This window comes from Streptomyces sp. NPDC048436 (assembly GCF_043200355.1).
Taxonomy (GTDB): domain Bacteria; phylum Actinomycetota; class Actinomycetes; order Streptomycetales; family Streptomycetaceae; genus Streptomyces.
The window spans coordinates 113,137-226,743 of sequence record NZ_JBICXP010000012.1 but is presented as its reverse complement, the minus strand read 5'-3'; the positions used below and the strand labels follow the sequence as shown (position 1 = coordinate 226,743).

The window sequence follows — 113,607 nt, the reverse complement described above, 5'->3', positions numbered from 1 at the left end:
CAGGACGGCCAGGCAGTCGGGACCGTGTTCGTGGCCGTGGACGGGCCGTATGGTTCGGGTTTCGGTTCGACTTTCGGTTCGGGCTTCGCCGTCGGTGGGCCGGAATCCGGGATTTCCGGTCCGGGATCCGCGGGCGGCGAGGGGGTTTCCGCTCTTCGCTCTGAGGGGAAAGTGGCCGCGCTGCGGTTGAACGGTGAGCGTTCGGACATCCGTATGGAGAGTGTACGGAGCGTGCTCAAGCTGCTGCTCGAGCGGCTTTCCGGCGAACATGCCGGGAATGGGCGGGCACAGGATACGGAACAGAACGGGGGGTTTTGATGTTTGCAGCCCTGAGTGAACACGACATCGCTCCCCGCACGGCCGCCGCGCGAGGCGGTACGGTGGGGCGTGAAGGATGCGGCTACGCGGTCCGAGGAGGGAGCCACCGATGATTCTGCTCCGTCGCCTGTTGGGTGACGTGCTGCGTCGGCAGCGCCAGCGCCAGGGCCGTACTCTGCGCGAAGTCTCCTCGTCCGCCCGAGTCTCGCTCGGCTATCTTTCCGAGGTGGAGCGGGGGCAGAAGGAGGCATCCTCCGAGCTGCTTTCCGCGATCTGCGACGCGCTTGACGTACGGATGTCCGAGCTCATGCGTGAGGTGAGCGACGAGCTTTCCCTCGCTGAACTGGCTGCGTCGGCAGCGGCTACGGAACCGGTGCGCGCGCCGGTTCGCCCGATGCTCAATTCCGTCTCGGTGAGCGGTGTGCCGCCGGAACGGGTGACGATCAAGGCGCCAGCGGAGGCGGTGGATGTCGTCGCCGCGTGACGCTGTGACGGATACAGGTTTTCTCGAAGCCCCGGCCGGGTTCCACCGGCCGGGGCTTTCGGCTGTCCGGGCAGGTCGGGCTGTTTGATGTGCGGGGTTCCGGGTTGGATTCGCGGGGTTCACGGTGCTTGGCCGGTGTCCCTGGGGGTACTCGGAGTGGCCTGGGTGTCCCCGGAGTGCTTCCGGGGTGGCCGCGCGGCGCTTGCGAGGCGTTCGGTGGGTCCTTGAGCATCCCCGGGATGCCCCGATTGGTGCACTTGTGCCATGGTTGGTGGGGATTTTCGATTACGGGGGTTCGTCAGCTTTGGAGGATGCATGTACGTCGTGAAGAGCCCTCTGTCGGACGCGGATCTGAAGACGGTCTCGGACGCCCTGCAAGGGGCACTCGTGGATCTCGTCGACCTCTCCCTGGTCGCAAAGCAGATTCACTGGAACGTGGTCGGGACGCGCTTCCGCTCGGTTCATCTGCAGCTCGACGAGGTCGTGGACACGGCACGGCTGCACTCCGACACGGTGGCGGAGCGGGCCTCGACGCTCGGTGTCTCGCCCGACGGGCGGGCGGCGACGGTGGCGCGGAGCAGCGGTATCGGCGCGGTCCCCGAGGGCTGGGTCAAGGACGCGGACGCGGTGGGGACGCTCGTGGACGCGCTCGGTGCGGTGATCACGCGGATGCGGGAGCGGGTCGAGGCGACCGGCGAGGCGGATCCGGTGAGCCAGGACATCTTCATCCAGATCACCGCTGATCTGGAGAAGCATCACTGGATGTTCCAGGCGGAGAACGGCTGAGGCTGAGCGGGGCTGCTGGGAGCGGGGCGCTGAGGGCTGGGCGCCGGGAGCTGGGCGCTGGGAGCTGAGCGCTGGGCGCGCGTCGGGCCTCTGTTGATCCGGGGGGCCTCCGTGCCCCGTGTGCGCCGTGGTGCGCCCTCCCGCCGGGTGGCGGAGGGCGTCTAGCGTCGAGCGCGTCGTGAGGCGTCGGGCGCGAGGCGTTCAGGCGCGAGGCGTCAAGGGTGAGGCGTCGGGCGTGAGGCGTAGGGCATCGGACCTCGGGTGGAGGTGGTGGCCGTGGCATGGAGGGTCGTGCGGTGGGCGCCGGCTCTGGCGCTCGGTGTGCTCTGGTGGTGGGGTGTGCTGAGGCTGGCCCTCGCGCCTGACGCGGGGGTCCTGGAGGGCGCCGTCGCTGCCGGGGGGTGGGGACTGAGTCTGCTGCCCGTGCACTGCGTGCCGAAGTCCCGGGCGGCCGGGGCCGCGTTCTGGTCCCGGGAGCGGGCCGCGCGGAGCGGACGGACCGGGGAGACCGGAGGGACTGGGCGGAGCGGCTGGACCGGGCGGCCGGATGGTGCGTCGTGGTGGCGCGGCGAACGTATGGGCGAGAACGCCGTCGGCCCTGTCACCCGCGCCTTTACCAAGGCATGGCGACGCCGCCGTTCGGGCGGAGGATCTGACCCGTCGTGAAGGCGGAGGCGTCGGATGCCAGGTGCAGTACGGCGTGAGCGATGTCCTCCGGTTCGCCGACGCGGCGCAGGGGGGACATGCGGACCATGAGCGCCTCGGTGTGCGCCTGGGCGTCGGTGTCGTGGCGGTCGGTCATGGGGGTGCGGATCCAGCCGGGCGCGACGGCGTTCACGCGGATGCCGTGCGGGCCCACCTCGGTGGCGAGGGTCTTCGTGAGCTGGACGACGGCGGCCTTCGCCGCGCCGTAGCAGAGGAGGCCGGGGCCGCCGGTGTCCACGGCGCCCGAGGCCATGGTGATGATGCTGCCCCGCGGACGTACGTCGCCGGGGCCTTCGGTGTTCGCCGCGATCATGGCGCGGGCCGCGGCCTGGCAGGCGTACAGAACGCCCTTGAAGTTGATGCTCAGGACCCGGTCCAGGTCCTCGTCACGGGTCTCCAGGACCGGGCTGCTGTGCATGATCCCGGCGATGGCGGCCATGACGTCCAGGCGGCCGTTGGGCGAGGACGCGATGGCCGTGGTGACGGCTTGGTCGACCTGGGCCCTGTCGGACACGTCCAGGGGGTGGATGTGCGCGGTGCCGCCCGTGGCCTTGATGAGCGTGGCCGTCTCGTGGAGTCCCTGGGTGTCACGGTCGGCGCAGTGGACGGTGGCGCCCGCTTCCGCGAGGAGTACGGCCGAGGCCCGGCCGATTCCGCTGGCGGCGCCGGTGACGAATGCGGTCCGTCCGGTGAGGTCGTACGCCGTGAGGGGCATGACGGGACGGTACGACTGGATCTGACGGTGCGTCAACTGGCGTGCGCGGCTCGGGCCTTCAGGGGGTAGGGCCCTGCTGGCAGTCGGGGCACCAGTAGGTGGGGCGGCTGCGGGAGCCGTCGCCCTGCTCGGCTGTGCGGATGGGGGTGCCGCAGCGCAGGCAGGGTCGGGGCGCGCGGCCGTAGACGTACAGGCGTTGGCTGGGGCGGGCGCGGGTTGGGTTTGTGCCCGTGGAGAGGGGCCTTGGGGTGAGGCGGCCCGTGGTGGTGCGGTCCGGGCGGTCGCGGTTGGCCTCCAGGAGGCTTTTGGCGAGGGCGGGGAGGCGGGAGGCCGTCTCGGCGGGGAGCTCGCCGACGGGGAGCCAGGGGGTGGCGCCCAGGAGGAAACAGACCTCGCTCTTGTAGATGTTGCCGATGCCCGCGAGATTGCGCTGGTCCAGTAGGGCCTCACCGAGGGGGCGCTCGGGGGTCGCGAGGAGGTTGCGCAGGGCTTGCTCGGGGTCCCAGTCGGGGCCGAGGAGGTCGGGACCGAGGTGGCCCACGGCCTTGTGCTCCTCGGCGGTGCGCAGGAGTTCGAGCACAGGCAGGCGGTACCCCACGGCTGTGCGCTCGGCGGTGCCGAGGATCGCCCTGATCTGGTGCCCGGGGCCGCCTCTCCAGCGCTCACCGGGGGCGTACACCTTCCAGGAGCCGTCCATCCTGAGGTGGGAGTGCAGCGTGAGCCCACCCTCGAAGCGGGTCAGGAGGTGCTTGCCGCGGGCGGTGACGTCCAGGACGGTGCGTCCGGTGAGGTCGACCGTGGCGAGTTTCGGTACGCGGAGGTCGGAGCGCGTGACCGTATGCCCGGCGAGCGCTGCGTGCAGGCGCCGGGCTGCCTGGTGGACTGTGTCACCTTCGGGCATGGATCCAGGGTGGCATGTGTGCGGGGGCGCGGGTTCGGGCTCGGCCTGGTGGCGGGGGCTGGAGTCGTTACGCGCGCAGGCGTAGGCCCCGTGGGGTGGCGTGGAAGCCTGCTCCTTCCAGGAGGGGGGCGAAGGGGGAGGTCAGGGCGGACGCGCCGTTGATGCGTTCGACCGTGACCGTGCCGAGTGAGCCCGCACGGGCCGCGCCGGCCAAAGCCTCGGCAGCCGCGTGCAGACGGGCGTCATCGGTGGCCGGGGTGTCGTCCTGGGACGTGGGCCAGGCCAGCAGGCTCTTGCCGCCGCGCTCCATGTAGAGGGTCAGCTCGCCGTCGACGAGGACGACCAGGGAGCCGGCCTTGCGGCCGGGCTTGTGACCCACGTCGGTGGGCGGATCGGGCCAGGGCAGCGCGGCGCCGTAGGCGTTGGCCGGGTCGGCGGCGGCCAGGACGAGGGCCTGGGTGTCCGAGGTGGGGCGCGTGGAGTAGCTCATGGCGGGCGGTGCGCTGTCCGTGCGGTCACGGGCGTTGGCCGCAGCGCGCAGCCGGTCCACCGCGCCGTCCATCGCGAACTGGGCGGCGCCGAGCCCCTCGACGACGTAGCCGCGCCGCGCCTGGCCGCTGTCCTCGAAGGCCGACAGGACGCGGTACGTCGCCGAGAAGCCGCCTTGGACCCCCTCGGCCGCGACCGCGCCACGGGTCACCACGCCGTGCCGGTCCAGGAGGGTGCGCGCCAGGGCGTGGGCGCGCAGGGTCGGGTCGGGTTCCTGGGCGGGGAGCAGCGACCAGCGGCCCGCGACGGTCGGCGGTCCCGTACGCGACGTGGGGCGGGCGGCGCCGGTCAGCGTGCCGTAGCGTCCGCGCGGGATCGTGCGCTTGGCGCGGTGGGCCGTGGAGCCCGCGGTGCGGCCCGATCCGAGGAGCGAGCGCATCGGGGCGAGCGTGTCGTTCGTGAGCCGCCCGGACCAGGCCAGGTCCCAGATCGTGTCGGCCAGTTGGGGGTCGGCGGCCTCGGGGTGGGTCGTGGCGCGGACCTGGTCCGCGATCTGCCGGAAGAACAGGCCGTACCCCCCGGAGAGGGTGTCCAGGACGGACTGGTGGAGCGCGGTGAGTTCCAGGGGGTGTGGCGGTGGCAGGAGGAGGGGCGCGGCGTCGGCCAGATACAGGGAGACCCAGCCGTCCTTACCCGGCAGGGATCCGGCGCCGGCCCACACCACCTCTCCGGCGGCGGTGAGTTCGTCGAGCATCGCCGGTGCGTAGCCGGAGACGCGGGAGGGCAGGACGAGCTTTTCGAGCGCGGACGCGGGCACCGTCGCCCCCTGCAACTGCTCGATGGCGCGCACCAGTCCGTCCATGCCCCGCAGGCCGTGCCCGCTCAAGTGCTGCCACTGGGGCAGGAACTGGGCGAGCGCGGCGGGCGGCACCGGCTCCAGCTCGTGCCTCAGGGCGGCAAGGGAGCGGCGGCGCAGCCGGCGCAGGACGGCCGCGTCGCACCACTCCTGGCCGATGCCCGCCGGATGGAACTCTCCTTGTACGACACGTCCGTTGGCTGCCAGGCGCTGCAAGGCCCCCTCGGTGACCGCGGCGCCGAGGCCGAAGCGGGCCGCCGCCGTCGCCGAGGTGAACGGGCCGTGCGTGCGCGCATACCGCCCGATGAGGTCACCGAGAGGGTCCTTGACCGGCTCGGTGAATGCCTCGGGGACGCCGACCGGCAGCGCCGTGCCCAGCGCGTCGCGCAGGCGGCCCGCGTCCTCGATCGCCGCCCAGTGGTCGGCTCCGGCGATCCGGACGCTGATCGCGCGGCGTGCGGACGCCAGCTCCCGCGCCCATCCAGGCTCGGCGCCGCGCTCGGCCAGCTCGCCGTCGGTGAGGGGTCCGAGGAGACGCAGCAGGTCGGCGACGCCTTCGGCGTCCTTGACGCGGCGGTCCTCTGTGCGCCACTGGAGTTCCTGCTCCAGTTCCGCGAGGACGTCGGCGTCAAGGAGCTCGCGCAGCTCGGCCTGGCCGAGGAGCTCGGAGAGCAGCCGGGAGTCCAGGGAGAGGGCCGCCGCCCGGCGCTCGGCGAGCGGTGAGTCACCCTCGTACAAGAACTGCGCCACGTATCCGAACAGGAGCGAGCGCGCGAACGGGGACGGCTCCGGTGTGGTGACTTCCACGAGCCGGACCTTGCGGGACTCGATGTCGCCCATCAGTTCCGTGAGACCCGGGACATCGAAGACGTCCTGGAGGCACTCCCTGATCGCTTCCAGGACGATGGGGAACGACCCGAACTCACTGGCCACCTGGAGCAGTTGCGCGGCGCGCTGGCGCTGCTGCCACAGGGGTGTGCGCTTTCCGGGGCTGCGGCGCGGCAGCAGCAACGCGCGGGCGGCGCATTCGCGGAAGCGCGAGGCGAACAGGGCCGAGCCGCCCACCTGGTCGGTGACGATCTGATTGACCTCGCCCTTGTCGAAGACGACGTCCCCGGCCCCTACGGGCGCCTGCTCGGCGTCGTACTCCGCGTGCTGTTGCGCGGGCTCCTGGTCGAACAGGTCGAGGCCCATCACGTCGGCGTCCGGCAGGCGCAGCACGATGCCGTCGTCGGCGTGCATGACCTGGGCGTCCATGCCGTACCGCTCGGTGAGCCGGGAGGCCAGGGCCAGGGCCCAGGGGGCGTGCACCTGCGCGCCGAAGGGGGAGTGCACCACGACCCGCCAGTCCCCCAGCTCGTCGCGGAACCGCTCGACCACGATCGTGCGGTCGTCCGGGATGTGGCCGCAGGCCTCACGCTGCTCGGCGAGATACGTCAGGACGTTGTCGGCCGCCCAGTCGTCGAGGCCCGCGGCGAGCAGACGCACGCGCGCGTCGTCGCGGGACAGCGAACCGACCTCCCGGAGGAACGCGCCCACCGCACGGCCCAGTTCGAGCGGGCGGCCCAGCTGGTCGCCCTTCCAGAAGGGGAGCCTTCCTGGGACGCCGGGGGCGGGGGAGACGAGCACGCGGTCGCGCGTGATGTCCTCGATGCGCCAGGAACTCGTGCCGAGCGTGAAGACGTCACCGATCCGGGATTCGTACACCATCTCCTCGTCGAGTTCTCCGACGCGGCCGCCGCCCTTCTTGGGGTCGGCGCCGGCGAGGAAGACCCCGAAGAGGCCGCGGTCGGGGATCGTGCCCCCGGAGGTGACGGCGAGGCGCTGCGCGCCCGGTCTCCCGGTGACCGTGCCCGCGATGCGGTCCCAGACCACCCGGGGGCGCAGCTCCGCGAAGGCGTCCGACGGATAGCGGCCCGCGAGCATGTCCAGGACGGCCGTGAACGCCGACTCGGGGAGCGAGGCGAAGGAGGCGGCCCTGCGGACCAGCGCCAGCAGGTCATCGGCCTGCCACGTGTCGAGGGAGACCATCGCCACGAGCTGCTGGGCCAGGACGTCCAGCGGGTTGGCCGGGATGCGCAGCGACTCGATGGAACCCGTGCGCATCCGCTCGGTGACCACGGCGGCCTGCACCAGATCCCCGCGGTACTTGGGGAAGACGACGCCGGTGGAGACCGCGCCCACCTGGTGGCCCGCACGCCCGACCCGCTGCAGTCCGGACGCCACGGAGGGCGGTGACTCGACCTGGATCACCAGGTCGACCGCGCCCATGTCGATGCCCAGCTCCAGGCTGGACGTCGCGACGACGGCCGGCAGGCGGCCCGCCTTGAGGTCCTCCTCGACGAGCGCCCGCTGCTCCTTGGACACCGAGCCGTGGTGGGCCCGTGCGAGCACCGGCGGGGCGCCCTTGGCGGCGCCCGACTGGGCCATCATCTCCGCAGGGGAGTGTTCCTCCGGAAGGGGCTCGCCCGTCGCGCGTTCGTACGCGATTTCGTTGAGCCGGTTGCACAGGCGCTCGGCGAGGCGCCGGGAGTTGGCGAACACGATCGTCGAGCGGTGTGCCTGGACGAGGTCGGTGATGCGCTCCTCGACGTGCGGCCAGATCGAGGGACGCTCCGCTGCCTGATCGGAGTCGGCGACCGGGGAACCGCCCAGCTCCCCGAGGTCCTCGACCGGCACGACCACCGACAGGTCGAACTCCTTGCCGGACCGCGGCTGGACGATCTCCACCCTGCGCTGCGGGGACAGATAGCGCGCCACCTCGTCCACCGGACGGACCGTCGCCGAAAGGCCGATACGGCGGGCGGGCCTGGGCAGCAGCTCGTCGAGCCGCTCAAGGGAGAGGGCGAGATGGGCGCCGCGCTTGGTGCTCGCGACCGCGTGCACCTCGTCCAGGATCACCGTCTCGATGCCCGTCAGCGCGTCCCGCGCGGCGGATGTGAGCATCAGGAAGAGCGACTCAGGGGTGGTGATCAGGATGTCCGGCGGGCGCGTGGACAGCGAGCGGCGCTCGGCGGGCGGGGTGTCGCCCGAGCGGATACCGACGCGCACCTCGGGCTCGGGGAGGCCCAGGCGCACGGACTCCTGGCGGATGCCGGTCAGCGGGCTGCGCAGATTGCGCTCGACGTCGACCGCGAGGGCTTTCAGGGGTGACACGTACAGCACCCGGCAGCGCTTCTTGGGATCGGCGGGCGGTGGCGTCGAGGCCAGCTGGTCCAGGGCGGCGAGGAACGCGGCCAGCGTCTTTCCGGAGCCGGTCGGCGCGACGACCAGCACGTCCGAGCCCTCACCGATCGCCTTCCACGCCCCGGCCTGGGCGGAGGTGGGCGCGGAGAAGGCCCCCGTGAACCAGCTGCGGGTGGCGGGGGAGAACCCATCAAGGGCGCTGCGGGCACTGGATGCGGACCTGACCATGACCCCATCGTGCACCCCGCCACTGACAACGGCCCCGACCTGCGGAGAAGGGCTCGCGTGGCTTGCGGAAAACGGCTTGCGCCGCTGCCGCAGAATGGGCGTATGGGAGGTTCGGCCGAACAGGCGAGGCACTGGCGGTACGCGGAGCTGCCCGGGGTCGACCTGCTGCGGGCGCACTACATCAGCAAGACGTTCGTCCGGCACACCCACGAGCACTACGTGATCGCGGCGGTCACCGAGGGCGTCGACGTCTTCCGCCACGGCGGAGCCGACCAGCACGCCGGGCCCGGAACCCTCGCCCTGATCAACCCCGACACCCCGCACACGGGCCGGGCCGGCGCGCCCGAGGGGTGGCGGTACGCGGCGGTCTATCCGTCGCCGGAACTCGTCGCCGACATCGCGGCCGAGACGACAAGCATCCGCGGCACTCCCGGCTTCGTCCGTCCGGTGCTCCACGATCCGTACGCCGTCAACCTCGTCCACCGGGTGCTGTGTGCCGCGGAGGAGGGCAACGCGCTCGCCGCCGATACCTTGTTGCGGGTGGCCGTGACCAGGCTGCTGCGGTTGAACGGCGGGCCCGTTCCGCAGCGCGCGGTGCGCACGGCAGGAGCCAGGGTCGCGGCACGCGCGCGTGCCGTCCTCGAGGAGCGGCTCGCCGACCCGCCGAGCCTGGAGCGGCTCGCCGCCGGTCTCGGAGTCGGCTCCTTCGGCCTGCTGCGGGCCTTCCGTGACGCGTACGGGATGCCTCCGCACGCGTGGCTCACCGACGCGCGTGTGCGCGCCGCACGACGACTCCTGGACGCGGGAACGACGCCCGCCGAAGCGGCCGTCGCCGTGGGCTTCACCGACCAGCCCCACCTGAACCGGCACTTCACGCGAATTGTCGGGGTGCCTCCGGGGGCGTACCAGCGCGAGCGCAAGAACGTACAAGACGGGGCATCGGACCTGCTCCTACCGTCCGGCGTGTGGCAGAACAGACGACCCCCGCAGACATGACCGCCGACGGTCCGGCTCCAGGAGGCTCCGGGTCCGGCGATGACACTCCGAAGAAGCCCGATTCCGCCGTCGTCCGCGACGCCCTCGGAGTGGGCATCGCCGTCGGACTCTCCGGTTTCGCGTTCGGAGTGACCTCGGCGGGCAGCGGCCTCACCGTCCTGCAGACGTGCGCGCTCAGCCTGCTCGTCTTCACCGGTGCCTCGCAGTTCGCGCTGGTCGGCGCGCTCGCGGGCGGCGGCAACCCGTTCACCGCGGCGGCCGGGGCCTTCTTCCTCGGCGTACGCAACGCGTTCTACGGGCTGCGCCTTTCGCAGCTCCTCGCCCTCCCGCGCGCGGTGCGGCCGTTCGCCGCGCACTGGGTCATCGACGAGACCACCGCCGTCTCGCTCGCGCAGCCCACGCGGCGCGCCGCCCGCATCGGGTTCACCGTGACGGGGGTCAGCCTCTACGTGCTGTGGAACCTCACCACGCTCTTGGGGGCGCTCGGCGCAGAGGCGATCGGCGACACCGACGCGTGGGGCCTTGACGCCGCGGGACCCGCCGTCTTCCTCGCCCTGCTCGCGCCGATGCTGCGTACGACTACGGAGCGGGCCGTCGCGGCGATCGCGGTCCTCCTGGGGCTCGGCCTGCTGCCGGTGCTGCCCGCGGGAGTACCGGTCCTGGTGGCCGCGCTCGCCGCGCCGGCCGTGCTCTACGTAGAGGGCCGCAGAGCCGCCACGAAGGACGCCGCACGCTCCGACGCCGCCAGGAAGGAAGACCGTTGAACATCTGGATCGCCATCGGCGTGACCTTCGTCGGCTGCTACCTCGTCAAGCTCGCAGGCCTGCTGGTGCCCGTGGGCGCCCTGGAGCGCCCGCTCGTCAAACGCCTGGCCGCCCTGTTGCCCGTGGCGCTGCTCGCCGCCCTGACGGCCCAGCAGGCCTTCGCCGACGGGCGGGTCCTGGAGCTCGACGCCAAGGCCGTGGGGCTCGCGGCGGCGGCCGTCGCGCTGCTGCTGCGTGCCCCGTTCCTGGTCGTCATCGGAGCGGCCGTGGTCGTCACCGCGGGGATAAGGGCCCTGACAGGCTGACCTCGGGTCACCCGCCGATGGACCGTCCGTACGCCCTCAGCGTGCGCAGCGCCTCGATGGTGACGATCGGGCGCGCTTCGAGGGCGGTGCCCGGCGCCCACTGCCTCCAGCGGACGGGCCAGCCGCCGTCCTCCTGCTGCTCCTGTTCGAGGTGGTCCAAGGAGCGTGCCATCTCCTCATCCGTGAACCACGCGCGCGCGAGCGACTCGGGTGCCTTCGCGTAGTCGTACGCGAAGTGGTGCTCACCCGGTGCGTAGCCGGACGCCACGGGGTACGCGTCGAGCCGCCCGGGGTCGAGCGCCACAAGGCGCTGCTCTCGCGCGAGCCTGCCCAGCCGGTCGGCGGCCGCCTCCGCGCGCGGGCGGTCGGGCGCGCCGTCCAGGAAGGCGACGGCCGCCTGGATCTCGTACGGGTGTGACTTCTCCAAGGACTCCACGGCGGACCAGCAGAAATCCGTGGCCCGGAACAGCCACGCGTGCCAGACCTCATTGCGATGCAGCAGGCCCACCACGGGGCCGGTGGCGAGGAGTTCGCTCGGTGGATCGTCCACGACGGGCACGAACGGCGCCGACGGATAGCCGCGCTGGCTGGGGTGGACGGCCGGAAGGGCGCCGTCGGGCGTGGACACCGAAGTCAGGTAGCGCCCCACGCGCTCCACCCGCCGGCCGCCGCAGCGCCGGATCGAGTCCAGGACGCGCAGCGCGTGCCCGGTGTGCAGGGGCTGGCTGACGGGGCCGCGCAGATCCGGCTCGAGCGCGTGGCCGTACCCGCCGTCCTCGTTGCCGTACGCGGCCAGTGCGGTCTCGACCGCGTCGGCGGCCTCGGTCGCGCCGGCGCCGCCCGCGCCGCTCAGGAAGTGGTACGCGAACCGCCGCTGCTCAAGGACGCGCGCGGTGAGCCAGACGAAGTGCTCGGCGCGCGCGACCGGCGAGAGCGCGGCGTGCGGGGATGCTCCGGTTTCGGCCATGGACAGACGGTAGGCCGGAAAGCGCCTTCGGTAAGCCCCCTGGGGCCGGCTGCACTCTCTAGGGCGCGATACTTGAGGCATGCGGTTGACGGTGTTCTGGGAACGTATGGCGGACCATTTCGGAGCGGGGTACGCCGACTCCTTCGCTCGCGATCATGTGATGGCGGAGCTCGGTGGGCGCACGGTCCATCAGGCGCTGGACGCGGGCTTGGACGCCAAGGACGTCTGGCGCGCGGTGTGCGCGGCGATGGACGTACCGGCCGAAAGGCGCTGACGGCCGACACTTCGTCGCCCATCGAGGTCTGTCCCGCGCGCTGGTGAGCCCGAACATGCGGGGGTGGCGGGCCCGAATGTCGGTGGCGTGGGCGAGACTGACACCGTGGCATCGACAGACGAGACCGCGCAGGTCACTCAGGACGCAGCTCCGCTCGGCACGACGCCGCCCGCACAGCCCCCGGCCGGGGCCGAGGCCGGGCGGGCCGCCAGTATGCCGCGCTGGCTGCCGCGCGCCATGGTGCTGGCCCTCGCGCTCATCGCCTGTTTCCAGCTGGGCAGTTGGGCCTTCCACCAGCTGACCGGGCTGCTGATCAACATCCTGATCGCCTTCTTCCTGGCGCTCGCGGTCGAGCCCGCGGTGAGCTGGATGGCCGCACGAGGGCTGCGCAGGGGCTTCGCCACCTTCCTGGTCTTCCTCGGCGTCCTGATCGTGAGCGCGGGCTTCATCACGCTCATGGGATCGATGCTCGCGGGCCAGATCGTGGACATGGTCGAGGACTTCCCCGACTACCTCGACAAGGTCATCAGCTGGATCAACCAGACGTTCCACACGGAGCTCTCCCGGGTCGAGATCCAGGACAGCCTGGTCCACTCGGACTGGCTGCAGAAGTACGTGCAGAACAGCGCCAGCGGCGTCCTGGACGTGTCGGCGCAGGTCCTAGGGGGCCTCTTCCAGCTCCTGACGGTCCTGTTGTTCTCGTTCTACTTCGCGGCCGACGGACCGCGGCTGCGGCGCGCGCTCTGCTCCGTGCTGCCGCCCGCCCGCCAGGCCGAGGTGCTCCGCGCCTGGGAGATCGCGGTCAACAAGACCGGCGGCTATCTCTACTCGCGCGGTCTGATGGCGCTGATCTCCGGAGTGGCGCACTACATCCTGCTGCAGGTGCTCGGCGTGCCGTACGCGCCCGTGCTCGCGGTGTGGGTGGGCCTGGTCTCCCAGTTCATCCCCACCATCGGCACGTATCTGGCGGGCGCGCTGCCGATGCTGATCGCCTTCACGGTCGATCCCTGGTTCGCGCTGTGGGTACTGATCTTCGTAGTGGTCTACCAGCAGTTCGAGAACTACGTACTGCAGCCCAAACTCACCGCCAAGAGCGTGGACATCCACCCGGCCGTGGCCTTCGGGTCGGTCATCGCGGGTACGGCACTCCTCGGCGCGGTCGGTGCCCTGATCTCCATCCCGGCGGTCGCGACGCTGCAGGCCTTCCTGGGGGCGTACGTGAAGCGGTACGACGTCACGGACGACCCGCGGGTCCACGGGCACCGGCGCAGGGGCGGAGCGTCCCTCCTGGCGCGTGCGCGGCATGCTCTGGGCGGGCCGAACCACCCGGAGGCGGCGTCACAGGTGGAGCGGGAGCGGATGACGGGCTCGGGCGAAGGTCCGGGATCGGGCTCAGCCTCGGGGTCGGATTCGGGGCCGGCTTCTGGCGCCAGTCCTGATTCAGGGTCCGGTTCGGGCCCGGGCGAGCGTCAGTAGGTGACGAGGGCCCAGGCGCCGGCGCCGAGAACGGCCACTACGTAGCAGCCGACCGCCGCCGTCATCACCCGCTCTCTGGTGGGCTCGCTCCAAGAGAGGACGGCGAAGCCGGACCGGAGCGCGAGCGGCATCCCGGTGGGGCCGCCCGGCCGGTGCCGGAAGGAAGCGATCGCGAACGCCGACAGCAGGACGACCAGGATTCCGCCGCCCACCGCGAGGGACATCGACACCGCGGAGTCGAAGCCGGTCTCCATGTTGAGATGCGAGGGCACCCGCCGCCACGCCTGAAGCGTGATCCCGCCGACCTCAAGCACGCAGTCCGCGGCGAAGAGGACGAGGAGCGCGGTCCGGAGGCCGGCCCCCATGCGCAGATACGACGTCACCCACACGACCGCGATCAGCGTCAGACCGAAGGAGAGCCCGAAGGTGACGGGCTTGCGCCAGGAGACAGGCCCTTCCCACGGACCGCCGTCGACAGCGAAGACCAGCAGGTGCGCGAGGCCCGAGAGGATCAGGACGCCGCCGGTCGCGTAGCTGACGCGCTCGGCAGGACGCGCGGAGCGCCACAGGGCGCTGGACGAGCTCATCGGGCGACTTCTCATGAGGGTGAGCCTGGTGGGAAGCCGCCGGTCAGTCGTCGTCCGGCCGGAGGCACCCGGCGTACGCCTGGGGGAGTAGCCACGGGTGCGGGGCGCGGCACGGAGGGCCGGAAGGCCGATGTGTGCTCGGCGGACCGGCCGGTTCCGTACGACGGACCGGTCCGTTCCGTACTCTCGGTGGAGCCGCGTGGTGCGCTTGACACCAAAATCGAACATCCATTCTCATGGGGTGCCTGGCGGCGTTTTCCCGGGGTTTTCGCGGGGGGATTCCTGGGGCTCCGGCGGATTTCGGCGGGGCCGACGCCTCGAGTTATCCACAGGCCGGACGGGCGCCGGGGCGGATTGTCAGTGGCAGGCGCTAGCGTCATTGACGTGAAGCGATCGACACAAGCAAATCGGGTGGAACCCATGGCAGGAACCGACCGCGAGAAGGCGCTCGAAGCCGCGCTCGCACAAATTGAACGGCAATTCGGCAAGGGCGCAGTGATGCGCATGGGCGAGCGGCCGAACGAACCCATCGAGGTCATCCCCACCGGGTCGACCGCGCTCGACGTCGCGCTCGGCGTCGGCGGCATCCCGCGCGGCCGTGTGGTGGAGGTGTACGGACCGGAAGCCTCCGGTAAGACGACGCTGACGCTGCACGCCGTGGCCAACGCGCAGCGAGCGGGCGGCTCGGTGGCCTTCATCGACGCCGAGCACGCACTCGACCCCGAGTACGCGAAGAAGCTGGGCGTCGACATCGACAACCTGATCCTGTCCCAGCCGGACAACGGCGAGCAGGCTCTGGAGATCGTCGACATGCTGGTCCGCTCCGGCGCACTCGACCTGATCGTCATCGACTCCGTCGCGGCCCTGGTGCCGCGCGCGGAAATCGAGGGCGAGATGGGCGACTCGCACGTGGGCCTGCAGGCCCGCCTGATGAGCCAGGCGCTCCGGAAGATCACCAGCGCGCTCAACCAGTCCAAGACCACCGCGATCTTCATCAACCAGCTCCGCGAGAAGATCGGCGTGATGTTCGGCTCCCCGGAGACCACGACCGGTGGCCGCGCGCTGAAGTTCTACGCATCGGTGCGGCTCGACATCCGCCGTATCGAGACCTTGAAGGACGGCACGGACGCGGTCGGCAACCGCACCCGCGTCAAGGTCGTCAAGAACAAGGTCGCGCCGCCCTTCAAGCAGGCCGAGTTCGACATCCTCTACGGCCATGGCATCAGCCGCGAGGGCGGCCTGATCGACATGGGCGTGGACAACGGCTTCGTCCGCAAGGCGGGCGCCTGGTACACGTACGAGGGCGACCAGCTCGGCCAGGGCAAGGAGAACGCCCGTAACTTCCTGAAGGACAACCCTGATCTCGCCGACGAGATCGAGAAGAAGATCAAGGAGAAGCTGGGCGTCGGCGTGAAGCCGAAGCCGGAGGAGCCGGCCGCCGAGCCGGGCAAGGACGCCGCGGGTGCGACGGGCACGGCCGAGGACGCCGCCAAGACGGTGCCCGCACCGGCGGCCAAGGCCACCAAGCCCAAGGCCGCCGCGGCCAAGAGCTGACCCGTGACGCGGCGAACCGACTGGGCGGAACAGATCGCCCCCGAGCACCACACCGCCCACGCGGGCCAGGGCCTCGCGGACGGTGTGGATCAGGGTGGCGCCGACCAGGGTGGTGACGACGCCGGCTACCGCGGGGGCGGTGGCCGGAGCGGTGGTCGTCGCCGACGGCGTGGCGGCTTCGGCGAAGGCCGAGGCGACGGCTCACAGGACAGCGGCCCCCCTTCCTCGTCGAGGGCCGAGAAGGGGGAACCGCCGGCGGGGGATCCGGGTGAGCGGGCGAGGGCGATCTGCCTGCGCCTGCTCACCGGGACCCCGCGCACGCGCAAACAGCTGGCGGACGCGCTGAGCAAGCGGGACATCCCGGAGGATGTGGCGGACGAGGTGCTGACCCGCTTCGAAGAGGTCGGCCTGATCAATGACGGTGCCTTCGCGGGCGCGTGGGTGGAGTCCCGGCACCACGGCCGGGGCCTGGCCCGACGAGCGCTCGCGCAGGAGCTGCGTACGAAGGGCGTGGACGCCACGCTGATCGAGGAGGCCGTCGGCCAGCTCGACTCGGAGCAGGAAGAGGCGACGGCTCGCGAGCTCGTCGCCCGCAAGCTCCGCTCCACGCGCGGGCTCGACCGCGACAAGCGGCTGCGCCGCCTCGCGGGCATGCTCGCCCGCAAGGGCTATTCGCAAGGCCTGGCACTCCAGATCGTCCGGCAGGCGCTCGAAGACGAGGGCGAGGACACGGAGGACCTGGGATACGACGGGGGATGAACTGACCAGGGCCCTCGCGGGGGTGGGGCCCAGGTCAGGGCCGGGCAGCGCGGTGAGAACCGCAAGCCCGGCCCTTTCGCGTCCCGGGACCCTTTCCCGGGCCCACGAGGCCGCTCCCCGTTCCGGGGTCGTGGAGCATTGGTGTACGTCTCCGTGGTGGCCGTCGCGGCACTGCTCGCCCTCACGGCGACCGCGCTCCCGGGCCGCGTCGCGCTGAAGCCGCGCCCCGTCACGGTGGCGATGGCCAAGGAGTGAGCGGCGGCAGCAAGTAAGAGGCGGTACGCAACGGTGGGCGCCCCTTACCGAATCCCGGTAGGGACGCCCACGCACGCCCACGCACGCGTACAAGGAGCGCCCCCGCGCCTGCCTACTCGGCGACCGCCGCGACCCCCGCGACCGGAAGCCCGGCCGCCTTCCACGCCTGGAATCCACCGACGAGATCGGTCGCGTGCCGCAGCCCCAACTGCCGCAAGGAGACCGCCGCGAGGCTCGACGCGTAGCCCTCGTTGCAGACCACCACGACCCGCAGATCGTGGCTGACGGCCTCCGGGGCGCGGTGGCTGCCCTGCGGGTCCAGGCGCCACTCCAGTTCGTTGCGTTCGACGACAAGGGCGCCGGGGATCAGCCCGTCACGCTCGCGCAGGGCCGCGTACCGGATGTCGACGAGGAGTCCCCCCGCGGCTGCAGTCTCCTGCGCCTCCTCCGGAGTGACCCGGTCGAGGCCGAGCCGCACGCGTTCCAGCAACTCGTCGATGCCTACGGGGTGTTCGGTCACTGCCAGTCCTCCGGGCGCTCCACGGACTCCAGGCGCAGAACGGGCCCCGTACGGCTGTAGCGGCGGATGCGCGGCAGCGGCGGGTAGTAGGCGTGTACGGAGATGGCGTGGTCGGCCGTGGACTCGTTCAGGACCTCATGAACGTGGTTCTGGCCGAAGGCCCGGCCCTTGCCGGCCGTCAACTCCCGTTCACGGTCCACCCCTTCGGACAGCTCCAGGGTCTTCCAGCCGTCGGTGGGCAGCCGGGCGGCGAGGGAGTTCTCCTTGAGGGCGCCGGCAGCGGTGAGGAAGGCACCGACCGATTCGGCATGGTCGTGCCAGCCGGTACCGGTGCCCGGCGGCCAGCCGATCAGCCAGGCTTCGCTGCCGCCCGGCCCTTCGAGGCGCACCCAGGTGCGGCCCTCGGGGTCGAGCGGAAGGGAGGCGATGAGCTCGGGGTCGGCGGCGCTGCGACGTACGAAATCGAGGAGCTCGGCGGCGGTGGGCGCGGAGGCCGCAGTGGAGGCATGCGTGGGAGAAACAGAGGGAGCAGAGGATACGGAGGAAGCGGAGTGAGACACGGGTTCCGTCCTGGAAGTTCGCGGAAGGCGCGCCACGGAGAGGGCGCGCGGGAAAGAAGGCGAATTCAGCAGGACGGACGACACACGCAGCCCGCATAGCGGACGAGGTCCATATGGACCCTCCGCCACAGGCGCACGTCGGTGTCAGTCACGTTTCGGAGTAGACCATGACGCTGCGGACCGGTCAACTCATTCTCACTGTGCGGTCGGCCGGCTCCCGGCGGCCGTGCTCTCGGCCTTCTCCGCGGTGTCCGCGCTGCCCGGCCGCTGCTTCGCCGCCGCTCCGCCGAGGGCCGCCTCTGCGGCCGTATACAGCTCGGCGGGGCGCACCCCGCCGAGCGCGGTGACCAGGTGGCCGTCGGGGCGGATGAGCAGCACCGAGTGCGCGGGCGCCCCCGGGTAGCTCTCGGCGACGAGCAGTTCCGCGGGGTGCGGCAGCGCCGTGACGGCGGCGGCGAGCCGGGGCATGACCCCGGCCGTCACCCAGTGCCGCCGCTCCCACACCACCGTGCCGGGCGCGACGAGCACGACGAGCAGCCGTCCCAGGCCGAGCCGGTCCCGCAGCCGCACGAAGGACCCGTCGGGCGCCGTCACCGGCACGTCGGCGACCGGCGCTCCCAGCTCCGTGCCCACCTCCACCTCGGACTCCGAGGGTCCGGGCGCCAGCGGTGACTCCGCGTACGACGCGGGCGCGCCGAGGGGACCGCGCCCCACGTGGCCGTCGGTGAGGAGTGTGTCGTGGCCGCGGGCCGAGCCGGGCACGTACGAGCGCAGTCCACCGCCACCCCGCAGTATCGGCAGCGACTGGTCGGCGGCGCGCAGGCGTGCGGCGACGCTTGCCCGCCGCTCGGCCTGATAGCTGTCGAGCAGGGAGTCACGCGGGCCGTGGTGCCAGGCGATGGCCAGCTTCCAGGCGAGGTTGTCCGCGTCCCGCAGCCCCTCGTCGAGCCCCTGTGTGCCGAGCGCGCCGAGCAGATGTGCGGCGTCCCCCGCGACGAAGCCACGGCCGACGCGCCACCGGCGGGCCAGGCGGTGGTGGACGGTGTGTACGCCCGTGTCGAGCAGTTCGTACGGCGGTGTCGATCCCTCGCACCAGCCCGCGAGGGTCTCCCGGATGCGCAGGACGAGCGCGTCGGGCGTCACGAACTCGCCGCGTGACGGCAGCAGCCAGTCGAGCCGCCACACCCCACCGGCGAGCGGACGGCCCGTCACTTCGGCGCCGCCGCCGCGCCACGGAGGCATCCGATGCAACAACGCCTCGCCGGGCCTCGGAAGTTCGGTGCGCAGCGCGGCCACGGCGTGTCGCTCGACGGCCGTACGTCCGGGGAAGCGGATGTCGAGAAGCTTGCGCACCGTGGACCGCGGCCCGTCGCAGCCCACCAGATAACTGCCGCGCCACCAGGTTTCCTTGGGCCCGCGGGTGTGGGCGGTGACCCCGCCCGCGTCCTGCTCCACGGAGTCGAGCTTGCTCTCCACCGCGATCTTGACGAGCCGCTCCGTGGCGATGGCTGCCCGCAGGGAACCGGTCAGTACATGCTGGGGCACATGCAGCGGGGCGGGCACATCATCACTGAACGTGAACTCGCGCAGCAGCTGCTTGCGCCGCAGGGACCGCCAGCCGACCCACCGGGAGCCGGACTCCTGGTCCCCGAACGAGTGACCGGCTAGCCGCTCCATGAGGGCCGCGGTGTCCTCCCGCAGAACGACGGTCCTGGCGGGCCGTTGCTCGTCCTTGCCGGGCCCTTCGTCGAGCACGACCGTGGGTACGGAGTGCCGCGCGAGAGCCAGGGCGAGCGTGAGCCCCACGGGGCCCGCGCCGACGACGATCACCGGGTCCACGGTGCGTACCCTCCCGCCGCGAGGGCCCGGGAGCGCTGGAGGTACGTACAGGAACTGGCAGTTGGAGCCCGGTGCACGATCACAGAACGTATGCAACCCACCGCGGGTGCCTGCGTCAAGTTGGAACGCGGCTGGGCGGCGCGGCGAACGTTTTCCGTTGGCCGCACCGCCCAGTGGTCGAGGTGCTGACGGGGCGAGCTGTCCCTATGGGGTCAGCTCCCGCCCCCGGTGTTCTCACCGTGATCCATCCGGATCGTCTTGGGGCCGATCGTCTCCAGGTTCTCGAGCGCCTCCGGGCCCACCACGGCCCCGGTGCTCTTCTTGGACCGCCGCATACGACGCTCGAGCCAGGACGCGAGGCTGGTGAGGATCAGGTTCAGCACGATGAAGATCACCGCGACCACGATGAAGCTGGGGATGACGCTCGCGTAGTACGACGCCGCCGTCTTTCGCGCGCTGAGCAGCTCGGCGAAGCTGAGCATCGCGCCGCCGAGTGCGGTGTCCTTGACGATGACGACGAGCTGGCTGACGAGGGCCGGGAGCATCGCGGTCACCGACTGCGGAAGCAGCACGCTCGTCATCGTCTGACCCTTGCGCAGACCGATCGCCTTGGCGGCCTCTGTCTGCCCCTTGGGCAGCGACAGGATGCCCGCCCGCACGATCTCGGCGAGCACCGAGGCGTTGTAGAGCACCAGGCCCGTGACCACGGCGTACATCGGGCGGCTGTCGACGCTGATGTCGGTGGATGCCGAGTAGAACTGGTTGGCGAAGACCATGAGGAGCAGCACCGGGATCGCCCGGAAGAACTCGACGACCACAGCGGCGGGAACCCTGACCCACCGGTGGTCGGAGAGCCGGGCGATACCGAAGAGCGCTCCCAGCGGAAGGGCGATCACCATGGAAAGGCCCGCGGCCTTCAGCGTGTTCGCGAGTCCGGGCAGCAGATACGTCGTCCATGACTCGGAGTCGGCGAGCCAGGGTTCCCACTTGGCCCAGTCCAGCTGCCCCTTGTCGGACATGGCGCCCCAGGTCCACCAGAATCCCAGGAGCAGGAGGGCGAGGAAGAGCAGGGAGAGAAGGACGTTGCGCCGCTTGGCGCGTGGCCCGGGAGCGTCGTAGAGGACGGAGGTCATCGCTTCACCGCCAGGCGCTTGCCGAGCCATCCGAGTATGAGGCCCGTCGGCAGGGTCAGCACCACGAACCCGAAGGCGAATATCGCGGCGATGAGGAACAACTGTGCCTCATTCTCGAGCATTTCCTTCATCAGTAGTGCCGCTTCGGCCACGCCGATGGCCGCTGCGACCGTGGTGTTCTTGGTCAGGGCGATCAGTACGTTGGTGAGCGGCCCGATCACGGAGCGGAACGCCTGCGGCAGCACGATGAGACCGAGTACCTGGCTGAAGCTCAGCCCGAGGGCGCGTGCGGCCTCCGCCTGGCCCACCGGCACGGTGTTGATGCCGGACCGCACCGCCTCGCACACGAACGCCGCCGTGTAGGCCCCGAGGCCGAGCACCGAGAGACGGAAGGTCATGACGTCGACGTCGTCGGCCGCGCCCAGGGTGATGCCGAAGACGTCGGCGAGCCCGAGCGAGCTGAACACGATGATGACCGTCAGCGGGATGTTCCGCACGATGTTGACGTAGGCGGTGCCGAACCAACGCATGACCGGAACCGGGCTGACCCGCATGGCGGCCAGCAGAGTGCCCCAGACCAAGGAGCCGATGCCTGCGAAGACGGTGAGCTTCACCGTCATCCAGAAGGCCTCGAGCAAGTCGTAGTCTTCAAGAAAGTCGAACACGATCTCCCGCGCTCTCGCATGTGGTGATGGCGAGGTACGCCGCCGCGCTCAGGCGGCGGCGTACCGGCGTGTGCCTGTCAGTGGACCGGCTTCAGGAGCCGCTTCCACGAGGTCACTTGACGATGTCGCCGATCTTCGGGGCGGGCTCGTTCTTGTAGCCGGCCGGGCCGAAGTTCTTCTTGACGGCCTTGTCCCAGGACTTGTCCGAGACCATCTTCTCGAGGGCCTTGTTGATCTTGTCCTTGAGCTTGGTGTCGCCCTTCTTGACGCCGATGCCGTAATTCTCGTTGGTCAGCTTCAGGTGGGCGAGCTTGAACTTGCCCTTGTACTGCTCCTGCGCCGCGTAGCCGGCGAGGATCGAGTCGTCGGTGGTCAGCGCGTCGATGGTGCCGCTGCCAAGGCCGTCGATGCACTCGGAGTAGGTGCTGTTCTGACGCAGCTGGGCCTTCGGCGCGATCTCCTTCTTGACGTTCTGCGCCGAGGTGGAGCCGGTCACCGAGCAGAGCTTCTTGCCGTTGAGGTCAGTGCCCTTGTTGATCTTGTCGTCGGCCCGGACAAGCAGGTCCTGGTGGGCAAGGAGGTACGGGCCCGCGAAGTCGACCTTCTTCTCGCGCTCGTCGTTGATGGAGTACGACGCCGCGATGAACTTGACGTCACCGCGCTGCAGGGCCGTCTCACGGTCGGCGCTGGGGGTTTCCTTCCACTCGATGTCACCGGCCTTGTAGCCGAGCTCCTTGGCGACATAGGTCGCGACATCGACGTCAAAACCGGTGTAACCGTCCGGCGTCTTCAGGCCGATACCCGGCTGGTCGAACTTGATGCCGATGGTGATCTTCTTGCCACCACCGGAGCCCTTGTCATCCTTGTCGTCCGAACCACAGGCGGTGGCGGTGACGGAGAGGGCGAGTACGACGGCGGCTGCCGCGGTGACCTTGCGAACCTTCATGGTGAACATCCTTTGAGTGGCGGAAGAGGGGTGAGACGCAGGGGGCGCCACGCGTCAGTGGTGCAGGATCTTCGACAGGAAGTCCTTGGCCCGGTCGCTGCGCGGGTTGCTGAAGAACTGGTCCGGTACGGCCTCTTCGACGATGCGGCCGTCCGCCATGAAGACGACGCGGTTGGCCGCGGACCGGGCGAAGCCCATCTCGTGGGTGACCACGACCATGGTCATGCCGTCACGCGCGAGCTGCTGCATGACCTCCAGGACCTCATTGATCATCTCCGGGTCGAGCGCCGACGTGGGCTCGTCGAAGAGCATGACCTTCGGGTCCATGGCCAACGCGCGGGCGATCGCGACGCGTTGCTGCTGGCCACCGGAGAGCTGCGCGGGGTACTTGTCGGCCTGCGAGGCGACACCCACGCGGTCCAGGAGGCCGCGTGCCTTTGTCTCTGCTTCCGCCTTGGACGTCTTGCGCACCTTGATCTGGCCCAGCATCACGTTCTCGAGCACGGTCTTGTGCGCGAAGAGGTTGAACGACTGGAAGACCATGCCCACGTCCGCACGGAGACGGGCGAGCTCCTTGCCCTCCTGGGGCAGTGGCTTGCCGTCGATCGAGATGTCTCCCGACTCGACCGTCTCCAGACGGTTGATGGCGCGGCACAGCGTCGACTTGCCCGACCCGGAGGGGCCGATCACGACGACGACCTCGCCGCGGGTGATGGTCAGGTCGATGTCCTGGAGGACGTGCAGAGCGCCGAAGTGCTTGTTGACGTTCTTCAGCACGACCAGGTCGTCCGCCCCGGGCGGTATGGCGTCCTTGGTCACCGAAACTTCGGTCACGGGTTGTTGCTCCATCCTCCTCGGTTGGGAGGACAGTAATAACCCGGTGCGACCAGCGTCATTACATCTGAGGGGAAATTGAGCATAACGATCCGGCCGCAACCGGACACTCCATGTGAAGACGGCACCCTGCGCGCGTACCGGCTACATAACGGAACGTGCCCGTAACCCGAACCCTCTTGACGCGGTCCTTATCTATCGGCGTGGATGCCTTGGTGCCTGTGCACGCGCGCATACCGGCCATCGGCGAGCGCGAACGGAACGACCGATGAACCGGAGGGGGCCCGCATGAGACTGCTCCTCGTCGAGGACGACGATCACGTGGCCGCCGCCCTGTCCGCGGTCCTGGCCAGGCACGGCTTCCACGTCGTGCACGCGCGCAGCGGCGAGGAAGCGCTGCAGGCCCTCCTGCCCGGCGAAACGGCACCCTTCGGAGTCGTACTCCTGGATCTGGGGCTGCCCGACCAGGACGGCTACGAAGTGTGCGGAAAGATCCGCAAGCGCGGGTCGATCCCGGTGATCATGGTGACCGCGCGTGCCGACGTACGCTCCCGGATCCACGGTCTGAACCTCGGGGCCGACGACTACGTAGTGAAGCCGTACGACACCGGGGAGCTGATCGCCCGCATCCACGCGGTCATCCGCCGCCCCCCGTCCGGCGCAGCGGCCGGGCCCGCCGACAGCGAACTGCGCCTCGGTTCCGTACGCATCGAACTGCCCACCCGCCAGGTCAGCGTGGAGGGTTCGACAGTCCAACTGACCCGCAAGGAGTTCGACCTGCTCGCTCTCCTCGCGCAGCGGCCCGGCGTGGTGTTCCGCCGGGAGCAGATCATCAGTGAGGTGTGGCGCACCAGCTGGGAGGGGACCGGGCGCACCCTTGAGGTGCATGTCGCGTCCCTGCGCTCCAAGTTGCACATGCCGGCCCTCATCGAGACCGTACGAGGCGTGGGCTACCGGCTCGTCGCCCCGGCCGCGTAGCGAGTAGCGAGGTCAGGTGCGCTCTCGCCTCCTCCCGCTGCTCATCGTCCTCATGGCGGGTGTGCTGCTCGCGCTCGGCTTCCCGCTCGCGGTGAGTGTGGCGGCGGCCCAGCAGCAGAAGGTGGTCGTCGACCGGATCGACGACACGGCGCGCTTCGCGGCGCTCGCGCAGTTCGTCACGAAACGTCCCACGGGGTCGCGTCTGCGGGACAAGGACGAACGGCGCGAAACGCTCCAGACCGAACTCGACTACTACCACGAGGTGTACGGGATCAGGGCGGGCGTCTTCTTCCGGGACCGTGAGCCGATGGCTCACGCCCCCGGGAACTGGTACCTGCCCCATTCGGGCGGAGAGGTGCGCGCGGCTTTCGACGAGGCCCTCAGGTCCCGTGGGAGCCACGATCCGCGCCAGGTGTGGCCCTGGCAGCGCGGCCGGCTCGTCGTCGCCTCTCCGGTGATCAGGGACGGCGACGTCATCGCCGTCGTCGTCACCGACTCACCTACCGGGCGCATGCGTTCGAAGACGCTGCAGGGGTGGCTGCTCATCGGCGCCGGTGAGTCGGCGGCGATGCTCCTCGCCGTCGGCGCCGCGCTGCGGCTCACCGGCTGGGTGCTGCGTCCGGTGCGGGTACTGGACGCGACCACGCACGACATCGCCACCGGGCGCCTGAAGTCACGGGTGGCGGCCGCGGGCGGTCCGCCGGAACTCAGACGCCTGGCCCGGTCGTTCAACGAGATGGCCGACAACGTCGAGGACGTCCTCGAACAGCAGCGCGCCTTCGTCGCCGACGCCTCGCACCAGCTGCGCAACCCGCTCTCCGCCCTGCTGCTCCGCATCGAGCTGCTCGCCCTCGAACTGCCCGAGGGGAACGAGGAGATCGCCTCCGTACGCACCGAGGGCAAACGCCTGGCCCAAGTCCTCGACGACCTCCTCGGCCTCGCGCTCGCCGAGCACGCGGCGGCGGACCTGAGGCTGACCGACATCGGCGACCTCGCGGCCGAACGGGTCGGCGCCTGGCGCCCGTTCGCCGAGGAGCACGGGGTGCGGCTGACGGGCGCCTGCCCGGCGACCACCGGCTGGGCCGATCCGGTCGCGCTCTCCAGCGCCCTGGACGCGGTGATCGACAACGCCCTCAAGTTCACGCCCGAGGGCGAGGAGGTGCGCGTGGAGGTCTCCTGGAGCGGTGAAGTGACGACCGTAGTGATCACGGACGGCGGACCCGGCCTCACGGAGGACGAACTCGCCCGCATCGGGGACCGCTTCTGGCGCAGCAACCGCCATCAGAACGTGAAGGGTTCGGGCCTCGGCCTGTCCATCTCGCGGGCCCTGCTCACGGCGGGCGGCGGCTCCATCGCGTACGCACAGCACGAGCCGCACGGGCTGCGGGTGACGGTCAGCGTCCCGCGCCACGAGCCGGGGCACGCGGTCTGAGGGCTACGGCTTGACCGACTGGTAGTAGCGGCGTGCGCCCTCGTGCAGGGTGAGCGGGTCCGTGTAGAGCGCCGTCCGCAGGTCCACCAGCTGGGCCGCGTGCACCTGGTCACCGATGTGGTCGCGGCTGTCGATCACCGTGCGCGTCAGCCCCTCGGTCAGCTTCGCGTCCGCCCGGTCGGTGGTGACCAGGAGATTCGCCACCGCCAGGGTCGGCACGGAGGAGTTCTGCTGGGCGGCGGGATAGGCGTCGGCGGGCATCACCGCCGCCCGGTAGTAGCGGGAGGCGCCGCCCTGCTCGTGCAGGGCGTTCACGAGGTCGCCGAGCGGGACAAGGTCGATGTCGAGGTCCTTGGAGAGCTCCTGCACGGTGAGGGTCGGCAGGCCGCCCGACCAGAAGAAGGCGTCGATTTCGCCCTTTTTCAGGAGATCGGGCGCCGTGTCGATACCGGCGTCCACCGCCGTCAGGTCCTTGTCCTTGTCCGGATCGAGATCGGCGGCCCGGAGCACACGGTCCGCTATCAGCCGTACGCCCGAGCGCGGCTGCCCCACGGCCACCTTCTTGCCCCGCAGGTCCCGCGCCGTATCGATGTCCGACGAGCGCCGCACGACGAGCTGGACGTAGTCGTCGTACAGCCGTGCGCAGCCCCGCAGGCGGTCCGCGCCGGGGCGGCCCTCCAAGCGGTACTTCTCCACGGCGTCAGCGGCCGCGATGGTGAAATCGGCCTTCCCGGTGGCCACGCGTTCGACGTTCTGCTGCGAGCCCTGGCTGTTGAGCAGCTCCACGTCCACCTTGGGCATGTCATGGGAGACCGCGGTCCGAAGGAGCTTGCCGTACCGCTCGTACACCGCGTTCTTCACGCCCGTACTGAACGTCATCCGGCCCCCCGGAGAGTCGTCGCCCATCGGCACGAGCCACCACATCAGGAGCCCGAACGCCACGAGGGCGGCCGCCGCACCCTGGAGTGCGCGACGCCTGCTGATGGGGGGGAGTGCCTTGAGCATGCGCGCGATCCTGCCAGCCACTCACGGTGATGGCCAGGGCCGAGCTCGCGGCAGGGATACTTCCGCGACCGCCTACCCTTGTCACATGAGCAGCGGAGACCGGGGACAGGCAGTGGGCGTCAAAGGAACGTACGAGGTACGCACTTACGGGTGCCAGATGAACGTCCACGACTCCGAACGGCTCTCAGGGCTTTTGGAGGGCGCCGGCTACGAACGTGCCCCCGAAGGCTCGGACGGCGACGCCGACGTGGTGGTCTTCAACACGTGCGCCGTGCGGGAGAACGCCGACAACCGTCTGTACGGCAACCTCGGCCGCCTGGCGCCGATGAAGACCAAGCGGCCCGGCATGCAGATCGCCGTCGGCGGCTGCCTGGCCCAGAAGGACCGCGACACCATCGTCAAGAAGGCGCCCTGGGTCGACGTCGTCTTCGGTACGCACAACATCGGCAAGCTGCCGGTCCTCCTGGAGCGCGCCCGCGTCCAGGAAGAGGCGCAGGTCGAGATCGCCGAGTCGCTCGAAGCCTTCCCCTCGACGCTGCCCACGCGCCGCGAGAGCGCCTACGCGGCCTGGGTGTCCATCTCCGTGGGCTGCAACAACACCTGCACGTTCTGCATCGTGCCCGCCCTGCGCGGCAAGGAGAAGGACCGCAGGACGGGCGACATCCTCGCCGAGATCGAGACGCTCGTCGGTGAGGGCGTCTCCGAGATCACGCTGCTCGGGCAGAACGTGAACGCGTACGGCTCGGACATCGGCGACCGCGAGGCCTTCAGCAAGCTGCTTCGCGCCTGCGGGAAGATCGAGGGCCTGGAGCGCGTGCGCTTCACCTCCCCGCACCCGCGCGACTTCACGGACGACGTGATCGCCGCCATGGCCGAGACGCCGAACGTGATGCCGCAGCTGCACATGCCGCTCCAGTCCGGCTCCGACACCGTCCTCAAGGCGATGCGTCGCTCGTACCGCCAGGACCGCTTCCTGGGGATCATCGAGAAGGTCCGCGCCGCCATGCCCGAGGCCGCGATCACCACCGACATCATCGTCGGCTTCCCCGGGGAGACCGAGGAGGACTTCGAGCAGACGATGCACGTGGTCCGTGAGGCCCGCTTCGCCAACGCCTTCACCTTCCAGTACTCCAAGCGTCCCGGTACGCCGGCGGCGACCATGGAGGGGCAGATCCCCAAGGAGGTCGTGCAGGCGCGTTACATGCGTCTGTCCGCCCTCCAGGAGGAGATCGCCTGGGACGAGAACAAGAAGCAGATCGGCAGGACCCTGGACCTGATGGTGGCCGAGGGCGAGGGCCGCAAGGACGGTGCCACCCACCGGCTCTCCGGCCGCGCCCCCGACAACCGCCTGGTCCACTTCACCAAGCCGGACACCGAGGTCCGGCCCGGTGACGTCGTGACGGTCGAGATCACGTACGCGGCGCCGCACCACCTGCTCGCCGAGGGCGCCGTCCTCAACGTGCGCCCCACGCGCGCGGGCGACGCCTGGGAGAAGCGCAACACCGAAGAGGCGGCCAAGCCCGCCGGCGTGATGCTGGGGCTGCCGAGGGTGGGCGCTCCGGAGCCGCTGCCGGTGGCCGCGGGCAGCGGCTGCGGCTGCGACTGACCGGGATGGCTCGCTGGGCTCTGATGATGGAGAACCCGCCCGGCCCGGGAGCGTGGCATCTGTTCGAGCAGATGGCCACGGTCGACGGCACGCGCGAGGAGGCGGTGGAGCGGTTCGGGGAGTTCGTGCGCCTGTACCGCCCCAAGCACCCCAGGTATCCGGTACGGGTGCGGCGCTACCGCACGGGCGACGGCTGGATGGTGATCGGCGACGGCTCCTCCGGGGGCTCCTTCCCGTACCGCTTCTCGATCGTCGAGCTGGAGTGGGACTCGGGCCCGATCGCCTACTAGCCCGCGTTACGCTGCGGATCATGCTTGTCGCCGCAGCCGTCTGCCCCTGCCCGCCCCTGCTCGTGCCCGAGGTCGCCGCGGGCGCCGCCCCTGAGCTGGACGCCGCGCGCGCCGCGTGCACGGACGCTGTGGGGGTGCTCGCCGCCGCCCGGCCGGACCGGCTCGTCGTGGTCGGCCCGGCCGACCGGAGCGGGCGTGGCCGGCATCCGCAGGGCGCCAGGGGGTCCTTCCGCGGCTTCGGCGTGGATCTCGACGTGCGGCTGGGACGATCCCCGGGTGACGCAGCGGAGGACGGGCTTCCGCCGTCGCTCGCTGTCGCCGCCTGGCTGCTCGACCGTACGGAGTGGTCGGCCTCCCCGCTGGAAGGGCTCGGCGTGGGTGAACCTCTGGCCGCCGAGCGGTGTATCGAGGTCGGAGGGGAGATCGCGGGGGCTGCCGACCGGGTGGCCCTGCTGGTGATGGGCGACGCCAGCGCGTGCCGCACGCTGAAGGCGCCGGGGTATTTCGACGAGCGGGCGGCGGCGTTCGACGCGGAGGCCGCCCGGGCGCTGGGCGCGGCGGACGTCGGGGCGCTCATGGCGCTGGACGAGGATCTGGCGTACGAACTGAAGGCGGCGGGCCGGGCGCCCTGGCAGGTGCTCGCGGGCGCGGCCGAGGGTGCGGGCCTGAGCGGCGAACTGCTCTACGAGGACGCGCCGTACGGCGTCGGGTACCTGGTGGCTGCCTGGTCGTAGGCCCCATCCGGGCCCCATCCGGGCCTCGCCCGGTCCTGGCGACCGCGACCCCCGCCGATCCCCGCCGGCGCACGGCGACGGCCGTGGAGCTGGTGGCGCTCCACGGCCGTTCGCCGGTGTCGTTCAGCGGTGGCGTGGCCGACTCAGCCGGTGGCCCCCGGCTCTGTCAGGCAGCCGGGTGGTTCAGGGAGCCGGAGGGGGCGTCGGAGGGGTGCTCGTGCCGCCCGTGTCCTTGCCCGCGTCGGAAGTCCCGGCGAGGCGGTCCATGGCGTCCTTCGCCTTGCCCGTGCCCGTCTGGATCTTGTCGCTGTACTTGCCCTTGGTCTTCTCGTCGACCACCTTCGCGGCCTTGTCGAGACCCTGGTCGATCTTGTCCCCGTGCTGCTGAGCGAGGTCCGAGACCTTGCTCTTGGCCGGGGCGAGCTTGGATTTCAAATTGTCCAGGAAGCCCATTGATTCACCTTCCCTCACTGGGAGAGTTACTTGCGGGCGCCTTCGTCGGCTTCGTTGTCGGCCGCCTTCTCCGCGGACTGCTGCTTGGGGATGTCCACGTTCTCCCCGTCGGCCGCCTCGGCGTCCGCCTGCTTGTCCTCGGCCTTGGCAGCGGCCTCGTCGTCGGACTTCGCGTCAGCGGAGGCCTCCGGCTCGGTCTTGGCGCCATCCTCGACGGAGGCTTCGGCGACGGCTTCGGTGGCGGATTCGGTCTTGGCCTCCGCCTTGTCGGCCCCGGCCTCGGGGGTCTCCTCGGCCGCTTCCGCCTCAACCGTCAGGGTGTCGCCCGCCGCCTCGGTTGTTGACGCCTCTTCCGCATCCTTCGACTTCCTGCGAAACCGTGCAAAAACGCCCATATCTACTCCATACGTTACTCGTGTGGGCGAAATCCCGCGCTGCCCGGTGCGCCCTGTTGCGCCTCCCGGGTCACCGGTCCGTGAAACCGGCGGCCGGAACCTCGCAACAGGCAACGACCCCGGACCTGTGGCGTCACGTAGCTCGTTCGGGGAGCGGGCCCGATGTTTGCGAGACTGGGGCGGTGAGTAGAGCAGCTCCCGCCCCGCGGGTCATCGCCGTCGTCGGTCCAACCGCGGCGGGAAAGTCCGATCTGGGTGTTTTCCTCGCCCAGCGCCTCGGCGGCGAGGTCGTCAACGCCGACTCCATGCAGCTCTACAGAGGGATGGACATCGGGACCGCCAAGCTGACGCTCGAAGAGCGCGACGGAGTACCGCACCACCTCCTCGACATCTGGGACGTCACGGAGGCGGCGAGCGTCGCGGAGTACCAGAAGCTGGCGCGTGCGGAGATCGACCGCCTCCTCGCCGAGGGGCGCTGGCCGATCCTGGTCGGCGGCTCCGGGCTCTACGTCAGGGGCGCCGTCGACCAGCTGGAGTTCCCCGGCACCGACCCCGCCGTACGGGCCCGCCTGGAGGGCGAGCTCGAAGCGCAGGGCCCCGGCGCGCTGCACGCCCGCCTCGCCGCCGCCGACCCTGACGCCGCGCGGGCCATCCTGCCCAGCAACGGCCGCCGCATCGTCCGGGCCCTTGAGGTCATCGAGATCACCGGCAAGCCCTTCACCGCCAACCTCCCCGGTCACGACTCCGTCTACGACACCGTCCAGATCGGCGTCGACGTCGCCCGCCCCGAGCTCGACGAACGCATCGCCATGCGCGTGGACCGCATGTGGGACGCGGGCCTCGTCGACGAGGTGCGCGCCTTGGAGGCCGAAGGGCTGCGCGAGGGGCGTACGGCGTCGCGCGCGCTCGGGTACCAGCAGGTGCTCGCGGCGCTCGCGGGGGAGTGCACCGACGCCGAGGCGCGTGCCGAGACCGTGCGCGCGACCAAGCGTTTCGCGCGCCGCCAGGACTCTTGGTTCCGGCGCGATCCCCGGGTGCACTGGCTCAGCGGCGCGACGGCCGATCGAGGGGAACTTCCTGGCCGGGCCCTGGCGTTGATCGAACGACCGGTCACAGCCTGATCACGTGATGGCATCGGGACGCTCAGGCGGTCATCCCGGCCCCTGACGCCGTGCCATCATCGACCATCGATCGACCAGTGGAGTCCGAAGCGGGAGGGCGGATGGCGATGGAGGCCGGCCCTCGTGACACCGCGCATGACGGCGGCGAGCTGACCCCGGACGGCCCTGACGGGGCGCCGGACGGCATGGCCGACGACGGTCCCGGCGTGGACGGCATGGCCGCCGCCGAGGTCGAGGTCGAACTGCGCCCGCAGCGCCGTCTGCGCATCTGGCAGCTCGCACCGATCGTCATCCTCGCCGCCGCTGGATCGCTGATGTTCGCCTTCCCGCTGGCCTTCGAGTTCGGTGACGGCGGCGCCGTCGTCGCCATGCTCGGACTCCTGATCAGCTGCTGCGCCGCGGGCTGGGGCATGATGGCCGCGCGCCGCGTGGGGCACACCTGGCCGGGGCTGCCGGAGCGCGGTTCCGGACGCCGCCCGGACTGGCGGATCGTCTTGGCGTACGCCGTCGTGTTCCTGGCCGTCGCGGTCCTCGCGGTGTGGCGCGTAGCCCGACTTCGCTGACCACGTCGTACGAGGTCAGAGCCCCGGCGGGCACCGTCGCGACGGACTGTCGTAGCTACCCCGTACGATCGAGGAATGAGCACGCGGATCGCCTTCCTCAAGGGGCACGGGACCGAGAACGACTTCGTGATCGTTCCCGACCCCGACAACGCCATCGAGCTGCCCGCGGCCGCCGTCGCCGCGCTGTGCGACCGCCGTGCGGGCATCGGGGGCGACGGTCTGCTGCATGTCGTACGGTCCGCGGCGCACCCCGAGGCGCGCCATCTGGCCGACGAGGCCGAGTGGTTCATGGACTACCGCAACGGCGACGGTTCGATCGCCGAGATGTGCGGCAATGGAGTGCGCGTCTTCGCCCGCTATCTGCAGCGTGCAGGCCTGGCCGGCGAGGGTGATCTGGCCGTCGCGACCCGCGGTGGCGTGAAGACCGTGCACATCGCCAAGGCCGCCGCCGGCGGGGACATCACCGTCGGCATGGGCAAGGCGCTCCTCCCCGAAGGGGACGTCACCGTCTCCGTGGCCGACCGCCACTGGCCCGCGCGCAACGTGAACGTGGGCAATCCGCACGCGGTCGCCTTCGTCGACGACCTGGCCGACGCGGGCACTCTCTACGACCCGCCGCCGTTCAGCCCCGCTTCGGCCTACCCGGACGGCGTGAACGTCGAGTTCGTCGTCGACCGTGGCCCGCGTCACGTCGCCATGCGCGTGCACGAGCGCGGCTCGGGCGAGACCCGCTCGTGCGGCACGGGGGCGTGCGCCGTGGCCGTGGCGGCGGCGCGCAGGGACGGGGCGGACCCCGCGGCGACCGGTTCGCCGGTCGCGTACACCGTCGATCTGCCTGGTGGGCGCCTGGTCATCACCGAGCGGCCCGACGGCGAGATCGAGATGACGGGTCCCGCGGTGATCGTCGCCGAAGGCGAGATCGACGCGGAATGGCTCGAAACTGTAAACCCGTGAACTGTCGCTCGAATGGGTGATCCGTTTCACGCTCGGCGAGAGGCGGTCAGCGGCGCGTGATGGGCTCGGTAGCATCAAGCACCGGCCCGGACGGAGCACGCCGCCGTCCGCTCACCGCCGGTTTGAGCAGCCGGAGGTGCCCATGAGTGCGGAGGCCACAAACCCCGCGATGCCTGGTCCCGTGACGCCCGCGGTGCAGCGCAGGCGCGGCCTTCCACGGCTTGACCTGCGCAGGCTCGGCCGGGCGGCCCTCCTTGGCCCCGCCACCCGGGACCGCCTGCCGGACGCGATCGGCCATGTGGCGGAAGCCCATCGGGCCCACTATCCGGACGCGGACCTGGAGCCGCTGCGCCGCGCCTGGGTGCTCGCGGAGTCCTCCCACCGCGGCCAGATGCGCAAAAGCGGTGAGCCGTACATCACACATCCGCTCGCCGTCACCCTGATCCTCGCCCAACTGGGCGCCGAGACCACGACCTTGACCGCGTCCCTGCTCCACGACACCGTCGAGGACACGGACGTGACGCTCGATCAGGTGCGTACGGAGTTCGGCGACGACGTCTGCTATCTCGTCGACGGCGTCACAAAACTGGAAAAGGTCGATTACGGAGCGGCCGCGGAGCCGGAGACCTTCCGCAAGATGCTGGTGGCCACGGGCAACGACGTACGCGTCATGTCGATCAAGCTGGCCGACCGCCTGCACAACATGCGCACTCTCGGTGTCATGCGCCCCGAGAAACAGGCGCGGATCGCCAAGGTCACCCGGGACGTACTGATCCCGCTCGCCGAACGCCTCGGAGTGCAGGCACTCAAGACCGAGCTGGAGGACCTCGTCTTCGCGATCCTCCACCCGGAGGAGTACTCCCAGGTCCAGGAGCTGATCGCGGCCAACGCCGTCAACGGCGGCGACCCCCTGGAGCACACCGCCGACGACGTCCGCGCGGTGCTCCGTGACGCGGGCATCGCGGCGGAAGTCCTCATCAGGCCGCGGCACTTCGTATCGGTCCACCGGGTGCACCGCAAACGCGGCGAGATGCGCGCGGCGGACTTCGGACGGCTGCTGGTCCTCGTGAACGAGGACGCGGACTGTTACGGCGTACTCGGCGAACTGCACACGTGTTTCACGCCGGTGGTCTCGGAGTTCAAGGACTTCATCGCCGTTCCGAAGTTCAACCTCTACCAGTCGCTGCACACGGCCGTGGCCCGTCCGGACGGAGAGGTCGCCGAAGTCCTCATCCGTACGCACCAGATGCACAAGGTGGCCGAGGCCGGCGTCGTCGCCCTGCCCAATCCGTACGCTCCTCCTTCGGAGGAGCAGTCCGACACTGCCGACGAGGGTGAGCGCGCCGACCCGACCCGGCCCGGCTGGCTCTCCCGCCTGCTCGACTGGCAGGAAGCGGCCCCCGACCCGGACACGTTCTGGTCCACGCTCCGCGAAGACCTCGCCCAGGACCGGGAGATCGCCGTCTTCCGCCCCGACGGCGGCACGCTCGGACTGCCCGCGGGCGCCAGCTGCGTGGACGCCGCGTACGCGCAGTACGGCGAGGACGCCCACGCCTGTATCGGCGCACGCGTCAACGGACGCCTCGCGACGCTGAGCACGGTGCTGCGGGACGGCGACACGGTCCAGCTGCTCATGGGCCAGGACGCGGCGGCAGGGCCCTCCCGCGAGTGGCTCGACCACGCGCGGACGCCCGGCGCGCGGATCGCCATCCGGCGCTGGCTCACGACGCACCCCGCGCCCGCCCCTGCCCCTGCCGTCTCGACCCCCCAGAAGCCGGAGAAGACCGTCCAGGCCTCGGACTTCCCGCGCCCCGCCGCGGCGAACGCCGTCGTGGACAGGGAAGGCGCGAGCGTCCGGCTGGCGGGCTGCTGTACGCCCGTGCCGCCGGACGAGGTGACCGCCTTCGCGGTGCGCGGCGGCGTCGTCACCGTCCACCGCGTCGAGTGCCCCGCGGTCGAACGCATGAAGGAAGTGGGGCGCGCGGAGGTCGGAGTGCGCTGGGGGGACAGCGCGGAGTGCCGCGTCACGCTGATCGCCGAGTCGTTCGGGCGGGCGCATCTGCTGGCCGACCTCACCGAAGCCATCGCCCTGGAAGGGGTCGAGGTCATGTCGGCGACCGTCGAGCCGCCGAGCCAGCAGCGCGTGCGTCACACGTACACCCTGCAACTCCCGGACGCGGCGCGCCTGCCGGGGCTGATGCGCGCGATGCGTGCGGTGCCCGGCGTGTACGACGTCAGCCGCGCCCAGCACCCGGCGGCGGCGACTTCGTAGTGGCCTGTCCGGGGTTGTCGACTTCTCCGTAGTGGCCCACCCGGAGCCGTCGACGGCGTGTCGACCGCCCCCGCCGGCGACTCGTTCGAGTGGTGTGACGCGCGCCGACACCGGCGTGGAAGGCCCGCGCTGATAGCGGTAGTTCATGCTGCTCACCCCTCGGGTCAAGGCCTCGCGGCCGAAGACTCAGACTCTCCGCATCGCGACCGCGCTCCTGGCCGCGGCCACCTCCGCCACTCTCCTCGCCGCGAGCGCGCCCTCACCGGCCAAGCCGCTCGGCATCGGCGACCGGCTCTTCCCGCACCTGGGCAACCCGGGCTACGACGTCAACTCGTACGACATCGACTTGACCTATCGCGGCGACAACAAGAAGCCGCTCGACGCCGTGACGGAGATCGACGCCCGCACGACGTCCGCGCTGGAGCGGATCAACCTCGACTTCGCCCACGGCAAGGTCCGCTCCGTCGACGTCAACGGCGAGTCCGCCCGCTTCGAATCCACCGGTGAGGACCTGGTCGTCACGCCCCCACGGCCGCTGAACCAGGGCGAACCGATGCGGATCACGGTCCGGCACACCAGCGATCCCGCGCCCGCGAAGGACCAGGAGGGCGGCTGGCTGCCCACCGGCGACGGGCTCGCCATGGCCAACCAGGCCGATGCCGGGCACCGCGTGTTCCCGTGCAACGACCACCCCGCCGACAAGGCGATGTTCACGTTCCACGTCACCGCGCCCAACGGCCTCACCGCCGTCGCCAACGGCGTTCGCGTCGCCACCGCGCGGACCGGCTCCACCACCACCTGGTCCTATCAGACCCTTCACCCCATGGCGACGGAACTGGCGCAGGTGTCCATCGGCCGCTCCTCCGTGGTGCGCCGCTCCGGGCCGAACGGGCTTCCCGTACGCGATGTGGTGCCCACCAAGGACCGCAAGAAGCTGGAGCGATGGCTGAAGAGGACGCCCGGCCAGATCGGCTGGATGGAGGGGAAGGTCGGCCGCTACCCGTTCGAGACGTACGGCGTGCTGATCGCGCAGGCGCGGACCGGGTTCGAACTCGAGACGCAGACCCTCTCGCTCTTCGAGAGGGAACTGTTCACGCGGCCCGAGTTCCCCGAGTGGTACGTGGACTCGATCATGGTGCACGAGCTGGCGCACCAGTGGTTCGGCGACAGCGTGAGCCCGAACTCCTGGTCCGACGTCTGGCTCAACGAAGGACACGCCACCTGGTACGAGGCACTCTTCGCGGAGGAGAAGGCGAAGAAGCCCCTCAAGAAGCGGATGCGTGAGGCCTACCGGCAGTCGGACGGCTGGCGCGCCGCGGGCGGGCCGCCCGCCGCACCGAAGGAGCCCGCGCCGGGACAGAAGATCAGCCTCTTCCGACCGGTGGTGTACGACGGCAGCGCACTGGTCCTCTACGCGCTGCGCCAGGAGATCGGGCAGCGGAACTTCGAACGCCTGGAGCGGGACTGGGTGCGCACCTACCGTGACGGGAACGCCACGACCGCGGACTTCGTGCGCCTCGCCTCGTCGACCGCGGGCCGTGACCTGGGCGGATTCTTCGAAGACTGGCTGTACGCCAAGAAGACGCCGCCGATGCCCGGGCATCCGGACTGGCGTAAGGCCCCACCCGCCGGGAAATAACCTACGTGACGAGACGGGCCGTTCCGTGCAACCATCTTCAGGTCGGCGCAACCGCCGGTCCGGGGAATCTCGGGGCGGCCCCGTGCGTTGAGCACTATGACGAATCCCATCGACGTTAAGGATCCAATGACCTCCTCTTCTTCCTCTTCCCAGGACGCGCAGAGCCTCGCGCAGAACTACCCCGAAGGTCTTCGGGCCGATGCCCTGATGGAAGAGGACGTCGCCTGGAGCCACGGACACGACGGAGAGCGGGACGGCGACCAGTTCGACCGCTCCGAGCGCGCGGCCCTGCGCCGCGTCGCGGGCCTCTCCACCGAGCTCGAGGACGTCACCGAAGTCGAGTACCGCCAGCTCCGTCTGGAGCGCGTGGTGCTCGTCGGCGTGTGGACCTCGGGCACCGTGCAGGACGCGGAGAACTCGGTCGCCGAGCTGGCCGCACTCGCCGAGACGGCGGGCGCGCTGGTGCTCGACGGCGTCATCCAGCGCCGTGACAAGCCCGACCCGGCCACGTACATCGGATCCGGCAAGGCCCAGGAGCTGCGCGACATCGTCCTGGAGACCGGGGCCGACACCGTCGTCTGTGACGGTGAGCTCAGCCCCGGCCAGCTGATCCACCTCGAAGACGTCGTCAAGGTCAAGGTGGTCGACCGGACCGCCCTGATCCTCGACATCTTCGCCCAGCACGCCAAGTCCCGAGAGGGCAAGGCGCAGGTCGCCCTTGCCCAGATGCAGTACATGCTCCCGCGCCTTCGCGGCTGGGGTCAGTCGCTCTCCCGTCAGATGGGCGGCGGCGGATCCAGCGGTGGCGGCGGCATGGCGACCCGTGGTCCCGGTGAGACCAAGATCGAGACGGACCGCCGTCGGATCCGCGAGAAGATGGCGAAGATGCGCCGGGAGATCGCGGACATGAAGACGGGCCGCGAGATCAAGCGCCAGGAGCGCAAGCGCAACAAGGTGCCTTCGGTCGCGATCGCCGGTTACACGAACGCGGGCAAGTCCTCCCTGCTCAACCGCCTCACGGGCGCGGGCGTCCTGGTGGAGAACTCGCTGTTCGCCACCCTCGACCCGACCGTGCGCCGGGCCGAGACGCCGAGCGGCCGGATCTACACCCTGGCCGACACCGTCGGGTTCGTACGGCATCTGCCGCACCACCTCGTCGAGGCGTTCCGCTCCACGATGGAGGAGGTCGGCGAGTCCGACCTGATCCTGCACGTGGTGGACGGTGCGCACCCGGTGCCGGAGGAGCAGCTGGCCGCCGTGCGTGAGGTGATCCGCGATGTGGGCGCGACCGACGTGCCCGAGATCGTGATCGTCAACAAGGCGGACGCGGCCGACCCGCTGGTCCTCCAGCGGCTGCTGCGCAACGAGAAGCACGCGATCGCTGTCTCCGCGCGCACGGGCGCCGGCATCGAAGAGCTGCTCGCGCTCATCGACGCCGAACTGCCGCGGCCCGAGGTCGAGATCGAGGCCCTCGTGCCGTACACGCAGGGCCAGCTCATCTCGCGCGCACATGCCGAGGGCGAGGTGCTCTCCGAGGAGCACACCGGCGAAGGCACGTTGCTCAAGGCGAAGGTGCACCCGGAACTGGCGGCGGATCTCGCGCCGTACGTCCCGGTCGCGGGCTGAGGAAAGCCCGGGGCTCGCGTAGCGCGAGCGCACAGAGCGAGCGCACAGAGCGAAGCGAAGGCCCGCCCCCTCTCGTAGGGGGGCGGGCCTTCGCCGTGTCACGCTCAGAAGCTCCTGGCTCAGGGGAGCGGTTACTGCGAGCCGTACTTCTTGCTCATCATGTCGTAGACCTGCTCGGCACCCTTGCCCAGCTGCGGGCCTGCCAGCCAGGTGTTTTCGGCCGGGCCGATCGAGGTGTTCGAGACCAGCCGGGTCTTGTCACCCACCATCCGGAACCAGCCGCCGCCGGACGAACCGCCGGTCATGGTGCAGCCGATGCGGTACATCGTCGGCTGGGCGGAGGTCAGCGAGAGACGGCCCGGCTTGTCGATGCACTTGTGCATGATCTGGCCGTCGTACGGCGGGGCGGCGGGGTAGCCCCAGGCGCCCATCGAGCTGACGCTCTGCGTCGACGGAGTCGAGAAGTCGACGTCCAGCGCGTTGCCCACCGTCTCCTCGAGCGACTTGGCGCCCTGCTTCGGCTTCACGTGCATCACGGCGTAGTCGTACGGGGCACCGGCACCGCCCGACGCGGCGCCCTGGTCGATCCACTCGGCGGAGGTCGAGACCCAGTCGGCCCAGTACTGGCCGTAGGGGGCGACTTCCTGCGGGGCGGCGTTGCTCAGCTCGGCCTCGGACTTGCCGAGGTCGTTGTACGCCGGCACGAAGGTGATGTTGCGGTACCAGCCACCGGCGGAACCGGCGTGCACGCAGTGGCCCGCGGTCCACACGAGGTTGGACTTGCCCGGGTTGCGCGGGTCCGTGACGACCGTGCCGGAGCAGACCATCGAGCCCTCGGGGGAGTCGAAGAAGATCTTCCCGACCGGGGCGGCGTTCTCGTGGTACGGCGTCTTCTCGCGCTTGGCCTGGACCGGCGAAGGCTCGGGGTCGGTCGCGCCCTGGTCGGAGGGTGCGTCCTTCGCGGCGATCGTCTTGTTCGGGTCCTTGGCCTTCTTCATCCGCTCGGGCTTCCACAGCCCGTCGATGACCGGGTTGACGAAGTCCTTGGACTCGCGCAGCCAGTCGTCCTTGTCCCAGTTCTTCCAGGCACCGTCCTTCCACTTGTCCGGGTCGATGCCGTGCTTCTTGAGCTTGTCGGCGATGTCGCCGGGCAGCTTGGCGTCGGATCCGGTGTCGGTGTCGGAACCCTTGTCCGTGCCCTGGGAAGTGCCGGAGTCCGGCTTGTCACTGGCCTTGTCGTCGCTGGGGCCGCAGGCCGTGGCGGTGAGTGCCAGAGTCGCGGCGAGTCCGGTGGCGGCGAGTGCGATACGCCGTCCGCGACTGCGCGCGAAAGGCGCACGAGTGGAACGCATGGTGCTGTAAACCCCCGTGTAGAACGTGTAGTTGCTGTACTGGCCAAGCAATTGCCATGTACGTGTCATGTGCGGGCGTGGGAACTCCGAAAGCTCCCCGCCGAGGCAACACCCCACTATGCCTGTGTGTTTGGGGACGAATGACGGCGGGGTCGTGAAGATTTCCGGCGCCCCCGCCGTCGTACGCAACGTGCTTACTGGCCCGCGAAGTTACTGGCCTGCGAAGTTACTGGCCTGCGAACTTCTTGCTGACCGAGCCGTAGACGCCCTTGGCTTCCTTGCCCAGACGCGGGCCGGCCAGCCAGCCGGCGGTCACCGGGCCGATGGAGGTGTTGGACACCAGGGCGGGCTTGCCGTCCGCGCCCTCGGCGACCCAGCCGCCGCCGGACGAACCACCGGTCATCGTGCAGCCGACGCGGTACATCGTCGGGTCGGGCTTGCTGATCGAGAGGCGGCCCGGCTTGTCGGCGCACTGGAACGCCTTCTGGCCGTCGAACGGGGGAGCGGCCGGGTAGCCGGTCGCCGTCATGTCGGCGATCTGCGGCACGGCCGGGGCGTTGAAGTCCACCGGAAGCGCCGAGCCGACCTGCTCCTCGAGGGACTGGCCCTCGCTGCCCTTCTCGGGCGTCACGTGGATGACCGCGAAGTCGTACGGCGCGCCCTTGCCGCCCGTCGGGCCGCCCTGCTCGATCCACTGGTCGGAGGTCTGCGCCCAGTCGCCCCACCAGACGCCGTGCGGAGCCACTTCCTCCTTGGGGGCGTTCTTCAGCTCGGCGGCCGACTTGCCGCTGTTGTTGTACGAGGGCACGAAGGCGATGTTGCGGTACCAGCCGCCATCGGCGCCCGCGTGCACGCAGTGGCCCGCCGTCCACACCATGTTGGACTTGCCAGGGTGGGCCGGGTCCTTGACAACCGTGGCGGAGCAGACCATCGAGCCTTCGGGGCCGTCGAAGAACAGCTTGCCCGACTCGGGAACGCTGGCGTCGTACGGCGTCTTCACGGCCGCCGCTTCCACCGGCGCGGGAGTCGGGTCCGTCACGCCCTGGTCCCCGGAGATGTCGTTGTCGTCGACGCCGCGGTCGGGGTTCTTGTCCGCGTCCCGCATGCGGTCCGAGTCCCACAGACCGTCGATGATCGGGTTGACGTAGTCGCCGGCCTCGCGCAGCCAGTCGTCCTTGTCCCAGTTCTTCCAGGCCCCGTCCCGCCACTTGTCCAGGTCGATGCCGTGCTCCTTGAGCCGGTCCTGGATGTCGTCGGGGATCTTGACGTCGTCGTTGCCGCCGTCGCCGTCATTGCCGTCGTCGGCGGGCTGGGACGCGGACGGCTCATCGCCCGCGTTGTCCTCGCTGGGTCCGCAGGCCGTCGCGGTCAGAACGAGCGCCGCGCCGATGGCGACGGCGGCCGCCACGGGGGAGGTCCTGCCGCGCACGCTCCTCCCACGACGGGCGGTGTTGAGCGGGCGTATGGGTCGCATAGAGAGATTCCCCCTGGGCTTCGAGATCGTTCCACGTGCCGGACATCGCGCGGCGCGGGGCGTGTCGCGCGCCCCGTACTGCTGCGGCGCTGCACACCACGGTCGGATGAACGGCACCTCACACTATGCCGGTGCCGTAGGGGACTGCCGACGGAACGGCAACGGTTCCGTCACGGCAAGGATCTTCTGGTTACCCGTGATCCCCCGCAGCCCCCGTCGTTGGTACGTACGGGGGACTGGCGGTCTGTGTTCATCTCCCCTGCCAACTCGTCGGCGCGCTCGCCCAGATCGAGTGGGAAGCGCCCATTCCCAGCGGGAGGACCAACAGTCGTGGCCGTGACCGAGCCGGCGCCCGCGGCGCTTTCCACGGAACCCTCCGCAGCACACGAGGGGATCCTGCGACGCCAGTCGGCGCGCGAGTCGGCGGCGCGCACCTATGCGCGCGCCCTGCCGATCGTGCCGGTGCGGGCGCGCGGACTGACGATCGAGGGCGCCGACGGGCGGCGCTACCTCGACTGCCTCTCGGGCGCGGGGACCCTCGCTCTGGGGCACAACCACCCCGTGGTGCTGGAGGCCATCAGAAAGGTCCTCGACTCGGGGGCGCCCCTGCACGTCCTCGACCTGGCCACGCCGGTCAAGGACGCCTTCACCACGGAGCTGTTCCGCACGCTGCCCCGCGGGCTCGCGGACCGCGGGCGGATCCAGTTCTGCGGTCCGGCAGGCACGGACGCGGTGGAGGCCGCGCTCAAACTCGTCCGTACGGCGACCGGGCGCGACGGCATGTTGGCCTTCACCGGCGCCTACCACGGGATGACGTCGGGGGCGCTCGAAGCATCCGGCGGCGCGACCGACGTACGCGTCGCGCGGCTGCCCTACCCGCAGGACTACCGCTGCCCCTTCGGGATCGGCGGCGCGGACGGCGCCGAACTCGCGGCCCGCTGGACCGAAAGCCTCCTGGACGACACGAAGTCGGGCGTACCGCATCCGGCCGGGATGATCCTCGAACCGGTGCAGGGCGAAGGCGGCGTGATCCCCGCCCCCGACGACTGGCTGCGCCGGATGCGCGAGATCACCGAGGCCCGCGCCATCCCGCTCATCGCGGACGAGGTCCAGACCGGCGTCGGACGCACCGGTGCCTTCTGGGCCGTCGAGCACAGCGGCGTGGTGCCCGATGTGATGGTGCTCTCCAAGGCCATCGGCGGCAGCCTGCCGCTGGCCGTGGTGGTCTACCGCGACGACCTCGACGTCTGGCAGCCCGGCGCCCACGCGGGCACCTTCCGCGGCAACCAACTCGCCATGGCGGCGGGCGCGGCCACCCTCGCGTACGTCCGTGAGAACGGCCTCGCGGAACGCGCGCGAGTCCTGGGCGACCACATGCTCAGCCGACTGCGGGACCTGGCCGCCGGGCATCCCTGCATCGGTGATGTCCGGGGGAGGGGCTTGATGATCGGCGTCGAACTCGTGGACCCGGCTGCGGAGCTGCCTGTGTCCGCAGTGCCCGTCGAGCCCGTGGGACTTCTTGGCCGCCGGGTCCGGCCGCTTCCCCCGGCGCCCGAACTTGCCGCCGCGGTGCAGCGGGAGTGCCTGCGCCGCGGACTCATCGTCGAACTCGGCGGACGCCACTCCAGCGTCGTACGCCTCCTTCCTCCTCTCACCATCACGGACGAGCAGGCGGCCGCGATCCTCGACCGTCTCGCCGACGCGCTCTCGGCGGCGGCGAGCCCGCGTCACGTATAGCCACGCAGGACTCAAGAGACACCGCACAACTCAAGAGACATCAGCGCAGCTCCAGCCCGTCGCCCCGGAGCCCGAACGACCCCACAAGGAAGCCTCTTGAACGCCACCCCCGCATCCGACGGCCCACCCCACCCGCACGCCCCAGGCGCGTGCGGCACGCAATCCTCGCTGGTGGTGGAGCCCGGTACGGTCCCCCGGCAGAAGGGAGGCCGGCAGGCCGAGCACCTGCGAGGCGCGACCTCCGACCTCCTCGAGCACCCGGATCCGCACACCGCCGCGCAGGTCGCCGCCATCGAGAACCTCCTGCGCTGCTGGGTACGCGAGAACGACTTCCCCGCCCCGGAGCACGGCGCCCTGCGTATTCCGCTCCCCGCCAGCGGCACCGCCCTCCTCGTGCCCGTGCACTACTGGTCGGCCACCGGCTGGCACCGTTTCGGCCTTCCGTACCTGGAAGACGGCCCCCAGAGCGCGCCACCGGCCGACGCCGTCACCGTCGCCGCCCTCCTGGGCCGCGAGACGGGCCGACAGAGCGGAACCGCCGCTTCAGATGGGCGCGTGGAGGGCGGGCACGTGGAGAGCCGGGAAGTGGAGGGCGGAGACCTCGTCGGCCGCGTCGCCGACTCCGTGCGGCGCACCGCCACCTTCATCGCCGACCGCCGGAACAACCCCGGCGACGAGCCGGACCTCTTCCTCGCCGCCGAGCAGTCCCTGCTCCTCGGCCACCCCCTGCACCCCACCCCGAAGAGCCGCGAGGGACTCTCCGACACCGAATCCCGGCTCTACTCACCGGAGTTGCGCGGCGCCTTCGCTCTGCACTGGCTCGCCGTGGACCCCTCCGTGCTCGCCGCGGACTCGGCCTGGACCGAACGTGGCCGCACCCTCCCGGCCGAACAGCTCATCGCCCGGCTCGCAGGCCCTGACCTGCCGCTGCCGGAAGGCCGAGCCGCCCTGCCCCTGCACCCGTGGCAGATCCGCGAGCTCAGGCACCGCCCCGCCACCGCCGCGCTCCTGGAAGCCGGACTTCTCCAGGACCTGGGCCCGCACGGAGCACCGTGGTACCCCACCTCCTCCGTACGCACCCTCTACCGATCCGGCGCCCCCGCCATGCTCAAGCTCTCGCTCGGCCTGCGCATCACCAACTCGCGGCGGGAGAACCTCCGTAAGGAACTCCACCGCGGCGTCGAGGTCCACCGGCTGCTCCGCAGCGGTCTCGCCAAGCAGTGGCAGGCGGCCCACCCCGGCTTCGACGTGATCCGCGACCCGGCCTGGCTCGCCGTGACCGGCCTCGACGGCGAGCCCGTGGCCGGCCTTGACGTCATGATCCGGCACAACCCCTTCGGCCCCGGCGACGACGCCACCTGCATCGCGGGACTCGTCTCACCCAGGCCGTCACCGCACTGCACGGGGCACGACCGCCCCCCGATGCGGTCCCGGCTCGGCGAGATCGTCACCCGCCTCGCCGGATGGACGGGCCGCCCACGGGGAGCGGTCGCCACGGAGTGGTTCCTGCGCTACCTGCAGAAAGTCGTACGCCCCGTGCTCTGGCTGGACAGTGCGGCAGGCGTCGCCCTGGAGGCCCACCAGCAGAACACGCTCCTGCTGCTGGACGCGGATGGGTGGCCCGTGGGCGGCCGGTACCGCGACAACCAGGGCTACTACTTCCGCGAGTCCCGCCGTGTCGAACTGGAGCAGCGGCTGCCGGGCATCGGTGAGCACAGCGACACGTTCGTCTCCGACGACGTGGCCGACGAGCGCTTCGCCTACTACCTCGGCATCAACAACGTCCTCGGCCTCATCGGTGCCCTCGGCGCCCAACACCTGGCCGACGAGAAGCTGTTGCTCGCCGCGTTCCGCCGCTTCCTCGGCGACACCGTCACCGGCCCGGGTGCCCTGCGCTCACCGCTGCCCCGACTGCTTCTGGACTCACCCGTGCTGCGATGCAAGGCCAACCTGCTGACCCGGCTGCGCGGGCTCGACGAGCTCGTGGGCCCGGTCGACACCCAGTCCGTCTACGTCACCATCGCCAACCCCCTGCATTCCTGAGGAACATGCCCCACCCTTTGTGAGAGGAGCGAGGCCGTGCCTCCCCCCGATGCGAGCACCGACGCGGGAACCGGGTCCGCCACCGAATCCGCCACCGACTCCGCCGGCGCCGACAGGACTGACGCCCAGGACACACTGGACCTGCGCCTTCCGGACGAACTCATCGCCCTGTTCGGCACGAGTGGTGGGCGCACGGCAGACCGCGTCGCGGCCTCATCGGCGGTCTCGTCGGCCGCCTCGTCGGCCGTTTCGTCAGCCGACGACCTCCTCGACAATGTCGCCGACTGGGGCCCCGCGACCACCTCTGCCGGTGTGTTCCAACTCGTCCCCGTGCGCGTGGAACGCGATCTCGCCCTCATCAGCCGGTGGATGAACGACCCCGCCGTGGCGGCCTTCTGGGAGCTGGCCGGCTCGGACGCCGTCACGGAGGCACATCTACGGGCCCAGATCGACGGCGACGGCCGCAGCGTGCCCTGCCTCGGCGTCCTGGAAGGCACGCCGATGAGTTACTGGGAGATCTACCGCGCGGACCTCGACACCTTGGCCCGCCACTACCCGGCCCGCCCGCACGACACCGGCCTTCACCTCCTCATCGGCGGTGTCGCCGACCGCGGCCGGGGGCTCGGCACCTCCTTGCTGAGAGCCGTCGCCGACCTTGTGCTCGACCACCGCGCGGCATGCGCACGCGTCATCGCAGAACCCGACTTGCGCAACACCCCCTCCGTCTCCGCGTTCCTGAGCGGTGGATTCCGCTTCGCCGCCGAGGTGGACCTGCCCGACAAGCGCGCGGCGCTCATGGTCCGTGACCGCGCCCTGCGCGCACTGCTCTGACCTGCTTACTCCCCATTTCCCCATGCACCGCTCGACCTGATCCGGTTCCCTCCCTCAGGAGTCCCCGTGCCGAATCCCTCCGTACCCCCGACATCCCGTGAACCGTCGCCCGCTCTCTACGACCCGCCCGAGCTGACCCCGGACAGGTGGGCGAGGAGCGGCCGTCGCCTGCTCGCCAAAATGGTCGGTGAGTTCGCCTACGAGGAGATCATCAAGCCCGTTGCCGCTGGGTCTGGCGACACGGAGAGCTACAGCTTCAGCCTCGACGCGGCAAGCGGGCCGCAGGAAGAATCCGTATCCCTACCCGCATTAGAGAGCAAAGGCAGCCAGGCCCACCGCCCAGCGGCCCGCCGCCTCATCTTCCGCGCCCGCCGCGGCTCGTACGGCAGTTGGCACGTCGACCCCGCCAGCCTGGCCCTGGCCGAAGGCGTAGGACCGCCCACCCCCTTCGGTGACCCCCTGCGCTTCCTCACCGAGGCCCGCAGGACCCTGGGAATCGACGGCGCCACCCTGGGCCACCTCATCCGCGAGCTGACCGTCACGCTCGCCGCCGACGCCCGGCTCGACCGCACCGCGCTCACCGCGGCGGAGCTCGCCGACCTCGGATACGCGGAACTCGAAGGCCACCAGACCGGCCACCCCTGGATCGTCCTCAACAAGGGCCGCATCGGCTTCTCCGCGAGCGACGCCGCCCGCTGGGCCCCCGAGGGCCGCACCTCCGGGCCGCTTCCCTGGATCGCGGTCCACACCGACCTCGCCGCCTACCGAGGCGTCACCGGCCTGGAGACAGCGGACAGGCTCTACACCCGTGAACTCGCTCCCGCCACACGGGAGTCCTTCAGGGACATACTCGTGGCACGCGGCCTCAACCCGCACGCCTATCTCTATCTGCCGGTCCACCCGTGGCAGTGGGACGACATCATCCTGCCCCTCTTCGCCCCTTCCGTGGCCGCGGGCGCGATCGTCCCCCTCCCCACCGACGGCGACGTACGACTGCCCCAGCAGTCCATTCGTACGTTCCTCAACACGTCCCGCCCCGACCGCCACACCGTCAAGCTGCCCCTGTCGGTCCTCAACACCCTGGTGTGGCGCGGCCTCCCGACCGACCGCACCCTGGCCGCACCCGCCGTCACCGCCTGGATGCACGCCCTGCGGGACGCGGACCCCTTCCTGCGTGACGAATGCCGGGTGATCCTGCTCGGCGAGGTCGCCTCGGTGACCGTCGAGCACCCGCTGTACGACGGCCTCGCCGAGGTCCCGTACCAGTACAAGGAACTGCTCGGTGCGATCTGGCGTGAGCCGATCACCCGGTATCTCGCGCCCGATGAGCGCGCCCGCACGCTTGCCTCCTTGCTGCACACCGACCCGCACGGCAGAGCCTTCGTCGCCGAGCTTGTCCACCGCTCGGGCCTGGCCCCAGAAGTCTGGCTGCGGCGTCTCTTCGCCGCCCTGCTGCCACCGCTCCTGCAGTTCCTGTACCGGTACGGAACCGTGTTCTCCCCCCACGGGGAGAACGCCATCGTCGTCTTCGACGACAAGGACGTACCCGTAAGACTCGCGGTGAAGGACTTCGTGGACGACATCAACGTCAGCGCCGAGGCCCTACCGGAGCACGCTTCGATGCCGGACGACGTCCGTGACGTCCTGCTCACCGAACGCGCCGACTTCCTCACCCAGTTCATCCACTCGGGGCTCTTCGTGGGTGTCTTCCGCTATCTCGCCCCTCTCTGCCAAGAACAGCTGGGCATCCCGGAATCCCGCTTCTGGTCCCTCGTCCGGGCCGAGATCCTCCGCCACCAGGCGCGCGCCCCCCACCTCAAGGAGCGGTACGAGATGTTCGACCTGCTCACCCCACGAATCGAGCGGCTGTGCCTCAACCGGAACCGGCTTCACCTCGACGGGTACCGGGACCGCCCCGAGCGCCCGCACGCCGCCGTGCACGGGAGCGTGCCGAACCCCCTCCATCAGCCTTGATCGCGGGATTGTCAGTGGGGCCCCGTAGGGTGGTCGCGCTATGACAAAGCCCTCCCTTCCCGAGCTCCTGCACGCCGCCGTCACCGCCGTCGGCGGCACAGAGCGCCCTGGCCAGGTGACGATGGCCGAGACCGTCGCCGAGGCGATCGACGACGGCTCCCACCTCCTGATCCAGGCCGGTACCGGCACGGGCAAGTCCCTCGGCTATCTGGTGCCGGCCCTCGCACACGGCGAACGCGTGGTGGTCGCGACGGCCACGCTCGCGCTGCAGCGTCAGCTCGTGGAGCGCGACCTGCCGCGGACGGTGGACGCCCTGCACCCGCTGCTGCGCCGCCGCCCCCAGTTCGCCATGCTGAAGGGCCGCTCGAACTACCTGTGCCTGCACCGCCTCCACGAAGGAGTGCCGCAGGAAGAGGAGGAGGGCCCGGGCCTCTTCGACCAGTTCGAGGCCGCCGCCCCCACCAGCAAGCTCGGCCAGGACCTGCTGCGGATGCGCGACTGGGCCGACGAGACCGAGACCGGTGACCGTGACGACCTCACTCCCGGGGTCTCCGACCGCGCCTGGTCCCAGGTGTCCGTCTCCTCCAGGGAGTGCCTGGGCGCGTCGAAGTGCGCCTATGGAGCGGAGTGCTTCGCCGAGGCGGCACGTGAGCGGGCCAAGCTGTCCGAGGTCATCGTCACGAACCACGCGCTCCTCGCGATCGACGCCATCGAGGGCGCTCCCGTGCTGCCCCAGCACGAAGTGCTGATCGTGGACGAGGCCCACGAACTGGTCTCCCGGGTCACCGGCGTCGCCACCGGCGAGCTCACTCCGGGCCAGGTCAACCGCGCCGTGCGCCGCGCCGCCAAGCTGGTCAACGAAAAGGCGGCCGACCAGCTCCAGACGGCCTCCGAGGGCTTCGAGCGGGTGATGGAGCTTGCCCTGCCCGGTCGCCTCGAAGAGGTCCCGGAGGACCTCGGGTACGCGCTCATGGCCCTGCGTGACGCCGCCCGCCAGGTCATCTCCGCGCTCGGCTCCACCCGCGACAAGTCGGTCCAGGACGAGGACGCCGTGCGCAAGCAGGCCCTCGCCTCCGTCGAGTCGATCCACGACGTGGCGGAGCGCATCTCGAACGGCTCCGAGTGGGACGTCGTCTGGTACGAGCGCCATGACCGCTTCGGAGCCTCCCTGCGGGTGGCACCCATGTCCGTATCGGGCCTGCTCCGCGAGAAGCTCTTCAGCGACCGCTCCGTGGTCCTCACCTCCGCCACCCTCAAGCTCGGCGGCGACTTCAACGGAGTGGGGGCGTCCCTGGGGCTCGCCCCCGAGGGCACCCACTCCGATGAGGCCCCGGCCTGGAAGGGCCTCGACGTCGGTTCGCCCTTCGACTACCGCAAGCAGGGGATCTTGTACGTCGCCCAGCACCTGGCCCGTCCGGGCCGTGAGGGCACGCGCAGCGACATGATCGACGAGCTGGCCGAGCTGATAGAGGCGGCGGGCGGCCGCACGCTCGGCCTGTTCTCGTCCATGCGCGCTGCTCAGAACGCGGCCGAGGAGCTCCGGGGCCGCCTCGACGTGCCCATCCTGCTGCAGGGTGAGGAGACGCTGGGCGAGCTGATCAAGAACTTCGCGGCGGACTCGCAGACCTGCCTGTTCGGGACGCTCTCGCTGTGGCAGGGCGTCGATGTGCCGGGCGCCAGCTGCCAGCTGGTGGTCATGGACAAGATCCCGTTCCCGCGTCCCGACGACCCGCTGATGAGCGCCCGCCAGAAGGCGGTGGACGACGGCGGCGGCAATGGCTTCATGGCCATCGCCGCGACGCATGCGGCGCTCCTGATGGCGCAGGGCGCGGGGCGTCTCGTGCGGGCCTCCGCGGACCGCGGAGTGGTCGCCGTCCTGGACCCCCGGCTGGCCACCGCGCGCTACGGCAGGTACCTGCGGGCTTCACTGCCCGACTTCTGGTACACGACGGACCGTAATCAGGCGCGCCGCTCCCTGGCCGCGATCGACGCGTCGGCGAAGGCCACAGCCGAGGCTGCCGACGGGGCTGGGGCCGACGAGGAATAGTTCGCGTCGCGTACTGCCTCAAGACGCAGCAGGGCCCCGGAACCGGCGCAGTTGGTTCCGGGGCCCGGTCAGGGGCGGAGGCTCACACCCGCCGCAGCACCGCCACGACCTTGCCGAGGATCGTCGCCTCGTCACCGGGAATGGGCTGGTACGCGGAGTTGTGAGGCAGGAGCCACACGTGCCCGTCCTCGCGCTTGAACCGCTTGACGGTCGCCTCGCCGTCGAGCATGGCGGCCACGATGTCGCCGTTCTCCGCGACCGGCTGGCGCCGCACCGTCACCCAGTCGCCGTCGCAAATCGCGGCCTCGATCATCGAGTCACCGACGACCTTGAGCACGAACAGCTCACCGTCGCCGACGAGCTGCCGGGGGAGCGGGAATACGTCCTCCACCGACTCCTCGGCGAGGATCGGGCCGCCTGCCGCGATGCGGCCGACGAGCGGGACGTACGAAGCGGCCGGCTTGCCCGCCGTGTCGGTGGGCTGGCTGCTCGGCTGGTCCGAGCCACGGACCTCGTACGCCCGCGGGCGGTGCGGGTCGCGGCGCAGGAAGCCCTTGCGCTCCAGGGCCATCAGCTGGTGGGCCACCGATGACGTGCTGGAGAGGCCCACCGCCTGCCCGATCTCCCGCATCGACGGCGGGTACCCCCGGCGCTGCACCGAGTCCCTGATGACCTCGATGACCCGGCGCTGCCGGTCCGTGAGCCCCGAGCTGTCGGCGCGGATGCCGGGAGGTCGTCCCGGTAGGGAGCGGGTGGGCTTGGGGCCCTCCGGGTTCGTGGCTGCGTCATTCATGGCATGCACCGGCTCGAGTCGGCTCTGGCGGTCCTGAGCAGTGATGGTGGCACTGTCTGCGGTGGTGGTCACGTCGGTCGGCCCCTCTCGAGATGTTCTCTCCCTAGTTAGCCAACGGTAGTTGCTTTCGAAAGGTTGCGCCAAACACACGTTCGAGTGAAAAATCGCAGATTGCCTGCCGCGATCATGTGTCTGGGTGTATGGCTAACGTTCGGGCCGAACGGCATTTCGGTTCATTACGGTACGCTTCACCGCCGGGGTCGAGGCCCCCTCAGTGGGGCTCCCATACTGCCATCCGGCGCTCCGTCAACCCGGCACCGACCCCCTTCTCGTGCGCCGCGCGCGGCCCGCCCAGGCGTTCACGGCGAGCCGCGGGTGCGCGACACGCGATGGCGCCGGATTTACGGTCAAACCCCAGATCTAGTGGTTGGATTGCAACCACGGCCCAGAAGTTGTGGTCCCCGGTCTTTCCAGGCCTCGGGCATCACCTATGCTTGGGGCTGCTTCGAGGGCCTCATGGGCCTGTTGAGGCCTATGAGTCGTGTCATGAAGGAGGGTTGGGAGTTCCATGCACTGCCCCTTCTGCAGGCACCCCGACAGTCGCGTGGTCGACAGCCGCACCACCGACGACGGCACGTCGATCCGCAGGCGCCGTCAGTGTCCCGACTGCTCCCGTCGTTTCACGACCGTGGAGACGTGTTCGCTGATGGTGGTCAAGCGCAGCGGCGTCACCGAACCCTTCAGCCGTACGAAGGTGATCAACGGCGTACGCAAGGCGTGCCAGGGGCGGCCGGTCACCGAGGACGCCCTCGCCCAGCTCGGCCAGCGGGTCGAAGAGGCGGTGCGCGCCACCGGGAGCGCCGAACTGACGACGCACGACGTGGGTCTGGCCATACTCGGTCCGTTGCAGGAGCTGGACCTCGTGGCCTACCTGCGCTTCGCGTCCGTCTACCGGGCGTTCGACTCACTTGAGGACTTCGAGGCTGCCATCGGGGAGCTGAGGGACAAGCGGGAAAAGCGGCTCGACGTGGAGCCGCGGGACGCCGGCGGGGAGCGCGGCGGAGCAGACCGCGGGCCCGGAGGGACTGTCGAAGTCCCGGTGCCCGCCACTGCCGCCGACTGACCGGCTGAACGGCCGACGGCGGCACACCAGACCTGTTGCGGATGACCTTCGTGGGATTCCGCGGCACCAGACACATATGTGCCACGGGAAGAACGTGGTACTTCAGGGCGTTTCAGCCTGATACAGGGAGGCGGCATGACCGAGACGACGAGCGGCCCGGCACGAGGTTCCCGAGCCAAGGGATCCAAGGCCAGCAAGGGTCTGCGTATCGAGCGCATCCATACGACGCCCGGCGTGCATCCGTACGACGAGGTGGTCTGGGAGCGCCGAGACGTCGTCATGACCAACTGGCGCGACGGCTCGGTGAACTTCGAGCAGCGTGGCGTCGAGTTCCCCGACTTCTGGTCGGTGAACGCGGTCAACATCGTCACCAGTAAGTACTTCCGCGGGGCCGTTGGCACCCCGCAGCGCGAGACCGGCCTCAAGCAGCTGATCGACCGCATCGTGAAGACGTACCGGAAGGCCGGCGAGGACTACAGCTACTTCGCTTCGCCCGCCGACGCCGAGATCTTCGAGCACGAGCTGGCGTACGCCCTCCTGCACCAGATCTTCAGCTTCAACTCGCCGGTCTGGTTCAACGTCGGTACGCCCCAGCCGCAGCAGGTCTCCGCCTGCTTCATCCTGGCCGTCGACGACTCCATGGACTCGATCCTCGACTGGTACAAGGAAGAGGGGATGATCTTCAAGGGCGGCTCCGGAGCCGGCCTGAACCTCTCCCGCATCCGTTCCTCGAAGGAACTGCTGTCCTCCGGCGGCAACGCCTCGGGGCCGGTCTCCTTCATGCGAGGTGCCGACGCGTCCGCAGGAACGATCAAGTCGGGTGGCGCCACGCGCCGCGCGGCCAAGATGGTCATCCTCGACGTCGACCACCCCGACATCGAGGGCTTCATCGAGACCAAGGTGAAGGAAGAGGAGAAGATCCGCGCCCTGCGTGACGCGGGCTTCGACATGGACCTGGGCGGCGACGACATCACGTCCGTCCAGTACCAGAACGCCAACAACTCGGTCCGCGTGAACGACACGTTCATGAAGGCGGTCGAGGAGGGCGGCAAGTTCGGTCTGACGTCCCGCATGACGGGCGACGTCATCGAGGAGGTCGACGCCAAGTCGCTCTTCCGCAAGATGGCCGAGGCCGCGTGGGCCTGTGCCGACCCCGGCATCCAGTACGACGACACCATCAACGCCTGGCACACCTGCCCGGAGTCCGGCCGGATCAACGGCTCGAACCCGTGCAGCGAGTACATGCACCTGGACAACACGTCCTGCAACCTCGCCTCGCTGAACCTGATGAAGTTCCTCAAGGACGACGGCCTGGGCACGCAGTCCTTCGACGCCGAGCGCTTCTCGAAGGTCGTCGAGCTGGTCATCACCGCGATGGACATCTCGATCTGCTTCGCGGACTTCCCGACGCAGAAGATCGGCGAGAACACCCGCGCCTTCCGCCAGCTGGGCATCGGCTACGCCAACCTCGGCGCCCTGCTGATGGCCACCGGTCACGCGTACGACTCCGACGGCGGCCGCTCCCTGGCCGGCGCCATCACCTCCCTGATGACGGGCACGTCGTACAAGCGTTCCGCCGAGCTCGCCGCGGTCGTCGGTCCCTACGACGGCTACGCCAAGAACGCCACGCCGCACAAGCGCGTCATGAAGCAGCACTCCGACGCCAACGCCACGGCCCCCCGCGTGGACGACCTGGACTCGCCGATCTGGGCCGCCGCCACGGAGGCCTGGCAGGACGTACTCCGCCTCGGCGAGAAGAACGGGTTCCGTAACTCCCAGGCGTCGGTCATCGCCCCGACCGGCACCATCGGTCTCGCGATGTCCTGCGACACCACCGGCCTTGAGCCCGACCTCGCCCTGGTCAAGTTCAAGAAGCTCGTCGGCGGCGGCTCGATGCAGATCGTCAACGGCACCGTGCCGCAGGCCCTGCGTCGCCTGGGTTACCAGGAGGAGCAGATCGAGGCGATCGTCGCCCACATCGCCGACCACGGCAATGTGATCGACGCCCCGGGTCTGAAGCCCGAGCACTACGAGGTCTTCGACTGCGCGATGGGCGAGCGTTCCATCTCCGCGATGGGCCACGTCCGGATGATGGCGGCCATCCAGCCGTGGATCTCCGGCGCGCTCTCCAAGACGGTCAACCTCCCGGAGACGGCCACCGTCGAGGACGTCGAAGAGGTCTACTACGAGGCCTGGAAGATGGGCGTCAAGGCGCTCGCCATCTACCGCGACAACTGCAAGGTCGGCCAGCCCCTCTCCGCCAAGAAGAAGGAGAAGGAGAAGGCCGAGGTCACCGAGAAGACCGAGGACACGATCCGTGCCGCGGTCGAGAAGGTGGTCGAGTACCGCCCCGTCCGCAAGCGCCTTCCCAAGGGCCGTCCGGGGATCACCACCTCCTTCACCGTGGGTGGCGCCGAGGGCTACATGACCGCCAACTCCTACCCGGACGACGGTCTCGGCGAGGTCTTCCTGAAGATGTCCAAGCAGGGTTCGACCCTCGCGGGCATGATGGACGCCTTCTCGATCGCCGTCTCCGTGGGCCTGCAGTACGGCGTCCCGCTGGAGACGTACGTCTCGAAGTTCACGAACATGCGCTTCGAGCCGGCCGGCATGACGGACGACCCGGACGTGCGGATGGCGCAGTCGATCGTCGACTACATCTTCCGTCGCCTGGCGCTGGACTTCCTGCCCTTCGAGACGCGCTCCGCGCTCGGCATCCACTCCGCCGAGGAGCGTCAGCGTCACCTGGACACCGGTTCGTACGAGCCGTCCATGGACGAGTCCGACCTCGACGTCGAGGGTCTGGCCCAGTCCGCGCCGCGGCAGCCCGAAGCCCTGAAGGCCGTCGCCGAGCCGAAGGCCGAGGCCGAGAAGCCCGCTCCGCAGCAGGCGCACACCAGCGCCGAGCTCGTCGAGATGCAGCTCGGCATCCAGGCCGACGCACCGCTGTGCTTCTCCTGCGGGACGAAGATGCAGCGCGCCGGCTCCTGCTACATCTGCGAGGGCTGCGGCTCGACCAGTGGCTGCAGCTGATCGGCTGATCGGCTGATCCAGCCGAGTGAGGGGTTGGTGGAGCCGGTCGGCTCCGCCGGCCCCTCATCGCGTTCTCAGAGCTCACCGCCCATCAGCGCGGCGAAGGACGTCGGGTCGGCGTCGAATCCGCGGATGATCTCGCGGAAGGTCCAGGCGCCCGACTCGTCCCTTGCGAACTCGGCGACGGTCGCCGCCGTGAACCGGGAGACACCGGAGAGGTCGCTCAGGGCGAGGTCCGTGTATCCCTGGCGGATGCGTACGGAGGTGTTGGCGATGTCGCCGAAGACCTTCTGTCCCTCATGAGGCTGTATGGCCACACCGACCACCACGCGCGCGTACGTGGTCGAGAGGCGGCCGAGCTCCAGGGTCATGACCTCGTCGAAACCGAAGCCCTGTCCCGTCTGGCTGTCCCTGTTGAGGGTGATCGTCCCGTCGGGGGCACGGCTGTCGAAGTGCACGAGATACACGGGGCTGCCGTACGGAGCGTCCGTGGAGTAGGTCGCGGCGATGATGTCGAGATCGTGCGACGGCGATCCGACGGGGCTCGGATCCCACTTGAGCCCTACCTCGACCTTCTCAATTCCCTTGCTGACACTGCTCATCAGAGATCCCCCTCCGTAGTCCCCGCTGACGCCGATGCACTAGGCATGTCCAACAGACACGCTACGACGCATGACTGACATCGTTGGCCCATGACGTGGAACGGCGAAGAACTGGATATCGAGGCCTATTTGGCGAGGATCGGCCACGACGGGGAGACGAAGCCCGGCTTCGACACCCTCCGTGCGCTCCACAGAGCGCACGTGGCGGCCATCCCCTTCGAGAACCTGGAGATGATGGTCGGCCGGCCCGTGCCGCTGGATCTGGCGGCGCTGCAGGACAAGCTGGTGCGTCGGCGCAGGGGCGGTTACTGCTATGAGCAGAACCTGCTGTTCGCGGCGGCTCTGGAACGTATCGGCTTCGCCGTCACGGGACTTGGCGCCCGGGTGCGCGTTGGCGCCTCGTCGCGTCGCGCCGTGACACACATGCTCCTGAAGGTCGAGGCGGACGGGCGGCAGTGGCACTGCGACGTCGGTTTCGGTGCCGAAGGACTGCTCGAACCGATCGCCATGGGGGATGAGACCGACGTACGACAGGACGTACGACAAGGAGAGTGGCGGTTCGGGATCGTCCAAGAGGCAAACGGTGCCCGGGTGTTGCGTACCGAGCACGCGGACGGCTGGTTCGATCTCTATGAGTACACGCTGGAAGAGCGCTTTCCCGTCGACTACGTAGTCATGAACCACTACACATCGACCCACCCCATGTCGTCGTTCATCCGCCGACCGGTGATCCAGAGGGCCGCTCCGGAGGCCCGCCGCATCTTGGTCGGCGAGCACCTGGCGGTGACGCGTCCGGACGGCACATCGGACGAACGCGACGTATCCGCCGAGGAGTTGAGGGACGTACTCGCCCTGGAGTTCGGTATTGAACTGAACGCCGACGACCACGCCGAGCTGATCCGGGCGCACTACGCCGGAGCGTGACCCGCGCCACGCTCAGCGCCGTACGATGGCGCGGTGCTGGTCAAGTGGATTCGCTGCACCGTGGTGGACCGACGGGGGTTCGAACGGGGACAGCGGAAGTGGGCGGGGCTTCTGGGGGAGCCGGGGTTCCGGGGACAGGGCGGGGGGTGGAGCCGGGAGCGGCCGGGTGTGGCCCACGTCTTCGCCTTCTGGGAGAGCCGGGCCTTCTACGACTCCTTCATGGCACGCTCCCATGACCGGCTCGCCGCCACCCAGGCGGGCACCTTCAAGGACATCCAGGTCAAGCTCTTCGACCACCGTTTCGACGTGAAGACGGGCTTCGAGCCCCGCTTCGCGGACGCTGATGTGGTGCGGGTCGCGCACTGCCGGGTGCGCGAGGCGCGGGTGGAGCATTTCGCCCTGATGCAGGAGAAGGTCTGGAATCCGGCGATGGCCGGCTCCCCGGGGATGGTGCGCGGGCTCTTCGGTGAGGCGCCCGGGCATGAGTTCCTCATCCTCTCGATGTGGCAGGCGGCCGCCGAGCACGGCAAGTACCGCAGGGAACGGGTGGAACGCCTGTTGCTGCGTGCCCGGACGGAGGCCGATGTCGCGGCCCTCGCCGGCGACATCGTGGAGCTGGAGCCGTCCTGGACGGTGTGACGCCAGGCGCGGCCGGCCCCGGTGACCTGCCGCGATATCGCTGTGAACGGCGCTGCGAGCGGCGTCCGCATAGGCCGGATGGAGCCAGGACCGCCGACCGGTTGGGCCGTCCGAGGTGGGCCGATCTAGGGTTTCCCTATGGCACGCCCGCGGCGCATCTTCCTTGTCCGGCACGGCGAGTCGGCCGGAAACGCCGACGACACCGTGTACGAGCGCGAGCCCGATCACGCCTTGGCGCTCACCGAGAAGGGGTGGCGGCAGGCGGAGGAGACGGGCGAGCAAGTGCGCGAAGCGGTCGGAAACGAACGGGTGAGCGTGTACGTCTCGCCGTACCGCCGCACCCATGAGACCTTCCGGGCGCTGCGCCTGGACCCCGAGCTGGTGCGGGTGCGCGAGGAGCCGCGACTGCGGGAGCAGGACTGGGGGAACTGGCAGGACAGGGACGACGTCAGGCTGCAGAAGGCCTACCGCGACGCGTACGGACACTTCTTCTACCGTTTCGCGCAGGGCGAGTCGGGAGCCGATGTCTACGACAGGGTGGGCGCGTTCCTGGAGAGCCTGTACCGGAGTTTCGAGGCCCCGGACCACCCGCCGAACGTCCTCCTCGTCACCCACGGCCTGACCATGCGCCTGTTCTGCATGCGGTGGTTCCACTGGTCGGTGGCGGAGTTCGAGTCGCTGTCCAACCCCGGGAACGGCGAGATGCGGACGCTGGTGCTCGGCGATGACGGCAAGTACACACTGGACCGGCCGTTCGAACGCTGGCGCGAACCTGAGCCGTACGGCGTCACCGGATAGAGTGGCAGAGCGATGACCGCTGACTCCTCTCCCGACCGGCGCCTGGCCCGCGCTCTGGCCAGCCTGCGTGGACTGGCGGTGGGGGACGCGCTGGGCTCACAGTTCTTCGTGCCCGCGAACTACCCCCTGCTGCGCCGCCGCGAAGCGCCTCCAGGCCCCTGGCAATGGACCGACGACACCGAGATGGCCTGCTCCGTGCTGGCGATCCTGGTCCGCCACCACCGCATCGACCAGGACGCCCTCGCGCTGTCCTTCGCCGAGCACCACGACTTCGACCGTGGCTACGGCCCTGCCGTCAACAGGCTGCTCCGGCAGGTCAGAGAGGGCGGGGACTGGCGGGAGCTGGCTTCCGCGCTGTTCAAGGGCCAGGGCTCCTGGGGGAACGGCGCGGCCATGCGCATCGCGCCGCTCGGTGCCTGGTACGCGGATGACCCCGAGCAGGCCACGCACCAGGCGGAGATCTCGGCGTACCCCACGCATCAGCACCGCGAGGCCGTCGTGGGCGCCATGGCGGTGGCTGCGGCGGCGGCGCTGACAGCCGATCCCGCGGGGCCGCCCGCTCCGAAGGCGCTGCTCGACGGTGTCATCGACCTCGTGCCGCGCAGTGCGGTGGGGGCGGGGCTGCGCAGGGCGCGGGACATGCTCGACTACGGAGACGCGGCCACGGTCGCCGCTGTCCTCGGCTGCGGCCGTCGTACGACCGCTCACGACACGGTTCCGTTCGCCCTGTGGTCGGCCGCCCGTGGCCTCGGTGCCTACGAGAAGGCCATCTGGGACACCGCCCAGGTGGGCGGCGACATGGACACGACCTGCGCGATCGTCGGAGGAGTCGTCGCCGGCGGGGCGGGCGGATCGCCCGGCGACGAGTGGCTGGAGCGGACCGAGCCGCTGCCCGGCTGGATGCCGGTCGAGGCGGGCTGACACCGGGTTCTCGGCGTCTCACTGTCAGGTCAGGCCACAGCGCGTCTCACTGTCACGGTCATGCCACAGGATGGAGGGCTCGTCGGCGGTCTTCGGTTACGCGGCTACCCTTTTCCGCAGGCCGTGAGTTGATCATGACTTGCGTGTCCTCAACGAGATGCCGGTCGCCCGGCGGCCCGGCCACGCGCGCGTGCCGTCTGCTGCGCGTGCGGACCGGCCGGGAGGGGGTCCCGTGTCCGATACACCGTCCACACCGTCCAACCCCGAGCCGGCAGATGCCGTCGGCGTACCTGAACAACCCGAGGACGCCGTCCCCGTGCCGCGAAGGGCGGAGGAGGGCCCGCGGCCTCATCCCGACTGGGCGTACCCGGCGGGCGCGAGCAAACCTGAGCCGCTGCTCGCCGATCTGCGGGCCGAGCCGCCCGCCGCGATCCGCACGGGCACGCTCGGCGCCGCGCTCGCGACCGGGCTCCTGAGCATGATGCTGCTCGGCGACGGGCTGGCGATCAATCTGCTGATCGTCGCCGTGCCGGCCGCCCTTGCCGCGTACTTCGCCGCCGAGCAGGCCGGTCGCAGGCCGCGCCCATGGACGCTGGCCTGGGCGATCGGCGGCCTCGCGCTGCTTGTCGTGCCCGCGCTGCGGGACGCGGGCTGGCCCTCGTTCCTCGCCATCGTCTCCGCCGTCGCACTCGGCTCCCTCGCCCTGCACGGCTGCCGCACCTGGCTCGGCGTACTGCTCGGCCCGCTCGGTCTCCTCGACGGCGTGCTCTCCGGCATCCGGTGGGGCTGGCGCGGGGTGCGGGGGCGCGCGAGCGGGACCCGGAGCGGGCCCGTGCTGCGGGCCGCCGCGGTGACCGCCGTGCTGCTGCTCGTCTTCGGGGCGCTGTTCGCCGGGGCCGACGCCGCCTTCGCGGGGCTGCTGGGCGATCTGATGCCCGACGCGTCCGTAGCCGATGGTCCGTGGCGCGTGCTGCTCTTCGTGGTCGGTGTCATCGGGGCGCTCGCCGCGGCGCACACCGCCGCCTCGCCGGTGCGCTGGGACCGCCTCACCGTGGGCCCCGGCCGGGCGCGAGGCCGCGTCGAGTGGGCGCTGCCGCTGATCGTGCTCAACGTGCTCTTCGCGGTGTTCAACGTGGTGCAGCTCGCCGTGCTCTTCGGCGGCTACGACGCCGTCCTCGACACGACCGACCTGTCGTACTCCGAGTACGCGCGTCAGGGCTTCTGGCAGCTGCTCCTGGCCACGCTGCTCACCCTGGCCGTCATCGTCCTCGCGCTGCGCTGGGCGCCGCGCGGCGGGCCCGGTGACCGCACTCTCGTGCGAGCCGTGCTCGGCACGCTCTGTGCCCTCACGTTGGTCGTGGTGGCGTCGGCGGTGCGGCGCATGGACATGTACGTCGACGCGTACGGCCTGACCAGGCTGCGGGTGTCGGTCGTCGCCGTCGAGCTCTGGCTCGGCGTGATCATCGTGTTGATCATTGCGGCCGGGGTGTGGGGCGCCCGCTGGCTGCCGCGCGCCGTCGCCGCCAGTGCCGCGGTCGGTGTGCTTGCCTTCGGACTGCTCTCGCCCGACGCGCTCATCGCCGAGCGCAATGTCCAGCGCTACCAGGACACCGGGAAGTTCGACCTGGACTACGCACGTGGGCTGTCCGCCGATGCCGCCCCGGCCGCCGACGGGCTGCCGGAGCCGCTCCGTTCCTGCGCTCTGGAGGGCATCGCGGATGGCCTCGGGGCCGAGCGTGGCCCCTGGTACGCCACAAGCCTGGGGGAGTCGCGGGCCCGGGACATCATCGCCGAACGGCCTCCTACGGCGGCGAATCCGATGAGCTGCGGGCAAACCCGCCAGGAGGTTGCGTACCGCTGAGAGGGGGGCGGGGCGGCCCCCGCGTGCCGCCCGCCCACGCCCACCCCTTGGGGCCCCTGCACGCCCCTCAGCCCCCGGCGGGTCCCGCCGCGCTCGCCGTCCCGGACAGCGCGTCCAGGTCGCTCTTGCGCACCCTGACCAGCACCAGGGCGGTGATCAGAGCGAGTACGGCCATGGCCGCGGCCGGAATGAAGGCCGTCGAGATGCCGTGCGCCAGCACCTCATGCCCCCAGGGCGCCGGCAGTTCACCGGACTTGGCGAAGGTGGCCTTCTGCTGCGGCGACGCGTTCGCCATGAAGTCGGCCATCTGTTCCTTGCCCTCGTCCCGGCTAGCCGAGCCGAACACCGTGGTGAGGATGGAGAGGCCGAGCGAGCCGCCGACCTGTTGCGTCGCGTTGAGCAGCCCTGATGCGGCGCCCGCCTCGTGCGGGGCCACTCCGGAGACGGCCGTCAATGTAAGGGTCACGAAGTTCAGGCCCATGCCGAAGCCGAACAGCAGCATCGGGCCGAGCACCCCGCCCAGATACGAACTGTCCGGGCTGATGAGGGCCTGCCAGCCGAGCCCGAGGGCCACGATGGACGAGCCGGTCACCATGAACGGCTTCGGTCCGAGGACCGGCAGCAGCCGCTGGGAGATGCCCGCTCCCACCACGATCGCGACCGTCACGGGCAGGAAGGCGAGACCTGCCTCGATCGGTGTGTAGTCCAGGACGTTCTGGACGAAGAGCACGATGAAGAAGAACATGCCGAACATCGCCGCGGCCAGGCTCAGCATGATCACGTACGTGCCCGAGCGGTTCCGGTCGGCGAACATCTTCAGCGGAGTGATCGGTTCCTTGGCCCGGCTCTCGACCAGGGCGAAGGCCAGGAGCAGCACGATCGCGGCGCCGAAGGACCCCAGGGTGAGGCTGTCGCGCCAGCCCTCCGCGGCAGCCCGGATGAAGCCGTAGACCAAGGAGGCCATGCCGAGGGTCGACGTGAGCGCGCCCGCGATGTCGAAGCGGCCCGGATGGCGCTCGGACTCGTTGATGTAGAGCGGGGCGAGGAAGGCGATCAGCAGACCGATGGGTACGTTCACGAACAGCACCCAGCGCCAGTCGAGCCACTCCGTGAGCATGCCGCCGGCGAGCAGTCCGATGGCGCCGCCCCCCGCGGAGACCGCGGCGAAGACACCGAACGCGCGGTTGCGCTCGGGGCCTTCGGGGAAGGTCGTGGTGATGAGCGCCAGGGAGGTGGGTGATGCTATCGCGCCACCTACGCCCTGGAGGGCGCGCGCGGCCAGCAACTGCCATGGTTCCTGGGCGAATCCACCCAGGAGCGAGGCGAGAGTGAAGAGCAGGATGCCGGTCATGAAGACCCGGCGGCGGCCGAGGATGTCACCGGCGCGGCCACCGAGAAGTAGCAGGCCACCGAAGGTGAGCGTGTACGCGCTGACGACCCAAGTGAGGTCAGTTGTCGAGAATGTGAGCGCGTCCTGAATGTGCGGGAGCGCGATGTTCACAATCGTCGCGTCGAGGACCACCATGAGTTGGCAGGCCGCGATGACGGCCAGGGCGATACCGGGTCGGCCTTCTCGGCGGGCGGCCCCCGGTTTCTGATCTTTAGTTAACTGAGAGGTTGTCACTATGGGTCCCCCATAAGTGCCTTAGTGAACGCAACCGTTCACTGTGTCGACCACGGTAGTGATCCCCATCAGTGAACGCAACCGTTCACTGACACTGCCTCGAACGTTCAACGGAGAGATATCGATGGCTACTTCGCGCTGGAGCGCCGCTACCGCTCAAACGGCCTCCCTGCGGCGCCGGGGCCCCGTACTGGAGCGGGCGATCCTGGAGGCCGCGCTCGAGCAGCTCAGTACCGTCGGCTGGAACGGCCTGACGATGGAAGGTGTGGCCGCGAGCGCGCAGACCGGCAAGGCCGCGGTCTACCGCCGCTGGCCCTCCAAGGAGGACCTCGTCGTGGAAGCGCTGCGGGCCGGCCTTCCGAAGCTCGACTCCGCACCGGACTGCGGCGGGGTCAGGGAGGATCTCCTCCAGCTGTGCCGCCAGATGCGCGAGGCGATGTTCTCGCGTCCCGGATTCGCTCTCCGTGCTGTGCTTCACGAGTGCGACACGGTGTCGGCCGAACGTTTCCACGGAGTGATCTTCAACGGGGTCATCGAGCCGAGCGTGGAGCTGATCAAGGAGGTCGTACGCCGTGGAGTGGAGCGTGGAGAAGTACGTGCCGAGGCCATGGATCCCTACGTCTGCGACGTCATTCCGGCGATGATGATGTATCGCTCCAAGGTGTGCGGGAGCGAATGGGGGGACGAGGAATTCACCGCGCTGATCGACCAGGTGATGGTTCCGCTGCTCCGCCGGTAGACCTGGGTGTCGCAGGTGGCGTCGGGCGGCGTACGCTGTCTGGCGCCATGCCGTACGAACCACCCACCCACACCGTCGAGCGCTCCCTTCGCGCTACCACCGGAGCGAAGATCGTTGCCGGGGTCGACGAGGTCGGGCGCGGAGCGTGGGCGGGCCCGGTCACTGTCTGTGCGGCGATCACGGGTCTGCGCAGACCGCCCGAAGGACTCACCGATTCCAAGCTGATCACCCCCAAGCGGCGCACCACGCTCGCCGGGGAGCTGGAAAGTTGGGTCACGTCGTATGCCCTCGGGCACTCCTCGCCCGAGGAGATCGACGAAATGGGGATGACTGCCGCGCTGCGGCTTGCCGCGGGGCGTGCCCTCGAGGCGCTGCCGGTGCGTCCGGAAGCGATCATTCTCGACGGCAAGCACAACTATCTCGGGTCTCCTTGGCAGGTTCGTACGGTGATCAAGGGCGACCAGTCCTGTGTGGCCGTCGCCGCCGCGTCGGTGATCGCCAAGGTTCGGCGCGACAAAATGATGGCCGAACTGGGCATCGAACATGCAGACTTCGGTTTTGCGGCCAACGCCGGCTATCCGTCGCCGGTGCACAAGGCCGCACTGGAGGAGCGGGGGCCCACCCCGTACCACCGGATGACATGGGCGTATCTTGATGCGTTGCCCCAGTGGCGGCACCTCAAGAAGGCCCGCAGCTGGGCGGATGGAAGCGTTCCGGAAATCGAGGGCCAGCTCGGCTTTGAGTTCTGACGTTTTCGGCAGTTCCACTCGCACTCACGTGCCACCCGCCGATGCCACGCGCACCGGCGTTTGATAAATAACAACGCATGCCTCTCAGTCCCCAGGAGCCTCAGATTCCCGAGAGTGCCCAGGGTCCCCGCGTGACCCCGGCCAGTGGCCGCACCACGCCGACCCCCCGCCCCGTACCCGGCCCGCGTCCCGCGACTGCCCCGCGTCCTGGCCGACCGGGCCCTGCCCGGCCGACGCCTCCGGCGCAGCGCACGCCGCGTGAGCCGGCCGCCAAGCCCGGACAGCCCGCCCCGGCTGCTCCTTCCGCCACTCCCGTTGGTTCCCCTGCGGGCACCGCCACGGATGCCGGTGCTTTGATTGCCGGTGCTTCGGATGCTGCTGCTCCGGTAGCCGGCGCTCCGGCAGCCGGTGCTTCGGTCCCGCAGATCCAGCTGATCCCGGCTTCGGTCGAGGGGGCGCTCGACGCCGCCGAGGAAGCCGTCGACCTGCTGCTCGACTCGGGTCGCGCCCCGGGCGAGGTCCTGGTGATCACCACCGGCGACCCGCACCCGTGGGCCACGCACGAGCTGTCGTTCGGCGAAGCCTCCTACTGGGCGCAGCACGACGCGGGCGACGACGTCTTCTACGCGGACGCCGCCGCCCTCGACCGTGCCGTGTCCCGCCCCGTGGTCGTCGTCGCCATCAACGGCGGCAGCGAGGAGACCGCGGTCGGCGCGCTGCCGACGGCGCTCACCCGGGCCGGAGCCCTGCTGATCGTGTGCGGCGACCCGCAGCGGATCAACGCGATGCTGGGCGCGGGCGTCTGACGTTCGCTTTCCGTCCGACGCCCGCGGTCCGTCCGGCATCTGTGGTCTGGCATCTGTGCCCTGACTTCGGCTGTCGGACCTCTGCGTTCGGGTGCTGGTGACCAGTGTTGCCGGGTGACCGGTGCCGTGGGCTAGGGGCGGTCGCTGACGGTTCAGCTGCTCGGCTCCGCCGTCGTGTGGCCGGTGTACGTGGCCTGCCGGATGAGTTGGACGCTGTGCTGGGTGCCGGGTGCGTTGCGTACCGCGCGGCGCCGGCGGCGACGCTCCCCCCGCCGGTCCATGCCTGTGGCCCGCCTCGTCGAGGCGGTGCGGCGGAGACCTCAGCGTGCCGCCGCTCGGCGCAGTACATCGGACGCGGCGCCGCCGGTACGCGGTGGAACCAGGCCGGTTTCGGCGAAGTCCTCGGGGCGTGAGCCGGTACTGGGCCTGCGTCCGCCGCGCCCCTCGCCCAGCACCTGCCAGCCGTCACGGGTCAGCGTGATGTACGCGCCGCACCGCAGCCCGTGCAGCGTGCAGGCGTCCCGCAGCCCCCACATCCACGCTCCATCCTCCGGCGTCCAACGCGCGTCACCGTCACGGCAGTAGAGCAGGACGGCGGTGCGCACCGGGGTGCGGCGCCGCAGGTCGTGCGGGATGACCCTGCGCAACTGTGCGAGCAGCGCGTTACGGAACACCCAGCCGTCCGCCGCGCTCGGCCGCCGGGTGAACGAAGCGCTTGCCCGGAGCCTCTCCTCCGGATCGAGGACCGCTACGACGGCTGTCGCCGGCATCGGAAGATGGCGGGCATGCAGGCCGCTGACGACCTCACGCGGATTGCGCAGCAGGGGAATTCCCGCGGCTGACCACTCCGCGGGCTCGAGCATCCGGACCAGGCGGTTGGCGGAATCGGTGGGCATCTCAGCCGACGTCGAAGTCTCCGGCGTCGATGCCGCAGTGGACGGAGTGAATCCGAAGGTCACGGTCCTCCCTTCGGCTACGCGCCCAGAGGGCGGGGTCGGATTGGGGGAGCGCGCCGCGGCACAGCCCTACCGGGCCACGGTGAGCCACGCGGGAGCGGTTCCAATTCTTCCCGTCGTACTGGCTTGCGGCAACGAACAATTGGGACCGGCGACCGGAATCTGGCTATGCGTCTTATATATCCTTGCCCAGGGTGCCCGGCTTCGACGCGTGCGTCAGCCCTGTACGGCCAGGACCAGCGGCAACACCCCCTTGGCTCCTGCTCGGCGGAGCATGCGCGCGGCCACGGCCAGGGTCCAGCCGCTGTCCGTCAGGTCGTCGACGAGCAGAACGGGGCCATCTGCTTCCTGGAGCGCGGCCGCGAGGGCGGGAGGCACGGTCAGCGTTCCTTCGAGAGCGCGCAGCCGCTGCGCGCTGTTGCTCCTCAGCGCGTGCGCCGTATCGGCTCCTTCGGCGTACTCGATGGAGCCGAGAAGCGGAAGCCGGCCGATCTCGGCGATCCGCGCACCCAGCGACTGGATCAGCTGGGGCCTGGTGTGCGAGCTCATGGTCACGACGCCCGCAGGCCGTGGCTGGGCGTCGGCGCCGCCCGATGCCCAGCCACCGGGGCCCTTCGCCCAGTCGGCCAGAACGCCGACCACGGCCTTCGCCACATCGTCGGGCACGGGCCCGTCGGGAGCCTGCGGTGCGAGCATCGGCCGGAGCCGGTTGCCCCATCCGATGTCCGAGAGGCGCCCCAAAGCCCGGCCCTGGGCCGCCTGTTCCCCTGCGGGGATACGTCCCTTGAGCTCGATGCCGACCGCGGCAAGGCCGGTCGGCCACATCCTGCGGGGCTCCACGTCGACACCCGCGCGGACCAGCTCCCCCTTCGCCGTGTCCAGCGCCCCGGAGGACACGGCCTCGGTGAAGCGCGCGCCGGCGCAGTTGTCGCAGCGCCCGCAGGGTGCGGCCGCCTCGTCGTCGAGCTGGAGCCGCAGAAACTCCATCCGGCAGCCCGTGGTGGTGGCGTAGTCACGCATGGCCTGCTGTTCCGTCTGCCGCTGCTTGGCGACCCAGGCGTAACGCTCGGCGTCGTACGCCCAGGGCATTCCGGTGGAGATCCAGCCGCCCTTGACCCGTCGGACCGCTCCGTCCACGTCGAGAACCTTGAGCATCGTCTCGAGCCGTGACCGGCGCAGCTCGACCAGCGGCTCCAACGCGGGCAGCGAAAGCGGCCTGCCCGCCTGGGCCAGCACGTCCAGGGTGCGCCGGACCTGTTCCTCAGGCGGGAAGGCGAGGGAGGCGAAGTAGGTCCAGATCGCTTCGTCCTCCTTGCCCGGCAGCAGGAGCACCTCCGCGTGATCGACACCGCGGCCCGCGCGACCCACTTGCTGGTAGTAGGCGATCGGGGATGAAGGGGAGCCAAGATGGACCACGAAGCCGAGATCGGGTTTGTCGAAGCCCATCCCGAGTGCCGAAGTGGCGACCAAGGCCTTCACGCGGTTGGCGAGCAGGTCGTCCTCGGCCTGCTGGCGGTCGGAGTTCTCCGTCTTTCCCGTGTACGAGGTGACGGTGTGCCCGCACTGTCGCAAGAAGGCGGTGATCTCCTCGGCGGCGGCGACGGTGAGTGTGTAGATGATCCCGGAACCCGGAAGATCGTTGAGGTGGTCGGCGAGCCAGGCCAACCGGTGCGCGGCGTTGGGAAGTTGGAGCACGCCCAGACTCAGGCTCTCCCGGTCCAGGGGTCCCCGCAGTACGAGCGCGTCCGAGGTGCCGCCGGTGCCCAGCTGCTCGGCCACATCGGCCGTCACGCGCGCGTTGGCCGTAGCGGTGGTGGCGAGGACGGGGACGCCCGGCGGCAGGTCGGCCAGCATCGTGCGCAATCGCCGGTAGTCGGGCCGGAAGTCGTGACCCCAGTCGGAGATGCAGTGCGCTTCGTCGACCACGAGCAGGCCCGTCGCCGCGGCGAGCTTGGGCAGGACCTGGTCGCGGAAGTCCGGGTTGTTCAGCCGCTCGGGGCTGACGAGGAGGACGTCCACGTCGCCCGAGGCCACCTCGGCCTGGATGGTCTCCCACTCCTCCGTGTTGGAGGAGTTGATCGTGCGGGCGCGGATTCCGGCTCGCGCCGCGGACTCCACCTGGTTGCGCATGAGAGCGAGCAGCGGCGAGACGATCACGGTGGGGCCGCTGCCCCGCTCCCGAAGCAGCGCGGTCGCGACGAAGTACACGGCGGACTTGCCCCAGCCCGTGCGCTGCACGACCAGTGCCCGGCGCTTGTCGGCGACCAGAGCTTCGATCGCACGCCACTGGTCCTCGCGCAGTCGTGGACCGTCCGACGGGCGCGCCCCGCCGGACTCGGGCGCGGGGCCGCCGACAAGGCGGGCGAGTACGGCATCGGCCGCCGTGCGCAGATCTTCGTTGCTCATGCCCCCATGCAACCCGATGGGTCTGACATTAGGCGAACGAGACCGCCGAGCTGTGGATAACTCTTGGCGTGTCCCTGACCGCAGTTATCCACAGGGAAAACCGGAACCTTGTGATCCGCGGGAGAGTCGGCCCATGACGAACCACAGCGAACACAACGCCCCGCTCGACTCACTCGACGAGACCCTGGTTACCCTGCGCACCCCGGCCGAACTCGCGGACGCCTTGCCGTACTTGCTCGGGTTCCGGCCCGAGGAGAGCGTCGTCCTCATCGCCCTGCACGGCGAGCGGGGGCGGTTCGGCGGGCGAGTGCGCCTCGGTATCCCGGGACGCGCCGAGGACTGGCCGCCCATCGCGGAGCAACTCGCCCAGTGTCTGGTGAGCGGCTGCGAGCGGCGCGGCGCCCGGCCTGACGGCATCGTCGCCTTCCTCTGCGCGGAGCCCGTCGGCGCCGAATCCGGTCGGCAGGTCATGGAGCGCCTGCGTCCCCTGGCACAAGTGCTGCGCACCGCCTGCGGCACCCTCGACGTCCCCGTATTCGAAGTCGTGTGCATCTCGGCCGGCCATTTCTGGACTTACTGCTGCCCGAACACGCAGTGCTGCCCGCCGGAGGGCGTCCCGCTGCTCCGGCCCGGCACGTCGGTCCTGGCCGCGGCCACGGCCTACTCGGGTGTCCAGATGGGCCCCACTCCACGGGAGATGCGGGCACGGCTGACCCCGTGGGAATCCGCCGCCGCGACGGACCAGGAGGCCGCGCTCGATGCGGCGGGCATGGCGATCGTGCGTCGCATCCTGGAGGAGGACGGGCATGCCGAGGTCGCCGCTGACACACTCGACCTGGCCCGCCGGATCATGGGGCGGATGGCGTCCGCGCCCCTGGTCACCGGCAGGCTGGAGGCGGACCTCCAGGACGACGAACTCCTCGCGCACGACGAAGCCGCGGCCCTGATCCTCGGCCTCCAGGACCGCACGACCCGCGATCAGGCGGCGGAATGGATGGAAGGCGACGCCGCGGCGCCGGCGCTCCGGCTCTGGAGGGCTCTGTCCCGCCGCTGCGTCGGAGCCTATGGAGAGCACGCCGCGGCACCGCTGTCCCTCGCGGGCTGGGTCGCGTGGTCCCTCGGTGACGCCACCGAGGGCCAAGAAGCCCTGGACATGGCCTTGTGCGCCGACCCTCGCTACACCTTCGCCCAGCTCCTGCAGCAGGCCTGCAGCGGAGATCTGGACCCCGAGCCGATCCGGCGCTGCCTGCGCAAGGGGCGAACTGGCCGCGACACGAACGAGGTCCAGGCGGAACTGCCCCTGCCCGCGAAGCCCATGGACTCCGCAGGCGAGGCAGTGGGGGCCGCTCCGCGACGCCGCCGCCCCGCACGCCCGAAGGGCGGCACTGGGCCACGGGCCACCGACAGGCCGAGCACGGGACCGCAGAACCACCGCCGCACCACCCGGCGAGGAACGAGGAACGACACGTGAGCGCGGAGGGCTCGGCAACGGGGAGCATGGTGAGACGGGTGCCCCGCGGGACGTCGTACGAGAGAGACAGGGGCCGGCCGGGTGGCTTCCCACCCCGCGGGCGTGACTTGGCGCGGGGCGGGTCCGTTCACCTGAGTGGCGGTACCCGTGCCTGGGCCGCGCCGCCGTACGACCTCCGAATCCCCGTAGCGCGGACAGCGCAGAAGAGGCCGCCCCATGCGCCTGCCCGCCCCGCCCCCTGCCTCCGGCAGAGAGGGTCCCCAGCGGCCCGCGCCGGTTCCCGCCCGTCTGCCCGGCGGACAGGGCCCGGTTCCGGCGCCGCGTCGCGCCGCGCAGCTGCCGCCCGCACACACCGCGCTGATCTGCGTGGCCATGCCCGCCCTCGCCATTTCCACGGACCAGGGGCAGTTGACCGGCCACGGACTCGAAGGGTTCTACCGATCGGGGCGAAGGCTGCTGTCCCGCTGCCAGCTGCGGGTGGCGGGACGGGAACCAGTCGCCGTCCAGGCCCGGATGCTCTCGGCGGACAGCGCCCGCTTCGTCGCGACACTGCGTCCGTCGGCGGACGGCGGCCCGGACCCGGACGTCGTCGTCGAGCGGATCCGGTATGCCGACGGTACGGAGCGGATCATCTTGCGCAGTGCGGCGGCCCGAACCCTGAGACTGCCCGTCGAGGTGTCGCTCGGTACGGATCTGGCGGAGCTCGGCGCGGTCGCTTCGGGCAACACCGGGCCCGAACTTCCGCCCAGCGTCCACGACTCCGGTATGCGCTGGTCCTCGCCGTCGGGCCACTGTGTGATCAGCGCCCACCCGGCGCCCGCGGACGCATTGGCCTCCGCCGGGCTGCTGCGCTGGGACGTGGAGCTTTCGCCCGGCGGCACCTGGAGCCTGGAGCTGCGGGTCAGGCCCGAAGGCGCGGGCCCGGTGAGGCCGGTCGGGCATGGCGCTTCGCTCTCCCTCGCCCCGGCGCGGGCGGCGGGCGACGACCCCAGGGCCCAGGCCTTGCTGGACAGGTCGGTGGAGGATCTGCAGGCACTGCTGCTGCGGGACCCCGAGCACCCGACCGACGTCCACCTGGCCGCGGGGGCGCCATGGCGCTGCGGTCTCGCTCCGGCCGAAGCACTGGCGGGCGCCCGCATGGCCCTGCCGCTCGGCACCCGGATCGCCGTGGGAACGCTGCGCACGCTCGCCCGCCGTCAGCTCGTGGGCCAGGGGCCGCGGGCGGGCATGATCCCCGGACCACTGCGCAACGCCGGACCGCATCTGCCGCCCGGATGCACCGGGATCGAGGCGACGCTGCTCTTCCCGGTGGTGCTGACGGAGGCGTGGCGCTGGGGGCTTTCGGAACAGGAGACAGAGGAGCTGTTGCCGGCGGCCGAGCGCTGCCTGCGCTGGCTGCTCGCCGCGGTCGGCGACGGGGCACGGCTGCCGGACCCGTATCCGGATGGTCCCGCACGCTGCGAGACCCAGGCCCATGCGCATCGGGCCGCGCTGCTCGGTGCCGATCTCCTCGACGCGCACGGCCGTCCGGGCGGCACGGAGCTGAGGCAGTGGGCGGAGCGGCTACGGGGTGCGTTCCGACAGGAGTTCTGGGTGGACGACCGGGCGGGTGGCCGGCCCGCCGCGGCTTGCCTGGCCGACGGCCGTCCCGTGCCCCTCCTCACCGGCGCCACGGCCCACCTTCTCGACACGGGCCTGCTCGGTTCAGGGGCGCTCGCACCGGGGCTGCTGGACAAGGTGCAGACGGAACAGCTTGCCCGGCTGCTCGGCGGGCCCACCATGGACTCGGGGTGGGGGCTGCGGAGCGTGGGCGTCAAGGAAGCCGCGTACAACCCCTTCGGGCACCGTGGCGGAGCGGTCCAGGTCCACGAGACGGCGGTCGCCGCCGCGGGACTGGCCGCCGCGGGCTACGAAAAGGAGGCGAGTGGGCTGCTGCGAGGGGTGCTCGCGGCGGCCGAGGCGTTCGGCTTCCGGCTGCCTGAGATGTACGCGGGGGAGCAGCGGACGCAGGGCGGCGCACCAGTGCCGCATCCGGCTGCCTGCCGGCCGGCGGCCACCGCCGCGGCCGCAGGGGTGCATCTCCTCGCGGCACTCGCGGGGATCAGGCCCGACGCACCCTCGGGCACGGTGACGCTGAGACCCCTCCGTGGCGCGCCCCTGGGGGAACTGGGACTGACGGCTCTGCGTGTCGCGGACGCCCCGTTCTCCGTACGCGTCAGCAGGCTCGGCCTCGCCATGGTCGAAGAGGCCGCCGACGGGCTGCAACTGGGGGTGTGACCCACCGACGCGGGACAGGAGACGCGTGCGTACGTGGCCCGGCGCGAGGCCCGGCGAATCGAAGCGGGATCGGATGCTGGAGGAGCTGTTTATCGTCAGGCAGACGACTATGATCGCGGCATGTCGCCCTACGACCCGTCGGCCTTCCCGCCCTTTGCTGTCACCGTCGACCTGGTCGTGCTGACCGTGCGCCGCCACGCGCTCTGCGCGCTTGCCGTACGCCGTGGTGAGCCGCCGTTCCAAGGCCGATGGGCGCTTCCCGGCGGATTCGTACGCGACGACGAGGATCTGTCGGCGGCGGCTGCCCGTGAGCTGGTCGAGGAGACCGGGCTGTGTGCCCATGATCCGGACACCCCGGTGCAGGCGAACGGCGCGCACCTGGAACAGCTCGCCACGTACGGCGATCCCAAGCGCGACCCGCGGATGCGGGTCGTCAGCGTCGCTCATCTCGCGCTCGCTCCCGACCTGCCCGCGCCGCGAGCCGGTGGTGACGCGAAGAGCGCGCGGTGGGCACCGGTCGAGGCGCTGCTCCACCAGGGCGGATACGGCCGTGAGGACGAGCAGGCGGCGCCACTCGCCTTCGATCACGCACAGATCCTGGCCGACGGTGTGGAGCGCGCACGTTCGAAGATCGAGTACTCCTCGCTGGCGACGGCCTTCTGCCCGCCGGAGTTCACCGTCGGTGAGCTCCGACGTGTGTACGAGGCCGTGTGGGGCGTCGTGCTCGACCCGCGCAACTTCCACCGCAAGGTGACCGGCACTCCAGGGTTCCTCGTCCCCACCGGCGGCACCACCACACGCCAGGGCGGCCGTCCCGCCCAGCTCTTCCGTGCGGGCGGCGCGACGCTCCTCAACCCGCCGATGCTGCGCCCCGAGGTCTGAGGCCCGCGCCGGCGGTCGCCCCGCTGGTCACCTGTAGGTCTGTGCCGTGTGACGAACACTCGTGGCCCACAACCTGACCGAAATGACGGAAATATCGCGTTATCTTGCTGCAGTACCCACGGGGTTCGTCCGTCCCCGACCCGGCGGACGAGCCCTGGCCGCCGAGCGGTCGCACATCCCGCGAGAGAAGCGATGATCCAGGCCATCGGACTGACCAGCAATCCCCGCCAGGAGCTGCCGCCCGCCGTCGACGACGTGTCCTTCGAGGCGCGGACAGGCCGTGTCACGGCGCTGCTCGGCGCGCAGGGCGCCGGCAAGACGACGGCGCTGAGGCTCATGCTCGAACTCCAACAGGGCCGCGGAGTCACCTACTTCAGAGGCCGCCCGCTGCACCGCATCACCCACCCGTCACGCGAGGTGGGCGTCCTTCTGGGCGAGGTTCCGGGACACCCCGGCCGCACCGTCCGCGGGCAGCTGCGCATGCTCTGTGCCGCCGCCGGTGTGCCCGTGCAGCGCGCCGACGACGTACTCGAAGTCGTCGGGCTCGTCAGCCTCCGCGATCAGCGGCTCGGCACGCTCTCACGCGGCATGGACCGCCGCCTCGGCCTGGGCTGCGCGCTGCTCGCCGACCCGCACACGCTCGTCCTGGACGGCCCCGCCGAGGGGCTCTCGGCCCGGGAGGGCGGATGGCTGCACGGGATTCTGCGCGCGCACGCGGCCCAGGGCGGAACCGTCCTGTTCTCCACGGCCGACCCCAAGGAAGCCGCACGGACCGCCGACCGGGTCGTCACGCTGGAAGCGGGCCGCCTCGTCGCCGACCAGGAGGCCGGGGACTTCGCCCGCACCCGGCTGCGCCCCCGGGTCGCGGTACGCAGTCCGCACGCGGCTCGGCTCGGCGTGCTGCTGTCCAAGGAGGCCCGGGCCGGGCGGCGTTCCATCGAGGTGGTGAAGGAGGAGGGCAACAGGCTCTCGGTGTACGGAAGCAATTGTGCCGACATCGGTGAGACGGCGTTCCGGCACGGAATTCTCGTCCATCAACTCGCCGATGAAATCGGGGATGCCGGGCCTTACGACGCGTCGCCCGCGGCCGAACTCGCGTCCGAAGTCACGTCCGAAACCGGGGCTGGAGCGGCCGGCGCGGAGACAGGCGCCGCCGCGGACGCGGACATGAGCCAGTCGTCGCCCCAGGGCTTGGAAGGCAGCTCGGGGGAGGAGGGGCCGGCCCCAGCGGCCGAAGCCCTGCCGGACGCCGTGCCCTCGGCCCCAGCCTCATCCTCGTCTCAAGCCCCCGCCTCATCTCCGTCTCCGGCCTCGACCCCGTCCCCCTGCCCAGCCGCTGCCTCATCCCCTTCCGCAGCCGAGAACCTCGTCCCGCTCGCCACCGCAGCCCCGGCCACCTCAAGTGCCCCACGGGCTCCCGCGTCACCGTCTCCCCTCCCGCCTCCCGTCTCGATCCGCCCGGCTCGCAGCCCGCTCCGCCCCTTGCGGTACGAGTTGCGCCGCGCCACCGGTATCGGTACGGGCTACCTGACCACGGCCGCCGTGCTCGCCGTCTCCGCCGTCCTCTGCGTATTCCTCGCCAGGAGCGGCCACACCCCGCAGCCGCGCCTGCTGGCCGCCTGGCCCCAGGAACTCCCCTTGCCGCCCGCGGCCCTTGGCGCAGGGCTGCTCGGCGCCCTCGCCTTCGGTGAGGAGTTCCGGCACCCCGCCCTCGCCGTCGACCGGGGCACCGTCCCCCGCCGCTTGGGGCTGCTCTGCGCCAAGTTGGCCGTCGCGGCGGCCACCGCGCTCTTGCTGGGCCTGCTGGTCCTGGCTTCCGACGCCGCGCTGCTCCACCTGGTATACGGAGAGGAGGTCGCGAAGGTTCCCGCTGACTGGCTTTCGCTGAGCGCCAGTTGGATCGTCTTGGTGGCGGCCTGCGCCTGGGCGGGGGTGTTGGCGGGCGGAGTCTTCCGGTCCACTACCGCCGGTCTCGCCGCGGTTCTCGCGGTGCCGATCGTCGTCGTACCGCTCGTACAAAAGGCCTTGGAGGGACCGTCTGTGCGATCGGCGGCCGGGCTGCCCGGGCGGCTGCGCGACCTCGCGTTGGTGCAGTGGCCGTTCGGGGTCGAGCGATATCTGGCCGGGGGAGTGCGGATGGTCGCCCAACCTGTGGGCAGCGCCCTGATGTTGTCGCTGACCGCTCTGCTCTGCGCATATCTGCTCACGGGGATGCGTGGCAGAGCCCGATGACGACCGTCGGACGCTTCCGTTCCAGTGCTGCGCGACAACTCTGCGGAGAACGGCCATTTCTTTCCGATAAGGCGTCAATTGCGACGGGGTAAGCGATCACCCTTTCGTGTGCTTTTCACCAAAGACCTCAAGGGGCTTGGGAGCAACGCCGACAAAGGATCCGTGAGTACCCTTGCGCACACCATGATGACCGCCGCCCGCTCCGTCGACTCCGGCCTCGCCGGCCCGGGCGATCTCGACCGCTACCCCTTCGCGGAGGCCCCCGGTGCCGACCGCGTCGTCGCCCCCTCGTGGGACAGCGCCGACCAGGATCTCGGCCGCGTCGGCCGTCGCGCCGCCGGCAGTCGCGGCCGTGGACTGCACGGCCAACTCGTCCAGCAACTCGGCCAGATGATCGTCTCGGGCGACCTGGGCGCCGACCGCCCGCTGGTCCCCGAGGAGATCGGCCAGCGCTTCGAGGTCTCCCGCACCGTCGTCCGTGAGTCGCTGCGCGTGCTGGAGGCCAAGGGCCTGGTCAGCGCCAGGCCCAATGTCGGAACGCGTGTTCGGCCCGTCAGTGACTGGAACCTGCTGGATCCGGACATCATCGAATGGCGGGCCTTCGGGCCGCAGCGCGACGACCAGCGCCGTGAACTGAGCGAGCTGCGCTGGACGATCGAGCCGCTCGCCGCCCGGCTCGCCGCGGGCCACGGCCGCGAGGAGGTGCAGCAGCGGCTCGCCGACATGGTCGAGATCATGGGCCACGCGCTGAGCCAGGGCGATGCGATCACCTTCTCCCGCGCCGACGCCGAGTTCCACTCGCTGCTCATCCAGCTCGCGAGCAACCGCATGCTGGAGCACCTGTCCGGGATCGTCTCGGCCGCGCTCCAGGTGTCGGGCGGCCCGGTCGCCGGATGCGACCGTCCGACCGAGGCGTCCCTGGTGCACCACTCCCGCATCGCCGACGCTCTCGCGGCGGGTGACGGGCCCGGTGCCGAAGCCGCCATGCGTCAGCTGCTCACAGTCCACCCGGAGGTGGAGCGCGTCGTGCCCGCCCCCCGCGAGCACTGACGGGCCGGGTCTGCGTCCGTACGGCCGGCTCATGCGCCTGGCGATCCGACCTCATCTCTCCGCTGACGCGGTACCGTCGCCGGGCTTCTGCGGGTTCCTCGGGATCCGGCGGAGGCCCGGCGTCGCGGTCGTCGGCTACCGGAAGGGCCATCTGGGGTTGGGTTTGATCTCTTCTGCCCGCATCTGGCTGTTTTTGAGTGCTTACGGGGTGTGACTCGGGCCACGTAGATTGGGCGTAACGCTCCTCGGGGCAGCGCGATGACCTAAGAGGTGATAGCCGAGGAGGGAATACAGCAGTCGTTCGCGGCGCTGTGTAGCTCCCCGGCCCCGCCTGCGCCGTCGGCCCATCCCCAGTCGTCGGTCGTCGGTCCTGGTCCACAATGGACGGGGCCGGAAGCCGTTTTCCAACGTTCCGAGAGGTTGTTCGTGTCGGCCAGCACATCCCGTACGCTCCCGCCGGAGATCGCCGAATCCGTCTCTGTCATGGCGCTCATCGAGCGGGGAAAGGCTGATGGGCAGATCGCCGGCGATGACGTGCGTCGTGCCTTCGAAGCTGACCAGATTCCGGCCACTCAGTGGAAGAACGTTCTGCGCAGCCTCAACCAGATCCTCGAGGAAGAGGGTGTGACGCTGATGGTCAGTGCCGCGGAGCCGAAACGCCCCCGCAAGAGCGTCGCAGCGAAGAGCCCGGTCAAGCGCACCGCGACCAAGACGGTCGCGGCCAAGACGGCCACGGCTAAGCAGGCCACCGCGACCGCCGCCCCCGAGGCGTCGGCCGTAGATGTCGCAGCTGAGGACGCGCCCGCGAAGAAGGTCGCCGCCAAGAAGACGACGGCAAAGAAGGCCGTCGCCAAGAAGACCGTCGCCAAGAAGGCGACGGCAAAGAAGAGTGCGTCCAAGGACGACGAGATCCTGGACGACGAGGCCACCGAGGAGACGCCCGCCAAGGGCAAGCCCGGTGAGGACGCCCCCGAGGAAGAGGGCGCCAAGGGCTTCGTGCTGTCCGACGAGGACGAGGACGACGCGCCGGCCCAGCAGGTCGCCGCGGCCGGTGCCACCGCCGACCCCGTCAAGGACTACCTGAAGCAGATCGGCAAGGTCCCGCTCCTCAACGCCGAGCAGGAGGTCGAGCTCGCCAAGCGCATCGAGGCCGGCCTGTTCGCCGAGGACAAGCTGGCCAACGCCGACAAGCTCGCACCGAAGCTCAAGCGCGAGCTGGAGATCATCGCCGAGGACGGGCGCCGCGCCAAGAACCACCTCCTGGAGGCCAACCTCCGTCTGGTGGTCTCCCTGGCCAAGCGCTACACCGGCCGCGGCATGCTCTTCCTGGACCTCATCCAGGAGGGCAACCTCGGTCTGATCCGCGCGGTCGAGAAGTTCGACTACACCAAGGGCTACAAGTTCTCCACGTACGCCACCTGGTGGATCCGTCAGGCGATCACCCGCGCCATGGCCGACCAGGCCCGCACCATCCGTATCCCGGTGCACATGGTCGAGGTCATCAACAAGCTCGCGCGCGTGCAGCGCCAGATGCTCCAGGACCTGGGCCGTGAGCCCACTCCGGAGGAGCTGGCCAAGGAACTCGACATGACCCCGGAGAAGGTCATCGAGGTCCAGAAGTACGGCCGCGAGCCGATCTCCCTCCACACCCCCCTGGGTGAGGACGGCGACAGCGAGTTCGGTGACCTCATCGAGGACTCCGAGGCGGTCGTTCCGGCCGACGCGGTCAGCTTCACGCTCCTCCAGGAGCAGCTGCACTCCGTGCTCGACACCCTGTCCGAGCGTGAGGCGGGCGTGGTCTCCATGCGCTTCGGTCTCACCGACGGCCAGCCGAAGACCCTCGACGAGATCGGCAAGGTCTACGGAGTGACGCGTGAGCGTATCCGTCAGATCGAGTCGAAGACGATGTCGAAGCTGCGGCACCCGTCGCGTTCGCAGGTCCTGCGCGACTACCTCGACTAGTCACCAGCGCTCCACAGGAAAGACCCGAAGCCTCACACGAGGCTTCGGGTCTTTCTCTTGTGTGCGCCAGGCCGTGCCTGCCGTGCCGTGCCGTGCCCGTCAGGATGTGACGGCCCTGCGTGGACGCGCGTGCCGCGGGTGCGGGGCGTGCCGCCCTGGATCACTGTGGGTGTGCCATGGCAACCCAAAGTGAGGAGATCGCATGCCTCGTCCTTTCGCCCGAACACTCACGGCGGTACTGGCTCTTGCTGCCCCGGCGGTGGCGCTGCCGCTGGCATCCCCGGGCCCCGCGGCGGCCGACAGCGTGGTCATCGGGGGCAGCCCGGTGCGGGTGGCCGACAGCCCCTGGGTGGTGGCGCTGTCCAGCCGTGACCGGTTCGGGGGTACGCGCTCGGGGCAGTTCTGCGGAGGCGTCGTGGTCGGACGCTCGACGGTCCTCACCGCGGCCCACTGTCTGAGCGAGGAAGTCCTTGGTGTGCGGCTGCGCGAGATGAGCGACCTGAAGGTGATCGCCGGCCGGGATGATCTGGGTACGTCGGAGGGCCGAGAGATTCCGGTGCGCGAGGCATCGGTCAATCCGAAGTACGACAGCTCCACGAACGCCGGTGACGTGGCGGTGCTGTCGCTGGCGAGCCCGCTTCCCGAGAACTACGCGATCCCCATGGCCGCCGCCGGTGACAGGGCGTACACGCCCGGTACACGCGCGGCCGTCTACGGCTGGGGTGACACAACGGGAGCAGGCGCTTACGCCCGTTCGTTGCGCTCCGCGAGCGTGCATGTACTCTCCGACGCGAAGTGCGGAGAGGCTTACCCGGGCAGTTCTGACGGAACGTATTCGGCCGCATCCATGCTGTGTGCGGGGGAACTTGAGGGCGGGCGGGACGCCTGCCAGGGCGACAGCGGTGGTCCGCTGGTCGCGCGTGGGCGGCTCATCGGCCTGGTCTCGTGGGGGAGCGGCTGCGGGAAGGTCGGGAGTCCCGGCGTCTATACGCGGATCTCAGGCGTCGCACAGGACATGCCTCTGCGCGGCTGAGAAGTACGGGAGTTGCTCGCGGAGGGAGTGGGGTGCCGCGAGGGACCGCCGAGAAGGCGCCTGGGCGCCTGTGTAACGAGATCGGGCGGCCGGCCCTGGGGTCTACAGGGTCGGCCGCCCGATCGCCGGCCTGGTGTGCGCCGGTTGGCTCGTCTTGGCTGCGAGGTGTGTCAGTGTTCCTCGTCAGTGGTCTCCGGGGCGGCCGTCAGCCGCTCCGTCTCGTCCTGTATCTCAGCGGCGATCTTCTTGAGTTCCGGCTCGAACTTGCGGCCATGGTGGGCGCAGAAGAGCAGTTCACCGCCGCTCAACAGGACGACGCGCAGGTATGCCTGGGCGCCGCAGCGGTCGCAGCGATCAGCGGCCGTCAGGGGGCTCGCGGGGGTCAGAACAGTAGTCACGTCGCCTCTTCTCTAGCTCGACGAGCTGTCGTACCAGGGTCAACATCCAACCAGGCCGAAAACGTTCCCGCTCGTGGCTTTTCCTCGAATGTTTTTTCCGAGGTGGTTGTCTGCTGCCGGTTGGCGGCGAATGTGCCGTAGTACGTCTCTAACGTGTCGTACGGTTTCGCGCTGTCTGTCAGGTCGGTCGTCCGCCGGCTGGGTTGCCGGTTGTTCATGAGGACGTGCCCGGAGCCTAAATGGTTCATGCCTGGAAGGGAACGTGACGTGCGCTTCACTCCAACGAGGGATCGAACAAGCGTGCGGGCCTGGACTAGTCTGAGTTGAGACGAGGGTGGCGTTACAACGGCTCTACCAGGCCTCGGTACCCTCTGACCGGCAACCGAAGCCGGGTCCTTACCCAAAAGGGTCCCATTGAAATTCAGCGAGGAGCGAACCGCGTGACCGCCGAAACGTCCGTGCCGTCCACAGCGTTGCTGACCGGAGCAGACCGGGACGGTTCCAACTACACCGCGCGGCACCTGCTCGTCCTGGAGGGGCTCGAGGCCGTTCGCAAGCGTCCGGGCATGTACATCGGGTCGACGGACAGCCGTGGCCTGGTGCACTGCCTCTGGGAGATCATCGACAACTCCGTCGATGAGGCCCTGGGCGGCTACTGCGACCACATCGAAGTCATCCTCCACGACGACGCCTCCGTAGAGGTCCGGGACAACGGCCGAGGCATTCCGGTGGATGTCGAGCCCAAGACCGGCCTCTCCGGAGTCGAGGTCGTCATGACCAAGCTCCACGCCGGCGGCAAGTTCGGCGGTGGCTCCTACGCCGCCTCCGGCGGCCTGCACGGCGTCGGTGCCTCCGTGGTGAACGCCCTGTCCGCGCGCCTCGACGTGGAGGTGGACCGTGCGGGACACACCCATGCGATCAGCTTCCGTCGTGGCGTTCCCGGCGCCTTCGCCAAGCCTGGACCGGACGCCGAGTTCGACTCGTCGGCCAAGCTGCGCAAGGCGAAGAAGATCCCCAAGACCCGTACCGGCACGCGCGTGCGTTACTGGGCCGACCGTCAGATCTTCCTCAAGGACGCCAAGCTCAACCTGGAGACGCTGCACCAGCGTGCCCGCCAGACCGCGTTCCTGGTGCCGGGCCTGACCATCGTCGTCCGCGACGAGTACGGGCTCGGTGAGGGCGGTACCAAGGGCGAGGAGTCTTTCCGCTTCGACGGCGGCATCAGCGAGTTCTGTGAGTACCTCGCCCAGGACAAGGCCGTCTGCGATGTCCTGCGCCTCAGCGGTCAGGGGACCTTCAAGGAGACGGTCCCGGTCCTCGACGATCACGGCCAGATGACCCCCACCGAGGTCACCCGCGAGCTCACCGTGGACGTGGCGCTGCGCTGGGGCACCGGGTACGACACGACGCTGCGGTCCTTCGTCAACATCATCGCCACCCCCAAGGGCGGCACCCATGTGTCGGGCTTCGAGCGCTCCCTCACCAGGACGATGAACGAGGTGCTGCGCAGCCAGAAGGTGCTGCGCGTCGCCGAGGACGACATCGTCAAGGACGACGCCCTGGAGGGTCTGACCGCGGTCGTCACGGTCCGTCTCGCGGAGCCGCAGTTCGAGGGCCAGACCAAGGAGGTGCTCGGAACGTCGGCGGCCAACCGGATCGTCGCCAACGTCATCGCCAAGGAGCTCAAGGCGTTCTTGACCTCCACCAAGCGCGACGCCAAGGCGCAGGCCCGCGCCGTGATGGAGAAGGCCGTCGCCGCGGCCCGTACGCGCATCGCGGCCCGTCAGCACAAGGACGCCCAGCGCCGGAAGACGGCCCTGGAGTCCTCCTCGCTGCCCGCGAAGCTCGCCGACTGCCGCAGTGACGACGTGGAGCGCAGTGAGCTCTTCATCGTCGAGGGAGACTCGGCGCTCGGTACCGCCAAGCTGGCGCGGAACTCCGAGTTCCAGGCGCTCCTGCCGATCCGCGGCAAGATCCTCAACGTTCAGAAGGCGTCCGTGACGGACATGCTGAAGAACGCCGAGTGCGGCGCGATCATCCAGGTCATAGGGGCGGGGTCCGGCCGGACGTTCGACATCGACGCGGCGCGCTACGGGAAGATCATTCTTCTCGTCGACGCCGATGTCGACGGCGCGCACATCCGGATTCTGCTGCTCACCCTGTTCCAGCGCTACATGCGCCCGATGGTGGAGGCGGGCCGGGTCTTCGCGGCCGTACCGCCCCTGCACCGGATCGAGCTGGTCCAGCCGAAGAAGGGCCAGGACAAGTACGTCTACACGTACTCGGACAACGAGCTGCGGGAGACGCTCCTGGAGTACCAGCGCAAGGGGATCCGTTTCAAGGACTCCATCCAGCGTTACAAGGGCCTCGGCGAGATGGATGCCGACCAGCTCGCGGAGACCACCATGGATCCGCGCTTCCGCACCCTGCGACGGGTCAACATCGGGGACCTGGATGCCGCGGAGCAGGTCTTCGATCTGCTGATGGGCAACGACGTGGCGCCCCGCAAGGAGTTCATCACCAGCTCGGCGGCGACGCTGGACCGCTCACGCATCGACGCGTAGCGCCGACGCGAGGCGCCGGTGCGTTTCGGTGAGACGTTTCGGTGGCGCCTCGCGCCGTCGTCTCGCACGGATGCACCGTGCGGGCGCCTCGGGCGCAGCGCACTCCACCCGTGGGTGGAGCCCTTGGCTCCACCCACGTTCCACCCCTGCGCCGATGTCTTGACCAGGCCTTTTCCGTAGCGTCGAAGGCGTTGATCCTCCTCGGATCGGCTCCGCTCCTGTTCGTCACACGGAGGACGCCATGTCTGGGCTCGCCAATGTTCTGGTGGTCTGCGCCGTCATCGCTCTGGTGATCGTGCGTCAGTTCAAGGCGCAGCAGATCACCGCGGACCGGCGCTGGTGGGTCATACCTGCCGTGCTGGTCTTCCTGGCCGTGCGCGAGCCCGACGTGCTGGACCCTCATCACCAGACGGTTTCCATCGCCCTGATCGGCGTGGAGGTGCTGGTCGGTCTCGCCATCGGCGTCGGCTGGGCGCGGACCACTCATGTGTGGACGGCGCCGGACGGCGCGGTGTGGGGCAGGGGAACCAAGGGCACCGCCATCGTCTGGGGCGTCGGGATCGCGGTGCGGCTCGGATTGTTCGGGATCGGAGCGCTGCTGGGGGTGCGGCAGGGAAGTGCCGCCCTGATGCCGGCGCTCGCGGCCACTCTGCTGGTGCGCGGCGGCCTCCTGGCGCAGCGGGCCGGTGTGCTCCGCCCGGCGTACGGTGTTGCGGACGCGGCGTACGAGCCGATGCGGAAGGACCCCGTGTGAACGCGGACCGGTGGATGAGATGGCCCGCCCGGGAGTCTCTCATCCGGGAGGAGCAGAGCCAGGCCCGGCTGTGGTTCGTCAGGGTCCTGCGGGCGGTGATCGCCGCGAGCCTGTTGTGGAACGCGTTCCACAACGACAGGGGCTGGCGCCTGGTGGCCGGGGTCGGCCTGGTCCTGCTCTGCGGCGGGCTCGCCTGGGCGTTCCTGCGCATCTCGTTCGCCCAGCGGCTGTGGCCCTCGGCCACTCTCCTGGTCCTGCTGATGGGGGCCGGGTATGCCGCGCAGGCGGGTGACTGGAGGGTGCTGGCGCTGGCCCTCTGGTGCAGTACGGCAGTCCTGGCCCTGGAACGGCTGCCGCTCCTGGCGGGCGCGGCCTGTGTGCCCGTGGCGATGGCCCCGTTCGCCGTGTACAACAACGACAACTGGCTCGTCACAGGCCTCATCCTGATCGGGCTCGCGCTGGCCGGATACACCCTGCGGCTCGATGCCGACGCCCGGGGCAACGCCCAGCGGCTGCTCGCCCAGGAGAGGGCCGCCCGCGCCGCGGAGGCAGAATCGGCCGCGCTGGCGGAGCGGGCTCGCATCGCCCGGGAGATCCATGACGTGCTGGCGCACAGTCTCTCCGCGCAGCTCGTTCATCTGGAGGCGGCGCGTCTGCTGATCGAGGGTGAGGCCACGCGCGACCAGATACTGGATCGGGTGGTCGCCGCACGGTCCATGGCCCGCGAAGGGCTCGCGGAGACCCGGCAGGCGCTCTCCGCGCTGCGGGGGGAGATGACGCCGGTCGAGGACTTCCTGCGGGAGCTGGTCGCCTCGGACAGGGCCGCGGTGTCGGTGACGGGGGAGCGGCGTGCCCTGCCCGCCGAGGCGTCGCAGGCGGTGCGTCGCGTCGCGCAGGAGGCCATGACGAATGTGCGCAAGCACGCGCCGGGCGCCAAGGTGTTCGTGCGGCTCGCGTACGAAGAGGGTGAAGTGACGCTGGACATACGGGATTCGGGCGCGCCGCCGGGTGAACTCGCCGCGACGGGAGCCGGGTACGGTCTGCTCGGAATGCGGGAACGGGCCGAGCTGCTGGGCGGGTCCCTGACAGCTGGGCCGGGCGAGGAGGGCTTCATCGTGACGCTGAAGGTGCCCACATGACGGCGGAGGGCGGCGCCAAGGCGCCGGCGCGGGTGGTTGTGGTCGACGACCAGACCGTGGTGCGCGAGGGCATCGTGATGCTGCTGGGGCTGCTCCCCGGTATCGAGGTCGTCGGATCCGGGGGAGATGGCGAGGAGGCCGTCCGGCTCGTGGCCGAACTCGCCCCGGACGTCGTCCTGATGGACCTGCGCATGCCCCGGGTCGACGGCGCGGAGGCCACCCGCCGTATCCGTGCCGAGTACCCGGGAACGCAGGTCGTCGTGCTGACGACCTTCGCCGACGACGATTCGCTCTTCCCCGCACTGAGAGCCGGTGCGCGCGGCTATCTCACCAAGGACGCCGGTGGGGACGAGATCGTGCGGGCCGTCGAGGACGTGCTCTCGGGTGATGCCGGGCTCTCGCCGCAGATCCAGCGGCGCCTGCTGGAGCGGCTGTCGGAGCCGGAGGGGCTCGCACCGGCGGCAGAGCCTCCCGACGGTCTCACCACGCGCGAGACCGAGGTGCTCGTCCTGATCGCCGAGGGGATGACGAACCAGGAGATCGCCCGCGCGATGCACGTCTCCACCGCGACGGTGAAGACGCACATCAACAACCTCTTCGCCAAGACGGGGCTCAAGGACCGCGCGCAGGCGGTCCGTTACGCCTACCGGCACGGGCTCGCGAAGCCGCCGAGTGCCGCTCCGAGCCGAGGGGGTATGTGAATGGGCCCGTCACCTGATGGGGTGAAGAGGAGGGAGAGAAGAGTCAGGGATCTTCCCGTTCTGTCCATCCTTGGGCACGCGGCCGAACAAGGCCGCGGACAAGGAGAGTTCGGTGGAGAAGCACGACGGGCGCGATGCCGGTCAGGCGCGGGCCGGTGATCCCAGGGATCCCTGGTACGACGCGCTTGCGTCCGGCTGGGGCGAGTTGGACGGCACGGGTGCGCCGGCGCCCTCGGTGCCGCCGCAAGCGGGCCCGGAGCGGAGCGCGAGCGCGGCCGACATCTATCTGGAGGTCCAGCGCAGTGCGGCCTTCCAGGAGGTGCGTGGCCGGTATCGGCGGTTCGTCTTCCCCGGGGTGGCCCTCTTCTTCACCTGGTACGTCGCGTATGTCGTGACGGCGACGACGGCGCCCGGACTGATGGCGCGCCCCGTAGCCGGATCGGTGAATGTCGCGATGCTCGCCGGGCTCGGACAGTTCCTTACGACCTTCCTGCTGACCTGGGCCTATGCCCGTCATGCCCGGCTGCGGAGAGATGGTGCGGCGCTCGATCTGCGCTGGGCCGTGTTCGAGCAGAAGCGGGAGCAGGACCAGCAGCGGGAGCAGGACGCCAAACGGGAGGAGAGCCTGCGGAGAGAGCAGGAACTGGCCCGGGGGAGCGAGCGATGACCGGGGACCACCAGACGCTCGCGCTCCTGCTGTTCGGCGTGTTCGTGGCCGTCACGCTCGCGATCACGACGTGGGTGAGCCGGAACCGGCATGGCTCGGCGGAGGAGTTCTACGCGGGCGGGCGGCTCTTCTCGCCCATGGAGAATGGATTCGCCATCGCGGGCGACTACATGTCGGCCGCCTCCTTCCTCGGCATCTCCGGACTGATCGCGCTCTTCGGCTACGACGGGCTGCTCTACTCCGTCGGCTTCCTCGTCGCCTGGCTGGTCGTGCTGTTCCTGGTGGCCGAACTGGTGCGTAACTGCGGCCGGTTCACGCTCGCCGATGTCGTCGCCGCCCGGATGAAAGAGCGGCCGGTGCGCATCGCGGCGGGAACTTCCTCGGTGACCGTGTCCGTTCTCTATCTGGTGGCGCAGATGGTGGGGGCGGGCTCACTGGTGGCGCTGCTGCTCGGCGGGACGAGCGGGGCGGCCCAGACCTGGACCGTGATCGGCGTCGGCGCGCTCATGGTCATCTATGTGTCGTTGGGAGGGATGCGGGCCACCACCTGGATCCAGATCGTCAAGGCGGTTCTGCTGATGGGCGGCACGATCGCGCTGACCGTGCTCGTCCTGGTGCGATTCCACGGCGACTTCGACCAGTTGCTGCGGACCGCGGCAGACCGCAGCGGCCACGGCAGCCAGTTCCTCGCGCCCGGCCTCAAGTACGGCGGTGGCTGGACCGCGCGGCTGGACTTCATCAGCCTCGGGCTCGCGCTCGTTCTCGGCACGGCCGGGCTGCCGCACATCCTCTCCCGCTTCTACACCGTGCCGACAGCGCGGGCCGCACGTCGCTCCGTCGTCTGGTCCATCGGCCTCATCGGCAGCTTCTACCTGATGACGATCGTGCTCGGCTTCGGGGCCGCCGCGATCGTGGGACCCGATGCCGTGCGGGGGTCGAATGCCGCGGGGAACACGGCAGTTCCGCTTCTCGCGCTCGATCTGGGAGGCGGCGCCGACACCACGGGCGGAACGGTCCTGTTCGCGGTCGTCGCCGCGATCGCCTTCGCCACGATCCTCGCCGTCGTCGCCGGGATCACGCTCGCCTCGTCGGCCTCAGTGGCCCACGATCTGTACGCGTCGCTGCGGCGCAAGCACGCGAAGCCCCGCAGTGAGGTGGCGGTGGCGCGCGTCGCGGCGGCCGGTGTCGGTGTGGTCGCGATCGGCCTTGGGCTGCTCGCCCGGGATCTCAACGTGGCGTTCCTGGTGGGCCTGGCCTTCGCGGTCGCCGCGTCCGCCAATCTGCCCGTGCTGCTCTACTCGCTGTTCTGGCGGCACTTCACCACGCGGGGCGCGGTCTGGTCGGTCTACGGGGGCCTGGTGCCTTCCCTGGCACTCGTCGTGCTGTCACCCGTGGTCTCCGGCGGGCCGAGCTCCCTCTTCCCCGGGGTGGACTTCCAGTACTTCCCCCTGGAGAACCCGGGGCTCGTCTCCATCCCGCTGGGCTTCCTCGCCGGCTGGCTGGGCACCGTCACCTCGCGGGAACCGGCGGACGAGGCCAAGCACGCGGAGACCGAAGTGCGCTCGCTCACCGGCGCGGGAGCGGCATGACGGCTCCGCGCCCGCGGCCCCCGGGCCGGCCACGGCGTTCTAGGAAACGCTGGACGCCCATTCGTAGCGGTGCTCCGGGCGGCCCGTGTCGCCGTACTTGAGGCTGAGCCGCACCCGGCCCGAGCGCTCCAGGAGCTTCAGATAGCGCTGGGCCGTCTGCCGACTGAGCCGGGTGCGGTCCGCCAGCTCCTGGGCGGAGAGCGGCCCCTCAGCGCCCATCAGAGCCCTGCGGACCAGCTCGGCCGTGGTGGGGGAGTGCCCCTTGGGCAGCTCCGGTGCCGGAGTGGCCGAGAGGGCGCCGAAGATGCGGTCGACCTCGGCCTGCTCCGCCTCGCCCCCGCCGTCCAAGGTGCGTCGCAGGGTCGCGTACGCGTCGAGCTTGGCGCGAAGTCCCGCGTAGGAGAAGGGCTTGACCAGGTACTGCAGGGCGCCATGGCGCATCGCGGCCTGGACGGTGGCGACGTCGCGCGCCGCGGTCACCATGATCACGTCGGTCTGATGGCCACGCTCACGCAACGCACGGACGACCGCGAGACCCGTCTCGTCCGGCAGATAGTGGTCGAGGAGTACGAGGTCGACGGGGAGTTCCTCGATGAGCCGCAGCGCCTCGCCCGCGCTGTGGGCCTTCGCGGCCACCCGGAAGCCGGGGACCTTCGCCACGTAGGCGGCGTTGACGTCCGCGACCCGGACGTCGTCGTCCACGACGAGCACCTCGATCATCGTGTCTCCTCCGTGGCGGCCAGTTCGGACTGCGCGAGGGCTTCGGGCAGTACGACGGTGAACTCGGCGCCCCCGTCGGGCGACGCGTCGGCATGTGCGCTGCCGCCCTGCCGCTCGGCGAGCCTGCGGACCAGGGCGAGCCCGATGCCCCGCTTGCCGTGTGCCGGGGGCTCCTTGGTGGTCCAGCCCTCCGTGAAGATCGTCTCGCGGTGCTCGGGCGGTACGCCGGGGCCCGTATCGCGCACCTGGAGGACGACGGCGCGTCCCTCGGTGCGCACATCGACCTCCACGCGCGCGTGCGGCGTGCCGGCCGCCGCGTCGAGCGCGTTGTCGACGAGGTTGCCGACGATGGTGACAAGGCCACCCGGGTCGATCAGACGGTCGGGCAGCGCGGTGTCGCGCGGGACGGCGAGGACGACGCCACGCTCGGCGGCGACCGTGGCCTTGCCCACCAGGAGCGCCGCGAGCAGCGGATCGCCGATCTTCTCCGTGATCTGCTCGGCGGTCACCCGGTGTGCGCCCGCGACTTCGCCGACGAACTCCGCGGCCTCCTCGTACATCTCCAGCTCCAGGAGGCCGAGCAGGGTGTGCATACGGTTGGCGTGTTCGTGGTCCTGGGCGCGCAGCGCGTCGATGAGGCCGCGGGTGGAGTCCAGTTCGCGGCCCAGCTGCTCCAGTTCGGTGCGGTCGCGCAGGGTGGCGACGGCGCCGCCGTCGTCCGTGGGCATGCGGTTGGCGACCAGGACGCGCTGACCGCGGACGGTCAGGAGGTCGGTGCCCGTGACCCGTCCGGCGAGCACATCGGTCGTACGACCCGGGCCGAGCGCGCCGTCTAGGGGCTTGCCGATGGCTTCCGGGCCGAGGCCGAGGAGGCGCTGGGCCTCGTCGTTGAGCAGGCGGATGCGGCCGGAACGGTCCAGCGCGACGACTCCCTCGCGGATGCTGTGCAGCATCGCCTCGCGTTCCGCAAGGAGCGCCGAAATATCGGAGAAGGCCAGGTCACGCGTCTGCCGCTGCACCCTGCGCGAGATCAGATAGGCGGCGAGGGCGCCCACGGCCAGGGCGCCGCCCGCGTACGCGAAGAGGCCGGGGATCGCGTGGATCAGCCGGGCGCGCACGCTGTCGTACTCGATGCCCACGGACACGGCGCCCACGATGTCCCCGTCGACGTCCCGCAGTGGCACCTTGCCGCGGGCCGAGCGGCCCAGGGTGCCGTCGTCGATCTCCATGACCTCGTCCCCGGCGAGCGCGTCGCTCGGGTCGGTCGAGACGACCTGGCCGATCTCGTCGTGCTCGGTGTGGGACCAGCGAACGCCTTCCTTGTTCATGATCACGACGTATTCGGCGCCGCTGGCATGTCGGATCCGCTCGGCTTCCGTCTGTACGGGACCGTCGACCGTGGGCTTCGAAGAGCGCAGGTCGTCGGCGATCTGCGGCTGGGCCGCCGTCGTCTGCGCGATGGCGAGGGCGCGGCGCATCGCCTGGTCGTCCAGTTGATCGCTGAGCGGCGCGAGGAAGAGCCCCGTGGCGAGCACGGCGACCCCGGCGGCGATGGCCAGCTGCATCAGCAGCACCTGCGAGAAGACACGCCGCGGCAGGCCGAGGCGGAGTCGTCGTGCAGGGGAGGTCGGGCTCATGGGTACGAACGGTACGGCGAGCGGAGGGCTACTCCGAAGTCACTGTGGCGCGGATCTCCTGTCCGACCCCGTATGTCACGACTCGTACGCGATCGGCAGCACCGCCACGACGTCCATGCGCGCCGGGGCCGCCGGCTCGGCGCCGCAGCTCTCGGGCCGCGTCGGCAGCGAAGCCCCCTGGGCGACCGTCACGCGCCAGCGCCGCCCGTCGGTGTGCGCCACCGTCACGTCCCAGCGTGGCCCCGTGCCGTCCGTGTGGACGACGCTCAGGGCGCCCGCGGCGTCCTCGCCGGTCGAGGTGCGCACCGCGAGCTCCGCGGCCTGTCCAGGGCGATCCCAGGCGGAATTGCCCCGGCAGCCTTCGGCGACGACGCGGCCCGCGCGCACCGCTTCGAGGATTTCCTTGACGGAGGCGGGGTCGGAGCGGCCGTACGCGTACCCGTAGGGCAGGACCAGCAGGGTGGGGGAGAAGCGGTGACCGCCCAGATGAGTGACTTCCCAGGTGCCTTGTTCACCGGACGCGACGAGCTCGGCGGCGAGCGGCCTGCCGAGGAGGGCGCAGCAGCGGTCGCGGCGGCCGTTCGTGCAGACCAGGGCGAGCGGCGCGCCCGTGTGCGGGGTGCCGAATCCGCCGTGGTCACCCGCCCCGAGAGCACCGAAGTCGAGGCCGAGCAGCTCCTCCGGCTTGTCCGTGACATGAGCGCGCAGCCAGGATCTGCCGGGCACGGTGTGGGCCACGTACACCCGGCGGCGCGTGGAGGCCTGGTCGTCGGCGTGGCGGCCGGGGCGGCGGATGAGTGCGACGCGTACGCCGGTCCCCTCGGCGGCGGCGTTGAGGGCGCGGCCGACCTCCGGGTCCAGGTGGCTCGAAGTGAGCGCTTTGGCACCCCAGGGACCGGGCTGCTCCAGCAGAAGCCACGTCCTGGCGGTGGCCGCGGTCCCCGCGAGAGGCTCGTCCAGGTCCCGCGAGGCGCTGGCGCACTTACTCACGGACGAAGCGGTGGCGCACGTACTCACACAGGGGAGCCTAACCTGCGCCGGATGCGGGGCGAATCAGTCGCCGTCGGCCGTGGGCATCGGCTGGGGCGGACGCAGCCCGACGTACTGCCCGCTGGGGCGCATGCGCAGCGGGCGTTCCTCGTACTCCTCAAGGGCGTGAGCGATCCAGCCGGCCGTACGGGCCACCGCGAAGATCGTCTCGCCTGCCTCGGCGGGCATCCCGGATGACGCGGTGAGGACGGCGAGGGCGAGGTCGACGTTGGCGTGCAGGTCCGTGTGCCGGGCCGTGGTGGCGACCACGTCACGGGCCGCGGCCAGGGCGGGACCCGCCTTGGGGATGCCCTCCAGGAGGGCGAACAGGGCCTTCGCGCGAGGGTCGTCCCCGGGGTAGAGGCGGTGGCCGAGGCCCGGGACGCGGCGGCCCGCGCGGAGCTCGTCGGCCACTACGGGTGCCGCACTTCCCCGGTCGAGGACCTCCAGGAGCATGCGGTGCGCGAGGCCGCTTGCCGCGCCGTGCAGGGGGCCCTCCAGGACGCCGAGTCCGGCGGAGACCGCCGCGTACGGGTGGGCGCGTGCGGAGGCGGCGACGCGGACGGCGAGTGTCGATGCGGCGAGGTCGTGGTCGACGAGCAGCGCCAGCGCGGTGTCCAGGGCGTGCAGGGAGGCCTCGTGCGGGCGCCGGCCGGTCAGCCGCGCCCAGAGCTGGTGGGCCAGAGGGCCCTCGTCCTGGTGGGCACGGCTCACCGGGGGCAGGGCGGTGACGAGGGTGGGGATGAGCGTGCGGGCGGTGCCGATGACGGCTTCTTCGGAGAGGTCGAAGCGCAGGGGGTCCGCTGCCGCGGCGGAGATGGCGGCCACCCGCAGCTGGTCGGTGGGGCCGCTGTGCTCGGGCAGCGCGTCGACGGCGCGGCGTGCGGCCACCACGGTCTCCCTGGGGGCGGTGAAACGGACTCCGGGGCGCATGACTCCGGTCCACAGCCACTCGGCGACCTCTTCGTAGGAGTGCGCCAGAGCCAGCTCCTTCGCGTCGACCCCCCGGTAGTAGTAGCGGTCCTTGTCGATGAGGGTGATGCGGGTGCGGACGGAGAGCTCGCTGCTCGCGGAGGCCGCGGCGGGCTCCCGGCGGTTCTTGCGGGCGAGCGACTCGACTTCCTTGGCGTCGAAGGTGCTGCCCCGGGCGCCGGGGCCGCGGCGGCTGCTGAGCTGACCACGGCTCACGTAGGCGTACACGGTCTCCGGTTTCACGCCGAGCAGTTCAGCGGCTTCGCGGGTGCTCAGGCGTCGGCCTTCCCTCGGGGTGGCCTCTTGATCCGTCATGACGTCACCGTATCTACATTGATTGAATCAATATTGACAGAGCTTCAGTCAAGCATGGACAGTCGAATCAAGTCCAGGGAGGAAGTCGAGGAAGAACATGCCGATCAATGGCTCCACCACCACCGCCACCGCCCCCGTGGAGGTACCCCGCGGGCTCGCGGGCGTCGTCGTGACCGAGACCCGGCTCGGCGATGTCAGGGGTTACGAGGGCTTCTACCACTACCGCCAGTACTCGGCCGTCGAGCTCGCGCAGAACCGCAGCTTCGAGGACGTATGGCACCTGATGTTCCACGGCGAGCTGCCGGATGAGGCGCGGCGCGCGGCCTTCACCGCGCAGACCGCGTCCCTGCGCCGGCTGCCCGACGAGGTGCGGGCCGCGCTGCCCGCGATAGCCAAGGCCAGCGCACTGTCGGGACCGCTCTCCGGACTGCGTACGGCGTTGTCGCTCTTCGGCGCGGCAAAAGGCTTCCGCCCCGTGTACGACATTGACGGCGACCAGCGTCGTGCCGACGCCCTCGCCGCGTCCGCCGTCGTACCGACGCTGCTCACCGCTCTGTACCGGCTGGGCCAGGGACTCGACCCGGTCGAACCCCGCGACGACCTGTCGTACGCGGCCAACTACCTCTACATGATGACCGGTTCGGAGCCGGACCCGGGCCGTGCGCGGGCGATCGAGCAGTACTTGATCTCGACCATTGATCACGGATTCAACGCGTCAACGTTCACGGCCAGGGTCATCACCTCGACCGGCGCGGATGTCGCGGCCTGCCTGGTGGGCGCCGTGGGCGCGCTGTCGGGCCCGCTGCACGGCGGAGCGCCGAGCCGCGCGCTCGACACTCTCGATGCCATCGGCACCCCCGACCGCATCGACGGCTGGATCCGCGAACGGGTCCTCGCGGGGGACCGCATCATGGGCTTCGGCCACCCCGTCTACCGCACCGAGGACCCGCGCTCGCGCATGCTGCGGGAAATCGCGCGGCAATTCGGCGGGCGGATGGTGGAGTTCGCGGTCGAGGTCGAGCGCCAGGTCGAGGCGATTCTCGCCGAACTGAAGCCGGGGCGCGAGCTGCACACCAACGTGGAGTTCTATGCGGGGGTCGTCATGGAGCTGTGCGGTCTGCCGAGGGAGATGTTCACGCCTACGTTCGCGTCGGCGCGGGTGGTGGGGTGGGGGGCCAACATCCTTGAGCAGGCGGAGGATTCGAAGATTATTCGGCCTGCGGCGCGGTATGTGGGGGAGCCCGCACCACAGGCGGTGCCGCCGGCCCGCTAGGTCCTGTCGTTCGGATCAGGCCCTGGGCGAAGCAGGCTCGGCCGGAGCGGCCGAGCCTGTAAGGGCGTACGCCAGTCCCCGGCGACGTACACCAGGGACCTTCAGGAATCGGGGATGTCGATCTTGGCGCGCAGCAGCGTCTCGCGGCTCACGATCACGATGCGTTCGTAGTCCGCTCGCGAGGCGTCGGGCGGGAGTTCCTTTTCGAGCGCCGCTGTTGCCTCTGTCCCGATGACAGCGAAGTTCCCGTCGCTGAGTTCGAAGACATCCGGGCATGACTGTCCTGAGGCGCTTCCCCGCTGCTGGGGAGAGGCACCGATGCGGCGCACGATCTTCAACGGTTTTCCAGTCCTAGGAGCGGTGGCGAGGAGGTGGCGGGAAAGCAGCGCTGTCTGAGGCGTTGCTGAAGTTTTAAGGGGTCGCGCGCGGGGTAGAACGCGACGCGCGCGCCTACCCTAGGGACTGGCGATGCCTGAGACAAACTGCGTCAACATCGCGCGCACCCGTCGCGCAGGGCTCAACTGGCCACTCAACTGCCCCTATTCGCAAGGCGGTTCGCCCACGACCCACCATTCGTCGGTGTCCGCGTCCTCCAGGTCCTGGATGAGCTTGTCCACCATTCGGCCCAGGCGGGCCTCGTCCGACGTGTCCAGCAGGCTGGCCCGGTGCGGCCGTGTGGCCTTCCAGTAGCCGCGGAAGATCGGGTTCTGGCAGATCAGGCGCAGATGACCGTGCACCTCTTCCCACCCGAAGTTGCCTACACGCCAGAACAGCAAGGCGTTGGTGTACACCGCGTTGGCGAAGAGGTACTGCCGGAGGGTGCGTGGATCGAGGGGTACGTCGAAGGTGTCGAGGACAGCCGCGAGGTCGGGATCGTCCATCGCCTTGCTGAGCATGTCGAACTGCAGGCGCTGCTGCGAGATCAGGGCGGCGTTGCGCTGGTGATCGGTCTGCTCCGCGCAGTCGACGCGCAGCCGGAGTGTGTCGTGCTTGCGCTGTGCGGCTGAGGCCGCGATCATCCCGACCGCGAAAGCGAGGCCCGCAGCAGTGGCGTACCTCAACCCCCGTACCCCAAAGTTCTGTGTGGCCATGTCAACCCCCGAATCGGCGACCGTCCGCCGGTCGTCGGATGCGGGTCGACAGGGAGAGGACCGGCGAGCGATGGGCGGTGCGCTTGCCGCCTCCCAGGATGCCGAGCGGCTCTGACCGGCAGGGAGGCGGAGAGGAGGCGCACGGAAGGAAGCGGTGGTCGCATGTCCCGGCGCCGTGCCCAATGTGTGCCCCGCCTGCGCCGCTAACAATCGTTCACTTCGAGGGGTTTCTACGCGCTCGTATGCTGAGGCGGCATTCAATCGTCGTACGGGAGCTGGCGCACGCGCCGGTGCACGCGTCAGTGTGAAAGGGGTCGCACGTTGACTCAGCCGGGTGCAGGAACTCAGTCGGGTGCGAGGGTGCCGTCCAGCGTGCGGCAGATCCCCGTCATCGTCCTCACGGGCTTCCTCGGCTCCGGCAAGACGACCCTGCTCAACCACCTCCTCCACCGCAGCGGGGGCAGCCGGATCGGCGCCATCGTCAATGACTTCGGGTCCATCGAGATCGACGCCATGTCCGTCGCCGGGCAGCTCGGTGACTCCACCGTCTCGCTCGGCAACGGATGTCTGTGCTGCGCCGTGGACGCCAGTGAGCTCGACGAATATCTGGAGCGGCTCGCCAGGCCCTCGGCCCGGATCGACGTCATCGTCATCGAGGCGAGCGGGCTCGCCGAGCCGCAGGAGCTCGTGAAGATGGTCCTCGCCAGCGAGAACCCGTACATCGTGTACGGAGGGCTGATCGAGGTCGTCGATGCCGCCGAGTTCGACTCCACGCGGCAGCGGCATCCCGAAGTGGACCGGCATCTGGGGATCGCCGATCTCGTGGTCGTCAACAAGGCCGACCGCGTCCCGGACGAGGAGCGGGACCGGATTCTCGGTGTCGTCCGCGGTTTCACCGATCGCGCCGCCGTGGTCCCCGCCTCGTACGGGCGCGTGGACGTGGAGCTGATCCTCGACCGCAAGCCCGTGGGGGAGCGGGTGGGGCAGCTCTCCTTCGACGACCTGCATCAGCACGAGCACGACGTGCGCGATGAGCACCACGACCACCTGCACTCCGCCTACGAAAGCCTCTCCTTCTCCTCCGAAGTGCCCCTGAGCCCCCGCCCGTTCATGGCCCTCCTCGACAGCCGGCCCGAAGGGCTCTACCGCATCAAGGGGTACGTCGATTTCGGCGCCGCCGACCCGCGCAACAAGTACGCCGTGCACGCCGTGGGGCGGTTTCTGCGCTTCTACCCCGAGCCGTGGGCCGCGGGCGAGCCCCGGCTCACCCAGCTCGTGCTCATCGGGTCGGGCGTCGACGTACCGGCCTTGGAGAGGGAACTGGAGGCCTCACGCGCGTACGCCCCACAGGCCGGTGCCGATGAGCACAGCATGTGGGGCGTACTTCGCTACGTCCAGGAACCGCAGGGCGACCGGAGCGACTGACTACGCCGGGCCCGCCACCGCGGCCACCGGCTTCGCCAGCGAGACCCCCGAGCCGTCCCGCCGCGGGTCGATCTCCGGCAGCTCCGCCGGAAGGCCGCTGCGCTGGGCCGCGAGCGGCGGCGTCGGGCCCGCCCACGCGAAGCTCAGACAGTCCTCGCCCTTGAGCAGGCGCTGGACGCGCACGCCGCCGGTGGCCCGGCCCTTGCGGGGGTACTGGTCGAACGGCGTCACCTTGGCCGTCGTCTGCACCGAGTCGTCGAGCGTGCCGCGCGAGCCCGCCACCGTGAACACCACGGCTTCCACGGCAGGGTCCACCGCCGTGAAGGAGATGACCTTGACGCCGTCCGCGAGCTTGATGCCCGTCATGCCGCCCGCGGGGCGGCCCTGCGGACGGACCTGCGAGGCCTGGTAACGGAGCAACTGGGCGTCGTCCGTGATGAAGACCAGGTCCTCCTCGCCCGTACGCAGCTCGGCCGCGCCGACGATACGGTCACCGTCCTTGAGGGTGATGACCTCCAACTCGTCCTTGTTCGACGGATAGTCGGGGACCACGCGCTTGACCACGCCCTGTTCGGTGCCGATGGCGAGCCCCGGAGAGGACTCGTCAAGCGTCATCAGGCAGATCAGCTTCTCGTCCGCCTCCAGGGAGAGCAGCTCCGAGACCGGCGCGCCTCCGGAGAGGTTGGGCGTCGCCGCCGTGTCCGGAAGCTGCGGGAGGTCCACCACGGCAAGGCGCAGCAGCCGCCCATCGGACGTCACCGCTCCGACCTCGCCCCGCGCGGTCGCGGGCACGGCCGAGACGATCACGTCGTGCTTGACGCGCTTGCTGTCGTTCTCCGCGAACGGCTCGCCATTGGCCGTACGGGCGAGCAGACCGGTCGAGGAGAGCAGCACGCGGCAGGGGTCGTCCGCCACCTGAAGGGAGACGGTGAGCGCCGGGGTGCCCGCCGACTCCAGGAGCACCGTGCGCCGGTCCGTGCCGAACTTCTTGGACACGGCGGCCAGTTCGGCGGAGACGAGCTTGCGCAGCTCGGCGTCCGACTCGAGGATGCGGGTCAGTTCGGCGATCTCGGCGTTGAGCTTGTCGCGCTCGGACTCCAGCTCGATGCGGTCGAACTTGGTGAGGCGGCGCAGAGGCGTGTCGAGGATGTACTGCGTCTGGGTCTCGCTCAACGAGAAGCGCTCGATCAGGCGCTCCTTGGCCTGCGCGGAGTTGTCGCTTGAGCGGATGAGGCGGATGACCTCGTCGATGTCCAGGAGCGCGACCAGGAGCCCCTCGACCAGGTGCAGCCGGGCCTGCTTCTTGCCGCGGCGGAACTCGCTGCGGCGGCGCACGACGTTGAAACGGTGGTCCAGATAGACCTCAAGAAGCTCCTTGAGGCCGAGGGTGAGCGGCTGGCCGTCCACCAGGGCCACGTTGTTGATGCCGAAGGACTCCTCCATCGGCGTCAGTTTGTAGAGCTGCTCAAGGACGGCCTCAGGAACGAAGCCGTTCTTGACCTCGATGACCAGACGCAGGCCGTGCGAGCGGTCCGTGAGGTCCTTGACGTCGGCGATGCCCTGGAGCTTCTTCGAGCCGACCAGGTCCTTGATCTTCGCGATGACCTTCTCGGGGCCTACGGAGAAGGGCAGTTCGGTCACGACCAGGCCCTTGCGGCGCGCGGTGACGGCCTCGACGGCCACCGTCGCGCGGATCTTGAAGGTGCCTCGCCCTGATTCGTACGCGTCCTTCACCCCGGACAGGCCGACGATGCGGCCCCCCGTGGGCAGGTCGGGACCCGGCACGAAACGCATCAGCGTCTCCAGGTCGGCCCCGGGGTGCTTGATCAGATGGCGGGCGGCGGCGATGACCTCGCCCAGGTTGTGCGGCGGCATGTTCGTCGCCATGCCCACGGCGATGCCGGACGCGCCGTTCACCAGAAGGTTCGGGTAGGCCGCGGGCAGGGCGACCGGCTCCTGCTCCTGGCCGTCGTAGTTCGGCTCGAAGTCGACCGTGTTCTCGTCGATCGACTCCGTCATCAGGGAGGTGGCGTCGGCCATCTTGCACTCGGTGTACCGCATGGCGGCCGGCGGGTCGTCGTTGCCGAGCGAGCCGAAGTTTCCGTGGCCGTCCACCAGCGGCAGGCGCATGGAGAAGGGCTGGGCCATGCGCACCAGGGCGTCGTAGATCGACGCGTCGCCATGCGGGTGCAACTTACCCATGACCTCGCCGACGACGCGGGCGCACTTCACATACCCACGTTCGGGGCGCAGGCCCATTTCGCTCATCTGGTACACGATCCGGCGGTGTACCGGCTTCATGCCGTCGCGGGCGTCCGGCAGGGCGCGCGAGTAGATGACCGAATACGCGTACTCGAGGAAGGAGCCCTGCATCTCGTCGACGACGTCGATGTCGAGGATCTTCTCCTCGAACGACTCATCGGGCGGCGGGGTCTTCGTGCTGCGGCGGGCCATCGCGGCTGCGGCTCCTTCACGGTGTCTGCCAGGGCATCAGCGGGATCTGACGCCGACCATTGTGGACTGTCCCACTGACAACGCCGACCACGACCCGGACTTCGGGGCCGACTACGCCGAGCGCGGAGCGGGAACTTCACAGGTTGTCGGCACGCTTGCATACAGTGGCAGGACTGGCAGAATTTCCAGCTTTTCGCGATCGAAGGGACGTACATGCCCATGGGTCACACGGCCACAGCCGAGGCCGGCTCCGGCGGCCTGACAGCGACCGAGCACCGGCTGGCCAATGGCCTGCGCGTGGTGCTCTCCGAGGACCACCTGACCCCGGTCGCCGCGGTCTGCCTCTGGTACGACGTCGGCTCACGGCACGAGGTCAAGGGGCGTACGGGCCTCGCGCACCTCTTCGAGCACCTCATGTTCCAGGGGTCGAAGCAGGTGCACGGCAACGGCCACTTCGAGCTGGTGCAGGGAGCGGGCGGTTCGCTCAACGGCACCACGAGCTTCGAGCGGACGAACTATTTCGAGACCATGCCCACACACCAGCTGGAGCTGGCCCTGTGGCTGGAAGCCGACCGGATGGGCTCGCTGCTCTCCGCGCTCGACGAAGAATCCATGGAGAACCAGCGTGACGTCGTCAAGAACGAGCGCCGCCAGCGCTACGACAACGTTCCGTACGGCACGGCGTTCGAGAAGCTGACCGCCCTCTCGTACCCCGAGGGCCACCCCTACCACCACACCCCGATCGGCTCCATGGCCGATCTGGACGCGGCGACGCTCGAAGACGCGCGGCACTTCTTCCGTACGTACTACGCGCCCAACAACGCGGTCCTGTCGATCGTCGGCGACATCGACCCGGAGCAGACCCTCGCCTGGGTCGAGAAGTACTTCGGGTCCATCCCCTCGCACGACGGCAAGCAGCCGCCGCGCGACGGCTCCCTGCCCGACACGATCGGCAAGGAGCTGCGCGAGGTCGTCGAGGAGGAGGTCCCGGCCCGCGCCCTGATGGCCGCCTACCGCCTCCCGGAGGACGGCACGCGCGCGTGCGACGCGGCCGACCTGGCGCTCACTATCCTCGGCAGCGGCGAGTCCTCAAGGCTCTACAACCGCCTCGTGCGCCGCGACCGCACCGCCGTGGCGGCCGGATTCGGGCTGCTGCGCCTTGCCGGAGCCCCCTCGCTCGGCTGGCTCGACGTGAAGACGTCCGGTGATGTCGAGGTCCCGGTCATCGAGGCCGCCGTCGACGAGGAGCTCGCCCGTTTCGCACAGGAGGGCCCCACCGAGGAGGAGATGGAGCGCGCCCAGGCACAGCTGGAGCGCGAGTGGCTCGACCGCCTCGCCACGGTGTCGGGCCGCGCCGACGAACTGTGCCGGTACGCCGTCCTGTTCGGCGACCCGCAGCTCGCCCTCACCGCCGTCGGGCGCGTCCTTGAGGTCACCGCGGAAGAGGTCCAGGCCGCCGCCGCTGCCCGCCTGCGCCCGGACAACCGCGCGGTGCTCGTGTACGAGCCCATCGACGGCACCGCGGCTTCTGACGCCGAAGCCACCGACGAGGACGAAGAGGAGGCGGCGAAGTGACCGAGGCCGCGACGATGCAGTTCCACCCCCAGCCCCAGGCGGGCACCGCACGGCCGTGGGCCTTCCCCGCGCCCGAGCGCGCCACCCTGGACAACGGCCTCACCGTGCTGCGCTGCCACCGCCCCGGCCAGCAGGTCGTCGCCGTCGAGGTCCACCTTGAGGCGCCGCTCGAAGCCGAGCCCCAGGGCCTCGACGGCGTCGCCACGATCATGGCGAGGGCCTTCAACGAAGGCACCGACAAACACTCCGCGGAGGAGTTCGCCGCCGAACTCGACCGCTGCGGCGCCTCCATGGACGCGCACGCCGACCACCCCGGCGTCCGCGTCTCCCTCGAAGTCCCCGTATCGCGTCTCCCGAAGGCCCTCGGGCTGCTCGCCGACGCGCTGCGCGCCCCCGCCTTCGCGGACAGCGAGATCGAACGCCTCGTACGCAACCGCCTGGACGAGATCCCGCACGAGGCCGCCAACCCGGCGCGCCGCGCCGCCAAGGAGCTCTCCCGGCAGCTCTTCCCGGCGACCTCGCGCATGTCGCGCCCCCGCCAGGGCACCGAGGAGACGGTCACGGCCATCGACTCGGCGGCGGTGCGTGCCTTCTACGAGAAGCACGTGCGTCCGGCCACGGCGACCGCCGTCGTCGTGGGTGATCTGACCGGCGTCGACCTGGACGCCGTCATCGCCGACACCGTCGGCGCCTGGACCGGTGACATGGCCGAGCCGCGCCCGGTGCCTCCGGTGACCGCCGACGACACCGGGCGCGTCGTCATCGTCGACCGCCCTGGAGCCGTCCAGACGCAGCTGCTCATCGGCCGCGTGGGACCGGACCGCCACGACCGGGTCTGGCCCGCGCAGGTGCTCGGCACGTACTGCCTGGGCGGCACCCTCACCTCCCGTCTGGACCGCGTCCTGCGCGAGGAGAAGGGATACACCTACGGCGTACGGTCGTTCGCCCAGGTCCTGCGTTCCGCGCCGGACGGCAGCGGCGCCGCGATGCTCGCCATCAGCGGCTCCGTGGACACCGAGTCCACGGGACCGGCGCTCGAAGACCTGTGGAAGGTGCTGCGCACGCTCGCCGCCGAGGGCCTCACGGACGCCGAGCGCGACGTCGCCGTGCAGAACCTGGTGGGCGTGGCGCCGCTCAAGTACGAGATGGCGGCGTCCGTCGCGGCCACGCTCGCCGACCAGGTCGAGCAGCACCTGCCGGACGACTTCCAGGCGCGGCTGTACCGGCAGTTGGCCGAAACCGGCACCGTGGAGGCCACCGCCGCCGTGGTGAGCGCCTTCCCCGGTGACCGGCTCGTGACGGTGCTCGTCGGTGACGCCGCGCAGATCGAGGAGCCCGTCAAGGCACTCGGCATCGGTGAAGTGAGTGTGGTCACGGGCTGAGTGGCATGTCACCGCCTGAGTGACAGTCAGGACATATCGGGACCCCAGTGGCGGGAATTGGCTGCTGGGGTCCCTGTATGCCCGAATTAGTACAGAGGTTGCGTGTCTGCCCTGTGGCGTGCGCTACAAAAGTCCTGATCCGTTTGTCGATTGAAAGATGTCCCGCTTAGCGTCGGTCCGGCTGTTCGTCATGCAGTACGCCGCGTCCGCGGCACCGGACAGTCATCGCCGAGTCCCCGTACGGCGCGAGCCAGGGGAGCCGGGGACCCACATGTCCCCTGGGGTGAATCGGGCGCCTTGCCGCGAGGTGAGGAACCCGTAGGAGACCTTCCTGCTCCGAACCCGTCAGCTAACCCGGTAGGCGAGAAGGAAGGAAAGGATCAGCCGCTACATGGCGTTCACCCGTGCCACCGGGAAGCACCGTCGCCCGAGCCGCCTCACACGTACGACCGCGAATGTCGCGGGCGTCGCCGCGCTGACCACCACCGGTGTCATCGGAGGTCTGGCCGCTCCGGCGCTCGCCGCCGACGGCGCGGCCGTCGAGCACACCGGCCTCACCCAGGCGATCTCCGTCGGCGACTCGCTCGCCGAGAGCATCGACGCGCAGGCCGCCGCCCAGCAGCAGGCCGCCGACGACGCCGCTGCCGCCAAGAAGGCCGAAGAGGCCGCCAAGAAGAAGGCCGCCGAGGCGAAGCGCAAGGCCGAGGCCGAGGCCAAGGCAAAGGCCAAGAAGGAGCGCGAGGTCAAGGAGCGCGCCGCCCGCGAGGCCGAGCGCAAGCGCTTGAACACCTACGTCGCCCCCGTCGAAGGCTCGTACGTCTCCACGGGCTACCAGACCGGCGGCGCCATGTGGTCCTCCGGCAGCCACACCGGCATCGACTTCCACGCCGCGTCCGGCACCTCGGTCCACGCCGTCGGTTCCGGCACCGTCGTCGAGGCGGGCTGGGGCGGTGCCTACGGCAACAACGTGGTCATCAAGATGAACGACGGCACGTACACCCAGTACGGCCACATGTCGTCCCTCGGCGTCTCCGTCGGCCAGGCGGTCACTCCGGGCCAGCAGATAGGCCTCTCCGGCTCCACCGGCAACTCCAGCGGCCCGCACCTGCACTTCGAGGCCCGCACCGGCGAGGAGTACGGCACGGACATCGACCCGACCGCGTACCTCCGTTCGCACGGCGTCAACGTCTGACCCCAGTCGTTTACCGAAAGCCCCGGCTCATCGAGAGCCGGGGCTTTCGGCGTTCCCGCATGGCCTTGTTGTCGCACCGCATCGCTTTGGCCAAAAAATATCCATGGATTTCGACCTGCCGTCGGAAATTCAGTCGCTCTGCAATAGAGTCACTGAACAGGCGTCAATCGACCGCGTTACGCGGGGATTAAGGCGGAGGTCAGGTCATGCGCATTCCCGCGCACTCGGTATGCACGGCCATCCGGGACGACATCGTCTCCGGTGTCTACGAACGGGGTGGCCGGCTCACCGAGGAACTCCTCGCGCGCCGCTACGGAGTCTCCCGCGTCCCTGTGCGCGAGGCCCTGCGCACCCTGGAGTCCGAGGGCTTCGTCGTCACGCGAAGGCACGCGGGCGCGTGTGTCGCGGAGCCCACCGAGGAGGATGCGGCCGACCTCCTGGAGATACGCATGCTCCTGGAGCCGCTGGGCGCGGCCCGTGCCGCACGCCGCCGCACAGAGGCGCACCTGAAGGTCCTGCGCGGCCTCGTCAGGCTCGGCCAGGAGCGCTCAAGGCGCGGTCAGAGCGAGGATCTGCGCTCGCTGAGCGGCTGGTTCCACGAGACGCTCGCACAGTCGTCCGGCAGCCCTGGGCTCACCGCGCTGCTCACCCAGCTCCGGCACAAGATCGCCTGGATGTACGTCGTCGAGAGCTCGGCCGCTCCCGCCGAGACCTGGGCGGAGCACGCAGCGATCGTCGACGCGGTGGCGCGCGGCGACGCCGAGCGGGCCCGCGCGCTGACCGCGCAGCATACGGAGCGGACGGTCTCGGCGCACCGGCTGCGGTTCGCGCCCCAAAACGACCGTGTCCGTGTGAGGGATTCGCAACATGCCGTAAACACGGTGGGCCTCCGGCATTAACAGAGGCGCCGTATACAAAGAAGTGCTATTCGGCGGGGGATTATTTCCGCTGCCCGAATTCGGCGTCGGACCGTGTCCCGCGCGGAATTGAAGTAACCGGGCGTGGAAACGCCGAAGGGCCCGCCCCTAATTCGGGCGGGCCCTTCGGCGTATGAGTTCCAGTCTTTGTCAGACGGTCTCGGGGAGTTCCTCGAGGCCGTCCGCGACCAGCTTCGCCAGCCGGTCGAGAGCGGCGTCCGCACCCTCCGCGTCGGAGGCGAGCACGATCTCCTCGCCGCCCTGCGCGCCCAGACCGAGCACGGCGAGCATGGAGCCGGCGTTCACGGGGTTGCCGTCAGCCTTGGCGATCGTCACGGGGACGCCGGCGGCCGTGGCCGCGCGGACGAAGATGGAGGCGGGTCGGGCGTGAAGGCCCTCGGCCCAGCCGACGTTGACGCGGCGCTCAGCCATGTGTTGCTGCCCTTCCAGGTGTCTCACACTTGTCTAGACCAGTGTCTCATGCCATCACGAGTGCTCCGCAGGCCGTTGATCCGCACCCGGCCGACAGCTGGTCCGTGCTCCGTCGACCGTACGTCCTGGGCCACCGGGCCCGCGTCCCGGCCTCCGGCGCTCTCCTAGCCTGCCCCGGCCAAGGCGCCCCCGCGACCCGTACCCTGGCCCCATGCAGACCCCGTCGGACCGGCACGCATACCCCTCCCACTGGGAAGCCGACGTCGTTCTCAGGGACGGCGGCACCGCCCGGATCAGGCCCATCACGGCCGAGGATGCGGACCGGCTGGTCAGCTTCTACGAACAGGTCTCCGACGAGTCGAAGTACTACCGCTTCTTCGCGCCCTACCCCCGCCTGTCCGCCAAGGACGTCCACCGCTTCACCCATCACGACCAGGTGGACCGGGTCGGTCTGGCGGCGACGGTGAGCGGCGAGTTCATCGCCACCGTGCGCTTCGACCGCATCGACTCCCGCGGCATGTCCGCCAGCGCGCCCGCCGACCAGGCCGAGGTCGCCTTCCTCGTGCAGGACGCCCACCAGGGCCGTGGTGTCGCGTCCACGCTCCTCGAACACATCGCCGCCGTCGCCAGGGAGCGCGGCATCCGCCGCTTCGTCGCCGAGGTGCTGCCGGCCAACACCAAGATGATCAAGGTGTTCACGGACGCGGGCTACCAGCAGAAACGCAGCTTCGAGGACGGCGTCGTACGTCTCGAGTTCGATCTGGAGCCGACCGACCGCTCGCTCGCCGTGCAGTACGCCCGTGAGCAGCGCGCCGAGGCGCGGTCCGTGCAGCGGCTGCTCACGCCGGGATCGGTCGCCGTGATCGGCGTCGGGCGCACGCCGGGCGGCGTGGGGCGCAGCGTCCTGCGCAATCTGCGCGACGCGGGCTTCACGGGACGTCTGTACGCGGTGAACAGCGCGTTCGAGGAGGAGACCGAGGTCGACGGCGTGCCCGCCTACCGCTCGGTGCGGGACATCGAGGAGCCCGTCGAGCTCGCGGTCGTCACCGTGCCCGCCGAGCGGGTGCCAAGGGCCGTCGACGAGTGCGGCGAGCGCGGGGTGCTCGGCCTGGTCGTGATCTCCGCCGGGTACGCGGAGAGCGGCCCCGAAGGGCGTGAGCGGCAGCGCGAACTGGTGCGCCAGGCGCGGTCGTACGGTACGCGGATCCTCGGCCCGAACGCCTTCGGCGTCATCAACACCTCTCCCGAGGTACGGCTCAACGCCTCGCTGGCCCCGCATCCTCCCGAGCGCGGCAGGATCGGTCTCTTCACCCAGTCCGGTGCGATCGGCATCGCACTCCTTTCCGGTCTGCACCGGCGCGGGGCGGGCTTGTCCACCTTCGTGAGCGCGGGCAACCGCGCGGACGTGTCCGGCAACGACGTCCTGCAGTACTGGTACGAGGACCCGGACACCGATGTCGCCCTGATGTACCTCGAATCCATCGGCAACCCGCGCAAGTTCACGCGCCTGGCCCGGCGCGCGGCGACGGCGAAGCCGCTGGTGGTGGTGCAGGGGGCGAAGCACAGCGGGATCTCACCCACGGGGCACGCGGTGCAGGCCACGCGCCTTCCGCATGCCACGGTGTCGGCGCTGCTGCGCCAGGCGGGGGTGATCCGGGTCGACACGGTCACCGAGATGGTGGACGCGGGGCTGCTGCTCGCGGGGCAGCCGTTGCCCTCGGGGCCGCGGGTCGCCATTCTCGGCAACTCCGAGTCGCTCGGTCTTCTCACGTACGACGCGTGCGTCGCCGACGGGCTTCGGCCGCTGCCGCCGCGGGACCTCACCACGGGGGCCACGCCGGGGGACTTCCGGGCTGCTCTGGCCGAGGCGTTGTCGGACCATGCCTGCGATGCGGTCATCGTCACCGCGATTCCCTGGGTCCAGGAGGACGGAGCCACGGAGTCCCCGGAAGCGGAGGCCCTGGCCACCGCGCTGCGCGCCGCCGCGGAGGGGTGCCCCGCCAAACCGGTGCTTGTGGTCCACGTCGAGTTGGGGGGTCTCGCCGAGGTACTGTCCGCGGCCACCCGCACCGGCCCGAACGCCCCTACGGGACGCGTGCCCACAGCGGCGGCAACGGCCCCCGCAGCGACAGCACCAGAGGCGCATGCCACGCAGAGCGAACCGCTGAGCCCCGCGCAGCAGTACCGCATCCCCGCCTACCCCGCCGCCGAGCGTGCCGTCCGGGCCCTCGCCGAAGCCGTGAAGTACGCCCAGTGGCGGCGCGAGGGCAAGGAGCCCGGGAAGGTTCATGAGTACGACGACATCGACGAGAGCGGCGCCGCCGACCGCATCGCCGAGCTGCTCCGCGCGGACGACGACCCCCGTGGCGCCACCCTGGCCGAAGCCGACGCAAGTGAACTGCTGGGGCGCTACGGCATCGACGTACGGCACGCCCTGCCCGCGCCCGACCCGGACGCGGCCGTCGAGGCCGCCCGCACGCTCGGCTACCCCGTGGCCCTCAAGACCACCGCCCCTCACCTGCGGCACCGCGCCGACCTCGGCGGTGTACGGCTCGACCTGGCGGACGAGGAGCAACTGCGCCGCGCCTACGCCGAATTGACCGAGGCCTTCGGCAAGCCCGCCGAGCTGCGGCCCGTCGTGCAGGCGATGGCACCCCGCGGCGTCGACACCGTCGTCCGCGCGGTGATCGACCCGGCGGCCGGAGCGGTGCTCTCGTTCGGGCTCGCCGGCGCCCCGTCCGAGCTGCTCGGCGACACCGGGCACCGGCTGATCCCGGTCACCGAACGCGAGGCGGGTTCCCTGGTCAGATCCATCCGGACCGCCCCGCTCCTCTTCGGCTGGCGCGGCTCGGCGCCCGTGGACACCCCGGCCCTCGAAGAGCTGCTCCAGCGCGTGTCGCGGCTCGTGGACGACCACCCCGAGGTGGTCGGTGTCTCCCTGGAGCCCGTGGTCGTCGCCCAGCGCGGCCTCTCCGTGCTCGGCGCCTCCGTGCGGCTCGCGCCCCCGCCCGCCCGCAACGACCTCGGTCCGCGCACCCTGCCCGGGTACTGAGGCGGCCGGTGGGGCACCGTGGGCCCTCCGCCGGGTCGTAGGATGGACGGCATGGCAAAGACCGGTACGACGACCCAGGGGCTGCGTGCGGCGATCGAGCGCAGCGGCTACTACCCGGCCCTCGTGGCCGAGGCGGTGGAGGCCGCGATCGGCGGCGAGCCCATCGGGTCCTACCTGGTCCACCAGGAGACCACGTTCGACGCGAACGAAGTGCGCCGTCACGTGACGGTCCTCGTCCTGACCGGCACGCGCTTCATCGTCAGCCACACGGACGAGCAGGCGGCGGACAGCACCTCGCCCACGCCGTACGCGACGACCTCCACGGAGTCCGTGAAGATCGGCCGGATCTCGTCCGTCGTCGTCAGCCGCGTCGTCGCCAACCCGGAGAAGTACGTCCCGGGCTCGCTGCCCCGCGAGGTCGTCCTGACCATCGGCTGGGGCGCCGTGGCCCGCATCGACCTGGAGCCCGCCGCCTGCGGCGACCCCAACTGCGAGGCCGACCACGGCTACACCGGCAGCTCCACCGCCGACGACCTCAGCCTCCGCGTCAGCGAGGCGGGCGACGGCCCGGACGCCGTGCGCCAGACCCTGGCCTTCGCGCAGGCCCTGTCCGAGGCGACCGCGGACACCGCCCGCTGATGTCCCTGCCCGCCTGGGACGACGTGGAGCCGCTCTCCCTCGACTCCGCCCCCCTGCCCGCGTACGGCGCGGGCTCGCTCGCCGACCTGCTGCCCACCCTGGTCTCCCACCAGGGCGTGGACGGCTTCACGCCCGTCATCCCGGAGCTCACCCCGGCCGACCGGAACTGCGTCTTCCTGATCGACGGTCTCGGCTGGGAGCAGCTCATCGCCCACCCGGCCGAGGCACCCTTCCTGACCTCGCTCCTCAGCACCTCACGCGGCGGTACGGGACGTCCGATCACCGCGGGGTTCCCCGCCACCACGGCCACCTCCCTCGCCTCGGTCGGCACGGGCCTGCCGCCTGCCTCGCACGGCCTGCCCGGCTACACCGTCCGCAACCCCGCCACCGGCGAGCTGATGAACCAGCTCCGCTGGAACCCGTGGACGGACCCGCGCAAGTGGCAGCCGTACCCCACCGTCTTCCAGCAGGCCCACGCGGCGGGCGTGCACACCGCCCAGGTGTCGTCCCCGACCTTCGAGAAGACCCCGCTCACCAAGATCGCGCTGAGCGGCGGCCGCTTCCACGGCCGGCTCTCCGGCGAGGACCGCATGGACCTCGCCGCCGAGCAACTGGCCGCGGGCGACCGGTCGCTGGTCTATACGTACTACGCGGAAGTGGACGGCAAGGGCCACCGTTACGGCGTCGACTCCGACGCCTGGCGCGGCCAGCTCATGTACGTCGACCGTCTCGTCCAGCGCCTCGCCGAGCAGCTCCCGCCGCGCAGCGCCCTGTACGTCACCGCCGACCACGGCATGCTCGACATCCCGTTCGACGAACAGTCCCGCATCGACTTCGACGAGGACTGGGAGCTGCGCGCGGGCGTCGCCCTCCTCGGCGGTGAGGGCCGTGCACGCCATGTGTACGCGGTGCCGGGCGCCGAGAACGACGTACTGACCGTCTGGCGCGAGGTGCTCGGCGAGCAGTTCTGGATCGCGAGCCGGGACGAGGCGATCGCGGCGGGCTGGTTCGGGCCGCCCGGCGCCTGTGACGAACGGGTGTACGGGCGCATCGGTGACGTCGTCGCCGCGGCCCACGACGACGTGGCGATCATCGCCACCGAGAAGGAGCCGAAGGAGTCGGCCCTGGTCGGCATGCACGGCTCCATGACCGCCGTCGAACAGCTCGTGCCGCTCCTCGAAGTACGCTCCTGACCAAGCCCCCGTGAACCCGGTGAACCCGGTGAACACCGTCCCCCGTATGTCCCGAAAGGCTCAACTCCCCATGCCCGAGCTGGTGTTCTTCTCCGGAACGATGGACTGCGGAAAGAGCACCCTGGCTCTGCAGATCGAGCACAACCGCTCGGCCCGCGGACTGAAGGGGATGATCTTCACCCGTGACGACCGCGCGGGCGAGGGCAAGCTGTCATCGCGGCTCGGTCTCGTCACGGACGCGATCGAGGCCGGGGACGCCTTCGACTTCTACGCCCATCTCGTCGACCACCTCTCGCAGGGCGGCCGCGCGGACTACGTGATCGCGGACGAGGCGCAGTTCCTCGCCCCCGCGCAGATCGACCAGCTGGCCCGCGTCGTGGACGACCTGGGCCTTGACGTCTTCGCCTTCGGCATCACCACGGACTTCCGCTCCAAGCTCTTCCCCGGCTCGCAGCGCCTGGTCGAACTCGCCGACCGCGTAGAGGTGTTGCAGGTCGAGGCCCTGTGCTGGTGCGGCGCCCGCGCCACTCACAACGCCCGCACGATAGGCGGCGCGATGGTCGTCGAAGGCGCCCAGGTCGTCATCGGCGACGTCAACCACGCGGCGGACGAGGTGGGTTACGAGGTGCTGTGCCGCCGTCACCACAGGCGAAGGATGACGGCGGCGACCTCACACGCGGGGGCCCTGTCGCCCGACGTGCTGCCGGTCGACACGGCGACCGGCGTCTGAGCCTCTGAGCCGTGGGGCAGCTCGTCAGCTCTCGGACCGCAGGAGAGTGAAGACCGCGCCCTCCGGGTCGGCCACGGTGGCCTCCCGCCCGTGGGTGCCCGCCCGCGCGGAACTGACGACGTGGCCGCCGAGCTCGGTGACGCGCTCCACCGACTCGTCGACATCGGCGACTTCGAAGTACGTCATCCAGTGCGGGCCCCGGTCCCGCGGCAGGGCCTGGCCCACGCCGTGCACGGAGGCCACGGGCCGGCCGTCGACCTGCAGCGTCACATAGTCGAAGTCGGCGGAGACGACCGCCTCTTCGGTGTAGCCGAAGACGGCTTCGTAGAACTTGAGGACACCCGCTGTCTCCGGAGTCACCAGTTCGTTCCACGCGGGCGCTCCGGGTACCCCGACGAGGCCGGCGCCGAGGTGCTCCGCCGCCTGCCAGATTCCGAAGACCGCGCCCGCCGGGTCCGAAGCGATGGCCATCCTGCCGGCCGGTCCCGCGTCCAGCGGGCCGACGCCAAGGGTGCCGCAGCAGTGCCGCACCGACTCCGCGGTGGCGTCCACGTCGTCGGACGCCAAGTAGGGCGTCCAGGCGATCGGCAGATGGTGATCGGGCGGCAGCTGACCGATCCCGGCGACCTCGTGGCCGTCGAGCAGCGCCCGTACGTAGGGTCCGAGCTGGTCGGGGCCTGGCCGGAACTCCCAGCCGAACAGCGCTCCGTAGAACTCCTGGGTCGCGGCCAGGCCGTGTGCCATCAGGCTCACCCAGCAGGGTGTGCCGGGCGTGCGGCGGACGGCCCCCATGCCGTCACGCTGACCCGTCGACCCCCGTGCCTCCGTCATCGTCACTCTCTCCTCGGCCCGTCATGGCGGCCGCTCGGCTTCCGCTTGCGAACACGCGTTCCTGTCGCACGTCTGCCCGACCGTGCAGATGCTCGCACCACCCACGGCGCCGCGCGTCCCGGGCGCGGGCTTGCCCTCCGCCCAGAGGATGCCCGATTTGCCGCTTCTCATCCGTTGGCGCGCTCTTGCTCGGTGGTGCCGTACGGCAGTACACGGCGTGCCCGGTTCCATACGCCCCGTGTTCGCCGGTCTACGGCGGAGCAGGGTAGCCGGACCTGGCGGATGCGGCCACCCCGTGCGCGAGGATGGAGCGCATGAATGCCATCATCTCCGCATCCGAACTCGCGAGCGACTCGGCGGGCGAGAACCCGCCAGTGCTCCTGGACATCCGCTGGCAGTTGAGCATGGCCAAGGCCGCGGGCGCCCCGGCCTTCGACGGCCGCGCCGAGTACGAGGCGGGCCACATCCCGGGCGCCGTCTTCGTCGATCTGGACGCCGATCTCGCGGGCCCGGCGGGCTCCGCCGGACGGCATCCCCTGCCGGACGTGGACCACTTCGGCGCGGTGATGCGCGCGGCCGGGGTGTCGGCCGACCGGGACGTCGTCGTGTACGACGGCGGGCAGGGCTGGGCCGCCGCACGCGCCTGGTGGCTGCTGCGCTGGACGGGTCATCCCTCGGTGCGTGTGCTTGACGGCGGGCTCGCCGCGTGGACCGGCCCGCTGGAGACGGGGGACCGGCGTCCGGCGGCCGAGGGCTCCTTCGTCCCCGCCGCGAACACCACGGACCTCCTGGACGCCGACGAGGCGGCCTCTGTGGCGCGCTCAGGGCTGCTCCTGGACGCCCGCGCGGCCGAGCGCTACCGCGGTGACGTCGAGCCGATCGACCGTGTCGGCGGCCACATCCCGGGTGCGGTCTCCGCGCCGACCACGGAGAACGTCACGGAGGACGGCACTTTCAAGCCGGCCGCCGAACTCGCGTTCCGCTTCAACTCCCTGGGGGTGTCCGACACTTCCGAGGTCGGCGTCTACTGCGGCTCCGGAGTGTCCGGCGCCCACGAGGTGCTGGCGCTCGCGGTGGCCGGGATCCCGGCGTCGCTGTATGTCGGCTCCTGGTCGGAGTGGTCCTCGGACGAGTCACGGCCGGTGGCCAAGGGCCCCGATCCGCAGTAACCGACCGGTCATGCGCAGTCGGGCCCCGCACCGGCCGGTGCGGGGCCCGACTGCTGCCTGTTGCTCTTGTTACTCCTGTTACTCCTGCTTCTTGCGCCGCGTGCCGAAGACGATCTCGTCCCAGCTGGGCACCGCGGCGCGCCGCCCGGGCCGTACGCCGTCGGCCTCGGCCTGGCGGTCGGTGGTGCCGGTGAGGCGGTCGCGGTGGCTGGCCACCGAGCGGGGCATCAGGACGTCCGCGTACGCCGAACCCGCGCCGGCCGACGCCGCCGGGGGCTCTTCGGCCTCAGGGTCCTGCTCGTCCTCCTCCGCGGGCGGCAGGTCCGTGGTCGGCAGCGCGGGGCGCTCCGGCACGATCATGTCGCCGCGGAAGCTCGGCACCGCCTCCAGGAGGCTGGTGAGCGAGTCGCGCTCCGCCTCCGATACGGCTGCGGTCGCGGCCGTGGCGGTGTTCTCCTCCGCGGGCTCCGGGGGCGGCGGCCCGCTGGGGCGGTCCAACTGCCGGTCCAGGGCGCGGTCCAGCGGCCGGTCGAGCGCGGGCCTGTCCCGGGGCAGCCGGGCGATGCGCGGCACGAACGGGAAGCTGGGCTCCGGCGCGGCGATGTCGTCCGTCTCGCCGATCAGCGAGCGCGCCTCGTCGTCGACTGCCTGTACGAGCCGCCGCGGCGGGTCGTACGTCCAGCTCGCGGAGTGCGGTTCGGTCGCGACGCAGTAGACGAGCAGGACCTCCCAGGTGCCGTCGTCGCGGCGCCAGGAGTCCCACTGGACGGTCTCCTTGTCGGCGCCGCGCAGGAGCAGTCGCTCCGATACGGCCTCGCCGAGCTGGGGTCCGGTGTTCTCGCCGGGACGGCGCACGGGGGTCTTCCGGGCCCGCTCGGCCATGAAGGCGCGCTCGGCGAGCACGGGTCCTTCGAAGCGGCGGACGCGATCGACGGGAATTCCCGCGAGCGAGGCGACTTCCTCCGCGCTGGCACCGGCTCGTATCCGTGCCTGGATGTCGCGGGGGCGGAGGTGGCTCTCCACCTCGATCTCGATCTGGCCGAGACGCGGTCGGTCGCCGCGCACCGCCGCGCGCAGCCGCTCGTCGATCGGAAGCGTGTACTCCGTGCTGTCCGCAGCTTTGAGCACCAGCCGTGTGCCGTCGTTGCTGACGGCCACGACACGCAGTTCGGGCATGGGAACCTCCCGGGTGGTGCCTGCCGACGTCACGTGCGTCGCTGCTTCCGCTAGTCGAGTGTGGCCTGCCCGGGTGCAGCCTGCCACAACCTTGCCGAGTTGCCCGGCGTGTCGGGCATGGGCCCAAGGTCGCCGTTATGGCACGGTTACCTTTTCGCAACTCTCAGTGACCACTTCGGTCACCCTGTGCGGCGAGCCCCCTCCCGGCGGTCCTGGAAGGCCCCCGGGCACCCAGGTGGGAGACCGGACCCAGGGCTCGCAACAGTACTCCATTCGGGCCACGCGGGTGGTCCGCCGCGCCGCTGAACTTCTCGCAGGGGACGGGAGTTGGCGCCCGGGGATACCCGGGCAGGGTGGTGCATGAGTGGCACACTTCACTGAATCTCCAGAAACGGAACTATCCACTTCACCCATACGTCCCTTTCTCGTGCAGTCAGCCGAGAAAGGGAGGCAAGGGTCTGAGATGGGTGAAAAGCCGGATTCGGGGGAGCCGAAGCAGAAGCGGCGCCTCGACCTGAGTGTGCCGCAGGTGGCGGGAAGCGCGGTGGCCGCGGTCGTGGCGGCCAAGCTCGCCTCGAGTTTCGGGGTCTACGGCACGATCCTCGGCGCCGGTGTGGTGAGCGCGGTCGCGACGTGCGGCGGCACGGTCTTCCAGCACTTCTTCAGTCGTACGGGTGAGCAGATACGCGACGTCGCGGTGCAGGCCAAGCCGCGGGCGCACCAGGTCCCCGTGACCGATGCCGCGGGCGTGCCGGTGGCGGAGACCTTCAGATCGGCGGCTTACACGGAGGTGGGGTCGGGCACGGGCGCGGAGCGCTTTACGGCGACGGGGCCCGTAAAGACCACCTGGGGGAGAACAGTTGACGCTGATCGCACGACAGTGCTGCCCGTGGCGGGCGCCGGTGCTGGTGCCGACGCCGATGCCGAGAAGACCCAGTTGCTCGGATCGGTCGACGCCACGCAGTTGATGCCGCGGGACGACGCGACGCGCGTGCTGCGGCAGACGTCCCCCGCTGTGCCGGTCGAATCGCCGCTCCCCTCGGACGAGTTCACGGACGGCACCACCCACCGCACGCAGGTCCGCAGCTGGAAGCGTCCGCTGATCGCCGCAGCGGTGGTCTTTGGCGTGGCCATGGCCGGGATCACGACGTACGAGATCGTCTCCGGCGAGGACTTCAGCGGGGGACACGGCACCACGATCAGCAACAGCTTCACGGGCCGGGACAGTTCCCCGAAGCAGCCCTCCACGCCCTCGACCGGCCCCTCCGATCAGCCGTCCGGCGGCGCTTCCACCGGCACGGGCGATGGTTCGCAGCAGGGTGGCGGCGCGTCGCAGGACCCGAACGGGTCGAACTCGCAGACGCCGGACAACGGCAGCGGCTCGGACTCCGATTCGAAGACGGATCCGGGCAAGGACAAGGGGTCGGACTCCGGCTCGGACTCGAAGGACGACGGTTCCAAGACGGACCCGACACCCACGCCCACGCCGACCCCGACACCGACGCCGACCCACACGGGCGACACCGGCAGCGGGGACGACGCACAGCAGGACGACACCCTTGCCCCGTAGGCGTACGGTTCAGTCGCCCAGGACGCGGCGCAGGTAGTCGTTGCCGAACAGACGGTCCGGGTCCAGGCGGTCGCGCAGGGCCGTGAACTCGCCGAAGCGCGGATAGGCCTGCGCGAAGTACTCGGCCCCGCGCGTGTGGATCTTGCCCCAGTGGGGCCGGCCCTCGTGCGCGGTGAAGATCCGCTCGGCGGCGGTGAAGTACGCCTGATAGGGCGTGCCCCGGTACATGTGTACGGCGATGTACGCGCTCTCCCGGCCCGAGGCCGTGGAGAGCGTGATGTCGTCAGCGGGCGCCGTGCGGACCTCCACGGGGAAGCTGATCCGCAGATCGGAACGCTCCACCATGGCCTTCAGTTCACGCAGCGTCTCGACCAGGGCCGCACGCGGGACGGCGTACTCCATCTCCATGAAGCGCACGCGGCGCGGGCTTGTGAAGACCTTGTAGGGGATGTCCGTGTAGGTCCGGGCGGAGAGCGCCTTGCTGGAGATCTTGGCGATGCCGGGGATGGTCG

The 113,607-nt window shown here is 70.4% G+C and carries 97 protein-coding genes and 1 riboswitch (2 of these 98 cut by a window edge); of the genes, 61 read left to right on the top strand and 36 right to left on the bottom strand.

What is annotated here, in order from left to right; translation table 11 throughout:
* From ACGFX9_RS32420 to ACGFX9_RS32410, 3 genes are all read left to right on the top strand, one after another.
* Window positions 1-318: the 3' portion of a CinA family protein gene (locus ACGFX9_RS32420; RefSeq protein WP_393481250.1), read on the top strand. It extends 321 nt beyond the left edge of the window; only the last 318 of its 639 coding nucleotides appear in the window; the start codon falls outside the window, past its left edge; the stop codon is at window positions 316-318.
* 109 nt (window positions 319-427) lie between these two features.
* The gene (locus ACGFX9_RS32415; RefSeq protein WP_160507571.1) at window positions 428-802 is read left to right on the top strand and encodes a helix-turn-helix domain-containing protein; all 375 of its coding nucleotides are present in this window, start codon (window positions 428-430) and stop codon (window positions 800-802) included.
* 315 nt (window positions 803-1,117) lie between these two features.
* On the top strand, window positions 1,118-1,588 hold the full coding sequence (locus tag ACGFX9_RS32410; protein ID WP_393481245.1) for a Dps family protein: 471 nt from the start codon (window positions 1,118-1,120) through the stop codon (window positions 1,586-1,588).
* A 613-nt stretch (window positions 1,589-2,201) separates the two neighbouring features.
* Here the strand turns inward: ACGFX9_RS32410 and ACGFX9_RS32405 are convergent.
* The 3 genes from ACGFX9_RS32405 to ACGFX9_RS32395 form a co-directional block, all read right to left on the bottom strand.
* Complete coding sequence (locus ACGFX9_RS32405) at window positions 2,202-3,008, bottom strand: SDR family NAD(P)-dependent oxidoreductase (RefSeq protein ID WP_393481240.1); 807 nt, start codon at window positions 3,006-3,008, stop codon at window positions 2,202-2,204.
* A 58-nt stretch (window positions 3,009-3,066) separates the two neighbouring features.
* A complete protein-coding gene (locus ACGFX9_RS32400) occupies window positions 3,067-3,909 on the bottom strand; it encodes an Fpg/Nei family DNA glycosylase (protein WP_393481238.1) in 843 nt (280 codons plus the stop codon).
* Window positions 3,910-3,976: 67 nt separating this feature from the next.
* Window positions 3,977-8,668, bottom strand: a complete 4,692-nt coding sequence (locus ACGFX9_RS32395; protein WP_393481232.1) for an ATP-dependent helicase — start codon at window positions 8,666-8,668, stop codon at window positions 3,977-3,979.
* 102 nt (window positions 8,669-8,770) lie between these two features.
* Here ACGFX9_RS32395 and ACGFX9_RS32390 point away from each other — a divergent pair, with 102 nt between their 5' ends.
* From ACGFX9_RS32390 to ACGFX9_RS32380, 3 genes are read left to right on the top strand one after another with little or no spacing between them, the layout of a single operon-like run.
* Window positions 8,771-9,664 carry an AraC family transcriptional regulator gene (locus tag ACGFX9_RS32390; protein ID WP_393481226.1) on the top strand — a complete coding sequence of 298 codons (894 nt, stop codon included), beginning with the start codon at window positions 8,771-8,773 and terminating at the stop codon, window positions 9,662-9,664.
* Window positions 9,661-10,428, top strand: coding sequence for an AzlC family ABC transporter permease (locus ACGFX9_RS32385; RefSeq protein WP_393481349.1), 768 nt, complete (start codon window positions 9,661-9,663; stop codon window positions 10,426-10,428). Before ACGFX9_RS32390 ends, ACGFX9_RS32385 begins: the two co-directional genes overlap by 4 nt.
* Window positions 10,425-10,733 carry an AzlD domain-containing protein gene (locus ACGFX9_RS32380; protein WP_393481220.1) on the top strand — a complete coding sequence of 103 codons (309 nt, stop codon included), beginning with the start codon at window positions 10,425-10,427 and terminating at the stop codon, window positions 10,731-10,733. Before ACGFX9_RS32385 ends, ACGFX9_RS32380 begins: the two co-directional genes overlap by 4 nt.
* Before the next feature lie 7 nt (window positions 10,734-10,740).
* Here the strand turns inward: ACGFX9_RS32380 and ACGFX9_RS32375 are convergent, their stop codons facing one another.
* Window positions 10,741-11,700 (bottom strand): hypothetical protein, encoded by a 960-nt coding sequence (locus ACGFX9_RS32375; protein WP_393481216.1) that lies wholly within the window; start codon window positions 11,698-11,700, stop codon window positions 10,741-10,743.
* 79 nt (window positions 11,701-11,779) lie between these two features.
* Here ACGFX9_RS32375 and ACGFX9_RS32370 point away from each other — a divergent pair, with 79 nt between their 5' ends.
* Both ACGFX9_RS32370 and ACGFX9_RS32365 read left to right on the top strand, forming a co-directional pair.
* Entirely contained in the window at window positions 11,780-11,974 is a 195-nt protein-coding gene (locus ACGFX9_RS32370; RefSeq protein WP_393481212.1) for a DUF3046 domain-containing protein, read from the top strand.
* 105 nt (window positions 11,975-12,079) lie between these two features.
* Window positions 12,080-13,450: an AI-2E family transporter gene (locus tag ACGFX9_RS32365; RefSeq protein WP_393481206.1), complete on the top strand. Its 1,371-nt coding sequence runs from the start codon at window positions 12,080-12,082 to the stop codon at window positions 13,448-13,450.
* On the opposite strand, the gene ACGFX9_RS32360 is transcribed toward ACGFX9_RS32365, so the two are convergent.
* Complete coding sequence (locus tag ACGFX9_RS32360; protein ID WP_393481203.1) at window positions 13,444-14,037, bottom strand: hypothetical protein; 594 nt, start codon at window positions 14,035-14,037, stop codon at window positions 13,444-13,446. The two genes, ACGFX9_RS32365 and ACGFX9_RS32360, sit on opposite strands and share 7 nt — an antisense overlap.
* Window positions 14,038-14,457: 420 nt before the next feature.
* On the opposite strand from ACGFX9_RS32360, the gene recA reads away from it, so the two are divergent.
* Together recA and recX are read left to right on the top strand one after the other, a co-directional pair.
* A complete protein-coding gene (gene recA, locus ACGFX9_RS32355) occupies window positions 14,458-15,591 on the top strand; it encodes a recombinase RecA (protein ID WP_393481200.1) in 1,134 nt (377 codons plus the stop codon).
* Window positions 15,592-15,594: 3 nt separating this feature from the next.
* Entirely contained in the window at window positions 15,595-16,350 is a 756-nt protein-coding gene (gene recX, locus ACGFX9_RS32350) for a recombination regulator RecX (protein ID WP_393481197.1), read from the top strand.
* 367 nt (window positions 16,351-16,717) lie between these two features.
* On the opposite strand, the gene ACGFX9_RS32345 is transcribed toward recX, so the two are convergent.
* From ACGFX9_RS32345 to ACGFX9_RS32310, 8 genes are all read right to left on the bottom strand, one after another.
* A complete protein-coding gene (locus tag ACGFX9_RS32345) occupies window positions 16,718-17,125 on the bottom strand; it encodes a rhodanese-like domain-containing protein (RefSeq protein WP_393481194.1) in 408 nt (135 codons plus the stop codon).
* Window positions 17,122-17,685 (bottom strand): cysteine dioxygenase, encoded by a 564-nt coding sequence (locus tag ACGFX9_RS32340; protein WP_393481187.1) that lies wholly within the window; start codon window positions 17,683-17,685, stop codon window positions 17,122-17,124. The genes ACGFX9_RS32345 and ACGFX9_RS32340 overlap by 4 nt, the downstream gene beginning before the upstream one ends.
* A 65-nt stretch (window positions 17,686-17,750) precedes the next feature.
* The gene (locus tag ACGFX9_RS32335) at window positions 17,751-17,822 is read right to left on the bottom strand and encodes a putative leader peptide (protein WP_309544753.1); all 72 of its coding nucleotides are present in this window, start codon (window positions 17,820-17,822) and stop codon (window positions 17,751-17,753) included.
* A gap of 58 nt (window positions 17,823-17,880) precedes the next feature.
* The gene (locus ACGFX9_RS32330; protein WP_393481182.1) at window positions 17,881-19,524 is read right to left on the bottom strand and encodes an FAD-dependent monooxygenase; all 1,644 of its coding nucleotides are present in this window, start codon (window positions 19,522-19,524) and stop codon (window positions 17,881-17,883) included.
* A 212-nt stretch (window positions 19,525-19,736) separates the two neighbouring features.
* Window positions 19,737-20,657: an amino acid ABC transporter permease gene (locus ACGFX9_RS32325; RefSeq protein ID WP_393481176.1), complete on the bottom strand. Its 921-nt coding sequence runs from the start codon at window positions 20,655-20,657 to the stop codon at window positions 19,737-19,739.
* Window positions 20,654-21,322 carry an amino acid ABC transporter permease gene (locus tag ACGFX9_RS32320; RefSeq protein WP_393481169.1) on the bottom strand — a complete coding sequence of 223 codons (669 nt, stop codon included), beginning with the start codon at window positions 21,320-21,322 and terminating at the stop codon, window positions 20,654-20,656. Before ACGFX9_RS32320 ends, ACGFX9_RS32325 begins: the two co-directional genes overlap by 4 nt.
* Window positions 21,323-21,434: 112 nt before the next feature.
* A complete protein-coding gene (locus ACGFX9_RS32315; RefSeq protein ID WP_393481163.1) occupies window positions 21,435-22,268 on the bottom strand; it encodes a glutamate ABC transporter substrate-binding protein in 834 nt (277 codons plus the stop codon).
* 54 nt (window positions 22,269-22,322) lie between these two features.
* Complete coding sequence (locus tag ACGFX9_RS32310) at window positions 22,323-23,102, bottom strand: amino acid ABC transporter ATP-binding protein (protein WP_160507590.1); 780 nt, start codon at window positions 23,100-23,102, stop codon at window positions 22,323-22,325.
* 288 nt (window positions 23,103-23,390) lie between these two features.
* On the opposite strand from ACGFX9_RS32310, the gene ACGFX9_RS32305 reads away from it, so the two are divergent.
* Window positions 23,391-24,080: a response regulator transcription factor gene (locus ACGFX9_RS32305; RefSeq protein WP_393481156.1), complete on the top strand. Its 690-nt coding sequence runs from the start codon at window positions 23,391-23,393 to the stop codon at window positions 24,078-24,080.
* 16 nt (window positions 24,081-24,096) lie between these two features.
* Window positions 24,097-25,512 (top strand): sensor histidine kinase, encoded by a 1,416-nt coding sequence (locus ACGFX9_RS32300; protein WP_393481150.1) that lies wholly within the window; start codon window positions 24,097-24,099, stop codon window positions 25,510-25,512.
* Window positions 25,513-25,515: 3 nt separating this feature from the next.
* On the opposite strand, the gene ACGFX9_RS32295 is transcribed toward ACGFX9_RS32300, so the two are convergent.
* A complete protein-coding gene (locus tag ACGFX9_RS32295; RefSeq protein WP_393481144.1) occupies window positions 25,516-26,517 on the bottom strand; it encodes a TAXI family TRAP transporter solute-binding subunit in 1,002 nt (333 codons plus the stop codon).
* A gap of 85 nt (window positions 26,518-26,602) precedes the next feature.
* On the opposite strand from ACGFX9_RS32295, the gene miaB reads away from it, so the two are divergent.
* Genes miaB through ACGFX9_RS32280 form a run of 3 tightly spaced genes read left to right on the top strand, consistent with a single transcriptional unit; the run spans window position 26,603 to window position 29,147 of the window.
* On the top strand, window positions 26,603-28,123 hold the full coding sequence (gene miaB, locus ACGFX9_RS32290; protein WP_393481137.1) for a tRNA (N6-isopentenyl adenosine(37)-C2)-methylthiotransferase MiaB: 1,521 nt from the start codon (window positions 26,603-26,605) through the stop codon (window positions 28,121-28,123).
* Between the two features lie 5 nt (window positions 28,124-28,128).
* On the top strand, window positions 28,129-28,413 hold the full coding sequence (locus tag ACGFX9_RS32285) for a hypothetical protein (RefSeq protein ID WP_393481130.1): 285 nt from the start codon (window positions 28,129-28,131) through the stop codon (window positions 28,411-28,413).
* Between the two features lie 20 nt (window positions 28,414-28,433).
* On the top strand, window positions 28,434-29,147 hold the full coding sequence (locus ACGFX9_RS32280; RefSeq protein WP_393481124.1) for a class III extradiol dioxygenase subunit B-like domain-containing protein: 714 nt from the start codon (window positions 28,434-28,436) through the stop codon (window positions 29,145-29,147).
* A gap of 183 nt (window positions 29,148-29,330) precedes the next feature.
* Here the strand turns inward: ACGFX9_RS32280 and ACGFX9_RS32275 are convergent, their stop codons facing one another.
* Window positions 29,331-29,600, bottom strand: coding sequence for an antitoxin (locus tag ACGFX9_RS32275; RefSeq protein ID WP_393481118.1), 270 nt, complete (start codon window positions 29,598-29,600; stop codon window positions 29,331-29,333).
* A 26-nt stretch (window positions 29,601-29,626) separates the two neighbouring features.
* Window positions 29,627-29,995 (bottom strand): hypothetical protein, encoded by a 369-nt coding sequence (locus ACGFX9_RS32270; RefSeq protein WP_393481112.1) that lies wholly within the window; start codon window positions 29,993-29,995, stop codon window positions 29,627-29,629.
* A gap of 182 nt (window positions 29,996-30,177) precedes the next feature.
* Between ACGFX9_RS32270 and miaA the strand changes: the two genes are divergently transcribed.
* The 6 genes from miaA (at window position 30,178) to hflX (ending at window position 38,170) form a co-directional block, all read left to right on the top strand.
* On the top strand, window positions 30,178-31,116 hold the full coding sequence (miaA, locus tag ACGFX9_RS32265) for a tRNA (adenosine(37)-N6)-dimethylallyltransferase MiaA (protein ID WP_393481107.1): 939 nt from the start codon (window positions 30,178-30,180) through the stop codon (window positions 31,114-31,116).
* Window positions 31,117-31,217: 101 nt separating this feature from the next.
* Window positions 31,218-31,679, top strand: a complete 462-nt coding sequence (locus tag ACGFX9_RS32260) for a hypothetical protein (protein ID WP_393481102.1) — start codon at window positions 31,218-31,220, stop codon at window positions 31,677-31,679.
* 75 nt (window positions 31,680-31,754) lie between these two features.
* Window positions 31,755-32,633: a diaminopimelate epimerase gene (gene dapF / locus ACGFX9_RS32255; protein WP_393481099.1), complete on the top strand. Its 879-nt coding sequence runs from the start codon at window positions 31,755-31,757 to the stop codon at window positions 32,631-32,633.
* 142 nt (window positions 32,634-32,775) lie between these two features.
* A complete protein-coding gene (locus ACGFX9_RS32250) occupies window positions 32,776-34,905 on the top strand; it encodes a RelA/SpoT family protein (protein ID WP_393481095.1) in 2,130 nt (709 codons plus the stop codon).
* Between the two features lie 145 nt (window positions 34,906-35,050).
* Window positions 35,051-36,544, top strand: a complete 1,494-nt coding sequence (locus ACGFX9_RS32245) for a M1 family metallopeptidase (RefSeq protein ID WP_393481091.1) — start codon at window positions 35,051-35,053, stop codon at window positions 36,542-36,544.
* Between the two features lie 126 nt (window positions 36,545-36,670).
* Window positions 36,671-38,170, top strand: coding sequence for a GTPase HflX (gene hflX, locus ACGFX9_RS32240; protein ID WP_393481088.1), 1,500 nt, complete (start codon window positions 36,671-36,673; stop codon window positions 38,168-38,170).
* A 131-nt stretch (window positions 38,171-38,301) separates the two neighbouring features.
* Here hflX and ACGFX9_RS32235 read toward each other — a convergent pair whose 3' ends face one another.
* Complete coding sequence (locus ACGFX9_RS32235) at window positions 38,302-39,522, bottom strand: trypsin-like serine peptidase (protein WP_393481085.1); 1,221 nt, start codon at window positions 39,520-39,522, stop codon at window positions 38,302-38,304.
* 226 nt (window positions 39,523-39,748) lie between these two features.
* The gene (locus ACGFX9_RS32230; protein ID WP_393481082.1) at window positions 39,749-40,996 is read right to left on the bottom strand and encodes a trypsin-like serine peptidase; all 1,248 of its coding nucleotides are present in this window, start codon (window positions 40,994-40,996) and stop codon (window positions 39,749-39,751) included.
* 330 nt (window positions 40,997-41,326) lie between these two features.
* On the opposite strand from ACGFX9_RS32230, the gene ACGFX9_RS32225 reads away from it, so the two are divergent.
* From ACGFX9_RS32225 to ACGFX9_RS32205, 5 genes are all read left to right on the top strand, one after another.
* Window positions 41,327-42,733 (top strand): diaminobutyrate--2-oxoglutarate transaminase family protein, encoded by a 1,407-nt coding sequence (locus tag ACGFX9_RS32225; RefSeq protein ID WP_393481079.1) that lies wholly within the window; start codon window positions 41,327-41,329, stop codon window positions 42,731-42,733.
* A gap of 96 nt (window positions 42,734-42,829) precedes the next feature.
* Window positions 42,830-44,776 (top strand): IucA/IucC family protein, encoded by a 1,947-nt coding sequence (locus tag ACGFX9_RS32220; protein ID WP_393481075.1) that lies wholly within the window; start codon window positions 42,830-42,832, stop codon window positions 44,774-44,776.
* Between the two features lie 36 nt (window positions 44,777-44,812).
* Complete coding sequence (locus ACGFX9_RS32215; RefSeq protein WP_393481069.1) at window positions 44,813-45,607, top strand: GNAT family N-acetyltransferase; 795 nt, start codon at window positions 44,813-44,815, stop codon at window positions 45,605-45,607.
* Window positions 45,608-45,673: 66 nt separating this feature from the next.
* Window positions 45,674-47,581, top strand: coding sequence for an IucA/IucC family protein (locus ACGFX9_RS32210; protein WP_393481064.1), 1,908 nt, complete (start codon window positions 45,674-45,676; stop codon window positions 47,579-47,581).
* Between the two features lie 40 nt (window positions 47,582-47,621).
* Window positions 47,622-49,628 (top strand): ATP-dependent DNA helicase, encoded by a 2,007-nt coding sequence (locus tag ACGFX9_RS32205; protein WP_393481059.1) that lies wholly within the window; start codon window positions 47,622-47,624, stop codon window positions 49,626-49,628.
* Between the two features lie 82 nt (window positions 49,629-49,710).
* Here ACGFX9_RS32205 and lexA read toward each other — a convergent pair whose 3' ends face one another.
* On the bottom strand, window positions 49,711-50,493 hold the full coding sequence (gene lexA, locus ACGFX9_RS32200) for a transcriptional repressor LexA (protein WP_393481053.1): 783 nt from the start codon (window positions 50,491-50,493) through the stop codon (window positions 49,711-49,713).
* A gap of 496 nt (window positions 50,494-50,989) precedes the next feature.
* Here lexA and nrdR point away from each other — a divergent pair, with 496 nt between their 5' ends.
* On the top strand, window positions 50,990-51,544 hold the full coding sequence (gene nrdR, locus ACGFX9_RS32195; RefSeq protein ID WP_393481047.1) for a transcriptional regulator NrdR: 555 nt from the start codon (window positions 50,990-50,992) through the stop codon (window positions 51,542-51,544).
* A 135-nt stretch (window positions 51,545-51,679) separates the two neighbouring features.
* Complete coding sequence (locus tag ACGFX9_RS32190) at window positions 51,680-54,577, top strand: vitamin B12-dependent ribonucleotide reductase (protein WP_393481040.1); 2,898 nt, start codon at window positions 51,680-51,682, stop codon at window positions 54,575-54,577.
* Between the two features lie 74 nt (window positions 54,578-54,651).
* Here the strand turns inward: ACGFX9_RS32190 and ACGFX9_RS32185 are convergent, their stop codons facing one another.
* Window positions 54,652-55,179, bottom strand: a complete 528-nt coding sequence (locus tag ACGFX9_RS32185; protein ID WP_393481035.1) for a TerD family protein — start codon at window positions 55,177-55,179, stop codon at window positions 54,652-54,654.
* Between the two features lie 90 nt (window positions 55,180-55,269).
* On the opposite strand from ACGFX9_RS32185, the gene ACGFX9_RS32180 reads away from it, so the two are divergent.
* The 5 genes from ACGFX9_RS32180 (at window position 55,270) to ACGFX9_RS32160 (ending at window position 60,322) form a co-directional block, all read left to right on the top strand.
* Complete coding sequence (locus ACGFX9_RS32180; RefSeq protein ID WP_393481030.1) at window positions 55,270-56,103, top strand: arylamine N-acetyltransferase; 834 nt, start codon at window positions 55,270-55,272, stop codon at window positions 56,101-56,103.
* A 33-nt stretch (window positions 56,104-56,136) separates the two neighbouring features.
* Window positions 56,137-56,742: a YdbC family protein gene (locus ACGFX9_RS32175; protein ID WP_393481024.1), complete on the top strand. Its 606-nt coding sequence runs from the start codon at window positions 56,137-56,139 to the stop codon at window positions 56,740-56,742.
* 138 nt (window positions 56,743-56,880) lie between these two features.
* On the top strand, window positions 56,881-57,540 hold the full coding sequence (locus ACGFX9_RS32170) for a histidine phosphatase family protein (protein ID WP_393481019.1): 660 nt from the start codon (window positions 56,881-56,883) through the stop codon (window positions 57,538-57,540).
* Between the two features lie 12 nt (window positions 57,541-57,552).
* Window positions 57,553-58,461: an ADP-ribosylglycohydrolase family protein gene (locus ACGFX9_RS32165; RefSeq protein WP_393481012.1), complete on the top strand. Its 909-nt coding sequence runs from the start codon at window positions 57,553-57,555 to the stop codon at window positions 58,459-58,461.
* A 157-nt stretch (window positions 58,462-58,618) separates the two neighbouring features.
* Window positions 58,619-60,322 (top strand): DUF4153 domain-containing protein, encoded by a 1,704-nt coding sequence (locus ACGFX9_RS32160; RefSeq protein WP_393481346.1) that lies wholly within the window; start codon window positions 58,619-58,621, stop codon window positions 60,320-60,322.
* A gap of 67 nt (window positions 60,323-60,389) precedes the next feature.
* Here ACGFX9_RS32160 and ACGFX9_RS32155 read toward each other — a convergent pair whose 3' ends face one another.
* Complete coding sequence (locus tag ACGFX9_RS32155) at window positions 60,390-61,946, bottom strand: MFS transporter (protein ID WP_393481007.1); 1,557 nt, start codon at window positions 61,944-61,946, stop codon at window positions 60,390-60,392.
* A gap of 124 nt (window positions 61,947-62,070) precedes the next feature.
* Here ACGFX9_RS32155 and ACGFX9_RS32150 point away from each other — a divergent pair, with 124 nt between their 5' ends.
* The 3 genes from ACGFX9_RS32150 (at window position 62,071) to ACGFX9_RS32140 (ending at window position 64,240) form a co-directional block, all read left to right on the top strand.
* Entirely contained in the window at window positions 62,071-62,685 is a 615-nt protein-coding gene (locus tag ACGFX9_RS32150; RefSeq protein ID WP_393481004.1) for a TetR/AcrR family transcriptional regulator, read from the top strand.
* 47 nt (window positions 62,686-62,732) lie between these two features.
* Complete coding sequence (locus ACGFX9_RS32145; protein WP_393480998.1) at window positions 62,733-63,434, top strand: ribonuclease HII; 702 nt, start codon at window positions 62,733-62,735, stop codon at window positions 63,432-63,434.
* A 77-nt stretch (window positions 63,435-63,511) separates the two neighbouring features.
* Window positions 63,512-64,240 (top strand): hypothetical protein, encoded by a 729-nt coding sequence (locus ACGFX9_RS32140; RefSeq protein ID WP_393480993.1) that lies wholly within the window; start codon window positions 63,512-63,514, stop codon window positions 64,238-64,240.
* A 152-nt stretch (window positions 64,241-64,392) separates the two neighbouring features.
* Here the strand turns inward: ACGFX9_RS32140 and ACGFX9_RS32135 are convergent, their stop codons facing one another.
* The 3 genes from ACGFX9_RS32135 to ACGFX9_RS32125 form a co-directional block, all read right to left on the bottom strand.
* On the bottom strand, window positions 64,393-64,521 hold the full coding sequence (locus ACGFX9_RS32135; RefSeq protein ID WP_393480989.1) for a hypothetical protein: 129 nt from the start codon (window positions 64,519-64,521) through the stop codon (window positions 64,393-64,395).
* Between the two features lie 39 nt (window positions 64,522-64,560).
* A complete protein-coding gene (locus ACGFX9_RS32130; protein ID WP_393480984.1) occupies window positions 64,561-65,199 on the bottom strand; it encodes a hypothetical protein in 639 nt (212 codons plus the stop codon).
* Window positions 65,200-65,412: 213 nt separating this feature from the next.
* Window positions 65,413-67,602, bottom strand: a complete 2,190-nt coding sequence (locus ACGFX9_RS32125) for a RecQ family ATP-dependent DNA helicase (RefSeq protein ID WP_393480980.1) — start codon at window positions 67,600-67,602, stop codon at window positions 65,413-65,415.
* A 133-nt stretch (window positions 67,603-67,735) separates the two neighbouring features.
* Between ACGFX9_RS32125 and ACGFX9_RS32120 the strand changes: the two genes are divergently transcribed.
* From ACGFX9_RS32120 to ACGFX9_RS32090, 7 genes are all read left to right on the top strand, one after another.
* Window positions 67,736-69,073, top strand: coding sequence for a DUF4192 domain-containing protein (locus ACGFX9_RS32120; RefSeq protein WP_393480975.1), 1,338 nt, complete (start codon window positions 67,736-67,738; stop codon window positions 69,071-69,073).
* A gap of 216 nt (window positions 69,074-69,289) precedes the next feature.
* Window positions 69,290-71,350: a glycogen debranching N-terminal domain-containing protein gene (locus tag ACGFX9_RS32115; RefSeq protein WP_393480970.1), complete on the top strand. Its 2,061-nt coding sequence runs from the start codon at window positions 69,290-69,292 to the stop codon at window positions 71,348-71,350.
* A 120-nt stretch (window positions 71,351-71,470) separates the two neighbouring features.
* The gene (locus tag ACGFX9_RS32110; RefSeq protein WP_393480966.1) at window positions 71,471-72,232 is read left to right on the top strand and encodes an NUDIX domain-containing protein; all 762 of its coding nucleotides are present in this window, start codon (window positions 71,471-71,473) and stop codon (window positions 72,230-72,232) included.
* A 192-nt stretch (window positions 72,233-72,424) separates the two neighbouring features.
* Window positions 72,425-74,464: an ATP-binding cassette domain-containing protein gene (locus ACGFX9_RS32105; RefSeq protein WP_393480961.1), complete on the top strand. Its 2,040-nt coding sequence runs from the start codon at window positions 72,425-72,427 to the stop codon at window positions 74,462-74,464.
* A 162-nt stretch (window positions 74,465-74,626) separates the two neighbouring features.
* A complete protein-coding gene (locus tag ACGFX9_RS32100; RefSeq protein WP_393480958.1) occupies window positions 74,627-75,514 on the top strand; it encodes a FadR/GntR family transcriptional regulator in 888 nt (295 codons plus the stop codon).
* Window positions 75,515-75,934: 420 nt separating this feature from the next.
* A complete protein-coding gene (locus tag ACGFX9_RS32095; protein ID WP_393480955.1) occupies window positions 75,935-77,476 on the top strand; it encodes an RNA polymerase sigma factor in 1,542 nt (513 codons plus the stop codon).
* A gap of 202 nt (window positions 77,477-77,678) precedes the next feature.
* The gene (locus ACGFX9_RS32090; protein WP_393480951.1) at window positions 77,679-78,509 is read left to right on the top strand and encodes a serine protease; all 831 of its coding nucleotides are present in this window, start codon (window positions 77,679-77,681) and stop codon (window positions 78,507-78,509) included.
* Between the two features lie 170 nt (window positions 78,510-78,679).
* Here ACGFX9_RS32090 and ACGFX9_RS32085 read toward each other — a convergent pair whose 3' ends face one another.
* Window positions 78,680-78,907, bottom strand: coding sequence for a hypothetical protein (locus ACGFX9_RS32085; protein ID WP_393480948.1), 228 nt, complete (start codon window positions 78,905-78,907; stop codon window positions 78,680-78,682).
* A 440-nt stretch (window positions 78,908-79,347) separates the two neighbouring features.
* Here ACGFX9_RS32085 and ACGFX9_RS32080 point away from each other — a divergent pair, with 440 nt between their 5' ends.
* The 6 genes from ACGFX9_RS32080 (at window position 79,348) to ACGFX9_RS32055 (ending at window position 86,321) form a co-directional block, all read left to right on the top strand.
* Entirely contained in the window at window positions 79,348-81,471 is a 2,124-nt protein-coding gene (locus ACGFX9_RS32080; RefSeq protein WP_393480945.1) for a type IIA DNA topoisomerase subunit B, read from the top strand.
* Window positions 81,472-81,712: 241 nt separating this feature from the next.
* Window positions 81,713-82,225 carry a DUF1453 domain-containing protein gene (locus tag ACGFX9_RS32075; protein WP_393480942.1) on the top strand — a complete coding sequence of 171 codons (513 nt, stop codon included), beginning with the start codon at window positions 81,713-81,715 and terminating at the stop codon, window positions 82,223-82,225.
* On the top strand, window positions 82,222-83,364 hold the full coding sequence (locus tag ACGFX9_RS32070) for a sensor histidine kinase (protein ID WP_393480940.1): 1,143 nt from the start codon (window positions 82,222-82,224) through the stop codon (window positions 83,362-83,364). Before ACGFX9_RS32075 ends, ACGFX9_RS32070 begins: the two co-directional genes overlap by 4 nt.
* Complete coding sequence (locus ACGFX9_RS32065) at window positions 83,361-84,065, top strand: response regulator (RefSeq protein WP_393480937.1); 705 nt, start codon at window positions 83,361-83,363, stop codon at window positions 84,063-84,065. The genes ACGFX9_RS32070 and ACGFX9_RS32065 overlap by 4 nt, the downstream gene beginning before the upstream one ends.
* Window positions 84,066-84,177: 112 nt before the next feature.
* Entirely contained in the window at window positions 84,178-84,732 is a 555-nt protein-coding gene (locus tag ACGFX9_RS32060; RefSeq protein ID WP_393480934.1) for a DUF485 domain-containing protein, read from the top strand.
* The gene (locus tag ACGFX9_RS32055; RefSeq protein ID WP_393480931.1) at window positions 84,729-86,321 is read left to right on the top strand and encodes a cation acetate symporter; all 1,593 of its coding nucleotides are present in this window, start codon (window positions 84,729-84,731) and stop codon (window positions 86,319-86,321) included. Before ACGFX9_RS32060 ends, ACGFX9_RS32055 begins: the two co-directional genes overlap by 4 nt.
* 39 nt (window positions 86,322-86,360) lie before the next feature.
* On the opposite strand, the gene ACGFX9_RS32050 is transcribed toward ACGFX9_RS32055, so the two are convergent.
* The 4 genes from ACGFX9_RS32050 to ACGFX9_RS32035 all read right to left on the bottom strand — a co-directional run bounded on the left by ACGFX9_RS32050 (window position 86,361) and on the right by ACGFX9_RS32035 (window position 90,994).
* Window positions 86,361-87,041 (bottom strand): response regulator, encoded by a 681-nt coding sequence (locus ACGFX9_RS32050; RefSeq protein WP_393480928.1) that lies wholly within the window; start codon window positions 87,039-87,041, stop codon window positions 86,361-86,363.
* Window positions 87,038-88,678 (bottom strand): ATP-binding protein, encoded by a 1,641-nt coding sequence (locus ACGFX9_RS32045; protein WP_393480924.1) that lies wholly within the window; start codon window positions 88,676-88,678, stop codon window positions 87,038-87,040. The genes ACGFX9_RS32050 and ACGFX9_RS32045 overlap by 4 nt, the downstream gene beginning before the upstream one ends.
* A 75-nt stretch (window positions 88,679-88,753) precedes the next feature.
* Window positions 88,754-89,668 carry a sucrase ferredoxin gene (locus ACGFX9_RS32040; RefSeq protein WP_393480919.1) on the bottom strand — a complete coding sequence of 305 codons (915 nt, stop codon included), beginning with the start codon at window positions 89,666-89,668 and terminating at the stop codon, window positions 88,754-88,756.
* A 63-nt stretch (window positions 89,669-89,731) separates the two neighbouring features.
* Window positions 89,732-90,994 carry a citrate synthase family protein gene (locus tag ACGFX9_RS32035; protein WP_393480914.1) on the bottom strand — a complete coding sequence of 421 codons (1,263 nt, stop codon included), beginning with the start codon at window positions 90,992-90,994 and terminating at the stop codon, window positions 89,732-89,734.
* Between the two features lie 97 nt (window positions 90,995-91,091).
* Here ACGFX9_RS32035 and ACGFX9_RS32030 point away from each other — a divergent pair, with 97 nt between their 5' ends.
* Window positions 91,092-92,267: a citrate synthase gene (locus ACGFX9_RS32030; protein ID WP_393480909.1), complete on the top strand. Its 1,176-nt coding sequence runs from the start codon at window positions 91,092-91,094 to the stop codon at window positions 92,265-92,267.
* A gap of 101 nt (window positions 92,268-92,368) precedes the next feature.
* Here ACGFX9_RS32030 and ACGFX9_RS32025 read toward each other — a convergent pair whose 3' ends face one another.
* On the bottom strand, window positions 92,369-92,605 hold the full coding sequence (locus tag ACGFX9_RS32025; protein WP_393480904.1) for a hypothetical protein: 237 nt from the start codon (window positions 92,603-92,605) through the stop codon (window positions 92,369-92,371).
* 201 nt (window positions 92,606-92,806) lie between these two features.
* Window positions 92,807-93,286: a DUF6082 family protein gene (locus ACGFX9_RS32020; RefSeq protein WP_393480899.1), complete on the bottom strand. Its 480-nt coding sequence runs from the start codon at window positions 93,284-93,286 to the stop codon at window positions 92,807-92,809.
* A 444-nt stretch (window positions 93,287-93,730) separates the two neighbouring features.
* On the opposite strand from ACGFX9_RS32020, the gene ACGFX9_RS32015 reads away from it, so the two are divergent.
* Window positions 93,731-94,783, top strand: a complete 1,053-nt coding sequence (locus tag ACGFX9_RS32015; protein ID WP_393480894.1) for a CobW family GTP-binding protein — start codon at window positions 93,731-93,733, stop codon at window positions 94,781-94,783.
* On the opposite strand, the gene ACGFX9_RS32010 is transcribed toward ACGFX9_RS32015, so the two are convergent.
* The gene (locus tag ACGFX9_RS32010) at window positions 94,784-97,237 is read right to left on the bottom strand and encodes a DNA topoisomerase (ATP-hydrolyzing) subunit A (protein ID WP_393480888.1); all 2,454 of its coding nucleotides are present in this window, start codon (window positions 97,235-97,237) and stop codon (window positions 94,784-94,786) included.
* A 219-nt stretch (window positions 97,238-97,456) separates the two neighbouring features.
* Between ACGFX9_RS32010 and ACGFX9_RS32005 the strand changes: the two genes are divergently transcribed.
* The 4 genes from ACGFX9_RS32005 (at window position 97,457) to ACGFX9_RS31990 (ending at window position 102,285) form a co-directional block, all read left to right on the top strand.
* Complete coding sequence (locus tag ACGFX9_RS32005) at window positions 97,457-98,812, top strand: M16 family metallopeptidase (RefSeq protein WP_393481343.1); 1,356 nt, start codon at window positions 97,457-97,459, stop codon at window positions 98,810-98,812.
* On the top strand, window positions 98,809-100,194 hold the full coding sequence (locus ACGFX9_RS32000) for a M16 family metallopeptidase (protein WP_393480883.1): 1,386 nt from the start codon (window positions 98,809-98,811) through the stop codon (window positions 100,192-100,194). Before ACGFX9_RS32005 ends, ACGFX9_RS32000 begins: the two co-directional genes overlap by 4 nt.
* A 216-nt stretch (window positions 100,195-100,410) precedes the next feature.
* Window positions 100,411-100,573: riboswitch (cyclic di-AMP (ydaO/yuaA leader) on the top strand.
* Between the two features lie 12 nt (window positions 100,574-100,585).
* Window positions 100,586-101,386 carry a M23 family metallopeptidase gene (locus ACGFX9_RS31995; protein ID WP_393480878.1) on the top strand — a complete coding sequence of 267 codons (801 nt, stop codon included), beginning with the start codon at window positions 100,586-100,588 and terminating at the stop codon, window positions 101,384-101,386.
* 206 nt (window positions 101,387-101,592) lie between these two features.
* Window positions 101,593-102,285 carry a GntR family transcriptional regulator gene (locus ACGFX9_RS31990; RefSeq protein WP_393480873.1) on the top strand — a complete coding sequence of 231 codons (693 nt, stop codon included), beginning with the start codon at window positions 101,593-101,595 and terminating at the stop codon, window positions 102,283-102,285.
* 168 nt (window positions 102,286-102,453) lie between these two features.
* On the opposite strand, the gene ACGFX9_RS31985 is transcribed toward ACGFX9_RS31990, so the two are convergent.
* The gene (locus ACGFX9_RS31985) at window positions 102,454-102,735 is read right to left on the bottom strand and encodes an HPr family phosphocarrier protein (RefSeq protein WP_249587283.1); all 282 of its coding nucleotides are present in this window, start codon (window positions 102,733-102,735) and stop codon (window positions 102,454-102,456) included.
* A 211-nt stretch (window positions 102,736-102,946) separates the two neighbouring features.
* Between ACGFX9_RS31985 and ACGFX9_RS31980 the strand changes: the two genes are divergently transcribed.
* The 4 genes from ACGFX9_RS31980 to ACGFX9_RS31965 all read left to right on the top strand — a co-directional run bounded on the left by ACGFX9_RS31980 (window position 102,947) and on the right by ACGFX9_RS31965 (window position 108,349).
* Window positions 102,947-105,787, top strand: coding sequence for a GNAT family N-acetyltransferase (locus ACGFX9_RS31980; RefSeq protein WP_393480869.1), 2,841 nt, complete (start codon window positions 102,947-102,949; stop codon window positions 105,785-105,787).
* A gap of 51 nt (window positions 105,788-105,838) precedes the next feature.
* Window positions 105,839-106,426 (top strand): DUF5998 family protein, encoded by a 588-nt coding sequence (locus tag ACGFX9_RS31975; protein ID WP_393480866.1) that lies wholly within the window; start codon window positions 105,839-105,841, stop codon window positions 106,424-106,426.
* The gene (locus ACGFX9_RS31970; RefSeq protein ID WP_393480863.1) at window positions 106,426-107,619 is read left to right on the top strand and encodes an alkaline phosphatase family protein; all 1,194 of its coding nucleotides are present in this window, start codon (window positions 106,426-106,428) and stop codon (window positions 107,617-107,619) included. The genes ACGFX9_RS31975 and ACGFX9_RS31970 overlap by 1 nt, the downstream gene beginning before the upstream one ends.
* Window positions 107,620-107,689: 70 nt before the next feature.
* Window positions 107,690-108,349 (top strand): thymidine kinase, encoded by a 660-nt coding sequence (locus tag ACGFX9_RS31965; RefSeq protein WP_393481340.1) that lies wholly within the window; start codon window positions 107,690-107,692, stop codon window positions 108,347-108,349.
* A 24-nt stretch (window positions 108,350-108,373) separates the two neighbouring features.
* Here the strand turns inward: ACGFX9_RS31965 and ACGFX9_RS31960 are convergent, their stop codons facing one another.
* Window positions 108,374-109,180 (bottom strand): VOC family protein, encoded by an 807-nt coding sequence (locus tag ACGFX9_RS31960; RefSeq protein ID WP_393480858.1) that lies wholly within the window; start codon window positions 109,178-109,180, stop codon window positions 108,374-108,376.
* A gap of 314 nt (window positions 109,181-109,494) precedes the next feature.
* Here ACGFX9_RS31960 and ACGFX9_RS31955 point away from each other — a divergent pair, with 314 nt between their 5' ends.
* A complete protein-coding gene (locus ACGFX9_RS31955; RefSeq protein WP_393480855.1) occupies window positions 109,495-110,349 on the top strand; it encodes a sulfurtransferase in 855 nt (284 codons plus the stop codon).
* A 78-nt stretch (window positions 110,350-110,427) separates the two neighbouring features.
* Here ACGFX9_RS31955 and sepH read toward each other — a convergent pair whose 3' ends face one another.
* The gene (sepH, locus tag ACGFX9_RS31950; protein ID WP_393480850.1) at window positions 110,428-111,525 is read right to left on the bottom strand and encodes a septation protein SepH; all 1,098 of its coding nucleotides are present in this window, start codon (window positions 111,523-111,525) and stop codon (window positions 110,428-110,430) included.
* Between the two features lie 463 nt (window positions 111,526-111,988).
* On the opposite strand from sepH, the gene ACGFX9_RS31945 reads away from it, so the two are divergent.
* Window positions 111,989-113,095 carry a hypothetical protein gene (locus ACGFX9_RS31945; RefSeq protein WP_393480846.1) on the top strand — a complete coding sequence of 369 codons (1,107 nt, stop codon included), beginning with the start codon at window positions 111,989-111,991 and terminating at the stop codon, window positions 113,093-113,095.
* Between the two features lie 9 nt (window positions 113,096-113,104).
* Here the strand turns inward: ACGFX9_RS31945 and ACGFX9_RS31940 are convergent, their stop codons facing one another.
* On the bottom strand, window positions 113,105-113,607 hold the 3' portion of the coding sequence (locus tag ACGFX9_RS31940) for a D-arabinono-1,4-lactone oxidase (protein ID WP_393480841.1). 829 nt of this gene lie beyond the right edge of the window; the window shows 503 of its 1,332 coding nt (coding positions 830-1,332); the start codon falls outside the window, past its right edge; the stop codon is at window positions 113,105-113,107.

What these genes read in the sequence shown, in the direction of transcription:
- ACGFX9_RS32360 (WP_393481203.1), bottom strand. Translation starts at nt 14,037, where the DNA reads ATGAGCTCGTCCAGCGCCCTGTGGCGCTCCGCGCGTCCTGCCGAGCGC.
- ACGFX9_RS31975 (WP_393480866.1), top strand. Translation starts at nt 105,839, where the DNA reads ATGGCAAAGACCGGTACGACGACCCAGGGGCTGCGTGCGGCGATCGAG.
- ACGFX9_RS32385 (WP_393481349.1), top strand. Translation starts at nt 9,661, where the DNA reads ATGACCGCCGACGGTCCGGCTCCAGGAGGCTCCGGGTCCGGCGATGAC.
- ACGFX9_RS32165 (WP_393481012.1), top strand. Translation starts at nt 57,553, where the DNA reads ATGACCGCTGACTCCTCTCCCGACCGGCGCCTGGCCCGCGCTCTGGCC.
- ACGFX9_RS32020 (WP_393480899.1), bottom strand. Translation starts at nt 93,286, where the DNA reads ATGATCGCGGCCTCAGCCGCACAGCGCAAGCACGACACACTCCGGCTG.
- ACGFX9_RS31970 (WP_393480863.1), top strand. Translation starts at nt 106,426, where the DNA reads ATGTCCCTGCCCGCCTGGGACGACGTGGAGCCGCTCTCCCTCGACTCC.
- sepH (WP_393480850.1), bottom strand. Translation starts at nt 111,525, where the DNA reads ATGCCCGAACTGCGTGTCGTGGCCGTCAGCAACGACGGCACACGGCTG.
- ACGFX9_RS31965 (WP_393481340.1), top strand. Translation starts at nt 107,690, where the DNA reads ATGCCCGAGCTGGTGTTCTTCTCCGGAACGATGGACTGCGGAAAGAGC.
- ACGFX9_RS32170 (WP_393481019.1), top strand. Translation starts at nt 56,881, where the DNA reads ATGGCACGCCCGCGGCGCATCTTCCTTGTCCGGCACGGCGAGTCGGCC.
- ACGFX9_RS32120 (WP_393480975.1), top strand. Translation starts at nt 67,736, where the DNA reads ATGACGAACCACAGCGAACACAACGCCCCGCTCGACTCACTCGACGAG.
- ACGFX9_RS32005 (WP_393481343.1), top strand. Translation starts at nt 97,457, where the DNA reads ATGGGTCACACGGCCACAGCCGAGGCCGGCTCCGGCGGCCTGACAGCG.
- dapF (WP_393481099.1), top strand. Translation starts at nt 31,755, where the DNA reads ATGAGCACGCGGATCGCCTTCCTCAAGGGGCACGGGACCGAGAACGAC.
- ACGFX9_RS32205 (WP_393481059.1), top strand. Translation starts at nt 47,622, where the DNA reads ATGACAAAGCCCTCCCTTCCCGAGCTCCTGCACGCCGCCGTCACCGCC.
- hflX (WP_393481088.1), top strand. Translation starts at nt 36,671, where the DNA reads ATGACCTCCTCTTCTTCCTCTTCCCAGGACGCGCAGAGCCTCGCGCAG.
- ACGFX9_RS32030 (WP_393480909.1), top strand. Translation starts at nt 91,092, where the DNA reads ATGCCGATCAATGGCTCCACCACCACCGCCACCGCCCCCGTGGAGGTA.
- ACGFX9_RS32145 (WP_393480998.1), top strand. Translation starts at nt 62,733, where the DNA reads ATGCCGTACGAACCACCCACCCACACCGTCGAGCGCTCCCTTCGCGCT.
- ACGFX9_RS32180 (WP_393481030.1), top strand. Translation starts at nt 55,270, where the DNA reads ATGACGTGGAACGGCGAAGAACTGGATATCGAGGCCTATTTGGCGAGG.
- ACGFX9_RS32295 (WP_393481144.1), bottom strand. Translation starts at nt 26,517, where the DNA reads ATGCTCAAGGCACTCCCCCCCATCAGCAGGCGTCGCGCACTCCAGGGT.
- ACGFX9_RS32035 (WP_393480914.1), bottom strand. Translation starts at nt 90,994, where the DNA reads ATGACGGATCAAGAGGCCACCCCGAGGGAAGGCCGACGCCTGAGCACC.
- ACGFX9_RS32010 (WP_393480888.1), bottom strand. Translation starts at nt 97,237, where the DNA reads ATGGCCCGCCGCAGCACGAAGACCCCGCCGCCCGATGAGTCGTTCGAG.
- ACGFX9_RS32370 (WP_393481212.1), top strand. Translation starts at nt 11,780, where the DNA reads ATGCGGTTGACGGTGTTCTGGGAACGTATGGCGGACCATTTCGGAGCG.
- ACGFX9_RS32400 (WP_393481238.1), bottom strand. Translation starts at nt 3,909, where the DNA reads ATGCCCGAAGGTGACACAGTCCACCAGGCAGCCCGGCGCCTGCACGCA.
- ACGFX9_RS32270 (WP_393481112.1), bottom strand. Translation starts at nt 29,995, where the DNA reads ATGGGCGTTTTTGCACGGTTTCGCAGGAAGTCGAAGGATGCGGAAGAG.
- ACGFX9_RS32075 (WP_393480942.1), top strand. Translation starts at nt 81,713, where the DNA reads ATGTCTGGGCTCGCCAATGTTCTGGTGGTCTGCGCCGTCATCGCTCTG.
- ACGFX9_RS32135 (WP_393480989.1), bottom strand. Translation starts at nt 64,521, where the DNA reads ATGGACCGGCGGGGGGAGCGTCGCCGCCGGCGCCGCGCGGTACGCAAC.
- ACGFX9_RS32150 (WP_393481004.1), top strand. Translation starts at nt 62,071, where the DNA reads ATGGCTACTTCGCGCTGGAGCGCCGCTACCGCTCAAACGGCCTCCCTG.
- ACGFX9_RS32110 (WP_393480966.1), top strand. Translation starts at nt 71,471, where the DNA reads ATGTCGCCCTACGACCCGTCGGCCTTCCCGCCCTTTGCTGTCACCGTC.
- ACGFX9_RS32280 (WP_393481124.1), top strand. Translation starts at nt 28,434, where the DNA reads ATGCTTGTCGCCGCAGCCGTCTGCCCCTGCCCGCCCCTGCTCGTGCCC.
- ACGFX9_RS31985 (WP_249587283.1), bottom strand. Translation starts at nt 102,735, where the DNA reads ATGGCTGAGCGCCGCGTCAACGTCGGCTGGGCCGAGGGCCTTCACGCC.
- ACGFX9_RS32250 (WP_393481095.1), top strand. Translation starts at nt 32,776, where the DNA reads ATGAGTGCGGAGGCCACAAACCCCGCGATGCCTGGTCCCGTGACGCCC.
- ACGFX9_RS32325 (WP_393481176.1), bottom strand. Translation starts at nt 20,657, where the DNA reads ATGACCTCCGTCCTCTACGACGCTCCCGGGCCACGCGCCAAGCGGCGC.
- ACGFX9_RS31945 (WP_393480846.1), top strand. Translation starts at nt 111,989, where the DNA reads ATGGGTGAAAAGCCGGATTCGGGGGAGCCGAAGCAGAAGCGGCGCCTC.
- ACGFX9_RS32050 (WP_393480928.1), bottom strand. Translation starts at nt 87,041, where the DNA reads ATGATCGAGGTGCTCGTCGTGGACGACGACGTCCGGGTCGCGGACGTC.
- ACGFX9_RS32115 (WP_393480970.1), top strand. Translation starts at nt 69,290, where the DNA reads ATGCGCCTGCCCGCCCCGCCCCCTGCCTCCGGCAGAGAGGGTCCCCAG.
- ACGFX9_RS31960 (WP_393480858.1), bottom strand. Translation starts at nt 109,180, where the DNA reads ATGACGGAGGCACGGGGGTCGACGGGTCAGCGTGACGGCATGGGGGCC.
- nrdR (WP_393481047.1), top strand. Translation starts at nt 50,990, where the DNA reads ATGCACTGCCCCTTCTGCAGGCACCCCGACAGTCGCGTGGTCGACAGC.
- ACGFX9_RS31990 (WP_393480873.1), top strand. Translation starts at nt 101,593, where the DNA reads ATGCGCATTCCCGCGCACTCGGTATGCACGGCCATCCGGGACGACATC.
- ACGFX9_RS32105 (WP_393480961.1), top strand. Translation starts at nt 72,425, where the DNA reads ATGATCCAGGCCATCGGACTGACCAGCAATCCCCGCCAGGAGCTGCCG.
- miaB (WP_393481137.1), top strand. Translation starts at nt 26,603, where the DNA reads ATGAGCAGCGGAGACCGGGGACAGGCAGTGGGCGTCAAAGGAACGTAC.
- ACGFX9_RS32190 (WP_393481040.1), top strand. Translation starts at nt 51,680, where the DNA reads ATGACCGAGACGACGAGCGGCCCGGCACGAGGTTCCCGAGCCAAGGGA.
- ACGFX9_RS32235 (WP_393481085.1), bottom strand. Translation starts at nt 39,522, where the DNA reads ATGCGTTCCACTCGTGCGCCTTTCGCGCGCAGTCGCGGACGGCGTATC.
- ACGFX9_RS32090 (WP_393480951.1), top strand. Translation starts at nt 77,679, where the DNA reads ATGCCTCGTCCTTTCGCCCGAACACTCACGGCGGTACTGGCTCTTGCT.
- recA (WP_393481200.1), top strand. Translation starts at nt 14,458, where the DNA reads ATGGCAGGAACCGACCGCGAGAAGGCGCTCGAAGCCGCGCTCGCACAA.
- ACGFX9_RS32410 (WP_393481245.1), top strand. Translation starts at nt 1,118, where the DNA reads ATGTACGTCGTGAAGAGCCCTCTGTCGGACGCGGATCTGAAGACGGTC.
- ACGFX9_RS31995 (WP_393480878.1), top strand. Translation starts at nt 100,586, where the DNA reads ATGGCGTTCACCCGTGCCACCGGGAAGCACCGTCGCCCGAGCCGCCTC.
- ACGFX9_RS32390 (WP_393481226.1), top strand. Translation starts at nt 8,771, where the DNA reads ATGGGAGGTTCGGCCGAACAGGCGAGGCACTGGCGGTACGCGGAGCTG.
- ACGFX9_RS32160 (WP_393481346.1), top strand. Translation starts at nt 58,619, where the DNA reads ATGCCGGTCGCCCGGCGGCCCGGCCACGCGCGCGTGCCGTCTGCTGCG.
- ACGFX9_RS31980 (WP_393480869.1), top strand. Translation starts at nt 102,947, where the DNA reads ATGCAGACCCCGTCGGACCGGCACGCATACCCCTCCCACTGGGAAGCC.
- ACGFX9_RS32125 (WP_393480980.1), bottom strand. Translation starts at nt 67,602, where the DNA reads ATGAGCAACGAAGATCTGCGCACGGCGGCCGATGCCGTACTCGCCCGC.
- ACGFX9_RS32415 (WP_160507571.1), top strand. Translation starts at nt 428, where the DNA reads ATGATTCTGCTCCGTCGCCTGTTGGGTGACGTGCTGCGTCGGCAGCGC.
- ACGFX9_RS32245 (WP_393481091.1), top strand. Translation starts at nt 35,051, where the DNA reads ATGCTGCTCACCCCTCGGGTCAAGGCCTCGCGGCCGAAGACTCAGACT.
- ACGFX9_RS32045 (WP_393480924.1), bottom strand. Translation starts at nt 88,678, where the DNA reads ATGAGCCCGACCTCCCCTGCACGACGACTCCGCCTCGGCCTGCCGCGG.
- ACGFX9_RS32405 (WP_393481240.1), bottom strand. Translation starts at nt 3,008, where the DNA reads ATGCCCCTCACGGCGTACGACCTCACCGGACGGACCGCATTCGTCACC.
- ACGFX9_RS32285 (WP_393481130.1), top strand. Translation starts at nt 28,129, where the DNA reads ATGGCTCGCTGGGCTCTGATGATGGAGAACCCGCCCGGCCCGGGAGCG.
- ACGFX9_RS32260 (WP_393481102.1), top strand. Translation starts at nt 31,218, where the DNA reads ATGGCGATGGAGGCCGGCCCTCGTGACACCGCGCATGACGGCGGCGAG.
- ACGFX9_RS32065 (WP_393480937.1), top strand. Translation starts at nt 83,361, where the DNA reads ATGACGGCGGAGGGCGGCGCCAAGGCGCCGGCGCGGGTGGTTGTGGTC.
- ACGFX9_RS32230 (WP_393481082.1), bottom strand. Translation starts at nt 40,996, where the DNA reads ATGCGACCCATACGCCCGCTCAACACCGCCCGTCGTGGGAGGAGCGTG.
- ACGFX9_RS32140 (WP_393480993.1), top strand. Translation starts at nt 63,512, where the DNA reads ATGCCTCTCAGTCCCCAGGAGCCTCAGATTCCCGAGAGTGCCCAGGGT.
- ACGFX9_RS31955 (WP_393480855.1), top strand. Translation starts at nt 109,495, where the DNA reads ATGAATGCCATCATCTCCGCATCCGAACTCGCGAGCGACTCGGCGGGC.
- ACGFX9_RS32185 (WP_393481035.1), bottom strand. Translation starts at nt 55,179, where the DNA reads ATGAGCAGTGTCAGCAAGGGAATTGAGAAGGTCGAGGTAGGGCTCAAG.
- ACGFX9_RS32315 (WP_393481163.1), bottom strand. Translation starts at nt 22,268, where the DNA reads ATGAAGGTTCGCAAGGTCACCGCGGCAGCCGCCGTCGTACTCGCCCTC.
- ACGFX9_RS32375 (WP_393481216.1), bottom strand. Translation starts at nt 11,700, where the DNA reads ATGGCCGAAACCGGAGCATCCCCGCACGCCGCGCTCTCGCCGGTCGCG.
- ACGFX9_RS32305 (WP_393481156.1), top strand. Translation starts at nt 23,391, where the DNA reads ATGAGACTGCTCCTCGTCGAGGACGACGATCACGTGGCCGCCGCCCTG.
- ACGFX9_RS32395 (WP_393481232.1), bottom strand. Translation starts at nt 8,668, where the DNA reads ATGGTCAGGTCCGCATCCAGTGCCCGCAGCGCCCTTGATGGGTTCTCC.
- ACGFX9_RS32275 (WP_393481118.1), bottom strand. Translation starts at nt 29,600, where the DNA reads ATGGGCTTCCTGGACAATTTGAAATCCAAGCTCGCCCCGGCCAAGAGC.
- ACGFX9_RS32055 (WP_393480931.1), top strand. Translation starts at nt 84,729, where the DNA reads ATGACCGGGGACCACCAGACGCTCGCGCTCCTGCTGTTCGGCGTGTTC.